This window comes from Streptosporangium sp. NPDC002607 (genome assembly GCF_053592655.1).
Map to the genome: position 1 here is coordinate 14,117 of NZ_JBSFWD010000026.1, position 115,343 is coordinate 129,459.

Below are 115,343 nucleotides of genomic sequence, written 5' to 3' on the forward strand. Positions count from 1 at the left end.
AGGCCGGTGAGTATGGCGATCGCGGGTTCGGGCGGCCGGGGGAGCTGGGGTCCGGGCGGTATGAGGACCGGGGGTTCGGGCGGCGGGGTCCGGAGGCCGGTGAGTATGGCGATCGCGGGTTCGGGCGGCCGGGGGAGCTGGGGTCCGGGCGGTATGAGGACCGGGGGTTCGGGCGGCGGGGTCCGGAGACCCGGGGGTATGGCGACCGCGGGTTCGGGCGGCGGGGTTTCGAGGCGGGACGGTACGGCGACCGCGGGTTCGGGCGGCGCGGTTCGGATGCGCGGCGACACAGGGATCGCTGGTACGGACGGCATGGGCGGGCGAGGCACGGCGGGCACCACCGGCACGGGCACCACCGGCACGGGCAGCGGCCGGGCCGGGCGGGTTGGTAGCGGCCTGGCCTGCAGTTTGAAACCGGGGCGGCAACGGTCTGTGGTGCGCGGCCGGTGCGACGCCGGTCCGCCGCCTGGGATCGGCGAGGGGACCGGAGGCCGGCGAGGGGCCTGAGGCCGGTATGGGGTCCGGGGCCGACGCGGTGGGCGGTCGCGCGCTGAATCGACAGGCCGGCGGTGACGTCCCAGGAGACGTCGAGACGCGAACCGGGCAGTCAGTCACTTCTTCTTTCCCCGTCGGACAACAGACCTGCGGGGTCACGTCACAGCGGGCACCGCACTCGCGCACGTCCTATGGAGGCCGTCGTCAGCCCGGTCGTGGCGATGATGTCGGCTGCTCCGAGGGAACGCGATGTCGGCGTGGCCGCCGGGGGACATTTCAGATTATTTCCGGAGACAGTCGCGCAACGTGCTCCCGAGGGGATCGCTTCTGATCGTTAATCACCTGTCCGGTCCGGGTATAGGCGTTTATGCGAATGTGTCCCCCCTCTGACCCAGAGTGAGGGGTGTACGCAGGTGAGCAAGGCGCGGGCCGGTCTGCTGGCCGTATTCATAGGAATGGCCGCGATCGGCGCCCTCCATCACGGGGGTTCGACGGGTGCGCGATCCGCGAGCCCCGCGGCCGGGCAGTCCGGCGACTCGGTGTCCAAAGGGCTCACGGGTTCCACCGCCGAACGGTCCGTGCACTCCACGGCCGAGCGTCAGGTGAGTCCGGCGGCCAAGCGGCTCGGACGCCGCGGGGCCGAGCCGATCATCATCGCGCACCGCGGGGCCAGCGCCTTCCGGCCCGAACACACGCTGCTCGCCTACACGGTCGCCATCTCGATGGGCGCCGACTACATCGAGCCCGATCTCGTCTCGACCAAGGACCACGTGCTGGTCGCCCGGCACGAGAACGAGCTCTCGGCGACCACCGACGTCGCGAGGCATCCGGAGTTCGCCGACCGCAGGACCTCCAAGACCATAAACGGCATCCGGCACACGGGCTGGTTCACCGAGGACTTCACCCTCGCGGAGCTGCGCACCCTCCGTGCCAGGGAACGCTTCCCCACGCAGCGTCGAGGCAACACCGCCTACGACGGGATGGAGAGAATCCCGACGCTCGACGAGATAGTCCAGCTCGCGCAGAAGCACGGCGTGGGCGTCTACGCCGAGACCAAGTTCCCCACCTATTTCGCCTCGATCGGGTTGCCGCTGGAGGAACCGCTGCTGGAGACCTTCCGGAAGTACGGCTGGGACGACGAGCGGGACCCGGTCTTCATCCAGTCCTTCGAGACCGGGAACCTCAAACGGTTGCATCCCCTCACCCGGCTCCGGCTCATCCAGTTCATCGGAGCGAACGGCGCCCCGTACGACCATGTGCGGGCCGGCGATCCGGCTACCTACGACGACATGGTCACCCCGGAGGGCCTGCGGGAGATCGCCGGGTACGCCGACGGCATCGGCGTGGTCACGAAGCGGATCGGCCCCCGTGATCCCGGCGGTTTCGAGAGCAGGCCGGTGTCACCCGCCGCGCTCGTCAGGAACGCCCAGCGAGAAGGGCTCCTGGTACACGCCACGACGGTTCGCAAACTCGCCGTGCGGCTCCGGGCGGACCTCAGGGGCGACAGCTCGGGCGGGCGCGCCAACGAGGAGGTGCGGAAGTGGCTGAGGCGTCTGTACCGGCTCAACCTGGACGGGGTGATCGCCGATGACCCCGGCATGGCGCGCGACGTACGGGACCGGCTCCAGGCCGAGGGCTGACCGTGTCCGCCGGCGCCGCGTCGGCCGCGGCCGAGGGGCACGTCACTCCGTCTCGGCCCTGGCCGGATAGCGCAGGATCCGGTCGTCGCCCTCGCGCACCTCACCGCGCCCGTCGGTGTTGGACGTGGTCAGCCAGAGCGCCCCGTCCGGTGCCACGGCGACCGTGCGCAGGCGGCCGTACCGGCCGACCAGTTCGGCCCGGGGTTCGCCGGTTTTCCCGTCGCGCAGGGGCACCGTCCACAACCGCTCCCCGCGTAGCGCCGCCACATACAGCGTGTTCCCGGCGATGGCGGCACCGGAGGGGGAGGCCTCACTCGTGGGCCACGTCACCAGCGGGTTGGTGAACTTACCGCCGCGCGTGTCGCCCTTGCCCTCCACCTCCGGCCAGCCGTAGTTGTGGCCGGGCTCGATCAGGTTGACCTCGTCCAGCGCGTTCTGCCCGAACTCGGTGGCGAAAAGGCGTCCCCGCTCGTCCCAGGCCAGCCCCTGGACGTTGCGATGGCCGAGGCTGTAGACCGGCGAGCCCGGCGTCGGGTTGCCGGGGGCGGGCCTGCCCTCCGGTGTCAGCCGGAGGATCTTCCCGTTCGGCAGGCGCGGATCCTGCGACGACTCCCGCTGCCCCGCGTCTCCGGTGCCGGCGTACAGCATGCCGTCCGGTCCGAACGCGATGCGGCCGCCGTTGTGGAAGGAGGCCTTGGCGATGCCGTCGAACAGCACCTCGGGTGTGGCGTCGCCAAGGCGGAAGCGCACGATCCGGTTGTCGGATTCGGCGGTGAGGTAGGCGTACACGTAACGGTCCCTGGCATAGCCGGGTGACACGGCCAGCCCGAGCAGGCCGCCCTCGCCGCTCGCGACCACGCCGGGCACCCGGTAGACCTCGCGTGGCCGCCCGCCGCGCCCCGGGACCTGGAGCACCCGGCCGCTGTCGCGCTCGGAGACGAGCGCGTCGCCATCAGGCAGGAACGCCAGCCCCCAGGGCACCTCGATGTCGCGGGCCATCTCCTTTCCCGCCTGGAGGTCCGGCACCCCGTCCGGCACCCTGCTCGGAGCCGGGCTGGAAGTCCCGCTCTCCCCGGGAGTGCCGCTCGCGCTCCCCGAGGTCGCCGGCGCCGCATTCGGGGGAGCCACCCCCTCGGCGGCCGGGTCGCCGGCGCAGGCGGCCAGCGTCGCCACCAGCATCGCCACCAGGCCGGCGGTCGGCACGATCCGGCTCGCGGTCTTCCTCATGGTCACCCCTTCTGCGGCCGAGCGCGCCGGCGACGGGCAGTCCTGGGCCGGTCAGTCCCGGCCTACTCGACCACTCTGCCCCATGCTCACGGTAGATCCCGCCCGACCGCACCTGTCGCGGCGATCTCCCCGAGATCGGCGGGGAAGGTCCCGTCAGCCGGTGTGCATGGCGGCCCGCAACCGATCGAGGGTGATCGGCAGGTCGCGCTGCCGGGAGCCGGTCGCGTGGAAGACGGCATTGGCGATCGCGGCGGCGGTGCCGACGATCCCCACCTCGCCGATGCCCTTGACACCGACGGGGTTGAGCTCGTCGTCGTGCTCGTCGATCCAGTGGGCCTCGATCCCGCGGACGTCGGCGTTCGACGCGATGTGGTAAGTGGCCAGGTCGTGGTTGGTGAAGTCACCGAAGCGGGGGTCCATCTGCAGGGCCTCGTGCAGGGCCATGGAGATCCCCATCGTCATACCGCCGAGGAACTGCGAGCGCGCCGTCCTGACGTTGACGATCCGGCCGGCCGCGAAGACCCCGAGCAGCCGCTCGATACGGACCTGCCCGCTGTCGACGTCGACCCTGACCTCGGCGAACTGCGCTCCGAACGAGTGGCGGGAGAACCGCCCCTGGGCGGCGAGGTCCTCGGTGGTGTCCGCCCGCGCCTGCAGCCCTTCGGCGGGGACCACCCCGGACCGCTCGTCGAGCTCCCTGACCAGGGTCCGGCACACCTTGCTCACCGCCCAGCTCCACGAGGCGGTGCCCATGGACCCGCCGGCGAACGGCGCGGGTCCGAAGACGCTGCGGCCCACCAGCATGGTGATCCGGTCCATCGGCACGCCGAGCTCGTCGGCCGCCACCTGGGCCAGCGCGGTGCGAGCCCCGGTACCGATGTCGGCCGCGGCGATCTCGACCACGAACCTGCCCGTGGGCTCGGCGCGGGCGGTCGCGGTGGACGCCATGGTGAAAACCGGGTAGGTCGAGGACGCGACGCCGGTGCCGACGAGCCACCGGCCCTGTCTGCGGACGCCCGGCGCCGGGTCGCGTCCGGCCCAGCCGAAGCGCGCCGCCCCCTCCCGCAGGCAGGCGATCAGGTTGCGGCTGCTGAACGGGAGGCCCGATTCGGGGTCCAGCGCGGGCTCGTTGACGATTCGCAGCTCGACGGGATCCATCCCAAGGGCGTACGCCAGCTCGTCCATCGCCGATTCGAGGGCGAACATCCCCGGAGCCTCGCCGGGCGCGCGCATCCACGATGGGGTCGGCACGTCCAGCTGTAGCAACCGGTGGGTGGTGTGGCTGTTGGGCGTCGCGTACATCATGCGGCTGGCCGCGACCGTCGGCTCGGTGTATTCGACGCGCTTCGAACTCTGCTGGAGCGCGTCGTGCCACACCGCGGTCAGCCGGCCGTCCAGCTCGGCCCCCAGACGCACGCGTTGCACGGTGGGCGTCCGGTAGCTGACGAGCGGGAACATCTGCTGCCTGGTCATCGCCACCTTGACCGGCCGCCCGACGGCGCGGGCGGCCAGCGCCGCCAGCACGGTCGGCGGGCGCGGTAGCGCCTTCGACCCGAAACCGCCGCCGATGTGGTCGGCGACGATGCTCACCGCGCCGTCGGCGAGGCCGAACAGCGCGGCGATCGCGGTCGCCGACATCCAGGGCGCCTGGTCGGCGTTGTAGAGGGTCAGGGTCTCGCCCTCCCAGAACGCGATCGTGGCGTGCGGTTCTATCGGGCTGGCATGCTCGGCCGGGGTCGTGTAGGTGGCGTCGATGCCGGCCGGTGCCGCGGCCAGGGCGCTCTCGGCGTCGCCCCAGTGGACGGTCCCGGGGAAACCCGCGTTGGCCTTCCGGGGCGAGAAGATCCGCGGGTTGCCCGGGCTCAGCACGACGTCGTGTTCCTGCTCGTCGTAGTCCACTCGCACCGCCGACGCCGCCTCGCGGGCGCCTTCCAGGGTGCTCGCGACCACGGCCGCGACGATCTGCCCGCGGTAGGCGACGTCGGCCGACTGCAGGACGGCCAGCTCGGCGTCGTCGGCGGGGTGCAGCCGGGAGACGTTGCCGCTGTCCAGTACGGCGATCACCCCCGGCAGGGCCAGTGCGGCGCCGCCGTGGACGGCGCGCACCCGGCCGCGGGCGATGGTGGCCTGTACGGGCCAGACATAGACGGCGTTCGGCACCGGGTACTCGTAGGCGTAGCGGGCCGCGCCGGTGACCTTCTCGCGTCCGTCGATCCTGGCCGGTGCCCCGCCCACCACCTTGTCGAGCGTGGTCATCGCCGTTCCCCTCCCACGGGATTCCCCGTGAGATCGCGTACGCTCGCCGCGATCAGGTCGGCGGCGAGCCCGATCTTGAACTCGTTTCCCGGCAGGGGGCGCGCCGACGCGAACTCCGCCTCCGCCGCCGCCAGCAGCAGTTCCCTGTTCGGCCGGTGACCGGCCAGCATCCGCTCGGCCTGGTGCGCCCGCCACGGCCGCGGGGCCACCCCGCCCAGCGCCAGCCGGATCTCCCGCAGCGACCCGCCGCCCTCCGTCGTGACCAGGGCCGCGACCGAGACCACCGCGAACGCGTAGGACCAGCGGTCGCGGACCTTGCGGTATCGCATGGCCGCGCCGTCCGGGGGCGGCGGCAGCTCGACACCGGTGATCAGGTCGCCGGGCTCCAGGACCGTCTCGCGATCGGGGGTGTCGCCGGGCAGCAGATAGAGGTCGTGGAGCGGCACCGCCCGCTCCTTTCCGCCCGCGAGCCTGATGTGCACCACGGCGTCGAGAGCGGCCATCGCCACCGCCATGTCGGACGGGTGGGTGGCCACGCAGCTGTCGGAGGTGCCGATCACACCCAGGTCGCGGTGACTGCCGCCGATCGCGGAACAGCCCGTACCCGGGTCGCGCTTGTTGCACGGCTTGGTGACGTCCTGGAAGTACGGGCAGCGCGTGCGCTGCAGCAGGTTGCCGCCGGTGGTGGCCATCGACCTGAGCTGTCCGGAGGCTCCGGACAGCACGGCCCTGGCGAGCATCGGGAAGCGCTCCCTGATGCCCCGGTCGCCGGCCAGGTCGCTGTTGCGCACCGTCGCGCCGATGAGCACGCTTCCGTCGGCCCGGTGCTCGATCCGGTCGTACGGCAGCCGGGTGACGTCCACCAGCGTCGCCGGCCGGGCCACGCCGAGTTTCATCAGGTCCACCAGATTGGTTCCGCCGGCCAGGAACATCGCGTCGGTGCCGTCCACGACGGCGGTGGCGGCGGCGCCGGGGTCGGTGGCGCGCTCGTAGGCGAAGGGTCTCATCGGTTGCCTCCGGGACTCGACCCGGCGACGTCGAGGACCGCCTCGACAACCCCGGCGTACGCCCCGCAGCGGCAGAGGTTGCCGCTCATCCGTTCGCGGACCTCTTCGGCGTCCAGGGCGGCGCAGGATGCGACACCGGCCGCGACGTCCTCGGTGACATGACTGGGCCAGCCCGCATCCGCCTCGGCGAGCGCGCCGATCGCCGAGCAGATCTGGCCCGGCGTGCAGTAGCCGCACTGGAAGCCCTCGTGGTCGAGGAACGCCCGCTGAACGGGGTGCAGGTCGTTCGCGTGAGCCAGGCCGGCGACCCCCTCGATGGTGACGATCTCCTGTCCGGTGGCGGTGACCGCGAGCGTCAGGCAGCTGTTCACCCGCCGGCCGTCCAGCAGGACCGTGCACGTCCCGCACTGCCCGTGGTCACACCCTTTCTTCGCCCCGGTCAGGCCGAGATGCTCGCGCAGCGCGTCCAGCAGGGTCACCCGGTTGTCCAGGGAGACGGAGTGGTCGGCACCGTTGATGCGCAGCGTGATATCGCTGCTGAACGCTTCGACTGCCATGCCGTTTATCCTGCCAATTACCCAATGAGAGTTGGATCACCTATTGATCTGAAAATCCAAAAGAAGCAGCAACCGTACTGCCGTGAAAATCACCGGCGGCTCGGGGAGATACCGGGATCGGCAGCTGTGCCGCGGACGGGTGTCAAGAGGCGGCCGCCGGAGCCCGTCAGTCCGGTCGCCCGTCGGTGACCAGCGCAGAGACGGAGGCTCGGTGCCGCCGGAGCCGCTGCTGCCCCTGGTCCAGCATCACCACGAAGATGATCAAGGATCCCTTGATGAGGATCTGCCAGAACAGCGACACGTCCAGGATCATCAGGCCGTTGACGAGGAGACCGATGACGACGGCTCCGACGAGGGTGCCCCGTACGGTGCCGCGTCCTCCGTTCAGCGTGGCGCCGCCGAGGACGACCGCGGCGATCGCGTTGAGCTCGAACGTCTCACCGACCTGAGGTGCCGCCACGGTCAGCTCCGAGGCGATGAGGAGACCCGCGAGCGCGGCGCAGCCGCCGGAGATCACGTAGACGACCGTCTTGACGCGGTTGATCGGGACCCCCGAGAGCTCCGCGGCCCGCTCGTTGCCGCCCGCGGCGTACAACCATCGGCCGAACGGTGTCCTGGTGAGCACCAGCATGACGGCGACGGACAGGACGATCATGATCCAGATCGGGGCCGGGATGCCGAGCGGGCGTGCGTTGCCGAGGAGGCCGAAGCCGGTGTTGCCGAGTTGGGGGCTGCCGTCCAGGTTGGTGTAGGTCAAGCCGCCGGAGATCAGCAGTGCGAGTCCCCGCGCCACGTACAGCATGCCGAGTGTCGCGATGAACGGCGCCACCTCGAACCGGGTGATGAGGACACCGTTCACCAGGCCGACGAGCATGCCGACCGCGACGCAGAGCACGATCACGCCCCACACGGGCGGGAAGGCGATCACGTCGACGAACCTGAGATCGAGACCTTCGAGCAACTCGCCGGCGACGACCCCGGAGAGCCCGATGACCGAGCCGACGGACAGGTCGATGCCGCCCTTGAGGATGACCAGCAGCATGCCGAGCGCGACCACCCCGTTGACCGCGATCTGCTCGGCCATCGTGATGAGGTTCGGCACGGTGAGGAACGAATCCGTCAGCATGCCGAAGAGCACGATCAGGGCCGCCAGCGCGATGAGCGCCCGGAACTCGGACAGGCTGTTCAGCAGGGACAGGCGGCGCGCCCGGGTCGCGATCCGCTCCGGCGGGGGGCGGCCCGGAGGCGCCGGTGCGGAGGGTGTTCCCTGAGGTGTCAATTCGCACCGCCCTCGGCCCTGTCGACGGTGACGCCGTCCAGCGCGCTCATCAGCTCCTCCCGGGTTATCGCGCCACGCCGGAAGTCGCCGGTGACGACCCCGCGGGCGAGCACCAGCAGCCGGTCGGGGATGTGCAGGGCCTCCTCGGCGTCGGACGTGGTGAAGAGGACGGCCAGGCCGTGTCGTGCTCGTGCCGCCAGAAGCTCGAAGATGTCGGCTTTGGCGCCGACGTCGACGCCGCGCGAGGGCTCGTCCAGCAGCAGTACCAGGGGATCGGTCAGCAGCGCCCTGCCGATGACCACCTTCTGCTGGTCGCCGCCGCTCAACGATTCGACGGGCGCTCCGGCGTCGTCCGTCCTGAGGGTGACGTCGGAGATCATCCGATCGACGGCGTCCAGTTCGCGCTCCCGGGAGACGAACAGCCGTCGGACGAACCTGTCCAGTCCGGCCAGGGAGAGGTTCTCCCCGACCGACATCGTCTGGATGAGGCCGTCGCGCCGCCGGTCCCGAGGGACAAGGACCAGGCCCCGGTCGATGCGGTCGCGGATGCTCGCGCTCTCCAACGGGACGCCCGAGAGCAGGACGTCACCCGACTGCGAGGGGATCCGGCCGGCGAGCGCCTCCAGCAGTTCGGTCAGGCCCGAGTCCACCAGGCCGTAGATCCCCACGATCTCGCCCTCCCCGACGGTCAGGGAGAGGTCGTCGATCACGAGATGACCGGGATTGGCCGGAGCGGCCACCGAGAGCCCGCGCAGGGTCAGCAGTTCCTCCTCTCGTGACTCCGCTCGTGACGGCGGTGGCTCCGCCTCGATGACCTGGGTGAGGCGTGCGAACAGGGCCTCCCGGTCGGGGCCGACCATCTGCTCCACGACCCACCGGATATCGACGGTCTTGGCGTTCGCGGTGGCGGCCAGCCGCCCGTCGCGCAGTATGACGACGTCATCGGCGATCTTCAGCACCCGGTCCGGTTGATGGGAGACGTAGACGACCGCGCCTCCGCTCGCGGTCAGCTCCCCGATGGCCCGGAACAGCGCCTCGACCTCCGGAGGAGTGAGCGCCGAGGTGGGCTCGTCCATGATCAGCACCCGGGCCTCCTGGAGGAGCGCCCGCGCGATCTCGATGATCTGCTGCCGGGCCGGGCTCAGGTCACCGACCAGCCGATCGGGATCCAGGTCCTCTCCCAGACTGTGCAGGATCGCCGCGCTGGTGGCCCGCTGGGAGGAGCGGTCGATCACCCAGGGGCCCCCGCAGATCTCGCGGGCCAGGAACAGATTGTCCTGGATGCTCAGATTGGGGAAGAGATTGAGTTCCTGAGGGATGATCGAGATGCCCCGGTAGGCGGCGTCGCGGGGAGACCGGAGCCTGACGGGCTCCCCGTCGAGTTCGACGTGGCCGGTGGTGGGCTGCTCGATCCCGGAGAGGATCTTCAGCAGGGTCGACGTGCCGGCTCCGTTCTTGCCGAACAGCGCGGTCACCCGACCGGCGGCGATGTCGAAGTCGACACCCCTGAGCACGTGTGTGTTCCCGTACACCTTGGTGACGTCGCGGGCGCTCAGGATTTTGGTCGCCGCGGTCTTCACGGCATCTCCTTGATCGAGACCGGGGTGATGGTCACGACGGAGGGGGTGAGGAAGTTGAAGGCACCGACGAAGGAGATCTCCTTGCCGTTCAGGTGCTCCGGGTCCAGGTTCTTGAGCAGATTCCTCCACAACTGGTTGTTCAGCGCGGTGGCGGCGGCGGCGTACTCCGCCTGGTTGCGGAACCGCCTGAATCCGATGCCGGCCGCGTCCCGCAGCGCCGTGCCGTTGACGGCAGGACCCACCTGCAACGAGACCCGGGTGCCGGGTGGCAGGCCCGGCACGGTCACGGGCATCAGCCCGGACTCCGCCACTCCGGCTCTGCCGGTGCCCTTGACCGCGAAGTTGTAGGGGCCGTTGCCCTGCCGGACGCCGTAGCGCCTGTCGGCCGCTCTCTTGTCGGTGGTCACGGCCTTCACCAGCACGGGCAGCTCGACCGCCCTCCTCCTGATCGCGGGCACGACCTCGCTCTCGTACGTCCGCGCTCCGAAGGCGGCCGGGTCGAACCGGGCGCCCGACGCCGCGACCGACTCCGCGGAGCGGTAATGGGTGCTGAGCCCGATGGCGGCCAAGAGGGCCGCCGTCAGGGCGGCGGCCACCCATCTCGCCGGGATCCGCCGGCGGGGCACCTGCCCGCCGCGCGCGTGTGCCGCAACCGGGGTGCTCATCACAAACCTCCAGCTCGGGAGGATGTCAAGACCCGTATACCCGTTCGCGCGGCTTCCACTGAATCCTCCCTGAACGGGAGCCGATCGAGCCGCCGGAAACCCTCACGTGTTCTGTCCTGCGGCGGCCACGACACCGTGCGGATCCCGGCAGCGGTCGGCTACTCACCGTGACTCCCATGCGCCATACCCTGTCTGTTGTTTGAAACTTCACCGATGTACGGTGTCGTTTGCTGTGGGATAGATGGGAATTTGTGTCCGTTTTGCCGACTCGCTCGCGCACCATGGTCTCTGTTCGTAGGATCTATGCCGAACCTTGACCAAAGCGTGTAAGCCTTAAGGGCCGGTGCGAGCCGGTCGATGGATCTGGAATGGGGAGAGACTGTGCTGAAGTCCAAGACGCGGCGGCGCGTCGCGGTCAAGACAGCCGCGATCGCCGCGGCGGGCGCGGGCGTTCTTTTCGGCGCGGTCCCTGCGGTCGCCTCCATGTACGCCGACCCCAACCCGGTCAGCTACGCCTGCACGCTCGGCGGCGTGTCGTCACCGTCGGCGACGTACACCTTCCAGATGGACCTCAGTGGCCCGACGGCGGCGGCGACCAACTCGCCCCTGGTGGCGACTTGGAAGATCGCTCAGCCCGCCACGGGGCTCACCGTCACCCCGACCGCGCCGGCCCCGGCGGGCGCGCGTGTCGTCATCGACGCGGAGGTGCAGATCGACGCCTCTCCCTCGCCGGTCCTGGCGCTTCCCTCCGAACTTCGCTCGCTCGCGGCCACCGCCGCTCCCCCGGCCGCCGGGCAGCCGATCACCGCACCTCCCCTGCTCGTCACGGTGACCCCCAGCGCGACCGGCGTGGTGGCCTTCCAGCCGGGTCCGTTCACCCTGTACCTGGACCCCGGTACGGGGACCAACGAGGCCGAGCTGCTCGACTGCGGTGTTCCGCTCAACTCGGCCGAGGCCAGCGCCGCCGCGCTGCGGGTGACCGTGGTAACGGGTTCCCCGAGTACGAGTACGAGCCCGAGCCCGAGTGCGAGTACGACTCCCAGCCCGAGTACGACCGCGAGTCCGAGCGCCACTCCCAAGCCGACGGTCACCGTCACCCAGACCAAGACCTCCGAGCCGGAAAAGCCCTCCTCCGATGGGCAGATCGACGAGACCCCCAACGGAGGGGCTGCTACGGGCGGTGGCGGGGACGCCGGCCCCGACGCCCGAATGATCATGCTCAGCGGTGTGCTGATGGTGGCGTTCGCCGGGATCGGCGGCATGGTGCTGCGGCGTCGCACCGCGGGCCGAGGCTGATCGGGGTGGCCGGATGAGCACCCCCCCGCCGGGCGGTCAACACCCCGGGCACGTGCCCCACTACCGGCCGGTCCCGGTCCAGCCGCAGTACCCGCACCCGTTCCAGCAGCAGCACGGCCCGCCCTACGGGGAGCCGTACGAGGAGTGGCCGCGAGGGGGACACCCCGACGGGCATCTCGACGGTGGGCGGGTGATGCGGTCGGTGCTCATCCTGGCCGGGATCGCCGGGGTGATCACGGTGCTGGTGGGCATGCTCTACGTGCTGGCCGCGCCGGAGGAGTACGGCATGGGCGAGCGCACCACGCTGCCCCCCAGAAATCAGGCCGCGGCGGCGCCGGTGAACCCGTACTTCCAGGCGCCCCCGACCGCGCCGCCGCCCCAGCCGAGCCTGCCGGCGGCCCCGGCCATGCAGCCCTCCAGCCCGGTCCGCCTGGTCATCCCGCGGCTCGGCGTCAACGCGCCGGTCAGATCCGTCGGACTCGACGGCAAGGGTGCGATCGAGGTGCCGCCGGTCAGCAACCCGAACCTGGTCGGCTGGTACCGCTCGGGACCCACGCCCGGCGAGGCCGGTCCCGCGATCATGCTCGGGCACAAGGACACGCGCATGGGAAGCGCGGTCTTCAGCCGCCTCGACGAGATCCGCAACGGCGACGTCATCGAGGTGCACAGAAAGGACGGCGTCATCGCCGTCTACACCGTCGGCGGGCTGGAGCAGGCGGACAAGTCGGTGTTCCCGACACAGCGGGTGTACGGCGAGTCGCCGAACCCGCAGCTGCACCTGATCACCTGTGGCGGCACCTATGACCGCACGACCGGTCATTACACGGACAACGTCATCGCCTACGCGACCATGACGAGCACCAGGATGGCCTGAGCGATACCGCCCAGGTCAGCGCAGAGCTCCTGATATTTCGCAAAAGGGTGGGGGTGTCCTCTCGGTGGAGAGGACACCCCCGGGTAGGGCGTGGATAAAAGTTCTGTTGTAACCTCCTACTGACCGAATGATGCTCGGTTTCGCAGGCAGCTCGGTTCACACGCAGGAGGCACTGTGGCAGAGGCGTACATCGTCGGGGCGGTCCGCACCCCGGTCGGCAAGAAGAAGGGCGGTCTGTCCACCGTCCACCCCACCGATCTGGCCGCGCACACCCTCGGAGCGCTCATCGAGCGTACGGGTGTCGACCCGTCGGCGGTCGAAGACGTGATCATGGGCTGTGTCATGCAGTTCGGCCCGCAGAGCATGGACATCGCGCGCAACGCGTGGCTGTCCGCAGGTCTCCCGGAGAGCGTCGCCGGTGTGACCATCGACCGCCAGTGCGGCTCCTCCCAGCAGTCGATCCACTTCGCGGCCCAGGGCGTGCTCTCCGGCACCCAGGACCTCGTCGTGGCCGCCGGGGTGGAGTCCATGAGCATCGTGCCCATGGGGTCGAGCATCAGCGCGGCGCTGGAGAAGGGCATGCCCTTCCCCTTCGGCGAAAAATGGGTCGAGCGGTACGGCAAGCAGGAGATCTCCCAGTTCCGCGGCGCGGAGCTGATGTGCGAGAAGTGGAACCTCAAGCGCGAGCAGCTGGAGCAGTTCGCGTACGAGAGCCACCAGCGGGCGGCCAAGGCCGTCGCGAACGGCTACTTCAAGGACCAGATCGCCCCGCTCAACGGTGTCGAGGACGACGAGGGCCCGCGCCCGGACACCACGCTGGAGAAGATGGCGTCGCTGAAGACGCTGCGGGACGGCGGGCAGATCACGGCCGCCACCTCCTCGCAGATCTCCGACGGCTCCGGAGCGATCCTGATCGCCTCCGAGCAGGCGGTCCGCGACCACAACCTGACCCCCAGGGCGCGCGTCGTCACCCTGGCGCTCACCGGCGACGACCCGGTCTACATGCTGACCGCGCCGATCCCGGCGACGCAGAAGGCGCTGAAGAAGGCGGGCCTGTCCATCGAGGACATCGACGTCACCGAGATCAACGAGGCGTTCGCCCCGGTCCCGCTGGCCTGGATCAACGACCTCGGCGCCGACCCGGCCAAGGTCAACCCGAACGGCGGCGCGATCGCCCTGGGCCACCCGCTGGGCGGCACCGGCGCGATCCTGATGACCAAGCTCCTGCACGAGCTTGAGCGGACCGGTGGCCGGTACGGGCTGCAGACGATGTGCGAGGGCGGTGGCCAGGCCAACGTCACGATCATCGAGCGTCTGTGACGCCGGTGCCCGCGGCCTCGAACCGCGAGGCACCGTGCGAGACGGGAAAGCCCCGGTCGGTGGACCGGGGCTTTTCGGTAGGTCAGCGACCACCCTTGCCGGGGATCCGGCGCGGCTGCCGGGTGGGCCTCATCGGCATGGGCGGCATCGGCATCCGCTGGGGCGCCGCGGGCACGACGTGCTCGGGCAGCGGGGTGTGGGTCTTGGTGGTCTTGGCGGACTTGGACTTGCCACTGCGCTTGCGGGCGGCATGAATTCGCATATGGACTCCTTGAGGAAAGTGACGACGCGGCGAGATCCCGGGTCGGACAACTCAGCTGCCGCGTCAGACGAACGGGGCTGAAACGCTGAGTGCGGGCGGATCAGCGAAGGCTGATCGACGCCGGCTCTTAGGAGTTGATCCACATGTGAATGACCTTACGGCGCCCCTGCCGAGGCGTGCAACCGATTTGTTTGCGCCCCCGGCCGCCCCCGGCCGCCCCCGGCCGTCACGCCGGGCACCGCGATGGCCGCGGGGGAGGGGACGGCGCGGGCGGAGATCACTTCGGCACGCGGGCGACGCAGAAGACGGTCTGCCCGAACGGCGGGCGGACGAAGCGCTCGATGAGGCGGGTGAGGGGTACCACGGTGCGGTCGTAGATCTTGACCAGGCGGGGGTCGGGGTAGCCGACACCGCCGCGGCGGACCGCGGCCCACCAGGCGATGCCGCCCAGGAAGTTGATCGGCTTGAGCACGTCGATGTCCAGGCCCGCACGAGAGACCGTGCTGCGCAGGGTGGCCGGGGTGTAGCGGGTGACGTGGCCGACCTTGCGGTCGAAGTCCCCATAAAGCTGCATGTAGCCCGGAACCCAGATGATGATCCGGCCGCCGGGGAGGGTGACCTTGGCGAGCGACCGCAGGGCCTCGACGTCCTCCTCGATGTGCTCCAGGACGTTCATCATCACGACGGTGTCGACCTTCTCGCCGATGGGGATCTCGGTCGGCAGGCCGAACTGGAGCACGTCGATGTCGTCGCGGCCCTCGAAGCGCTTCTGGAGCTGCTCCACGCAGTAGGGGTCGAAGTCGCTGACCACCAGCCGGTCGAGGCGGGGCAGGAACTGCTCGGCGAAGTGGCCAAGCCCGGAACCGATCTCCAGCATGGACCGGCCCACGTGTGGGGCGACCATGTCGAGCTCGTACTGCCGGTAATTCCTGGCCTCGTCCCCACCAAGGTGGTTCTCCAGGGCCTCGTCACCGGCCGCGGGTTGCACTACGCGGTCATACCCAGACATGCGGTTCCGTCCAGCTCGGTTAAGGAAAGGCCGCGGCGACAGGCCGCGGCCAGGGACAGCCAGAGTCTAATGGCGCTTCCCTCAAGGCGGCCCCTCAAACGATCCACAGGCAGTGCCGCCGGGAGCCGCGCCCGGGGGATCGGCCTCCGGGTGGGCTCGCCCCCCGATTACCGGCTCCGCCGAATCAGTTATAAAGCACCTGCATTTCCGCGTTTCACGCCGTACGGGGGAAGTTCGACCTCGATACGGCGGTGAGATTTGCACCGGGGGACAAGGAAATCCCCCTGGGGAATCACCGGCCGACCGGTCCGTGATTTGGGAGGAGTGCTATTCCCGGTAAGTGGAGAAGGAGCGCGAACCGATGGAACAGGTCCAATGGTGGCGGGGGAACCTGCCCGCGGAGACGGATGGCTTCATCGGCCGGGAAGGCGAGGTGCGGCGGCTGCTGAAGCTGCTGGCCGACACACCGCTGACCACGGTCACCGGTGTCGGCGGCATCGGCAAGTCACGGATCGCGATCAGGGCCGCACGCCGGTGGCACGAACACCACCCGGACGGCACGTGGCTGGTGGAACTGTCCGGCGAGCGCGACGGTGACCTGCTCGCCCACACGGTCGCGGCGGTCCTCGGCATCCCCGAGCGGTCCGCGCGGACGCAGGACGAGACGATCGTCGAGTTTCTCGCGGGCAGGAGGCTCCTGCTGCTCCTCGACAACTGCGAGCACCTTCTGCCCGCCTGCCGCGACCTCGTCGCCCAGATCCTGGCGGCGGCGCCGGGGGTGCGGATCATCGCGACCTCCCGCCGGCCGCTCGGACTGCCGCAGGAGGCGCTGCTGCCCGTCGGACCCTTCGACGCGCCGTGGCCGCAGGAGGAGGGGATGGCGGGGAACGACGCGCTCCGCCTCCTTCTCGACCGGGCCGCCGCCGCGGCGCCCGGCCTGGAGACGACCGAGACCGGCCTGGCGGCCGCGGCCAGGATCTGCCGGCGGCTGGACGGTGTCCCGCTCGCCGTCGAGCTGGCCGCCGGATGGCTGGGGGACATGCCGGTGGAGCGGCTCGCCGACCACCTGGAGAGCCGGTTCGAGACCCCGCCCGACAGCCGGGCGCCGGTGCCCCGCCACCAGACCGTACGCGCCGCGATCAGGTGGAGCCACGAGCTCTGCGGCCCCGGGGAACGCCTGCTCTGGGCCAGGCTCTCGGTCTTCGCGGGAAACTTCGGCACGGCCGACGCCGAGTGGGTGTGCGGCGACGAGCGCCTGAGGGACGTACCGGACCTGCTGGAAAGCCTGGTGCGGAGGTTCCTCCTGGTCCGGGTTCCCGGCGGCTACCGTCAGCCGGTCACGGTCAGGGAGTACGGCAGGGAGCGGCTCGCCCTGCTCGGGGACGAGGCCAGGCTGGCGCGGCGGCACCGCCACCACTACCTCGACCTGGCGCGCAGGGCCGAGACCGGCTGGTACGGCCCCGGACAGGAGGAGTGGGCCGCCCGCCTCGCCTTCGCCATGACCGACCTGCGCCTCGCCCTCGACCCCGCCTCCCCGGTGTCCGTCGAGCTCGCCGGCACGCTCTGGATCCTCTGGTTCTGCCTGGGCCGGTTGAACGAGGGCCGCCACCACATGGCACGCGCGCTCGAATCGGCTTCCGTCACCGACCCCCACCTGCCCAGACTCCTGTGGGCCGACGGCTGCGTGGCCATCGCCAGGGGTGAGCTGGAGCGGGGTCGCCGCCGGGCAGAGGCGGCGTTGTCCGCGGCCCTCGACTGGGGCGACTACGCGGCGGCCGGGCACGCCCAGCTCCGGCTGGCCAGCCGTGCCCTGTGCGCCGGCGCCCTCGACGAGGTCGAGCCGTGCGTCGAGCGCGTGCGCGAGTACTTCCGCAGGGCGGAGGCCGACACGGTCGGCGACCCCCTCGCCCTGGTGACCATGGCCATGGCGGTCACCTGGCGCGGCGAGTTCGACAGGGCCGTCTCGGTGCTCAAGGAGGTGCAGCGGCTCTGCGACGCGCACGGCGAGCGCTGGGCCCGCGCCTGCGGCGACTACGTCCTGTCCATCGCCCAGCTGGGGCTCGGCAGGGTGAGCGAGGCGGCGGAGGCCGCCCGGCAGTCGCTCGACGTCAAGTGGCGCCTGCGCGACGCGGCCGGCGTGGCGCTGGCCGTCGACCAGCTCGCGGTGATCGCCGCGGTCGAGGGCGACGGCCGCCGCACGGCCAGGCTCCAGGGGGCGGTGGTACGGCTGCGGGCCACCTTCGGGCTGCGGGGCCTCGGCTCGGCGGGCATGTCCGAGCCGAGAACCGTCGCCGAGCGGACGGCCAGGCAACTGCTCGGCGACGAGACCTACGACGCGATCTTCGCCGAGGGCTACGAGACCGACCCGGACGCGGCGGTCGCCTACGCCCTCCACTGAGCGCACTCGCCCGAGGGCTTTCGCGGGAGGGCCCGCATGCGGTGAAATCTCTCAGACATCCGCAAAGGAGCCCCCCGACGGACGACGACGAGGCGATCGCCCGATCGCTGGCAGGTGACCTGGACGCCTACGAGGTCCTGGTCGCCCGCTACAGCGTGCTCGCGCACCGCACCGCGGCCATGCTCGGAGCCGCCGACGAGGCCGAGGACGTGGTCCAGGAGGCGTTCGTCAAGGCGTACCGCAACCTGACGTCCTTCCGCCGCGGCGCGCCGTTCCGGCCCTGGTTGCTGCGGATCGTGGCGAACGAGACGCACAACCTGACCCGCTCCCGAGGTCGCAGGGACAAGCTGGCCGCGCGGCTCACCGAGGCCGTTCCGCCGGTGGGTGAGGGCCCCGAGGAGGCGGCCGTCACCACCGACCGGCGGGCGCGGCTCCTCGACGCGGTGCGTACGCTGCCCGAGCGGGAACGCGAGACCGTCGTCTGTCGGTATCTCCTTCAGCTGTCGGAGGCCGAGACCGCCCAGGTGCTCGATCTTCCCGTCGGCACCGTCAAGTCGCGGACCTCCCGTGGCCTGGCCCGTCTGCGCGAGGAGGTGGCACGTGACCTCATCTGACGACCTCGAAGCCAGGCTCCTCGACCTCGGCGAGTCCCTCGACGTCCCCTCCCCGCACCCCGCCGAGGTCGCGCGGGCCGTACGGGCCCGCCTGGAAGTGCCCGCCCCCGAGGCACCCGCGGTCACGGGTGGCCGGGGAGTGCTCCGGCGGGGGTGGGGGGCGCTGCGGGCCGGCGGGCGGGCGCGGAGGCGGGCGGCGGTCGCCGCCGTCGCGATCCTCGTCGCGCTGCTGCTGGGGGCGACGCCCGCGGGAAGGGCGGCGGTCGCGGAGATCCTGCGCTTCGCGGGCGTCGAGCTCAGGATCGGCGACCCCGGGCCCCTGCCCTCCTGGGCGCCCCAGCCACTGCCGGGCGAGCGGCGGGTCACCCTGGAGCAGGCCAGGGAGCAGGTGGCGTTCCCGATCGCCGTCCCCGCCGCGCTCGGCGAGCCCGCCGAGGTCAGGGTGGGCGACGGCGGCCGGGTGGTCTCGCTGCTCTGGCCCGGCCTCAGGCTGGACGAGTACGACGGTAGCCTCCTGCTCGTCTTCCGCAAGGAGCTGGGACCCCCCTGGCCGCTGGAGACCCGGGTGGGCGACGCGGAGGCGCAGTGGATCCCGGCCCCACACGGCCTGACCTACCTGCCCCGGCGCGGCGGCGAGGCCGAGGCCCGCCCCCGCGCGGCCGGGCCCACCCTCATCTGGCAGCGCGGGCAGGTCGGCCTGCGCCTGGAGGGGGCCGGGGACATCGGCCGCGCCGAGGAGATCGCCCGCTCAGTCCGCTGAGGCCAGCCAGTCGTCGACCCCCTGGAGGAGCTTCTTGCGCACCGCCTCCGGTGCCGCCGACGCCCGTATCGACTGGCGGGCCAGCTCGGCCAGCTCCGGGTCGGAGAAGCCGTACACCTGCCTGGCGAGCTCGTACTGGGGCAGCAGTCTGGCGCCGAACAGCAGCGGGTCGTCGGCGCCCAGTGCGATCGGCACCCCCGCCTCGAACAGGCGCCGCAGCGGCACGTCCTCGGCCCGCTCGGCCACCCCGAGACCGACGTTGGAGGTCGGGCAGACCTCGCACGTGATCCCCCGGGCGGCGAGGCGCTCCATGAGCTGTGGCGACTCGGCCGCCCGCACCCCGTGCCCGACCCGGTCGGCGTCCAGCACGTCGACGCACTCGGCCACGCTGGCGGCGCCCAGCAGCTCCCCGCCGTGCGGCACGGCCAGCAGCCCCGCCCGCTTGGCCAGCCGGAAGGCCCCGTCGAAGTCACGGGCCCGGCCGCGCCGCTCGTCGTTGGAGAGCCCGAACCCGATCACGCCCTGGTCCATGTAGTGCGTGGCGAGGCGGGCGAGGGTCTTGGCGTCGAGGGGGTGGCGGGTGCGGTTGGCGGCCACCACGACCGCGATCCCTATTCCCGCGTGGTCGGCGGCCCTGCGCGTCGCGTCGAGCATCAGCTCCATGGCCGAGGTGAGCCCGCCGAACCTCGACGCGTACCCGGACGGGTCGATCTGGATCTCCAGCCAGGCCGACCCCTCGGCCGCCTCGTCCTCGGCCGCCTCGCGCAGCAGCCGGTAGACGTCGCTCTCCCGCTGCAGGACGGAGCGCGCGATGTCGTACAGCCGCTGGAAACGGAACCAGCCCCGCTCGTCGGTGGCGCGCAGCCGAGGCGGCCAGTCCTCCTCAAGCGCGTCGGGAAGGTGTAAGCCGTGTTCGCGGGCCAGCTCGACGAGGGTCGAGTGCCGCATGGAGCCGGTGAAGTGCAGGTGCAGGTGTGCCTTGGGCAGTTCGCTGAGGGGACGTGGCATTTCAATAGAGTGCCGTACCTTCGGTGACCCCCGGTGTTCTTTGGTCCCGGCCTGACGGTCCGCTCGCGCGCCGCGGAGGGCGAAAGGGGACCTGTATGGCGGAAGGCGACGAGGAGGTTATTTCGGGGCGTGTGTGGCCGCCTTCCTGAAGTGCCCGCCCTTGTCGCATCCCCCGCTATATCGAGGAAATCTAGGAAACGGGCTTTCAGTGGACCATGTCTCCGTGCGACGGTAGATGCACACGTTGTCAGGACGCTGGGGCTGCCATGAAAGCGGACGTCTTCGTCGGCAGGGAGACCGAACTCGCCGACGTCTCCGCACTGCTCGAAAGGGTGCGGCACGTCACGCTGACCGGTCCGGCCGGATCCGGGAAGACCTGCGTCGCCCTGCGGCTGGCCCGCACCCTCGAACCCCGGTTCCCGGACGGCGTCCACATCGTGGAGCTGTCGGAGGCACCCGGCGACCTCGACTCCCTGGCCGAGGCGTTCGCCGACGCGATCGGCGTCCGCCGCAGGCCGGGCGTTCCCGCGCTGCGGGCGCTGGTCGACGAGCTCGTCACGCGCCGGACCCTGCTCGTCCTCGACACCTGCGACCGCGTCGTCGGCGTCACGGGCATCCTGGTCGGCCTGCTGTTGCGCTCAGTCGAGGGACTACGTGTCCTGGCCACCAGCAGGCAGCGGCTGGGCCTGCCCGGCGAGCACCTCTACCCGGTCGGCGGTCTGCCCGACGCCGACGCCGTCAGCCTGATCGACACCCTCACCGCCGGTCTGATCGGCGGCCCCGACGCGGCCGAGCTCTGCGGGCGCCTCGACAACCTGCCGCTGGCGATCAGGCTCGCCGTGGCCGGAGGCGGCCCCGGGATCCTCGACGGGCTGGTCACCCTCGACGGCCGCCCGCTCTCCACGGCCGGGCTCGCCGCCTTCGACGGCCGCATGGCCTCACCCGACGAACTCGCCGCGGCCTTCGAGAGCCGTACGGCCCCCTCAGCCGGTCGCGGGACCCACGGCGAAGGGCACGACGCGGAACCGCACCGGCTCCCCTCAGCTCCCCGGCGGCACAGCTCCATGCGCGTCGCCCTCGGCTGGAGCCACGAACTCTGCACCCCGCCGGAACGCCTGCTGTGGGCACGGGCCTCGGTCTTCGCCGGCACCTTCGACATCGAGGCCGCCGAGGAGGTCTGCGCCGGCGGCGTCCTCGCCGCCAAGGACATCCTGGACGGCCTGCTGGGTCTGCTCGACAAGTCCGTCCTGGTCCGCGAGGAGGGCGAGAACGGGGTCCGCTACCGCCTGCTCAACACGGTCCGCGAGTTCGGCCTGGTCTGGCTCGACCGGCTCGGCGAGACCGAGGAGATCCAGCGCCGCCACCGTGACCACTTCCTCGCCCTGTCCGCCCGCGCCGAGATGAGCTGGCAGGGCCGCCAGCTCGAGTGGTACCGCAGGCTGGTCCTCGAATGCGGCAACATGCGCGGTGCCATCGAATACTGCTACTCCCGGCCGCAGGAGTACCGCCGCGGTCTCGACCTGGTCGGCAACCTGTGGTTCCTGTGGGCGTGCTGCGGCATGCAGGCACCCGGCGACGACCTCCTCCAGCGCGGCCTCGACCTCGACCGCACGGCCAGCCCCGAGCGGGTCAAGGCGCTCTGGGTGCACGCCTGGGTCTCGATCCAGCGCGGCGACCTCGAACGCGCCGAGCGCATCCTCACCGAGTGCGCGGCCGAGGACGCCAACGGCTACGCCACGGCCTACGTCAGCCAGTTCCAGGCCCACCTGGCCGTCGTCAGGGGCGACGTGGGCGAGGCCCTGCGGCTCATCAAGCACGCCCGGGTGCGCCACCGCTCCACCGGCAACGTCTTCCCCGGCTTCCTGCCCACCTACACGGTGGTCGCCACCGCCATGATGCTCGCCGGCCACCACGAACAGGCCGTGTCCATCCTGCGGGAGGGACGTGAGCTCTGCGAGTCCTGCGGCGACTACTGGACCCTCATCCGCCTCGACCTCCTCCTGGGCCAGGCCGAGCACCTCCTCGGCAACCCCGCGTCCGCCGCGGAGTCCGCCCGCGGCTCCCTGCGCGGAGGCCGCCTGTTCGGCGACACCATCTCGCTGATGGAGGCGCTGGAGGTGTTCGTCGTGATCGCCGAGTCATCCGCCGACGACACCTTCGCCGCCATCATGTTCGGGGCCTCCCGCGCCGCCTGGAAGAACGCCGGGGTCCCGCCCAGCCGCTCACCCATGATCGCGAGCCTGATCCGTACGTCCGAGCTGAGGCTGCGCGGGCGCCTGGGCCGGGCGGAGTTCGACCGGCTGGAGGAACAGGGAGGTTCGATCAGCCTGCGCGACGCGGTGGAACACGCGATCCAGGGGAATCTTTCTTGACGCCGCGCGGCAACCTGCCGGTCGCGATGAACAGTTTCTTCGGACGCGCCGCCGAGCTTGACGAGATCACGAAACTCCTCACCGGAACGCGCCTGCTCACCCTGCACGGCGCCGGGGGCGTCGGCAAGACGCGCCTCGCCCTCCAGGCGGCGCGGAGCGTCCGCGACGACTACCCCGACGGCGTCTGGGTGGCCGAACTCTCCTCGGAGACGGACGGCGACCTGCTCGCCGGCAGCGTCGCCGGGATGTTCGGCCTGCGCGCGAGGGCCGGACGCCCGGCCCTCGCGTCCCTCGTCGAGTTCCTCGCCGACCGGCGGCTCCTGCTCGTCCTGGACACCTGCGAGCACCTCGTCGGTCCCTGTGCCGCCATGGTCACGGCCATCCTGACCGGCGCGCCCGACGTCCAGATCATCGTGACCAGCCGCCAGGAGCTCTGCCTGCCGTACGAGGTCGTCATGGGCGTCGATCCCTTTCCCGTCCCTCCGCCCGAGGCCGCCGACCTCGCGGGGTACGACGTGATGAGCCTCTTTCTGGACCGCGCGACGGCCGTCGCCCCCGGGCTGCGCACGGACGAGCGGGCCATGATGGCCGTCGCCAGGCTCTGCCGGAGGCTCGACGGCGTCCCGCTCGCCATCGAGCTGGCGGCCGGCCACGCGCGTGGCCTGTCGGCGATCCAGCTCGCCGACCAGCCCGAAGACCGCTTCAAGCTGCCGGCCGACGGCGAGGGAGTCCTCGTACGCCACCACACGCTGCGCACCGCGGCCGGCTGGAGTCACGAGCTCTGCACGCCCGCGGAACGCCTGCTCTGGGCCCGCCTGTCGGTCTTCGCGGGCACCTTCGACGAGGAGTCGGCACGCGGCGTCTGCGCGGACGAGTGCCTGCCCGACGTGGCCGGCGTGCTCGCCGTACTCGTGACCAAGTCCGTCGTCACCCGCGTGGGTGATCGCTACCGCCTGCTCGACACCATCAGGGACTACGGGCGCGACTGGCTCGACGAGCTGGGCGAGGGCGCCCTGATGCGCCGCCGCCACCGTGATCACTACCTGGCCGCCGCCCACCGCATGGACGCCCAGTGGTGCGGCCCCCGCCAGCTCGAATGGGCACGCTGGGCGCGCGGGGAACTGTCCAACATCCGCGCGGCACTCGACCGCTGCCTCGCGGGCGGCGACCACCGCACCGCCCTGGAACTGGCCGGAGCCCTGTGGGTTCTCTGGTGTCACCTGGGCCTCGTCCGGGAGGGCCGCCACTACCTCGACCGCGCACTGGCCGCCGTCCCGGCCCCGGACCGAGCCAGGTCAAGACCACTCTGGGTCGCCGCCCACCTCGCGCTCCTCGCGGGCGACATACCCCTGGCGCGCAGGCGGGCCAGGGAGAGCGCCGAGAGCGCCCGGCGCCACGGCGACGGCGAGACCGAGGCCCACGCCCACCTCCGCCTCGCCGGAGCCTGCCTGCTCACCGGCGACCTGGAGGGCGCGCGGGGGTACGCGCTGCGCGGAGCCGCCGGGTTACGGCAGGCCGAGCCCGGCTCGTCAGGCCTGTTCTCCGTTCCCCTCCTCCTGGCCATGGCCGCCACGTTCGGTGGCGACTTCGACAGGGCGGTGGAGATCCTGCGCGAGACGCGCCGGCACTGCGAGGCGCGTGGAGAGCTCTCCCAGCGAGCCCTGAGCGACTACATCCGCTCTCTGGCCCTTCTGGGCCGGGGGGAGGTCGCCGAGGCCTCAGCCGCGGCCAGGGCGGCGCTGGAGGTCAACTGGCGGCTGCGAGACGTGGTCGGCGGCGTGCTCGCCATCGACCAGCTCGCCCGGATCGCCGTGGCCGCGGGTGACGGCTCCCGCGCCGCCTGGCTCCTCGGCGCCGCGCAGCGCATCTGGATCACCTTCGGGCTGCCCGGCCTGGGGGCCGACACCATGACCGGGCTCCGCGAGGCCGCCGCGGCCCGCGCCGAGGGGCTGATCGGAGAGACCGCCTACGCGCTGGCCTTCGCCGAGGGGGCGGCCTCCCACTTCGAGTCCGCGGTGACCTACGCCCTGCGCGCCTGAGCCGGACTCATCCGGCGGGCACGGAGGCCGTCCGCTCGCCACCCCGCCGGCCGGAGCCCGACCCGGCGGGGGTGCGGCGGCCACTCGTCTCCCGCCGCGGGAGGCGTTCAGCGGGCCTGGCTGAGGAACTTGACGATGCGGCCCACGCCCTCGACCAGGTCGTCGTCGCCGAGTGCGTAGGACAGGCGGAAGTAGCCCGGGGTGCCGAACGCCTCCCCGGGGACGACCGCCACCTCGGCCTCCTCCAGGATGAGCTCGGCCAGCTCGGCGGAGGTCGCCGGACGGCGGCCGTCGAAGTCCTTGCCCAGCAGTTCCTTGACCGAGGGGTAGGCGTAGAAGGCGCCCTTCGGCTCGGGGCAGAACACGCCCGGGATCTCGTTGAGCATCCGGACCATGGTCTGGCGGCGGCGGTCGAAGGCCTCGCGCATCTGGGCCACGGCCGACAGGTCGCCGCCGACGGCGGCCAGCGCGGCGATCTGGGCGACGTTGGAGACGTTGGAGGTGGCGTGCGACTGCAGGTTGGTCGCGGCCTTGACGACGTCCTTGGGGCCGATCAGCCAGCCCACCCGCCAGCCGGTCATCGCGTAGGTCTTGGCGACGCCGTTGAGGATCACCACCTTGTCGCCCAGCTCGGGGGCCACCGTGGCGATGCTCGCGAACGTCGCGTCGCCGTAGGTCAGGTGCTCGTAGATCTCGTCCGTGACGACCCACAGGTCGTGCTCGGCGGCCCAGCGGCCGATCTGGGCGACCTGCTCGGGGGAGTACACCGCGCCGGTCGGGTTGGACGGGGAGACGAACAGCAGGACCTTGGTCCGGTCGGTGCGCGCCGCCTCCAGCTGCTCCACGCTCGCCAGGTAGCCGGTGGTCTCGTCGGTCACCACGTCGACCTGGACGCCGCCGGCCAGCTTGATCGCCTCGGGGTAGGTGGTCCAGTAGGGGGCGACGACCAGCACCTCGTCGCCCGGGTCGAGCAGCGTGGCGAACGCCTCGTAGACGGCCTGCTTGCCACCGTTGGTGACCAGGACCTGGGCCGCGTCGACCTGGTAGCCGGAGTCGCGGAGCGTCTTGTCGGCGATGGCCTGCTTCAGCTCGGGAAGGCCGCCGGCCGGCGTGTACTTGTGGAACCTGGGGTTACGGCACGCCTCGACGGCCGCCTCGACGATGTAGCCGGGAGTGGCGAAGTCCGGCTCGCCGGCGCCGAAGCCGATGACCGGGCGGCCTGCCGCCTTCATCGCCTTGGCCTTGGCGTCCACGGCCAGCGTGGCGGACTCTGAGATCGCGGAGATGCGTGTTGAGATGCGGGGACGGGTCATACCTCCATGGTTACAGAACTGTGCCGCTGTTCCCGCCGGGTATCCACTATCCGGACGGCTCGCTCCGGCAGGCCCGAGCCCCGGGGGGAGATTCGCTGAGCTGGGTGATCGCCCTCCGGTTCGACGAAGTGAGCAATCACACGTAGACTCCGGCATGTTCTTTCCGCCGCATGCGTGAACCGGCGGTCAAGACCGTGAGCCGCGGACAAACTTCGGTCCAACCGATGTATGGTGGTTCATGTCTTAGGGCACTAGCGCAATTGGTAGCGCACCGGTCTCCAAAACCGGCGGTTGGGGGTTCGAGTCCCTCGTGCCCTGCGAGGAGCGGTCCGCGCATCTGGCGTCTAGCGCGCCGCTGATATGCGTTGGACTCGATGGATTCAGGTGAGGACTGTGGCGATCGACACGCGCGGCGAAACCGCAGACAAGCCGAGCGGTGAGAAGAAGGCGAAGCGCACTTCTCCCGCCCTTTTCTATCGGCAGGTTGTCGCCGAGCTGCGTAAGGTCATCTGGCCCACGCGCAAAGACCTCATTTCGTACACCATCATCGTCCTGGTCTTCGTTCTGATCATGGTCGGGATCGTGTCGGCTTTGGATGCGCTGTTCACCGAGGGCGTGCTGAGAATCTTCGGCGGAGCCTGAGCCGCGGTCTCCGGCGGGCGGGCCGCCCTGCGGACGAGTCCATCAGCCATCGACGAAAAGAGAAAGAGCACCGTGTCCGAGTCTGCACAGTCGGCCGGCGAGCCCCGCGAAGAGCGCGAGGATGAGCTGGAGAAGGCCGTAGACGTCACCGAGGAGTCGCTTGGCGAGTCCGACGGGCAGGATGTCGACGCCGAAACCGACGCCGACGCCGAAAACGAGGCCGAGCAGGCCCCGGCCGGCGCCGTCGACGAAGACGGTGACGTCCTTCCCGACGTCGACCCGGTCGAGGAGTTCAAGCGGCACCTGCGGGGTCTGTTCGGCGAGTGGTACGTCATCCACTCCTACGCCGGCTACGAGAACCGCGTGAAGTCCAACATCGAGACCCGCACGCAGTCCCTCAACATGGAGGACTACATCTTCCAGGTCGAGGTGCCCACCCACCACGTGACCGAGATCAAGAGCGGCAAGCGCCAGCTGGTCAAGGAGCGGGTGCTGCCCGGCTACGTGCTGGTCCGGATGGAGCTCACCGACGAGTCCTGGTCCGCGGTGCGTAACACGCCCGGCGTGACCGGCTTTGTCGGTCTGTCCAACAAGCCGAGCCCGCTGAGCCTCGAAGAGGTCGCCAAGCTGCTCGCGCCCGAGCCGTCGGAAGAGGTCAAGAAGTCGACCGCGAAGGCCTCCGCCGCGACCGTCGACTTCGAGATCGGTGAGTCCGTCACCGTCATGGACGGCCCGTTCGCCACGCTGCCCGCCACGGTCAGCGAGATCAGCGCCGAGTCGCAGAAGCTCAAGGTGCTCGTGTCGATCTTCGGTCGCGAGACCCCGGTCGAGCTCTCGTTCAACCAGGTCTCGAAGATCTAGGCCGGTCGCGTAGACTTCGTCAGTCTGCCCCGCGGTCGCGGGGATGTTCCGTCCACCGCGCCGGTCAAGCTGCGGTTGCCGTGGTGGGCCCCGCGGTGGTGGTCCCCGCGGTCGCGGGGACTCAGGAACACCGTTCAGAGAAGAAGGACCCGGAGAGAAGCATGCCTCCTAAGAAGAAGCTCGCCGCGCTGGTCAAGGTCCAGCTCCCCGCTGGCCAGGCCACGCCCGCGCCGCCGGTCGGTACCGCCCTCGGTCCGCACGGCGTCAACATCATGGACTTCGTGAAGCAGTACAACGCTGCCACCGAGGCCCAGCGCGGCAACATCATCCCCGTTGAGATCACCATCTACGAGGACCGCACCTTCACCTTCGTCACGAAGACGCCTCCGGCGCCTGAGCTGATCAAGAAGGCCGCCGGTGTCGCGAAGGGTTCGGCCGTCCCGCAGAAGGACAAGGTCGGCAAGCTCACCAAGGAGCAGCTGCGCCAGATCGCCGAGACCAAGATGCAGGACCTCAACGCCAACGACATCGAGGCGGCCGAGAAGATCATCGCCGGCACCGCCCGGTCGATGGGCATCACGATCGCCGACTAGCAACACCCGCCGTACGGACCCGGCGGCGACCTCGCGGCGATGAACCTCGTCCGCGAGATCGAACAGGGATCCAAGTAGGCGGATTAGAGCGACATCCGCCAATTTCGGAGTAAGTGGAGGGGCCGGCGCTGGCCCGTACCACGGACACTCGGATCAAAGGAGTGAGCAAGTGAAGCGCAGCAAGGGATTCCGCGCCGCAGCGGCGCAGGTCGACCGCGACACCCTGTACAGCCCGGCCCAGGCGGCCAAGCTGGCCAAGGAGACCAACGTCGCCAAGTTCGACGCCACCGTCGAGGTGGCCCTGCGGCTGGGTGTCGACCCCCGCAAGGCCGACCAGATGGTCCGCGGCACCGTCAACCTCCCGCACGGCACCGGCAAGACCGCCCGGGTCCTGGTCTTCGCGACCGGTGACCGTGCCGAGGAGGCTCGCGCCGCGGGTGCCGACATCGTCGGTGCCGACGAGCTGATCGACGAGGTCGCCAAGGGCCGCCTCGACTTCGACGCCGTCGTCGCCACCCCGGACCTCATGGGCAAGGTCGGCCGCCTGGGCCGCGTGCTCGGCCCCCGTGGCCTGATGCCGAACCCCAAGACCGGCACCGTGACCCCGGCCGTCGGCAAGGCCGTCACCGACATCAAGGGCGGCAAGATCGAGTTCCGTGTCGACCGGCACGCGAACCTGCACTTCATCATCGGCAAGGTGTCCTTCGGCGAGCGTCAGCTCATCGAGAACTACGCCGCCGCCCTCGAAGAGGTGATCCGTCTCAAGCCGTCCGCGGCCAAGGGACGCTACGTCAAGAAGGTCGTCTTCTCCACGTCCATGGGCCCCGGCATCCAGGTCGACCCCAACCAGACGCGGGCGCTGACCGCCGAGCTCGACGCCTGATACCAGACGTCTTTCGCAGCGGGCCTCAACCGAATGGCCATTCGGTTGAGGCCCTTCTTCGTTCTTCCGAAGGACGCGCCCGGCTTTCCCGGCGCGTACTGTCGTAGTCAGGATCATCGGGGGAACGAAAGGGTGAAGACGAAATGCGCCGATTGGCTCCGGCAGTGGCACTGGGAGCGGCCGCGCTCGTCGCGGTCGCGGGATGCGGTGCGCAGGGCACCGGCTCCCTCGGAAACGTCAAACTGGCCGCGGCCGACGCGGTGCAGCAGAGCGCACAGAAGGCCGAGGAGGTCACCTCCTACTCCGCGGACCTGGTTCTCGACGCGAGCGGCGGCGAGAAGGGTGCGAGCAAGATCCAGGGCAGCATGCTCTACCAGAGCAAGCCCCAGCTGGCGACGGACATCAAGCTCGACACGGTCACCTTCGGTGGCCAGAACGTGCCCGGCGGGGCGCGGGCCATCCTGTCGGGTGAGACGGTCTACGTGAAGTCCGAGCTCCTCAACAGGTTCGCCGGCACCACCAAGCCGTGGGTCAAGGTGTCGCTCAGCGAGCTCGACGCCAAGGGTCAGGCCGGGGTCAGGCAGTTCATGGACCAGGCCCAGCAGTTCGACCTGGCCGGCACCGTCAAGCTGCTGACCGCCTCGAAGGACGTCAAGGCGGTCGGCACCGAAACGGTCGGCGGGGTCGACACCACCCACTACAGCGGTACCTTCCCGGTGGCCGAGGCCGCACAGCTGCTCGACCCGGCCAAGCGCGAGAAGCTCCAGGAGGAGTTCTCACAGGTCAAGAACGTGAAGTTCGACCTCTGGGCCGATGCGCAGAGCCTGCCCCGCAAGGTCACGCTCGGTGGCTCCGAGCGGGGTGTGACGTTCGGCCTGACGGCGTTCTTCAAGGGCTTCAACGAGCCCGTCGAGATCACCGCGCCGCCCGCCGACCAGGTGGGCGACCTGCCCGAGCACCGCGGCGGAAACTGAGGTTCTCCCGAGATTCGCGCCCCCCGCCCGCACGGGCGGGGGGCGCGAGCCTTTTCCCGTCGACGGGGACGGGACCGGTTTCCAGGACTGATTTGGCATTCGTGGACGGCAGGGCGTACGCTGTCAACGCCGAAGACCGCCGGTCGTCGTCGGGCCGCATGGCCTGATGACCTAAGGAGCCACGTCAGTGGACGGCCCGCGTAGGTGTGATGTGAGTTTTCATCTGGATTAATCTCCTTATGTGAGCCCCGTGCGCCTGCGCCGGGGCTTGTCTGTTTTTCATGGGCCCTTACCCCGGCGGCACATCTGGAAGGAGGCCCATGGCGAAGGCAGAAAAGGCAACGGCTGTCGCTGAGCTGAAGAGCAGCTTCGACGGCTCCAATGCTGCCGTTCTGACCGAATACCGCGGTCTCACCGTCGCCCAGCTCAAGCAGCTGCGCGTTTCTCTCGGTGAGAATGCGAAGTTCGCCGTGGTGAAGAACACGCTGACCAAGATCGCGGCCACTGAGGCCGGGTTCAACCAGCTCAACGACCTGCTCGCGGGTCCGTCGGCGATCGCGTTCGTCAACGGCGACGTGGTCGAGGCTGCCAAGAGTCTGCGTGACTTCGCCAAGGCCAATCCCCTCCTGGTCATCAAGGGCGGTGTCGTCGACGGCAGGTCGATGACGCCGGACGAGATCACCAAGCTTGCCGACCTCGAGTCGCGTGAGGTTCTCCTCGCGAAGCTGGCCGGTGCGATGAAGGCGAAGCAGGGCCACGCGGCCGCCGTCTTCAACGCGCTGCCCACCAACATGGCTCAGCTGGCCGAGGCACTGCGCGCCAAGCGCGAAGGCGCCGGCGAGTAGGTCCGCGCAGGCGGTCACAGGGGATTAACGCAACCGCGGTCCCAACTTTCCTTAATTGTCAGATCCGTATGGAGGAACCATCATGGCGAAGCTCAGCACCGACGAGCTGCTCGACGCTTTCAAGGAGATGACTCTCCTTGAGCTGTCCGACTTCGTGAAGCTCTTCGAGGAGACCTTCGACGTCAAGGCCGCCGCTCCGGTCGCCGTCGCCGCCGCTGCCGCCCCCGGTGCGGCCGCTGCCGAAGAGGTCGAGGAGCAGGACGAGTTCGACGTCGTCCTCGAGGCCGCCGGCGACAAGAAGATCCAGGTCATCAAGGAGATCCGCGCCCTGACGAGCCTGGGCCTCAAGGAGGCCAAGGACCTCGTTGACGGCGCTCCCAAGTCCGTCTTCGACGGCAAGGTCAACAAGGAGCAGGCCGAGAAGGCCAAGGCCGCCCTTGAGGGTGCCGGCGCGACGGTCACCGTCAAGTAGTTCGTCTTACCGGAAAGAGCGGGTCCACCTGGTGCCGGTGGCCCGCTCTTTTTGTGTTCGCTCTGTTGGACACGATGTCTTATAACCACGGCATAACGATCGACGGAAGCTATTGGACCCTCTTCCAATTCGGGCGATCGCGGCTACGGTTGATGCAGTCGCAGGTTCTGCCGGCGGAGTCTCCGGCACGCCGCGGGACGGGCACGTCCCGCGGGCTCCTGAAAGGCGGCACGTGGGCGTCGAAGTCGTGGTAGAGGGTCTGACCAAGTCGTTTGGGAAGCAGGTCATCTGGGAGGACGTCACGCTGACGCTTCCCGCCGGTGAGATCTCCGTGCTGCTCGGTCCGTCCGGCACGGGCAAATCCGTTTTCCTGAAGACCCTGGTGGGCCTGCTGAGGCCCGAACGCGGCCACATCTGGATCGACGGGCACGACCTCGCCAACTGCAGTGAGAACAAGCTCTACGAGCTCAGGCGGCTGTTCGGCGTGCTGTTCCAGGACGGGGCGCTGTTCGGCTCGCTCAACCTCTACGACAACGTCGCCTTCCCGCTGCGCGAGCACACCAGGAAGAGCGAGACCGAGATCCGCCGCATCGTGATGGAGAAGATGGAGCTCGTCGGGCTGGCCGGCGCCGAAGGCAAGCTTCCCGGCGAGATCTCCGGCGGCATGCGCAAGCGTGCGGGCCTGGCCAGGGCGCTGGTCCTCGACCCCGAGATCATCCTGTTCGACGAGCCCGATTCGGGCCTCGACCCGGTTCGCACGACCTATCTCAACCAGCTGATCGTCGATCTCAACGCGGAGATCGAGGCCACCTTCCTCATCGTCACCCACGACATCAACACCGCCCGTACGGTGCCCGACAGCATCGGCCTGCTGTTCCGGCGTGAGCTGATCATGTTCGGGCCGAGGGAGATGCTGCTCTCCAGCGACGAGCCGGTGGTCAGGCAGTTCCTCAACGCCCGCAGGCACGGCCCGATCGGCATGTCCGAGGAGAAGGACGTCTCCGAGTTGGAGGCCGAGGCCCAGATGGGGCACGACCCCGGCGGGCTGCCGCCGATCCCGCCGCAACTGATGCCGAGCGAGAGCCGGATCCGCCGCACGCAGCGCCCGCCGGGTTCGTGGCTGGCCGCCAACGGGGTCATCCCGCCGCCCAACTCGTTCGTGGACGAGAGAGGCCGGAACTGGCTGGAGGAGTATCCCCGGCTGGTCACGGCGCACGTCCACGGCGCACGTTGACCGCGGGCGGGTAGCGGGCGTCCCGCCGTTCACCGCACGAAGCGAAACGCTGGGCGAAACGGCCCGAAGCAGGTGAGCAAAGGCTGGTATGCGGATCTGTGCGGCGGGTTATGATCCGGCGATCGGGGAGCATGCCGTCCCGGTGGCGGGAAAGCCGCGCTCACCGGCTCGCGTTCCACGGACCGTGCGATGGGAGAGAACGCATGGCAGTGCACGCCGCTCGCCTCCGCCGCCCCCGTCGCACGCTCAGGATCGCAGCACCGGTGCTCGGAGTGCTGATCGCGATGCTGCTCGTCGCCGCGCTCTGGATCGGCTCCGACCTGCGCGACGCCCAGGCGGCGGCGGACGACAGACAGGCGGCGACACGGGCGGCGGGAGCGCACGCGGTGCATCTGCTCTCCGTCGGATACCGGAGCGTCGACGCCGACATCCAGCGAATCCTCGACGGCTCCACGGGTGAGGCCAGGGCCGAGTACGTCAGAACCGCCGCGGAGCGCAGGGAGGGCACGATCAAGGACAAGATCCTCCGTGCGGGCGCGCTACGCGCCCTGGGGCTGGTCTCGTTGACAGGGGACACGGCCCAGGTGATGGTGGTGGGCGATGAGGTGATCCGGTGGGACGGGAGTAAGAACGCTCCACGGGAGCAGTTCCACCGGTGGAACATGGAAGTGACCAAGGTCGGGGGAGCCTGGCTCGTGTCCAAGGCGGAGCTGGTGCCGTGACGCGCGCCTCCCGGTTGGCGGTCGGACTCATGGTCGTCGTGGCGCTCGCGCTCGCGGCGGTGGTCTGGATCATGTTCACAGATCTCAGCAGGCTGCGCGCGGACGAGAGGGCCGGACAGGAGGCGCTCGCCACGGCCCGGTCGGTCGCCTCCGACATGCTGTCCTACGACTATCGTACGATCGAACAGGATTTCGCAAGGGCGGGCGGTTACACGACCGGGGCGCTCAGCCTGCACTACCGGCAGCTGACCAGGGGCATGGCCGCGCAGGCCAGGGAGCAGAGAGCCGTGCAACAGGCGACGGTGATCGGGGCGGGCGTGGAGTCGGTGGAGTCCGGCGACTCCGGTCGGGTCCAGGTGCTGCTGTTCATGAACATGAGCACCGTGAAGACCCCTCAGGGGGGAAAGGAACCGCGCCGGCAGGTCAGCCAGAACCGGGCCAGGTTCATCATGGTCAAGAAGGACTCTCGCTGGTTCGTCGCCGAGCTCTCCACACTGCTCGGAGATCCTCCGTCACCATGATCGGCGCGTCGCTTCATTCAATTGTTAGTAAAACCTTGGTTTGGGATGGGTCCGCGGTTGGGTACACCTGCCACGGCAGCGTCGATCGTCAGTCGAACCATCGGCTGGCGTTCGAACCGCCGGGTGACTCAGCGTCAGCCACACCAGGTCGGAGATCGTGTTGGATCCTGTGGTGTGCGCAGGTCACCCGGTGGGAAAACTCCCAGGGTCTCGGCTATTTCCCGGCCGAAATGTCAGCTCCCGGGCTTGACGTTTCGGCTCTGACGGGCGATGCTGCGACCAACGTGGAGCTTGCAGTGAGACTGAGGTGGACAGGTGTGTGCCGTTCGGCTACACTGCCCCTTTGCGCTGCCCTTTGACGACCCGCTTCTTTTGGTGCTCTGATGCATGGTCGTCTGGCGTGCGTGTAGTCAGTCCGCCGCGAGCCCTCGGAAGGACATCTGTTGGCAGCCTCGCGCAACGCCTTCGCCGTACCCGCCGGTCCCCGTCGTGTGTCTTTCGCACGAATTCAGGAGCCGCTCGAAGTTCCTGATCTTCTCGCTCTTCAGACCGAGTCCTTCGACTGGTTGCTCGGCAACGAGAAGTGGAAGGGGCGGGTCGAGGCGGCTCGCCAGGCCGGGCGCAAGGACGTTCCGGCCCAGTCGGGCCTCGAAGAGATCTTTGAGGAGATCAGTCCCATCGAGGACTTCTCCGGGACCATGTCCCTGTCGTTCCGGGACCACCGGTTCGAGCCGCCCAAGTACTCAGTCGATGAGTGCAAAGACAAGGACATGACCTACTCCGCCCCGATGTTCGTCACGGCGGAGTTCATCAATAACACCACTGGTGAGATCAAGAGCCAGACCGTGTTCATGGGCGACTTCCCGCTCATGACCGGCAAGGGCACATTCATCATCAACGGCACCGAGCGTGTCGTCGTCTCCCAGCTGGTCCGGTCCCCGGGTGTCTACTTCGACCGCAGCGTCGACAAGACCTCGGACAAGGACCTCTACGGATGCAAGGTGATTCCCTCCCGGGGCGCCTGGCTAGAGTTCGAGATCGACAAGCGGGACAGCGTCGGTGTCCGCATCGACCGCAAGCGCAAGCAGGCCGTCACCGTCCTGCTCAAGGCGCTCGGCTGGACCAGCGAGCAGATCCTTGAGCGTTTCGGGCAGTACGAGTCCATGCGGGCGACCCTGGAGAAGGACCACACGGCCGGCCAGGACGACGCTCTGCTCGACATCTACCGCAAGCTGCGCCCGGGCGAGCCGCCGACCAAGGAGTCGGCGCAGACGCTGCTGGAGAACCTGTACTTCAACTCCAAGCGCTACGACCTCGCCAAGGTCGGCCGTTACAAGATCAACAAGAAGCTCGGGGTCGACAGCGAGATCACCCAGGGCACGCTCACCGAGGACGACATCGTCGCCACCATCGAGTACATCGTCCGGCTGCACGCCGGCGAGGTGTCGATGCCCGGCGCCAACGGTGAGATCGTCGTCGAGACCGACGACATCGACCACTTCGGCAACCGCCGGCTCCGTACGGTGGGCGAGCTCATCCAGAACCAGGTCCGCCTGGGGCTGGCCCGCATGGAGCGCGTCGTCCGCGAGCGGATGACGACCCAGGACGTCGAGGCGATCACGCCGCAGACCCTGATCAACATCCGCCCGGTCGTGGCGTCGATCAAGGAGTTCTTCGGCACCTCCCAGCTGTCGCAGTTCATGGACCAGACCAACCCCCTCGCCGGCCTGACGCACAAGCGTCGTCTGTCCGCGCTGGGCCCCGGTGGTCTCTCCCGTGAGCGGGCCGGCTTCGAGGTCCGGGACGTTCACCCCTCGCACTACGGCCGGATGTGCCCGATCGAGACGCCGGAAGGACCGAACATCGGTCTGATCGGCTCGCTGGCCTCCTTCGGCCGGGTCAACTCCTTCGGCTTCGTCGAGACCCCGTACCGCAAGGTCGTCGAAGGCCGGGTCACCGACCAGGTCGAGTACCTGACCGCGGACGAGGAGGACCGGCACGTCATCGCCCAGGCGAACACGCCGATCGGCCCCGACGGAACGTTCCTCGAGTCGCGGGTGCTCGTCCGCAGGAAGGGCGGGGAGTTCGAGTCCCTGCGCGCCAACGAGGTCGACTACATGGACGTCTCGGCACGCCAGATGGTGTCCGTGGCGACCGCGATGATCCCGTTCCTGGAGCACGACGACGCCAACCGCGCGCTCATGGGCTCCAACATGCAGCGCCAGTCGGTGCCGCTGCTCAAGAGCGAGGCGCCGCTGGTCGGCACCGGCATGGAGTACCGTGCCGCGACCGACGCCGGCGACGTCATCACCGCCGAGAAGGCGGGCGTGGTCGAGGAGGTCTCCGCCGACTACGTCACGGTGATGAACGACGACGGCACCCGCACGACCTACCGCGTCGCCAAGTTCAAGCGCTCCAACCAGGGCACCTGCTTCAACCAGAAGCCGATCGTCGCGGAAGGCGACCGGATCGAGGTGAACCAGGTCGTCGCGGACGGTCCCTGCACCGACAACGGCGAGATGGCCCTGGGCAAGAACCTCCTGGTGGCGTTCATGCCGTGGGAGGGTCACAACTACGAGGACGCGATCATCCTCTCCCAGCGCCTGGTGCAGGACGACGTCCTGTCCTCGATCCACATCGAGGAGCACGAGGTCGACGCCCGCGACACCAAGCTGGGCCCCGAGGAGATCACCCGGGACATCCCGAACGTCTCCGAGGAGGTCCTGGCCGACCTCGACGAGCGCGGCATTATCCGCATCGGCGCCGAGGTCGTCCCCGGCGACATCCTTGTCGGCAAGGTCACACCCAAGGGTGAGACCGAGCTGACCCCCGAGGAGCGCCTGCTCCGCGCGATCTTCGGTGAGAAGGCCCGCGAGGTCCGTGACACCTCCCTGAAGGTGCCGCACGGCGAGCAGGGCAAGGTCATCGGCGTTCGCGTGTTCAGCCGCGAGGAGGGCGACGAGCTCCCCCCCGGCGTCAACGAGCTGGTCCGCGTCTACGTGGCCCAGAAGCGTAAGATCACCGACGGTGACAAGCTGGCCGGTCGTCATGGCAACAAGGGTGTCATCTCCAAGATCCTTCCGGTCGAGGACATGCCGTTCCTTGAGGACGGCACGGCGGTCGACATCATCCTCAACCCGCTGGGCGTGCCCGGCCGAATGAACGTCGGCCAGGTCCTGGAGACCCACCTGGGATGGATCGCGGCCAGAGGCTGGGACATCTCGGGCATCGAGGAGGCATGGGCCGAGCGGCTGCGTGACAAGGGCTTCGCAGAGGTCGACCCGCGCACCAACATGGCCACGCCGGTGTTCGACGGTGCCAACGAGGAAGAGATCATCGGCCTGCTCGACAACACCCTGGTCAACAGGGACGGCGGGCGCATGGTCGGCGCGAACGGAAAGGCCCAGCTGTTCGACGGCCGTTCCGGCGAGCCGTTCCCGCACCCGATCTCCGTCGGCTACATCTACATCCTGAAGCTGCTCCACCTGGTCGACGACAAGATCCACGCTCGTTCGACCGGCCCGTACTCCATGATCACCCAGCAGCCGCTCGGTGGTAAGGCCCAGTTCGGTGGCCAGCGCTTCGGTGAGATGGAGGTCTGGGCTCTGGAGGCGTACGGCGCCGCCTACGCGCTCCAGGAACTGCTCACCATCAAGTCCGACGACGTCCTCGGCCGGGTGAAGGTCTACGAGGCGATCGTCAAGGGCGAGAACATCCCCGAGCCGGGCATCCCGGAGTCGTTCAAGGTCCTCATCAAGGAAATGCAGTCGCTGTGCCTGAACGTCGAGGTGCTCTCCAGCGACGGCATGTCCATCGAGATGCGCGACACCGACGAAGACGTCTTCCGCGCCGCGGAAGAACTCGGCATCGACCTGTCCCGGCGTGAGCCGAGCAGCGTCGAAGAGGTCTGATCTAGAAGCTGAGGAGGGGATTACAAGTGCTCGACGTCAACTTCTTCGACGAGCTTCGGATCGGCCTCGCGACCGCCGACGACATCCGCCAGTGGTCGCACGGCGAGGTGAAGAAGCCCGAAACCATCAACTACCGGACGCTCAAGCCCGAGAAGGACGGACTCTTCTGCGAGAAGATCTTCGGTCCGACCCGCGACTGGGAGTGCTACTGCGGTAAGTACAAGCGCGTCCGCTTCAAGGGCATCATCTGTGAGCGCTGTGGCGTCGAGGTGACCCGCGCCAAGGTGCGTCGTGAGCGGATGGGCCACATCGAGCTGGCCGCGCCCGTCACGCACATCTGGTACTTCAAGGGTGTCCCGTCCCGTCTGGGATACCTGCTCGACCTGGCCCCGAAGGACCTCGAGAAGGTCATCTACTTCGCGGCCTACATGATCACGCACGTCGACAAGGAAATGCGCGAGCGTGACCTGCCGTCGCTGGAGGCGAAGATCTCCGTCGAGCGGCAGCACGTCGAGCAGCGCCGTGACGCCGACATCGAGGCTCGCCAGCGCAAGCTGGAGACCGACCTGGCCGAGCTTGAGGCCGCCGGCGCCAAGGGCGACCAGCGCCGCAAGGTGCGTGAGGGCGCCGAGCGTGAGATGCGGCAGCTGCGTGACCGGGCCCAGCGCGAGCTGGACCGGCTGGACGAGGTCTGGAGCCGCTTCAAGAACCTCAAGGTCCAGGACCTTGAGGGCGACGAGCTGCTCTACCGCGAGATGCGCGACCGCTTCGGCCGTTACTTCCGCGGTGGCATGGGCGCCCAGGCCATCCAGGAGCGTCTGACCAACTTCGACCTCGCCCTTGAGGCCGAGAACCTGCGCGAGACGATCCGCAGCGGCAAGGGCCAGAAGAAGGCCCGCGCGCTCAAGCGTCTCAAGGTCGTGTCGGCGTTCCTGAACACCCGCAACTCGCCCAACGGGATGGTTCTCGACTGCATCCCGGTCATCCCGCCGGACCTGCGCCCCATGGTGCAGCTCGACGGTGGCCGGTTCGCCACCTCGGACCTGAACGACCTGTACCGCCGTGTGATCAACCGGAACAACCGCCTCAAGCGGCTTCTCGACCTCGGTGCCCCCGAGATCATCGTGAACAACGAGAAGCGGATGCTCCAGGAGGCCGTCGACGCGCTGTTCGACAACGGCCGCCGCGGCCGCCCGGTCACCGGTCCGGGCAACCGCCCCCTGAAGTCCCTCAGCGACATGCTGAAAGGCAAGCAGGGCCGGTTCCGCCAGAACCTGCTGGGCAAGCGAGTCGACTACTCCGGCCGTTCGGTCATCGTCGTCGGCCCGCAGCTGAAGCTGCACCAGTGCGGTCTGCCCAAGCAGATGGCGCTGGAGCTCTTCAAGCCGTTCGTGATGAAGCGCCTGGTCGACCTGAACCACGCGCAGAACATCAAGTCGGCCAAGCGGATGGTCGAGCGTGCTCGCCCGGTCGTGTGGGACGTCCTCGAAGAGGTCATCACCGAGCACCCCGTGCTGCTCAACCGCGCGCCGACCCTGCACCGCCTGGGCATCCAGGCCTTCGAGCCGCAGCTGGTCGAGGGCAAGGCCATCCAGATCCACCCGCTCGTCTGCACCGCGTTCAACGCGGACTTCGACGGCGACCAGATGGCCGTGCACCTGCCGCTGTCCGCCGAGGCGCAGGCCGAGGCCCGCATCCTGATGCTGTCGACGAACAACATCCTGAAGCCGGCCGACGGCAAGCCCGTGACCATGCCCACCCAGGACATGATCATCGGTCTCTACTCGTTGACCACGATCAAGGACGAGGACGAGAACGGCGTCGGCCAGGGACGGGTCTTCGGCTCGGTGTCGGAGGCGCTGATGGCCTTCGACCGCCGGGAGCTCGACATCCAGTCGCAGATCCAGATCCGGATGCGGGGAGACGTCCCGCCGCCCCGCGGCTGGGCGGGCCCCGAGGGCTGGGAGGCCGGTGACAGCTACCGCCTGGAGACCACTCTGGGCCGCTGCCTGTTCAACCAGACCCTGCCGGCGAACTACCCGTACGTGAACTCGCAGGTCGGCAAGAAGCAGCTGTCGGTCATCGTCAACGAGCTCGCCGAGAAGTACCCCAAGGTCGAGGTCGCGGCCGCGCTCGACGCCCTCAAGGACGCCGGCTTCTACTGGGCGACCAGGGCCGGTGTGACGATCTCCATCGAGGACGTCATCGCGCCGCCGAACAAGTCCGAGATCATGGAGACGTACGAGCGCCGGGCCGACAAGGTCCAGCGCGAGTACGAGCGTGGTCTGATCACGGACGAGGAGCGTCGTCAGGAGCTCATCGAGATCTGGACGCACGCGACCAGCGACGTGACCGACGACATGCAGAAGGCGTTCCCGAAGACCAACCCGGTCTGGATGATGGTCCAGTCGGGCGCCCGAGGAAACCTGATGCAGGTCCGGCAGATCTCCGGCATCCGTGGTCTGGTGTCCAACACCAAGGGTGAGACGATCCCGCGCCCGATCAAGGCCTCGTTCCGCGAGGGTCTGTCGGTGCTGGAGTACTTCATCTCCACCCACGGCCAGCGGAAGGGTCTGGCGGACACCGCGCTGCGGACCGCCGACTCGGGGTACCTGACCCGTCGTCTGGTGGACGTCGCACAGGACGTCATCGTCCGCGAGATCGACTGCGGCACCGACCGCGCCGTCCCGCTGCACGTCGCCGACCGCGACGCTCAGGGCAACCTGGTCAAGGCGGAGAACGCCGAGAGCAACGTGCACGGCCGCATCCTCGCCGAGGACGTGGAGGTGGACGGCAAGATCATCGCGCCGGTGGGCGTCGACATCAACGACATCCACGTCACCGCCCTGGTCGAGGCCGGAGTGGAGACCGTCAGGACCCGCAGCGCCCTCGTCTGCGAGGCCAAGATCGGTGTCTGCGCCACCTGCTACGGCCGCTCGCTCGCGACCGGCAAGCTCGTGGACGTCGGCGAGGCGGTCGGCATCATCGCCGCCCAGTCGATCGGTGAGCCCGGCACCCAGCTGACGATGCGGACCTTCCACACCGGTGGTGTGGCGGGCGCCGACATCACCCACGGTCTGCCCCGTGTCCAGGAGCTTTTCGAGGCGCGCGTCCCCAAGGGCGTCGCCCCGATCAGCGAGGCCGAGGGCCGGGTCCGCGTCGACGAGACCGACAAGACCCGGAAGATCGTGATCGTCCCGGACGACGGTTCCGAGGAGGTCGCCTACCCGGTGTCGATGCGGTCGCGCATGCTGGTCTCCGACGGGCAGCGGGTCAAGGTCGGCCAGCAGCTGATCGCCGGTGCCGTCAACCCCAACGAGGTGCTGCGCATCCTCGGCCCCCGGGCCGTGCAGCTGCACCTTGTGGCGGAGGTCCAGCAGGTCTACCGCTCGCAGGGTGTGTCGATCCACGACAAGCACATCGAGATCATCGTGCGGCAGATGCTCAAGCGCGTGAACGTGCTGGAGTCCGGCGACGCCGACATGCTGCCCGGTGAGCTCGTCGAGCGGCCGCGCTTCGAGCGGATCAACCGCGAGTGCGTGGCGGAGGGCGGCACGCCGGCCTCCGGGCGTCCGGTGCTGATGGGTATCACCAAGGCCTCGCTCGCCACCGAGTCCTGGCTGTCCGCGGCGTCCTTCCAGGAGACGACCCGAGTGCTCACCGACGCGGCGATCCACGCCAAGTCGGACTCGCTGCTCGGCCTCAAGGAGAACGTCATCATCGGAAAGCTCATCCCGGCCGGTACCGGCATGCCGCAGTACCGCAACATCCGGGTCGAGCCCACCGAGGAGGCCAAGGCCGCGATGTACACGGTCGGCGGCTACGACGGCTCCGCGGCGGACTACACCTTCGGTTCGGGCTCCGGTGAGGCCGTGCCGCTGGAGGAGTACGACTTCGGTCAGTACAACCGCTAAGTGATCGCAGGCGGCGCCCGGTCCCCGGCAGGGGGCCGGGCGCCGCTGCCTTTCCACCGTGTTCACGTCCGTGACGGGTGGGTGTGGCCCTTTCTTGACCGGAATGTTGCGGCGAAAGCCGTACGTTAATGGGGAGAACGGCCGGAGAAGTGCTCTGCGACGGGTAAACTCGACGTGGACCCAGAAGCGGTCGGTCGGTAACCGGTCGTGGGAGTCATGACACGAATGCGGGCGCCCACAGCGGCGCCCTGCGGGTGCGGCCGTTTTGACGTGTTGCGCTGGGCTGGGTAGTCTTGCCCTTCGTGCCCATGTCTTCATGGGCCCTCATGCGTGTGCGTCGACAGGTTCCCGGTGGGGAGTCGGCAGGGGCGCCGCATGGCCTCCTCCACCGGACCGGCCTTGACCGGGTTGTGGCGTGACAAGTGCGCGACACGCCCGACCGCGTGGGTCGGAGGGGATGAAAGAACCGCAGGTCATGACACCGGCAGTACCTGCAAAATGCACGACATTCGATTAACCGGCTAGCACGAACGGAGACGCGGTGCCCACGATTCAGCAGCTGGTCCGCAAGGGCCGCCAGGACAAGGTCACCAAGACCAAGACCCCGGCGCTCAAGGCCAGCCCTCAGCGACGCGGCACCTGCATGCGCGTTTACACCACGACCCCCAAGAAGCCGAACTCCGCGCTCCGCAAGGTCGCGCGTGTCCGGCTCACCAACGGTATCGAGGTCACGGCCTACATCCCCGGTGTCGGTCACAACCTTCAGGAGCACTCCATCGTGCTCGTCCGCGGTGGTCGTGTGAAGGACCTGCCGGGTGTTCGCTACAAGATCATCCGTGGTTCGCTCGACACCCAGGGTGTCCGTAACCGCAAGCAGGCCCGTAGCCGTTACGGCGCGAAGAAGGAGAAGTAAGAATGCCTCGCAAGGGTTCTCCTGGCCGTCGTCAGCTCATGGCTGACCCGGTTCACAACTCGCCCCTGGTCACCGCGCTTATCAACAAGGTGCTCCTGGACGGCAAGCGGTCCATCGCTCAGTCCATCGTGTACGGCGCCCTCGAAGGAGCCAAGGAGAAGACCGGCAACGACCCGGTCGTCACCCTGAAGCGCGCGCTGGACAACGTCAAGCCCACCCTTGAGGTCCGCAGCCGCCGTGTCGGTGGCGCGACCTACCAGGTCCCGGTCGAGGTGCGCGCCGCGCGCAGCACCACCCTGGCCCTGCGCTGGCTGGTGCAGTACTCCCGGGCCCGCCGCGAGAAGACCATGACCGAGCGCCTCATGAACGAACTGCTCGATGCCAGCAACGGCCTCGGCGCAAGCGTCAAGAAGCGTGAGGACACCCACAAGATGGCCGAGTCCAACAAGGCCTTCGCCCACTACCGCTGGTAACAGCGGCTTCGACGAGACGACGAGGACGCGAGAGAAGTGGCCACCACGACCGCTCTTGACCTGGCCAAGGTCCGCAACATCGGGATCATGGCTCACATCGACGCGGGCAAGACCACGACGACTGAGCGCATCCTGTTCTACACCGGTATCAACTACAAGATCGGTGAGGTCCACGAGGGCGCAGCCACGATGGACTGGATGGAGCAGGAGCAGGAGCGTGGTATCACCATCACCTCCGCTGCTACGACCTGCGAGTGGCTCGGCCACACGATCAACATCATCGACACGCCGGGTCACGTGGACTTCACGATCGAGGTGGAGCGCTCGCTCCGCGTCCTCGACGGTGCCGTCGCCGTGTTCGACGGCGTTGCAGGCGTCGAGCCCCAGTCCGAAACGGTGTGGCGTCAGGCCGACCGTTACGAAGTTCCCAGGATCTGCTTCGTCAACAAGCTGGACCGGGTCGGCGCGGAGTTCCACCGCTGCGTCGACATGATGATCAGCCGCCTGAACGCGACTCCCGCGGTTCTCCAGCTTCCCTGGGGCGTCGAGGCCGACTTCAAGGGCGTCATCGACCTGGTCAAGATGAAGGGTCTGCTCTGGAGCGCCGAGGCGGCCAAGGGCGAGATGTACGAGACCGTCGACATCCCGGCCGAGCACGCCGAGGCCGCTCGCGAGTGGCGTGACAAGCTGGTCGAGACGGTCGCCGAGAACGACGACGAGCTGATGGAGCTCTTCCTGGAGGGCGTCGAGCCCACCGAGGAGCAGCTGGTCGCGGCCATCCGCCGCGCGACGCTGAGCAGCGCCATCAACCCGGTCCTGACCGGCACCGCGTTCAAGAACAAGGGCATTCAGCCCCTGCTCGACGCGATCGTCGCCTACCTTCCCGCTCCGACCGACATCCCGGCCTTCAAGGGCCACGCGGTCGGCAAGGAAGACGAGGTCATCGAGCGCCACGCGGATGTGAACGAGCCGTTCTCCGCGCTGGCATTCAAGATCATGAGCGACCAGCACCTGGGCCGTCTCACCTACATCCGCATCTACTCGGGCACGCTCGAGACCGGCACCGCCGTGGTCAACTCGGTGAAGGGCCGTAAGGAGCGGATCGGCAAGATCTACCAGATGCACGCCAACAAGCGCGAGGAGCGCCCGTCGGCCGTCGCCGGTCAGATCGTCGCCGTCATGGGCCTGAAGGACACCACCACCGGTGACACCCTGGCCGACCCGGCTCACCCCGTGGTCCTGGAGTCGATGAACTTCCCGGCGCCGGTCATCAGCGTCGCCATCGAGCCCAAGACCAAGGGCGACCAGGAGAAGCTGGGCACCGCGATCCAGCGTCTGGCCGAGGAGGACCCGTCCTTCCAGGTCCGTCGTGACGACGAGACCGGGCAGACGGTCATCTGGGGTATGGGCGAGCTCCACCTGGAGATCCTCGTCGACCGGATGCGCCGCGAGTTCAAGGTCGAGGCCAACATCGGCCGGCCTCAGGTGGCCTACCGGGAGACCATCCGCCGCAAGGTGGAGAAGGTCGACTACGTCCACAAGAAGCAGACCGGTGGTTCCGGCCAGTTCGCCAAGGTCATCATTGACATTGAGCCGCTGGGCGAGGGCAACGACGGTTACGAGTTCGCGAACAAGGTCTCCGGTGGCCGCATCCCGAGGGAGTACATCCCCTCGGTCGACGCGGGCGCCCAGGAGGCGGCCGAGTTCGGTGTTCTCGCCGGCTACCCCATGGTCGGGGTCAAGGTCACCCTGCAGGACGGTGCCTACCACGAGGTGGACTCGTCTGAAATGGCCTTCAAGATCGCCGGCTCGATGGCCTTCAAGGAGGCCGCGCGCAAGGCGGACGCCGTAATCCTGGAGCCGATGATGGCCGTCGAGGTCACCACGCCCGAGGACTACATGGGTGACGTCATCGGTGACCTCAACGGTCGCCGCGGGCAGATCCAGGCGATGGACGAGCGCTCCGGCGCCCGGATCGTCAAGGCGCTCGTGCCGCTCTCTGAGATGTTCGGCTACGTGGGAGACCTTCGTAGCAAGACGCAGGGACGCGCGAGCTACAGCATGCAGTTCGACTCCTACGCGGAAGTGCCCGCGCACATCGCCAAGGAGATCGTCGCGAAGGTGCGGGGCGAGTAAGTCCAGCATCCAATCCGGTACGGGAGGCGAGCCTCCCCCCGCTTCCTAGCAGGGGTGGGGAAAATCGCCTCCCGGCGCCGAAGGGTGCGGGGCGAGAACATTCTCGTCGGCCGGTTCCGAGAGGGATCGGCCTCCCCGAACCCGAATATGAAGACGCAAGTCACGTCAGAATCTCTAAGGAGAGAGCAGTGGCCAAGGCCAAGTTCGAGCGGACCAAGCCGCACGTAAACATCGGCACCATTGGGCACATCGACCACGGCAAGACCACTCTGACCGCGGCGATCACCAAGGTGCTCCACGAGCGTTTCCCGAACCTCAACGAGGCGACCCCGTTCGACAAGATCGACAAGGCGCCCGAGGAGAAGGCTCGTGGTATCACGATCTCCATCGCGCACGTCGAGTACCAGACCGAGAAGCGCCACTACGCCCACGTGGACTGCCCCGGTCACGCGGACTACGTGAAGAACATGATCACCGGTGCGGCTCAGATGGACGGTGCGATCCTCGTGGTCGCCGCCACCGACGGTCCGATGCCGCAGACGAAGGAGCACGTCCTCCTGGCCCGCCAGGTCGGCGTTCCCTACATCGTCGTGGCCCTCAACAAGTCCGACATGGTGGACGACGAGGAGATCCTGGAGCTCGTCGAGCTCGAGGTCCGTGAGCTTCTCTCGGCCCAGGAGTTCCCCGGCGACGACCTGCCGGTCGTCCGCGTCTCGGCGCTGAAGGCGCTTGAGGGCGACGCCAAGTGGGGTGACTCGATCATCGAGCTCATGACCGCGGTGGACGAGAACGTCCCCGAGCCGGTCCGTGAGACCGACAAGCCGTTCCTGATGCCGGTCGAGGACGTCTTCTCGATCACCGGTCGCGGCACGGTCGTCACCGGCCGTATCGAGCGTGGCATCGTCAAGGTCAGCGAGACCGTCGACATCATCGGCATCAAGGAGACCAAGACCACCACCACGGTCACCGGTGTCGAGATGTTCCGCAAGCTCCTCGACGAGGGCCAGGCGGGTGACAACGTCGGTCTGCTCCTGCGCGGCATCAAGCGCGAGGACGTCGAGCGCGGCCAGTGCATCATCAAGCCGGGCACGACCACCCCGCACACCGAGTTCGAGGCCCAGGTCTACATCCTGAGCAAGGACGAGGGCGGCCGCCACACGCCGTTCTTCAACAACTACCGCCCGCAGTTCTACTTCCGTACGACTGACGTGACCGGTGTGGTGAACCTCCCCGAGGGCACCGAGATGGTCATGCCGGGCGACAACACCGAGATGAACGTCGCGCTCATCCAGCCCATCGCGATGGAGGACGGTCTCAAGTTCGCCATCCGTGAGGGTGGCCGCACCGTCGGTGCGGGTCGAGTGACCAAGATCATCAAGTAGTACGATCGCGGAGTGGCGGTCGGCCCTCAACGCAGGGTCGGCCGCTTCCCCACGAGGGGCCCGCGCCGCAGGGCGCGAACCCTGGCAGGGACCCCACGAACCGTGATCTCGCAGTTGGTTCGGCCGAACGATGACCGAAGTAACTGCCAGATCACGGAAGAAAGCGCGGACTCACAGCGTCTGCTACGTGGGGCGTGTGCGGAGAACGTCGCCCCAGGGCGAAGTGGGCTCCGCACAACGTGGAGGGGACGTCCGAGACGGACCCGGCCATGACACAGCGGCAACAGGCCGCACGTAACTTTTTCAGACGACAGTGAAGGACACCGAGGCCATTATGGCGGGACAGAAGATCCGCATTCGGCTCAAGGCCTATGACCACGAGGTCATCGACGTCTCGGCCAAGAAGATCGTCGAGACGGTGACAAGGACTGGCGCCAAGGTCGCGGGCCCGGTGCCGCTGCCGACCGAGAAGAACGTGTACTGCGTCATCCGCTCGCCGCACAAGTACAAGGACAGTCGCGAGCACTTTGAGATGCGCACGCACAAGCGGCTGATTGACATCATCGACCCGACGCCGAAGACGGTCGACTCGCTCATGCGACTCGACCTTCCCGCCGGCGTTGACATCTCGATCAAGCTCTGAGGGAACGCACTGACATGGCTAAGCAGATCAAGGGCGTCCTGGGCAAGAAGCTCGGCATGACCCAGGTCTTCGACGCGGACAACCGGATGGTCCCGGTGACCGTCGTCGAGGCTGGTCCGTGCGTCGTGACCCGCGTCCGCACCGCTGAGAAGGACGGCTACACCGCCGTTCAGCTGGGCTTCGGGCAGGTCGACCCGCGGAAGGTCAACAAGCCGCTCGGCGACTACCTGCGCAAGCACGACATCACCCCGCGCCGTTACTTCGCGGAGATCCGCACTGACGACGTGAGCGAGTACACCCTGGGCCAGGAGCTCTCGGCCGACACCTTCGAGGCCGGCCAGTACGTCGACGTGACGGGCAAGAGCAAGGGCAAGGGTTACGCGGGTGTCATGAAGCGGCACGGCTTCAAGGGCCTGGGCGCCTCGCACGGTACGCAGCGCAAGCACCGCTCGCCGGGTTCCATCGGTGGCTGCGCCACCCCGGGCCGCGTCTTCAAGGGCGTGCGCATGGCCGGCCGGATGGGCAACGCCCGCACGACCATCCAGAGCCTCAAGGTCCACGCCGTGGACGCCGAGAAGGGCCTCATCCTGATCAAGGGTGCGATCCCCGGCGCCAACGGCAGCCTGGTTCTGGTCCGCACCGCTGCCAAGAAGGGGGCTGCCAAGTGAGCACCATTGACGTCCTCGACGCGAGCGGCGACAAGGCCGGGACCGTCGATCTGCCGGAGGACATCTTCGGCACCAAGGTCAACATCCCGCTGATCCACCAGGTCGTCGTGGCCCAGCTCGCCGCTCGCCGGCAGGGCACCCACAAGGCCAAGACCCGCGGTGAGGTCAGTGGCGGCGGCAAGAAGCCGTACCGCCAGAAGGGTACGGGCCGCGCCCGCCAGGGTTCGACCCGCGCTCCGCAGTTCACCGGCGGCGGCACCGTCCACGGTCCGGTTCCGCGGGACTACTCGCAGAAGACTCCCAAGAAGATGAAGGCCGCCGCCCTGCGCGGGGCCCTGTCCGACAGGGCGACCGGGGGCCGCGTTCACGTGGTCAGCGGTCTGGTCGCGGGGGAGACCCCGAAGACCAAGGCGGCTCTCGAGTCGCTTCGCAAGATCACCGAGGCGCGTAGCGTCCTGGTCGTCGTCGACGAGGGTGACGAGCTCAGCTGGCTGAGCCTGCGCAACGCTCCCGAGGTCCACCTGCTGGACGCCGGGCAGCTCAACACCTACGACGTGCTCTGCCACGACGACGTCGTTTTCACTCAGGCGGCGTACGACCAGGTCGTCGCGCGTCTGAGCAAGAGCGGGAAGGAAGACGCCTGATGGAGAAGATCGCCGACCCGCGCGACATCATCATCAAGCCGGTTGTCTCCGAGAAGAGCTACGGCCTGATCGACGAGCACAACAAGTACACGTTCCTGGTGCGGAAGACGGCCAACAAGACGCAGGTCAAGATCGCTGTTGAGAAGATCTTCGGCGTCAAGGTGGCCAGCGTCAACACCATCAACCGCCAGGGCAAGCGTAAGCGGACCAGATTCGGCTACGGCCAGCGTCCGGCTACCAAGCGAGCGATCGTCAGCCTGGTCGAAGGCGACCGGATTGACATCTTCGGCCAGATCGGCTGACGCGCTCGCTCAGTAAGTACAGGGAGAAAGCCCCTCACCACCAGGTGAGGGGCGTTCGACCGGATTAACCGACGAAGGATGAACGAAAAAGATGGGCATCCGTAAACTCAAGCCGACGACCCCGGGTCGCCGCGGCGCCAGCGTCTCGGACTTTGCCGAGATCACGCGCAGCACGCCCGAGAAGTCGCTGCTTGCACCCCTGCACAGCAAGGGTGGCCGTAACGTCCACGGCCGTGTCACCACCCGTCACCAGGGCGGTGGCCACAAGCGCGCCTACCGGATCATCGATTTCCGGCGTCACGACAAGGACGGGATCCCGGCCAAGGTCGCTCACATCGAGTACGACCCGAACCGCACCTCCCGTATCGCGCTGCTGCACTACGCCGACGGGGAGAAGCGCTACATCCTCTGCCCGACCGGCCTCAAGCAGGGCGACAAGATCGAGAACGGCCCCACGGCCGACATCAAGCCGGGCAACTGCCTCCCGCTGCGCAACATCCCGACCGGTACCTTCATCCACGCGGTGGAGCTCCGTCCGGGCGGTGGCGCCAAGCTGGGCCGGTCCGCCGGCGCGCAGATTCAGCTCCTCGCCAAGGAGGGCCAGTACGCCACGCTGCGTATGCCCTCCGGTGAGATGCGCCAGGTCGACGTTCGCTGCCGGGCCTCCATCGGCCAGGTCGGCAACGCCGAGCAGGCGAACATCAACTGGGGTAAGGCCGGACGTATGCGGTGGAAGGGCAAGCGCCCCACCGTCCGCGGCGTCGCGATGAACCCGGTCGACCACCCGCACGGTGGTGGTGAGGGTAAGACCTCCGGCGGTCGTCACCCTGTCAACCCCAAGGGCAAGCCCGAGGGTCGTACTCGTGCGGCGAACAAGGCCAGCGACCGGCTGATCATCCGCCGTCGTACCAAGCGGAAGAAGCGGTAGGAGCAGCCAAAATGCCACGTAGCCTCAAGAAGGGTCCCTTCGTGGACGACCACCTTCAGAAGAAGGTGGATGCCCAGAACGAGAAGGGCACCAAGAACGTCATCAAGACGTGGTCGCGGCGCTCCATGATCGTGCCCGACATGCTCGGCCACACGATCGCCGTTCACGACGGCCGCAAGCACGTCCCGGTGTTCGTCACCGAGTCGATGATCGGCCACAAGCTGGGTGAGTTCGCGCCGACGCGGACCTTCCGCAGCCATGTCAAGGAAGACCGCCGCAGCCGGCGATAAGCGCCTCAGGAAGAGGACGTCGAGCCGGGAACGATCGGAAGCGATCGTCACAGAGTGAGACGGACTCGACCAAAACGAAGGGTAAGAGGAGTAAGCGATGGAAGCCAGGGCTCAGGCGCGGTTCGCGCGCCACACGCCCATGAAGGCCCGCCGTGTGGTGGACCTCATTCGCGGGCTGCCCGCTTCGGAGGCGCAGGCCGTGCTGCAGTTCGCTCCCCAGTCGGCGAGCGAGACCGTGTACAAGGTGCTGTCGAGCGCCATTGCCAACGCGGAGCACAACTTCAAGCTCGACCGTGACACGCTCTTCGTGAGCCGTGCCTGGGTCGACGAGGGCCCGACGCTGAAGCGGTTTCGTCCCCGTGCTCAGGGTCGTGCCTATCGGATCAACAAGCGGACCAGCCACATCACCGTGATCGTGGAGTCCCGCGAGCCGAAGGGGAGGACCCGCTAGTGGGTCAGAAGGTTAACCCGCACGGGTTCCGCCTCGGCATCACGACCGACTTCAAGAGCCGGTGGTATGCCGACAAGCTCTACAAGTCGTACGTTGCCGAGGATGTGGCGATCCGCCGCATGCTCAAGAAGGGCATGGAGCGGGCCGGCATCTCCAAGGTGGAGATCGAGCGGACCACCGACCGGGTTCAGGTCGACATTCACACCGCCCGTCCGGGCATCGTCATCGGCCGCCGCGGCGCCGAGGCGGACCGGATTCGCGGTGACCTCGAGAAGCTGACCAAGAAGCAGGTCCAGCTGAACATCCTTGAGGTCAAGAACCCTGAGATCGACGCTCAGCTCGTCGCCCAGGGTGTGGCCGAGCAGCTGTCCAGCCGTGTCTCGTTCCGCCGTGCCATGCGCAAGGCGATGCAGTCGGCGATGAAGAGCGGCGCCAAGGGCATCCGGGTGCAGTGCTCCGGTCGTCTCGGCGGCGCTGAGATGTCCCGTTCGGAGTTCTACCGCGAGGGCCGCGTGCCCCTGCACACCCTCCGCGCGGACATCGACTACGGCCTGTACGAGGCCCGTACCACCTTCGGCCGTATCGGCGTGAAGGTGTGGATCTACAAGGGTGAGGCTCCGACCAGCCGCGCCGAGCGCGAGGCGGCTGCCGCCGGTGCTCGTGCGGGCCAGCGTCGTGACCGCGACGACCGTCGTGGCCCCGGTGCCGGTGGCGGCGACCGTCCCCGTCGTGGTGCCGGTGGCGCCCGTCGTGGTGCCGGTGCCGGCCGTGGCGACCGCGCCCCCAGGAACGAGGCGGCCTCCCAGGCTGCCCCCGAGACCGGCCCGGCTGCGCAGCCGGGTGCTGAAGGGAGCTGACCATGCTGATCCCGCGCAGGGTCAAGCACCGTAAGCAGCACCGGCCCGACCGTCACGGCGCTGCCAAGGGCGGCACCAGGGTCGTGTTCGGCGAGTTCGGCATTCAGGCGATTGAGCACTCCTACGTGACCAACCGCCAGATCGAGTCGGCTCGTATCGCGATGACCCGTCACATCAAGCGTGGTGGAAAGGTCTGGATCAACATCTATCCGGACCGTCCGCTCACCAAGAAGCCCGCCGAGACCCGCATGGGTTCCGGTAAGGGTTCGCCGGAGTGGTGGATCGCCAACGTCAAGCCCGGTCGCATCATGTTCGAGCTGTCGGGTGTCGCCGAGCCGGTGGCTCGCGAAGCCCTGCGTCGTGCGATGCACAAGCTGCCGATGAAGTGCCGGTTCGTCAAGCGTGAAGTGGGTGAGGCGTGATGGCTAAGGGCCTGACCGCCGGTGAGCTGCGGGTGGAAGACCAGGACACTCTGGTCACGAAGCTGAAGGAAGCCAAGGAGGAGCTGTTCAACCTCCGCTTCCAGGCTGCGACCGGCCAGTTGGAGAGCCACGGGCGGCTGCGTGCCGTTCGCCGCGAGATCGCCCGTATCTACACGGTGATGCGCGAGCGGGAGCTCGGAATCGTCACGGTAGAGAAGGAGTCGATTGATGGCTGAGGCCACGGAAACCACGACCGAGACGCGGAACTACCGCAAGACCCGTGAGGGTCTGGTCGTCAGCGACAAGATGGACAAGACTGTCGTGGTCGCTGTCGAGGACCGCGTCAAGCACCCCCTGTACGGCAAGGTCATCCGCAGGACGACCAAGTACAAGGCGCACGACGAGGCCAACAGCTGTGGTGTCGGCGACCGAGTCCTCCTGATGGAGACCCGGCCGCTCTCCGCCAGCAAGCGTTGGCGGGTCATCGAGATCCTCGAGAAGGCCAAGTAAGTCAACGCGCCTCGTGGGGGGTGACACCGTCACCCCCCATGACGGCGTCCAAGGGGGCGAAGCGATCTTCGCCCCGCCTGCGTCGGCGGTCCGCCAGGGACTGTCGCCGGGGGAAAAAGACCCAGCAGGTTCCGCAAGGCTCACCCACGGGTGAGAACCAGCGAGACAAACAGGAGTACAAGTGATCCAGCAGGAGTCGCGGCTCAAGGTCGCCGACAACACCGGTGCGAAGGAAGTCCTTTGCATCCGTGTGCTCGGTGGCTCGGGCCGGCGCTACGCGGGAATCGGCGACATCATCGTCGCCACTGTCAAGGACGCCATTCCCGGCGGCACCGTGAAGAAGGGCGATGTGGTCAAGGCCGTCATCGTCCGCACTGTCAAGGAGCGCCGCCGGCCCGACGGCTCCTACATCCGCTTCGACGAGAACGCCGCCGTCATCATCAAGGACAGCGGTGACCCCCGGGGCACCCGCATCTTCGGTCCCGTTGGACGTGAGCTGCGTGACAAGAAGTTCATGCGGATCATCTCGCTCGCGCCGGAGGTGTTGTAATGCCGAAGCTGCATGTGAAGAAGGGTGACCTCGTACTGGTCATCGCCGGCAAGGACAAGGGTGCCAAGGGCCGCGTGATCGCCGCCCACCCGCGCGACGAGCGCGTGGTGGTCGAGGGCGTCAACATGGTCAAGAAGCACTCCAAGGAGACCAACCAGGGTCCGCGTGGCGCCAAGACCGGCGGCGTGCAGACCATGGAGGCTCCCATCCACGTGAGCAACGTCAAGAAGCTCAAGGATGACGACAAGCCCGCCAAGAAGGAGTCGGCCAAGGCTGCTTCCGAGGAGACGGGTGAGGACAACTGATGACCGCGAACACTGAAGAGCGGACCCTCCCGCGCCTCAAGCAGCGCTACCGCGAAGAGATCATCGCGAAGCTGAACGAGCAGTTCGGGTTCGAGAACATCATGCTGGTGCCCACCATCACCAAGATCAAGGTGAACATGGGCGTCGGCGAGGCCGCGCGTGACTCGAAGCTCATCGAAGGCGCCGTCCGCGACCTCACCGTGATCACCGGCCAGAAGCCGGCGGTCGTCCGCGCCCGCAAGTCCATCGCCCAGTTCAAGCTGCGCGAGGGCATGCCGATCGGCGCGCACGTCACGCTCCGCGGCGACCGCATGTGGGAGTTCCTCGACCGGCTGCTCTCGCTGGCGCTGCCCCGCATCCGTGACTTCCGCGGCCTGTCGCCCAAGCAGTTCGACGGCAACGGGAACTACACCTTCGGTCTCACCGAGCAGGTCATGTTCCACGAGATCGACCAGGACAAGGTCGACCGCCAGCGTGGTATGGACATCACGGTCGTGACCACCGCTAAGACCGACGACCAGGGCCGGGCGCTGCTGAAGCACCTCGGCTTCCCCTTCAAGGAGGCCTGATCATGGCGAAGACGTCGCTCAAGGTCAAGGCTGCTCGCAAGGCCAAGTTCGAGGTCCGGGCGTACACTCGGTGCTCGCGCTGTGGTCGTCCCCGCGCCGTCTACCGGAAGTTCGGCCTGTGCCGCATCTGCTTCCGTGAGATGGCGCACCGGGGCGAGCTGCCCGGCATCACCAAGTCGAGCTGGTAGCCGTCCGCGCGGTCCCATGACCATCACGGGCCCGCGCGGGGCACCGGCCACACATAGAAGTTCGTATTCACCGGGCGCTGACTACAAGCGCCCATGACCGCACCGAAGGTCCCCTGTGGAAACCGCGGTGAGGAAGGCCACCGGCCATGACGATGACCGACCCGATCGCAGACATGCTGACGCGTCTGCGAAACGCGAACTCGGCGTACCACGACAGCGTGGCGATGCCGTACTCGAAGATCAAGGCGCACATCGCCGAGATCCTCCAGCAGGAGGGTTACATCCAGTCCTGGAGCGTCGAAGACGCCAAGGTCGGAAAGAACCTCGTGGTGGAGCTGAAGTTCGGGCCGAGCCGTGAGCGGTCGCTCGCGGGCCTGCGACGGGTTTCCAAGCCCGGCCTGCGGGTTTATGCAAAGAAGGACAACCTGCCCCGAGTCCTGGGCGGACTGGGCGTCGCGATCATCTCGACGTCCGGCGGTCTCATGACGGACAAGCAGGCCGGCAAGCGTGGAGTGGGCGGGGAAGTCCTCGCCTTCGTTTGGTAGAGGGGAGAACGAACAGCATGTCAAGAATCGGACGGCTGCCCATCCCCGTACCGAACGGAGTGGACGTCGCCATCGACGGCCGGGACGTCACGGTCAAGGGCCCCAAGGGCACGCTTTCGCTTACGGTCGCGGAACCCATCGCGATCGCCAAGGGTGAGGACGGAAATCTCTCCGTCACCCGCCCCAACGACGAGAACAAGGTCCGTGCGCTGCACGGCCTGTCCCGCACCCTGGTCGCCAACATGGTGACCGGTGTGACCCAGGGGTACTCGAAGTCCCTGGAGATCGTGGGCGTCGGTTACCGCGTGCAGGCCAAGAGCCCGACTCAGCTTGAGTTCGCTCTCGGCTTCAGCCACCCGGTGATCGTCAACGCTCCCGAGGGTGTCACCTTCCGCGTCGAGAAGCCGACGCTGTTCCACGTGGACGGCATCGACAAGCAGAAGGTCGGCGAGATCGCCGCGAACATCCGCAAGCTGCGCAAGCCCGACCCGTACAAGGGCAAGGGCGTGCGCTACCAGGGTGAAGTTATCCGCCGCAAGGTCGGAAAGGCTGGTAAGTAGGCATGGCTGGCAAGACTGCGTTCGGCAAGCACACGGCCGCCCGCGCCGTCTCGCGGGCCCGCCGCCACGGCCGAGTCCGCAAGAAGGTTGTCGGTACGGCCACGCGTCCGCGTCTGGTCGTCAACCGCTCCACGAGGCACCTCTTCGTGCAGATCGTCGACGACGCCCAGGGCCACACGCTGGTGAGCGCCTCCACCATGGACGCCTCCCTGCGCTCGGCCGAGGGCGCCAAGACCGACAAGGCCAAGCAGGTCGGCGAGCTTCTCGCTCAGCGGGCCAAGGCAGCCGGGATCACCGCGGTCGTGTTCGACCGGGGTGGCAACCGCTACGCGGGCCGCATCGCGGCTCTCGCGGACAGCGCCCGCGAAGGTGGACTGGAGTTCTGATGACTCCTTTCACCAGTGCGCAACCGATGGCCCGTCTTACGAATGAGAAGAGGAACCACTAATGGCTGGAGCTCCGCGTCGCGGTGGCGCCGCCGGTGGCGAGCGGCGTGACGGTCGTCGTGACGACCGCCGCGGTGGCAACGCTGACAAGGGCGTCTCGTACATCGAGCGCGTTGTGAAGATCAACCGAGTGGCCAAGGTCGTGAAGGGTGGTCGTCGCTTCAGCTTCACCGCCCTCGTCATCGTCGGTGACGGCAACGGCATGGTCGGTGTCGGCTACGGCAAGGCCAAGGAAGTGCCCGCGGCGATCGCCAAGGGTGTCGAAGAGGCCAAGAAGCACTTCTTCAAGGTGCCCCGTATCCAGGGCACCATCCCGCACATCGTGCAGGGCGAAGAGGCCGCCGGCGTCGTCTTCCTGCGTCCGGCGTCGCCCGGTACCGGTGTCATCGCCGGTGGCCCGGTGCGCGCCGTGCTGGAGTGCGCGGGCATCCACGACGTGCTGTCCAAGTCGCTCGGCTCGGACAACCCGATCAACATCGTGCACGCCACCGTGGCCGCTCTGAAGGGCCTCAGCCGCCCCGAGGAGATCGCGGCCCGCCGTGGCCTGCCGATCGAGGACGTCGCCCCCAAGGCGATGCTCAAGGCTCGCGCCGAGGGTCTCGCGGAGGCCGCGGCGGCGAAGGCGGTGAGCTAGCCCATGGCACGCCTGAAGATTACCCAGGTCCGCTCGAAGATCGGTGGCAAGCAGAAGCAGCGTGACTCGCTGCGCTCGCTCGGTCTTAAGCGAATCGGCGACGTCGTCGTCAAGGAGGACCGCCCGGAGATCCGCGGCATGGTCTCCGTGGTGACGCACCTCGTCACCGTGGAAGAGGTCGACTAGACATGGCAGAGAACACTCCGCTCCGCATCCACCACCTGCGTCCGGCCCCCGGCGCCAACAAGTCGAAGGTCCGCAAGGGCCGCGGCGAGGCGTCCAAGGGCAAGACCGCGGGTCGCGGAACCAAGGGCACGAGGGCCAGGAACACTGTCCCGCTCGGCTTCGAGGGTGGTCAGGTTCCGCTGCAGCGGCGCCTGCCCAAGTTCAAGGGCTTCTCCAACGCCCTGTTCAAGACGACCTACCAGGTCGTCAACCTTGACAGGCTCGGCGAGCTGTTCCCCGACGGTGGCGACGTCACCGTGGAGGCGCTGGTCGCCAAGGGCGCGGTTCGCAAGAACCAGCTCGTCAAGGTTCTGGGAACCGGTGACATCTCCGTGGCGTTGAACGTGGAGGCGCACGCCTTCTCCGCCAGTGCCAAGGAGAAGATCGCTGCCGCCGGAGGCTCCGTCTCCGAGCTGTAGGTGTCATCATCACGCGGCGCGGGGGCTCGTAATGGGCTCCCGCGCCCGTAGTGCGTTAGAGTTCGCTGGACAGTGGGCCTCGACTCATTTCCTTGGGCTCATTGACTGGATATGGCAAAGATGGAACACCCCCGCACCATCGCTGACCGACCTCGCCTTTCAGGCGCGCAGGAGGGACCGTGCTGACCGCATTTACCCGAGCGTTCCGTACGCCGGACCTGCGTAAGAAGCTGCTCTTCACTTTGGGCATCATTGCGCTGTTCCGACTTGGGTCGGTCCTGCCGACTCCGGGTGTGCATACCGAGAACATCAGCCGTTGTCTCACCCAGGCGCAGGCGGGGGACGCGGGCAACATCTACGGAATGGTGCAGCTGTTCAGCGGCGGCGCCCTCCTGAAACTTTCAGTGTTCGCCCTCGGCATCATGCCGTACATCACCGCGAGCATCATTCTTCAGCTGCTCGTCGTGGTCATTCCGCGCCTGGAGGCCCTCAAGAAGGAGGGGCAGGCCGGACAGACCAAGATCACGCAGTACACGCGTTACCTGACGGTCGGGCTTGCCATCCTGCAGTCGACCGCCTTCGTGGCCCTGGCCCGCGGCGGCCAGCTGTTCCCGCAGTGCCGCGAAGAGATCCTCCTCGACAAGGACAACGTCTTCGCCATCGTCACGATGGTGCTGACCATGACCGCCGGCACCGCCGTCGTCATGTGGCTGGGCGAGCTCGTCACCGACCGCGGCATCGGCAACGGCATGTCCATCCTGATCTTCACTCAGGTCATCGCCGTCTTCCCGTCCGAGCTGCTGAACATCGCCAGGCAGAAGGGCGGCTTCGTCTTCGCCGTGGTCATCGTCGTCGGTATCGCGATGATCGCCCTGGTCGTGATGGTCGAGCAGGCCCAGCGCCGGATCCCGGTGCAGTACGCCAAGCGCATGGTCGGCCGCCGGATGTACGGCGGGACGTCGACCTACATCCCGCTGAAGGTCAACCAGGCCGGCATCATCCCGGTCATCTTCGCCTCCTCGCTGCTCTACCTTCCGCAGCTGATCACGACGCTCTTCACGAACAGCCAGGAAGAGCCGAACAAGATCATCCAGTGGATCTCGCAGGAGTTCGGCGGCGGAGGGACCACCCCGACGTACATGATCACTTTCTTCCTGCTTATCGTGTTCTTCACGTACTTCTACGTGTCGATTACCTTCAACCCCGTTGAAGTCGCCGACAACATGAAGAAGTACGGTGGTTTCATCCCGGGCATCCGCCCGGGGCGCCCGACGGCTGAGTACTTGAACTATGTGCTCACGCGACTCACCGCTCCTGGCGCGCTGTATCTGGGCCTGATCTCCATGGTGCCGATCGTCGCGCTGGCGCTCGTCGGTGCGAGTCAGAACTTCCCGTTCGGAGGGACGAGCATTCTGATCATGGTTGGTGTCGGCCTTGACACCGTGAAGCAGATCGAAAGCCAGCTGCAGCAGCGCAACTATGAAGGCTTCCTGAAATAGTGCGCCTCGTCCTGGTCGGGCCCCCCGGAGCGGGTAAGGGGACACAGGCCCAGTTCATTGCGTCGAACCTGTCGATCCCGAAGATTTCGACAGGTGACATCTTCCGTGCCAACGTCTCGGGTGGTACGGAGCTCGGCAAGCTTGCCAAGGAATACATGGACCGCGGTGACCTCGTGCCTGACGAGGTCACCATCGCGATGGTCCGTGACCGCCTCGCTGAGAAAGACGCGCAGGACGGTTTCCTGCTCGACGGCTTCCCCAGGAACGTGCCCCAGGCCGAGATCCTGAAGAAGATCCTCGCCGAGTTCGGATCCGGTCTGGACATCGTTCTGGAGCTCGTGGTCGACGACGAGGAGGTCGTCCGCAGGCTCGCCGGGCGCCGCACCTGTAGCCAGTGCGGTCGTATCTGGCACGTCGACTTCGACGACAAGAAGGACGACATCTGCGACGCCTGTGACGGTCGGCTGTACCAGCGCGACGACGACAAGGAGGAGACCGTCAGGCACCGCCTGGAGGTCTATCAGGAGCAGACCGCCCCCTTGGTCTCCTTCTACGCGGACGAGGGCATCCTTGTCGGAGTCGACGCCACCGGTCCGGTGGAAGAGATCACTCAGCGCGCTATGGAGGCCCTGAGCCCCTTCGTCGGCTAGCGAAGCGATATCTACCTTGCACGCCACCCATGGCTTCTCATGGGTGGCGTGCTGCCATTTAGGGCAGAATCTGGGGAATTGGGCTCCCGGACCGCCCGTTGAACCACCCCAGGGGGTGCGCACGTGTTCAAGAAGAACAAGCACGGGATTCAGCTGAAGACGCCCGAACAACTGGAGAAGATGCGGGCGGCGGGCCTGGTGGTCGGTCGTACCCTGCAGTTGCTGCGGGAGAGCGTCCAGCCGGGCATGACGCCCCTGGACCTCGACGCGATCGCGGAGAAGGCCATCAGAGGCGAGGGGGCGATCCCCTCCTTCAAGGGTTACCAGGGCTTCCCGGCGACCATCTGCGCGTCGGTCAACCACGAGGTGGTCCACGGCATCCCGAGCGACCGCAGGGCGCTGCGGGAGGGCGACGTCATTTCGATCGACTGCGGTGCCATCCTGGACGGCTGGCACGGCGACTCGGCCATCACGGTCGGCATCGGTGAGGTGGACCCCAAGCTGACCGAGCTGATGCGGGTCACCGAGGAGGCCATGTGGCGGGGCATCGCCGCGCTCACGGTGGGTCGCCACCTGTCCGATATCGGTCACGAGGTGGAGAAGTACGTCCGCTCCCAGGGGCGCTACGGCATCCCGCAGGAGTACGGCGGGCACGGCATCGGCACCGAGATGCATATGGACCCGTGGGTGGCCAACCACGGCAAACCGGGCCGTGGCCCGCGTTTCGAACCGGGTATGTGCTTCGCCGTCGAGCCCATGGTCAACCTGGGGACGGACCGGACCAAGGTGCTGGCCGACGACTGGACCGTGGTCACGATCGACGGTAAGGCCTCGGCACACTTCGAACACAGCGTCGCCGTGACACATAATGGACCTTGGGTACTGACCGCCCTTGACGGGGGTAAAGAGCGGCTTGTCGACTTGTTGGGAGACGCGGGCTAGATCAGGCTCGCCGGTGAGCGGATGTGGTTGATATGGCGGCTGGTCCAGGTATGCGAGCTTCCGATGGGGACCGCGACAAGGTCGCCTCGGTCCTGCGGGAGCACTACGCGCAGGGCCGCCTGACCACCGAGGAGTTCGACGAGCGCCTCGAACAGCTCTACAGCAGCAAGACGTACGGCGAGCTCGCCGTCCTCACCTCCGACCTTCCCGACGTCGACCTGCGCCGGCTTCCAGAGACCCCCTCCCGCGCCCCTGAGCGCACCAAGGGGGGCAAGCAGGACAAGGCGCAGAACAAGGGTCTGGCGGCCGCCTGGGCCGCCTGGGCGACGGCCAGCGGCGTCAACTGGATGATCTGGCTCATCGTCGGAGTGACCAGCGGCCTCGACTTCCCCTACCCGTGGCCGCTCTGGGTCATGGGCCCGTGGGGTGTGGTGTTGCTGGTGACGACCGTCCTCACCGGGCTGGGCGGGGACAAGAAGTCCACCTGAGTGGTGGGGAGGGTGCGGATTCCAGTGCCGGGTCATCGGGGCCTGCCCATGGCGCGAGCCGCCGCGGGACGTCGGGCGGATCCCCTCGGACGGCCTCGATAGGGGCGGTCGTCCGAGGGGATCCGGTCTGACCGGGCCGTAGGAGTGCTGGCCTGACCAGGCTGGACATGCCACAATGAGGCCACGAGCATTCGCGCGTCGAACCGTGCCGTCCATCCCTGAAGGGATCTGCGGTATCCTTTGTAGCGGTTGTGTCAAGGTGCCGGCCGTGTGTTTCGCATTTCCTCGCCCGGTGCCGTACACTCCTTCTTCGGTTCACTATGACCATTGCGCGTCGGCGGTGTCGCAACCGCCGCTCTCATCGAAGCGCTGGGTCGCGGCTGCTTAGTGTTCCGAAGCCTCAGACGACCGATCAGTGAAACGCGAGGGACATGGCCAAGAAAGACGGCGCCATCGAGATCGAGGGCACTGTGGTTGAGTCGCTCCCGAACGCGATGTTCAGGGTGCAACTCGATAACGGCCATAAGGTCCTGGCCCACATCAGCGGGCGGATGCGGATGCACTACATCCGGATCCTTCCTGACGACAGGGTTGTCGTCGAACTGAGCCCCTACGACCTCAGTCGTGGGCGGATCGTCTACCGATACAAGTAAGCGTCTGAGGGACGAATAGGACTATGAAGGTCAAGCCGAGCGTCAAGAAGATCTGTGACAAGTGCAAGGTGATTCGCCGGCACGGTCGCGTCATGGTGATCTGCGACAACCTGCGCCACAAGCAGCGCCAGGGCTAGTCGTTCCAACAGGCCCCACGAGAGTCCGTTCCCAAGAGGCGGGCTCGACCCATGTGGGGCTTCCAAGGTAATCGCGTTTCACACCTGCGCAGGCGGCTCGCGCCGTACCCCGCAGGAGACCCCCGGTCGGAGGCCGGGGCCCTCACCCCGGGCATGGGGAGGGGAAGTGAGGCGTAGGACCTCCGCCACAACGAAGGAGAATGCCCGACCATGGCTCGCCTGGTTGGCGTCGACCTCCCCCGCGACAAGCGGCTGGAGATCGCTCTCACCTACATTTTCGGGATCGGCCGCACGCGCGCGCTCGAGACCCTCAAGGCCACCGGTGTGAACGGCGACCTCCGCGTTCACCAGCTCACGGACGAGGAACTCGTCCCGCTGCGCGACTACATCGAGGCGAACTACAAGATCGAGGGTGACCTCCGTCGCGAAGTTCAGGCCGACATCCGTCGCAAGATCGAGATTCAGTGCTACCAGGGCATCCGGCACCGCCGTGGCCTTCCTGTGCACGGTCAGCGCACGCAGACCAACGCACGCACCCGTAAGGGCAAGAAGAAGACCGTGGCCGGTAAGAAGAAGCCCGGTAAGAAGTAGTCCGCGTAGCCGCAGGACCGAAGACCTCAGGAGTGAAGGCAAAGAATGCCTCCTAAGAGCCGCCAGGGTGCACCGAAGAAGGTGCGCCGCAAGGAAAAGAAGAACGTCGCTCACGGGCACGCCCACATCAAGAGCACGTTCAACAACACGATCGTTTCGATCACCGACCCGAGTGGGAACGTGATCTCCTGGGCCAGCGCCGGCCACGTCGGGTTCAAGGGCTCTCGCAAGTCCACCCCGTTCGCCGCGCAGATGGCCGCGGAGAACGCCGCCCGCCGCGCCATGGAGCACGGCATGCGCAAGGTCGACGTCTTCGTCAAGGGCCCCGGCTCCGGTCGTGAGACCGCGATCCGCTCGCTGCAGGCGACGGGTCTTGAGGTCGGGTCCATCCAGGACGTCACCCCCGTGCCGCACAACGGCTGCCGTCCGCCCAAGCGCCGTCGCGTCTGAGCCCAGGAGAAGATAGAAAATGGCTCGTTACACGGGTGCGGACTGCAAGCTCTGCCGCAGGGAGAAGACCAAGCTCTTCCTCAAGGGCAAGAAGTGCGAGTCCGCGAAGTGCCCCATCGAGATCCGTCCTTACCCGCCGGGTGAGCACGGCCGCGGCCGTCCCAAGGAGTCTGAGTACCAGCTCCAGCTCCGCGAGAAGCAGAAGACCCGCCGCATCTACGGCGTCCTCGAGAAGCAGTTCCACAACTACTACGAGGAAGCCAACCGCAAGACCGGCAAGACCGGCGAGAACCTCCTCCAGATCCTGGAGAGCCGTCTCGACAACGTGGTCTACCGCGCCGGTTTCGCCGAGTCGCGCGACGCCGCCCGCCAGCAGGTCCGTCACGGCCACATCCTGGTGAACGGCAAGAAGGTCGACATCCCGTCGTACCGGGTGCGCGAGCACGACATCGTCGAGGTCCGCGAGAAGTCGCGCAACCTCCTGCCCTACGAGGTGGCCCGCGCCACCGCCGGTGACAAGACGTACCCGGCGTGGCTCGGCGTCGTCCCGGACGCGCTGCGCGTCCTGGTCCACCAGCTCCCGGTCCGTCAGCAGATTGACACCCAGGTCCAGGAGCAGCTGATCGTCGAGCTCTACTCCAAGTAGCGGCTCCTCAGGTGCCGTGTGGCGATTCGCCGCACGGCACCTATGCTGTTGTTCGAGCGGCGTCAAATAGCGGGCGCCGCCATGCAAGGGAGATTCAACATGCTGATCGCTCAGCGTCCCTCCCTCCTCGAGGAGTCAATCGAGGAGACCCGGTCCAAGTTCATCATCGAGCCGCTGGAGCCGGGCTTCGGCTACACCATCGGCAACTCGCTGCGGCGCACGCTGCTGTCGTCCATCCCGGGCGCGGCGGTGACCAGCATCCGCATCGAGGGCGTGCTGCACGAGTTCACCACCGTGCCGGGTGTGAAGGAGGATGTCACCGACATCATCCTGAACCTCAAGGACCTGGTCGTCTCCTCCGAGCACGACGAGCCGGTGGTGATGTACCTGCGCAAGCAGGGCCCCGGTGACGTCACCGCCGCCGACATCGCGCCCCCGGCCGGTGTCGAGGTGCACAACCCCGAGCTGCGCATCGCCACCCTGAACGGCAAGGCGAAGCTGGAGATGGAGCTGACCGTCGAGCGCGGTCGCGGTTACGTCTCCGCCGCGCAGAACAAGCAGCCGGGCCAGGAGATCGGTCGCATCCCGATCGACTCCATCTACTCCCCGGTGCTCAAGGTCACCTACAAGGTCGAGGCGACCCGTGTCGAGCAGCGCACCGACTTCGACCGTCTGATCCTGGACGTCGAGACCAAGCCGTGCATGAAGCCCCGCGACGCGGTGGCCTCCGCGGGCAAGACCCTCGTCGAGCTGTTCGGCCTCGCCCGCGAGCTGAACGTCGAGGCCGAGGGCATCGACATCGGCCCGTCGCCGACGGACGCGGCCCTGGCCGCCGACCTGGCGCTGCCGATCGAGGAGCTGAACCTCACGGTCCGCTCCTACAACTGCCTCAAGCGCGAGGGCATCCACACCGTGGGTGAGCTCGTGGCGCGCAGCGAGCAGGACCTCCTCGACATAAGGAATTTCGGTGCGAAGTCCATCGAAGAGGTCAAGCAGAAGCTGCACGAGATGACGCTCGCGCTCAAGGACTCCCCGCCCGGGTTCGACCCGAGCGCGGTGGCCGGTGGCGGCTACGACGACGACGACAGCGCCTACGTCGAGACCGAGCAGTACTGATTTTTCTGTAACGGGGATCGTGAGCGACTCCCCGGCCCGACCCCGGTACCTCGTACGGCCGGGGCGGGTTTACTCCCAAGGAGAACGTTATGCCTAGGCCCACCAAGGGTGCCCGTCTCGGCGGCAGCCCGGCCCACGAGCGGCTGATCCTGGCGAACCTCGCCACCCAGCTGTTCCAGCACGGCCGGATCAAGACCACCGAGGCCAAGGCGAAGCGTCTGCGCCCGCTGGCGGAGAAGCTGATCACCAAGGCGAAGAAGGGCGACATGCACAACCGTCGCCAGGTGCTGACGGTCGTCAGGGACAAGGGTGTCGTCCACCACCTCTTCACCGAGATCGCCTCGACCTTCGCCGAGCGTCCCGGTGGCTACACCCGGATCACCAAGGTCGGCCTCCGTAAGGGTGACGCCGCCCCCATGGCCGTGATCGAGCTGGTGTCCGAGCCGCTGAACACGGTCCGCGTCGGCCAGACCCAGGCCAAGGCCGCCCCGGCCGCCAAGGTCGAGGAGACCAAGGCGGAGGAGGCCAAGGTCGAGGAGGCCAAGGCCGAGAGCGCCGAGGAGACCGCCGAGGCGACCGAGGCTCCCGCCGAGGAGACCGAGGCCAAGAAGGACAACGCCTGATCTTTCAGGCCCAGTGAACGGGCCCGGCACTCCCTCCACCGGGATGCCGGGCCCTTTCCGTTCTCCGAGAGTCTTTCGAGAGGAACATCGTGGTGCGGCTGAGGCTGGATCTCGCCTATGACGGGACCGATTTCTCCGGCTGGGCCAAGCAGCCGGGACGGCGTACGGTCCAGGGGGAGATCGAGGAGGCGCTCGGCAGGATCCTTCGGCTTCCCGAGCCTCCGGCGCTGACCGTGGCGGGGCGGACCGACGCGGGCGTGCACGCCCGCGGCCAGGTGGCCCATGTCGACCTGGACGCCGGCGCGCTCGGCGCGCTGGACAGCCGCAACCGCCGCGGGGTGCCCGCCTGGGAGCCCGGATCGGTGGAGGAGCTCGACGAGAGGCTTTCTGCCACGCGCAGGAGGCTCGCCGGAGTCCTCCCCCCAGATGTACGTGTGCATCGCGTCACGGTGGCTCCTGAAGGCTTTGACGCGAGATTCTCGGCACTGTCAAGGCGGTACGCCTACCGGATCTCCGACGCCCCCGGCGGGGTCGACCCGCTCCGCCGCCGCGAGATCGTCTGGTACAACCGGCCCCTGGACGTGGACAGGCTCAACGCGGCCGCCGCCGGTCTCCTCGGTGAGCACGACTTCGCCGCGTTCTGCAAGAGGCGTGAGGGTGCGACCACGATCCGCGAGCTGCAGCGGCTCGACTGGGTCCGCGAGGACGGGCTCATCGTGGCGACGGTCGTGGCCGACGCCTTCTGCCACTCCATGGTCCGGGCGCTCGTCGGGTCGCTGCTGCCCGTCGGTGAGGGCAGGCTCACGGTCGAGTGGCCGCAAGGGGTGCTGTCGCGGGCCGTACGGGACTCGGGGGTGCACGTCGCGCCCGCGCACGGGCTCTGCCTTGAGGAGGTGCGCTACCCCGGCGCCGAGGAGCTCGCCAGGCGGGCCGCGGAGACTCGCCGGGTACGGACGCTCAGTTCGTGACGCGGCGTTCCACGACCTTCGCGGTCTGGTCGCGGAAGGCACCGCTGATCTTGCCCAGGGCCTTCTCCTTGGCCGTCGGTGTGTGGCCGTCACTGTAGGTGGCGTAGCTGAACACGATGTAGCGGCCCCACACCATCCCGGCCGCGTAGCCGCCCGCGATGTGCACCCGCTCACCGCCCGTGCCGGCGGCCGAGGGCAGGCCGCGGAACCAGAGGTTGCGCTCCAGGTCCTTGGCCCGGTCGGCGGCGACCGCGGACTCGCGGGTGGGAAGCACGGCGATCCCGGTGGTCACGGCGTACCTGCGCTTGCTGTCCACGTACGTGGCCCGCAGCACCCGGCGGCATTCCTGGCTGCGCAGGGTGCCGGCGAACCTGCCGGTCGCGGCCTTCTGGCACTGCTCGGTGAGGTTGGTCTTGACCCGGGTGAACGTCGTCCCCGCCACGGACACCTTCTTGACGAAGGCGTCGGCCACGGTCATCTTGCCCGGGTCGGTCTTCTCGGAGTTGAGCATCGTGGTGTTGATCGGCTCGGGCTCACTGGTGATGTCCAGTTTGTCGGTGGGGTCGATCTTTCCCGGACCGAGGATCGGATCCGCCGCGTTCGCCGCCTGCTTGGCGTTGAACGACTGGTAGGCGAAGAAGGCCCCGACGCCGATGCCGACCACCACGACCGCGACCACGGCCGCGAGCAGCGTCGTGCCGGCCTTGCCGCGGGTAGGCGGTGGGGGAGTGGGTGGCGGCTCGGGGGTGAACGCGGAGAGCGGGGTGAACGGCCCGCGCGTCGCCGCCGGGTCGCTCGGGGGTGCCGGCGGCCCGCTCGCGGATGAGGACGTCACCGGCGGGGGAGGGAAGGCGGGGAGCGGGAACGGCGAGGCGACCGCCGGGACGCCGCTGGGCGGGGTCACCTGCTCCGCAGGGGTGAAGAGCGGTGCGGGCGGGCCGGAGGCGGCCGGAGGTGTCCGGACGGGAGCGGTCTGCTCGGTGGCCGGCAGGGACGCCTGCGAGATCGGCTCCGGCTCGGTCGCCACGGGTTGCGCGACGGGTGCGGACACGGGGGGCCGAGCCGCCGGCACGGATCGGTCACTGTCTTGACGGATGTCTTGGCGGATGTCCTGGGAGTCGTCCTGGGGACCGGCGAGGGAGGGGGCGGGAGCCTGGGGTGGCGGGTCCTGGTGGGTGAGGGGGGCCTGCCTGGGTGAGGCGGCGTGGCCGCCGGCCGTCTTCTCGCCCCCGCCACGCTCCTCCTGGAAGACCGCGTCCGGCGGCCAGACGGCGACGTCGCCGGGTTCTCCCGGGCGGGCGACGGTCTCCTCCTGGTCTGTCCACACCGGCTCGCCGGTCGCGGCGGGCCAGGGAGCCTGCTGCCCGGACGAGGGCCAGACCTGCATGCCCGCGGCGGCGGCGGTGAAGGCCGGAGGCGGCTGCCAGGGCGGCGCTCCCGGCACGATGGGCGCGGTGGACAGCGGCGGGCCGTCCTCCGGCTGGGCGTACCAGTCGTAGGGAGCCCCGTCGTCGCCGGGGACCGTCCAGGGCTGGGCCGCGCCCGGATCCGTCTCCGGCCACGCGGAAGGACCGCCGGGCTGCTCATCACCTGCGAGATCGGTCCGCGGCACGTGGGGCGAGGGCTGGCCGAAACTCGGCGGCGGCGTCGCCGGTGTCGCCGAACCCTCGGCTTCATGTCGGTGCTCGGACCCGGATTCCTGGCCACGCATACGCGGCAGCCTAGCGACAGCTGGAGATCGTCATGCGGGTATGGCTGTATCGTCTGCCGGATTCATGCCTGAAAGCGACAGTATGGTCCCGTGCTCAGGGTCGCTTGCCGGTCAACGAACGCGATTCCAGCGCGGGGGTGACGGTCGCGTCCGCCGCTCCGAAGGCCGCCTGGTTCAGTTGCTTGACCTCGTTCTTCTTCGGCAGGTGCCCGTCTTTGTACTGGAACCAGACCATTACCACGTAGTGCCCATGGCGCCACTCGCCAACGAAAGCCTCGCCGGTTCCGAGAAGTTTGGTGACCTTATCCTTACCTGGAAGCGGTTTGATGTACTCTTCCCGCTCCTTGCCCGAACTGGCCGAGACGACCTTGGTCGCCCCCGCTGACGTCTTGAGGTTGGCGACTCCCACGGTTCCGATGATCTTCCCCGAGGCGTCGCGGAAGCTGGCGCGCAGGAGCTGGGTGCACTTGGCGGCGGTGAGGGCCTTCTTCAGCTTGTCCCCCACCACGGCCTCGCCGCACTTCCGGTCCGTCCTGCGTGTGGTCATCAGGTAGTTCTGCTTGCCGATCCGTACCTTCCGGTGTTTGAACACCTCGTTCAGGGTGAGGGCGTACGGGTCGGTGGCGCGGGAGGAGGCGAGGCCGAACTTGCCGTTCGCGATGTTGGCGGGCGGCACGAGGGGGGCCTGGGCCGAGGGGGTCGCCGCCCCGGGCACCGGGGCGGGGTCGGAGTTGGCCAACACGGCCAGGCCGACGCCTCCGGCGATCAGTGCGGCGAGCGCGCCGAGCGCGATGAAGATCGGGCGGCGCGAGCGGGGGCCCTCGTCGTACGGGCTCCACATCTCCTGCCGTGGTCGCTCCTGCGGCGGGGGAGGCTGGACAGGCGGCGTTTGCGGGGGCTCGGGGGCACGGTTGTGCGGCGAGGCGTCGAACCAGTGCTGGCCCTGTGCGGGCGGCGACGCGTCAGGCCGGTTGTAAGGCTGGCGGCGCGGCGGCTCCACGGGAAAACCCATGCGCCGAGCGTAGCCCGGGATCAGGGCCGGTTGGCTCAGGAGTATCCGAAGTCCTGGGTCCACCACGGCCCGTCGGGCCCCTGGACGGCTCCGACGCCGGTGGCGGTGAGCTCGCAGTTGAGGATGTTGCGCCGGTGGCCGCTGGTCTCCATCCAGTTCCGCACCGCCTCGTCGGGAGAGGTGTAGCCGCGCCCGATGTTCTCCGCGCCGCCGTCACGGTAGCCGGTGGCGTCCATCCGCTCCCAGGGCGACGTGCCGTCGGGAGAGGTGTGGGAGAGGCTGCCGGCGGACGCCATCCCGGCCGAGTGCCTCCTGGCGGACAAGATCAGCCTCCGGTCGATGCGGAGCGGCCCGCACCCGGCCCGCCTGCGCTCGAGGTTGACGAGCCTGACGACCTCGCGCTCCATCGCGCCGAGGGCGGGGGTGGTGGCGTCGTCGTCACCGTTGCCGTTGAGCAGGTAGCGAGAGGGGCCGTCGTCGCCGGATCCGCCGAGCTTCGTGTCGGCGTCGTGGGTGGGGCGCGGGCGCCGGTCTGCCGGGACGGTCGGGAGGGCGGAGGGGCGGGCGACCCGGGCGAGCGGAGCCCGCTCCACCTGCCCGGCCAGGGCACCGTTGCTGGGCGTGGGTCTGGTCGACCCGGGGTTGTTCAGATAGATCTGGTCGGCGGCCTCCTCGTCGCGGCTGCCCCGGCCGATGATGAAGCCGACCAGCAGAACCGTCATCAGGCACACGAACACCCCCATACGACGCAGGCGCGCTCGCTGGGTATGCCCGGGGTGAGGAAGCTGCCACATACCGCTATCAAAGATAGAGATGTTTGCGGTGAGGAAAAAGAGAATGATGAGAACGTGTTGGAACCGTCACGGATCCACGTTCCTCGCCGGGCTCCGGTGGTGGGATTCCCGGGAACCGCGGTCTCATGGCTGGTCGCCCGCCCGTGTGTGGCGGTTCCCGGGCACTGCCGGGTCCCGGGTAGAATGCCAGGGGCACCGCCGGAGAGTCATGTCTTTTTGACTCGTGCTCATCCGCGCCGGTACTCTGCTAGTTCGTTGTGTGCGAATTGGTCTCCTCTGCAGACCGATACGCGGCGCGTCCGGCGTCATCTCCTCTGTTCTGGAGACGGAAGGTCCGGGCTGTCGTGTGCCCGCACCTACCGACCCATGTTGCTGTCATCTCCGACAGCGCCGAAGACGCGACCAAAGAAGGCATACGACCGTGCGCACGTACACACCCAAGCCTGCCGAAGTCGAGCGTCAGTGGCACATCATCGACGCCACCGACATCGTGCTTGGCCGGCTGGCCAGCCACGTCGCGATCCTGCTTCGCGGTAAGCACAAGCCGACCTTCGCCAACCACGTCGACACCGGTGACTTCGTCATCATCATCAACGCCGACAAGATCGCGCTGACCGGCAACAAGCTTGAGCAGAAGAAGGCTTACCGCCACTCGGGCTACCCGGGCGGTCTGCGTTCCATGACCTATGGCGAGCTCATGGACAAGCGTCCTGACCGCGCCGTCGAGAAGGCCGTGAAGGGCATGCTGCCCAAGAACGCTCTCGGCCGGAAGATGATCAAGAAGCTCAAGGTCTACTCCGGTTCCGAGCACCCGCACCAGGCGCAGCAGCCGGTGCCCTTCGAGCTCACCCAGATCGCCCAGTAGTCGCTAGCTGCTTGTCGCCAGCAGCGTTGGCCGACGGCCGACGCCGAGTAGGAAAGTTAGAGGAGAACCGTGGCTGAGCCCACCGGTGTCGAGACGCCCATCGAGGGCGATCAGGAAGCGTACTCCGCGGAGGAGTTCCCCTCCGAGTACACCTCCGAGTCCACTGTCAGCGGCGACGTCGCCGTCCGCAAGCCCATCACCACCGGCAACTCGTACGGCACTGGGCGCCGCAAGGAGTCCGTCGCCCGCGTGCGCATCGTGCCGGGCACCGGCAAGTGGACGATCAACGGTCGTACGCTTGAGAACTATTTCCCGAACAAGGTTCACCAGCAGATCGTCAACGAGCCCTTCGTGGTTCTTGGCGCCGAGGACCAGTTCGACGTCATCGCCCGCATCAACGGTGGTGGCGTCACCGGCCAGGCCGGTGCCCTGCGCATGGGTCTCTCCCGCGCGCTGACCGCCCTGGACGTCGAGGTCAACCGCCCGCCGCTGAAGAAGGCAGGCTTCCTGACCCGTGACGCCCGCGCCACCGAGCGCAAGAAGTACGGTCTCAAGAAGGCCCGTAAGGCTCCGCAGTACAGCAAGCGTTAAGTTGGGGCGCCTTTTCGGCACCGACGGGGTACGTGGGGTCGCGGGACGCGACCTCACGGCCGAGCTCGCCATGGACCTGTCCGTGGCCGCGGCTCATGTCCTCGGCGATGCCGGGGCGTTCAGCGCCAGCGTCGGGCGGCGAGGCCGCCCCGTCGCCGTCGTGGGCCGGGACCCCCGGGCTTCAGGAGAATTCCTGGAGGCCGCGGTGGTCGCCGGCCTTGCGTCGTCTGGCGTGGACGTTCTCCGGCTCGGCGTGCTGCCCACCCCGGCGGTCGCTTACCTGACCACGGCTCTCAGAGCCGACATGGGCGTGATGATCTCCGCCTCCCACAACCCCGCCCCGGACAACGGGATCAAGTTCCTCGCCCGCGGCGGCTACAAGCTGCCGGACGCGGTGGAGCACGAGATCGAGCAGCGGGTCGGCGAGAAGTGGGAGCGCCCTGTCGGTGCCTCGGTCGGCCGCGTGCGCGAGGCGTACGGCGAGGCCGACCGTTACGTGTCCCACGTGCTGTCCACGGTGGACTGCCGCCTCGACGGCCTCAACGTGGTCCTCGACTGCGCCCACGGCGCCGCCCACATGGTGGCTCCCGAGGCGCTGCTGCGGGCCGGGGCCACGGTGGAGACGATCGGGGCGCGCCCCGACGGCCTCAACATCAACGCCGGGGTCGGCTCCACCCACCTGGACAAGCTCCAGCAGATCGTCGTCTCCCGCAACGCCGATGTCGGCATCGCCTACGACGGCGACGCGGACCGCTGCCTGGCCGTCTCGCACACCGGCGAGGTCGTCGACGGCGACCAGATCATGGCGGTGCTGGCCATGGCCATGCACGCCGAGGGGAGGCTGGTCGGCGACACCGTGGTGGCCACGGTCATGTCCAACCTGGGTTTCAAGCTCGCGCTCAAGAGCGCGGGGATCGACGTGGTGGAGACCGCCGTGGGCGACCGCTACGTCCTGGAGGCCATGAGGGCGGGCGGCTACAACCTGGGCGGCGAGCAGTCCGGCCACGTCCTCATGCTCGACCACGCCACCACCGGGGACGGCCTGCTGACCTCGCTGCACCTGCTGGCGGTCGTGGCGCGGGCGAAGAAGTCGCTGGCGGAGCTGGCCTCGGTGATGACCCGCCTGCCGCAGGTCCTGGTCAACGTCAAGGACGTCGACCGGGCCAAGGCCTCGGCTCCGGAGCTGGAGGCCGCGGTCGCCGCCGCCGAGTCGGAGCTGGGGGAGACCGGCCGGGTGCTGATCCGGCCGAGCGGCACCGAGCCGATGATCCGCGTCATGGTCGAGGCCGCCTCGGCGGAGCAGGCCGAGCAACTGGCCGGTCGGCTGGCCGAGGTCGTCCGTACGGCCTGCGTCTGAGGGGCCGGTGACCGTCCGGGAGCGACCGCTCTCGGCAGGAATATCGAAAGCACGGCCCGCACTCCGGTGCGGGCCGTGCTTTTTGTCATTCTCTGACTGTCTCGTCAAGTAATGCATGGTTCTGCCCGTCGCCACGCCGGACTTCCCGCTGATTGACACTCTCGGTAGTCGATCAGACACTTTCAGTGGTTGCGGCGAGATTTCCGCCCGGAAACACCACTCATCGAGCCGGTGGCCTGGGCCTGGCCGCCGCACTTCGTGCTGCTCGCGCAGCGCCCGTACGGCGGCAGGCCGCCGGTATCACGACCGACCGGAGGGTGGCGTGCCGCTGTTCACCATTGCCCGGGCCGCCGGCCCGCTGTCGCGGCCCGAGCGGGGGCTCGCCAGGTTTCTCACCCTGGCCCTGTTCGGCACGTCCGTGGTACTGACCCCGGTGACGGCCGCGTCGGCGGCCGGCACCGTCGTGTTCAACCAGCCCTTCCACAACAACACGGCCAACGGCACCGGTGCCGTGGTGCTGCCCTCGCTGCCGAGTGGTTCGTCCGGGTCGAACTACGCCTGCCTGACCGCCTCCGGCAACACCGGCACCGGCGTCCTGCAGAGCTGCAGCGGGAACACGGACAGTCAGGGCTCGGGCAAGCTGCGCCTGACGAACGCGACGACGAGCAAGGAGGGCGGCCTCTTCGGCGCGGTCAGCGTGCCCGCCTCGCAGGGGCTCGACGTGACGTTCAACACCTACCAGTACGGCGGGACCGGGGCCGACGGCATCGCCTTCGTGCTGGCGGCGGTCGATCCGGCGAACCCGAAGTCGCCGGCCAACATCGGTCAGTCAGGCGGCGCCCTCGGTTACTCCGGGACCAGCTCCGTGGTCGGCATGGCGTACGGGTATCTCGGTATCGGTCTCGACGTGTACGGAAACTTCAGCAGCAGCACCTACCAGGGAAGCGGCTGCACGAACCTGTCGGGCACGGGTGTCCGGGTACCCGGCCAGGTCGTCATCCGCGGGCCGGGCAACGGCACCGTCGGATACTGCGCGCTCAACACCACGGCCGCCTCGACGAGCGCCACCCCGCTGGCGCTGCGGGCGACCAGCCGTACCGCCGTTCCTGTTCAGATCGGTATCAACCCCACCGCGGTGTCGCTGACCACCGCCGCCGGACTGGTGGTCCCGCCCGGCAGTTACGTGGTGGTGGTCACCCTGGTGGGCGGTACGAACAAGACCCTGACCGGTAGCCTTCCGACGGTTCCCACCGGCCTGTACCCGGCGAGCTGGCTGAACGCCAACGGGACTCCCCGGCAACTGGCCTTCGGCTGGGTGGCCTCCACCGGAAGCGTGACCGACTTTCACGAGGTCGACGCGGCCACGGTGACCACGACCAGCTCGGTCCCCCAGCTGACCGTCGCACAGACCGGTTACAGCGCCACGACGCCGGCGCCCGGCGCCCCCGTGACCTACAGCGTCGTCTCCGGCGTCGGCACGGACAGCATCGCGGAGTCCTCGCCGATCTCGGTGACCCAGACCATGCCGGCCGGGGTGGTGCCCACCGGCGCCTACGGAACGGGATGGGTCTGCGCGGCGCCGGTCGGGCAGTCCGTCACGTGCACCAACAGCAACGTCCCGTTCGCGGCCGGAGTGACGTTACCGCCGATCACGATGACGGGCGTCGTCACCGGGACCAGTGTCACCCAGACCCTGATCCAGACCGCGACCGTGGTCACCTCCTCGTCGATCGACGCCAACCCCGCCTACTCGACGACGACGACCCAGGGAACGCTGCCGTCGGCGCCCAGCGGCATCAGCCTGAGTTCGACGACGGGGTCGATCTCCGGTGGCTCCTCGAACATCGTGAGCGGGACGAACATCTCCAACGCGACGGCCATCATGATCGGTACCGCCGCCGAGCAGGCGGCCGGCACCGCCGTCGTCCTGCTGCCCTGCGCCTCGGGGGCCACCACCGGGTGTTTCACCGCCAATGCCAACGGCACGTTGACCATTCCCGCCATGCCGGCCCGAGCCGCCAGCGCGTCGGTGTCGGTCACCGTGGTCACCCTGGGACTCGCCGCGTCCGCCACCTACATCTACGCCGCCTCCCCGGCCGCGCCCGCCGCCCCCGCCGCCACGGCGGGGGTGAGCAGCGCCACGGTGACCTGGACGGCGCCGAACAACAACGGCAGCGCCATCACCGGTTACCTGGTGACCCCGTACAAGAATGGGGTGGCCCAGACCCCGGTGGCCTATGACGCCTCGGCCACCACCCGGACGCTGAGCGGGCTGACCACCGGTGTGCCGTACACCTTCACGGTGACCGCCACGAACGCCTTCGGCACCGGGTCGGCCAGTCCGGTGTCCAACGCGGTCACCCCGTACGCCGTTCCCGGTAAGCCGACCATCGCCTCGGCCACCGCCGGAACCTCCTCGGCGAACCTCACCTGGACGGCACCGGCGACCAACGGCAGCGACATCACCGGCTACATCGTCACGCCCTACATCGGTGGCGTCGCGCAGTCGCCCCAGACGTTCAACAGCAATGCGACCACCCAGGTCGTCACCGGTCTGACACCGGGGACCTCGTACCGGTTCACCGTAGCCGCCGTGAACGCGGCGGGCTCCGGCGCGCCATCCGACCTGTCGGCCACCGTCGTCCCCAACGCCGCGCCCGCCTTCACCTTCGCCGCGCCACCGGCCGGTGAGGTGAACGTCGCCTACAGCGTGCCGCTGACGGTCACCGGTGGTACGACCCCGTACGTGTGGTCGGTCAGCGCGGGCAGCCTGCCGCCGGGCCTGACCCTGAACGCCTCCACCGGAGTGCTGTCCGGCACCCCCACTCTGAGAGGTAGCTACTCCTTCACCGCTCAGGTGACGGACGCCAGCAACGTGACCGCCACCCGGGCGGTCACCCTGGTCATCGCGGCGGCACCCGTTCTGACGTTCCCGGCGCCGCCCAACGGCGAGGTGAGCATCCCCTACAGCATCCCGCTGACCGTCACCGGGGGCACCGCGCCGTACGTCTGGTCGATCACGGCGGGCAGCCTGCCGCCGGGGCTGACCCTGAACGCCTCCACCGGAGTGCTGTCGGGCACCCCGACGGCCGGAGGCTCCTTCTCCTTCTCCGTCAAGGTGCTCGACGCCCTGAACCAGAGCGACACCAGGACGGTGAGCCTGACGATCGCGGCGCTGCCGGCGTTCACCTTCAACGCGCCACCGGCAGGGCAGGTCGGAGTCTCCTACAGCGTCCCGCTGACCGTCACCGGGGGCACCGCGCCGTACGTCTGGTCGATCACGGCGGGCAGCCTGCCGCCGGGGCTGACCCTGAACGCCTCCACCGGCGTGCTGTCGGGCACCCCGACCACGACGGGCAGCTACCCCGTCACCTTCCGGGTGGTCGACGCCGCCGGCCTGGCCGCCACCCAGTCCGCGACCCTGGTCATGGTGGCCGGACCTCTGGTCATGGTCAAGACGGCCGGCGCCTCCTCGGTGGTACCTGGTGACACGCTCACCTACACGATCACCGTGAACAACACCGGGTCGAGTGCCTTCAACGGGGCGACACTGACCGATCCGCTGGCGGATGTCCTCGACGACGCGACCTACAACGGTGACGCGTCCGCGAACATCGGCTCGGTCTCGGTGACCGGTCAGACCCTGAACTGGGCCGGAAACGTGCCGGCCGGCGGGGTCGCCACCATCACCTACTCGGTCACGGTGAGCAGCCCAGGCGCCGGTAACAAGGTGCTGGCCAACGCGGTGACCTCGTCGACCGTCGGCAGCACCTGCCCGAGTGGCGGCAGCGACTCCCGATGCTCCGCCACCGTCACCGTGTCCGGCCTGTCCATCGCCAAGGTCGCCAGCGTCGCGACGACGACTCCCGGAGGGACGATCGGCTACACCGTCACGGTGACGAACAACGGGCAGACCCCGTACACCGGCGCGACGTTCGCCGACTCGATGGCCGGCCTGCTCGACGACGCCGTCTACAACGCCGACGCGACCGCCTCCAGCGGCAGCGTGTCGTACACCGGCCCCAACCTGACCTGGACCGGCAACCTCGCTCCCGGCGCGAGCGCGAACATCACCTACTCGGCCACGGTGCGAAACCCCGACGGCGGGGATCGGACCGTATCCAACACGATCACCTCCGGCACCCCCGGCAGCACCTGCCCGGCCGGCAACCGCGCCGCGTCGTGCACCGCCACCGTCACGGTCCTGGTTCCGGGTCTCACGATCAGCAGCAGCGCGGACGTGGCCACGGCCACGCCGGGCTCGGTCGTGAACTACACGTTGACGGCTGCCAACACCGGGCAGACCCCGTACGCCGGGACGAGTTTCACCGCCTCGCTGGCGGGCGTGCTGGACGACGCGACGGTCAACGGCAGCCTCTCCGCGACGTCGGGCACCGTCGTCAACAACCTGAACGGCACCTTCACCTGGACGGGTGACCTGGCCATCGGCGCGAGCGTCACCATCACCGGCTCGGTCACCGTGAACAATCCCGACACCGGAGACAGGGTCCTCCGGACCGCCGTCACCTCGGCCGCACCGGGCAACAACTGCCCGGTGGGCAACCAGGCACCCGGGTGCTTCAGCACCGTCACGGTCCTGATCCCCGGCCTGACGATCGCCAAGTCGGTCGGCACGTTGACCACGACCCCCGGTTCGGTCGTGAACTACACGGTGCTGGTCACCAACTCGGGGCAGACCGCTTACACCGGTGCGACGTTCGCCGACGCGCTGGGCGGGGTGCTGGACGACGCGACCTACAACGCGGACGCCGCCGCGACCAGCGGCTCGGTCGGCTTCGCGAGCTCCACGCTGACCTGGACCGGCAACCTCGCGGTCGGGGCGAGCGCCACGATCACCTACTCGGTCACCGTCAACAACCCCGACAACGGGAACAGGACGCTGACCGACACCCTCACCTCGGCCACCGCCGGCAGCAACTGCCCCGCGGGCAGCGGCGATGCCCGGTGCGCCAGCAGCGTGACGGTCCTCGTCCCGCAGTTGACGATCAACGCCGGGGCGGACGCGGCCACGACGACCCCGGGGGGCGTCGTGAATTACACCACCACGCTGGCCAACACCGGGCAGACCCCGTACACGGGCATCAGCGCCGTAATCGATGTCTCGGCCACGCTCGACGACGCGACCTACAACGGCGACCTCACGGCCAGTTCGGGCAGTGTCAGCGTGTCCCCGAACGGTTCGATCACCTGGGGCGGGGACATCGCGGTCGGCGCGAGCGCCACGATCACCTACTCGGTCACCGTGAACAACCCCGACACCGGCGACAAGGTCCTGAGAAGCGCCGTCACGTCCACCGCTCCCGGCAGCGGCTGCCCGGTCATCGGTGCGACGGCGCCCGGCTGCTTCACCCTGGTCACCGTCCTGGTCCCGGCGTTGACGATCACGAACACCGCCGACACCCAGACGACCACGCCGGGTGGCACGGTCACCTATACGACGACGGTGACCAACACCGGGCAGACCCCCTACAGCGGCGCCCAGGTCACCAATCAGCTGGCCCAGGTGTTCAACGACGCCGACTACAACGGCGACGCGACCGCGACGACCGGCACCGTCGCCTTCGCCGGGTCCAACCTGACCTGGACCGGTGACCTGGCGATCGGGGCGAGCGCGACCGTCACCTACTCGGTCACCGTGCGAAACCCCGACCGCGGGGACAAGGTGATGACCAACACCGCGGTGTCGTCCGCCCCGGGCAGTACCTGCCCGGCGGGGAGCACCGGCACGGGGTGCGTCTCGGTGGTGACAGTCCTGGTGCCGAGGCTGACCATCGCGGTGAGCTCGGACACCAGCACGACGACGCCCGGGGCCACCGTCCACTACACGGTCACCGTCACCAACTCCGGGCAGACCCCGTACACCGGGGCCGCCGTCACCGACCTGCTGACCGGGGTGCTGGACGACGCGACCTACAACGCGGACGCCGGGGCCACGACGGGTACGGTCACCCTCGCCGGGTCCAACCTGGGCTGGACCGGTAACCTGGCGGTCGGCGCGAGTGCCACGATCACCTACTCGGTCACCGTCAACAATCCCGACACCGGAGACGCGCTGCTCTCCAGCACCGCCGTCTCGTCCACCACGGGGAGCAACTGCCCGGCAGGGGGCACCGATTCGCGCTGCACCGTCGTGGTGGCGGTGGCGCGGCTGGTCATCTCGCAGAGTTACGTCGGGAGCAGTGCCACACCGGGGTCGACGATCCGGCTCAACGCCACGTTCAGCAACACCGGGAAGGTGCCCTATACGGGGATCAGCATTTCCAGTCCGACCGCCGGTACCGTCGACGACGCCGTCCCCAACGGGGACCAGACCGCGAGTTCGGGGACGCTGGTCCTCGGCGCCACGGCCATCACCTGGACCGGCAACATTCCCGTCGGGGGCACCGTCACGGTCACCGGCACCCTGACCGTGAAGAATCCCCCCACCGGGGACAAGATCGTCACTGGCACCCTGGTCTCGGCCGCTCCCGGTAACAACTGCCCGGCCGGCGGCTCCGACCCCCGCTGCACGGCCCTGCTCAATGTCGTCGTCCCGGGCCTGACGATCGCCAACATCGCCGACACCCCCGTCACGGTCCAGGGTGGCACCGTCAACTACACGGTCACCGTCACCAACTCCGGGCAGACGCCGTACACCGGTGCGACGTTCACCGAGTCGCTGGCGGGTGTGCTGGACGACGCGGTCTACAACGGCGACGTGTCGGCGACGAGCGGCACCGTCTCCTACGCCGCCCCCAACCTGACCTGGACCGGCGATCTGGCGGTCGGGGCGAGCGCGACGATCACCTACTCGGTCACCGTACGAAACCCCGACCCCGGCGACAGGAACCTGACCGGCACGATCTCCTCGCCCACCATCGGCGGCAACTGCGCTCCGGCGAGTGGCAACGCGCAGTGCACCAGCACTGTGATCGTGCTCATCCCCGCGCTGACCATCACCCAGACCGACGTTCCCACCACGGCGGTGCCGGGGAGCACGATCACCTACACGATCATCGTCACCAACACCGGGCAGCTTTCCTACACGGGGGCGACGTTCACCGAGTCGCTGGCGGGTGTGCTGGACGACGCGGTCTACAACGGCGGCGCGACGGCGACGACCGGCAGCATGTCCTACACCAGCCCCAACCTGACCTGGACCGGAAACCTCGTGCCCGGCGCGAGCGCGACGATCACCTACACGGTCACCGTCGACAACCCGGTGACCGGTGACGCGAACCTGGTGAGCGCGATCACCTCCACCACTTCCGGCAACAACTGCCCGTCCGGTGGGACCGACCCCCGCTGCGGCACCAGTGTCCCGGTCACCGGGCTCACCACGCTGACCTTCGACAAGGCCGCGAGCACCCCCTCGGCCGGGCAGGGCGAGACGGTCACCTACACCGTCACGATCAGCAACAGCGGGCTGACGCCCTACGTCGGCGCGACGTTCACCGATGATCTGACCGACGTCCTGGACGACAGCACCTACAACAACGACGCCGTGGCGGGCACGGGCACCGTCGGCTACACCGCACCCAACCTGACCTGGACCGGAACCGTCCCCGCCGAAGGGACGACCACGGTCGTCTACTCGGTGACGGTGAACACCTCGCCCGACGGGAACCTCGTCAACACCCTGGTCTCGACCTCACCGGACGGCAACTGCGCCGCGGCGAGCACCGATCCGCGCTGCACGGCCACGGTGACCGTGGCCAAGCTGACCATCGTGACCACGTCCAACGCGGCGACCTACCTGCCGGGCGAGGTGGTGCACTACACGTCGGTGATGACCAACGCCGGACAGACGCCGTACCACGGGATCAGCGTGCTGTTCAACGGGATCGAGGGCGTCGACGACAGCGTCTCCAACGGGGACCAGAGCGCCACCTCCGGATCGCTGTCACTGGGCCTCGACGGGCTGACCTGGACCGGGAACATTCCGGTGGGCGGTAGTGTCACGCTGACCGGCAGCCTCACGGTGAACAACCCCGACACCGGCGACAAGCTGATCACCCTCACCTCGGTCTCCGCGGCACAGGGCAGCAGCTGTCCCGTGACGACCGCTCCCGGCTGCACCACCTCGGTCACCGTGCTGACCCCCGGTCTGACGATCACCAAGGTCGCGGACCGGAGCGTGGTGGTCCCCGGCGGCCCGGTGGCCTACACGCTCACGATCGCCAACAGCGGGAACAGCGCGTACACCGGCGCCGTCGTCACCGACTCGCTGACCGGGGTGCTGGACGCGGCGACGTACAACGGCGACGCGGTGGCGACGACCGGAACGGTCGGCCTCGCGGACGAGGTCCTGACCTGGACCGGTGACCTGGCGGTCGGCGCGACCGCGACCGTCACCTACTCCGTCACCTCGATCAGCCCCCCCACCGGTGACAAGCTTCTGAGCAACGGCGTCGCCTCCACCGAGATGGGCAGCACCTGCCCGCCCGGCAGCGGGAGTTCGGCCTGCCGTTCGGGGATCGTCGTTCTCACGCCACTCCTGACGATCGTGAAGACGCCCGGCGTCACGTCGACCACACCCGGGGGGACGGTCGGCTACACGGTCACCGCCACCAACACCGGACAGGTCCCCTTCGCCGCGGCGACGTTCACCGACGTGCTGGCCGGGGTGCTGGACGACGCCGTCTACAACGGCGACGCGAGCGCCACGCGCGGCACCGTCACCTTCGCCGGCTCCAATCTGACCTGGACCGGAGCTCTCAACCCCGGACAGGGGGTCACCCTCACCTACAGCGTCACGACGAACACCCCCGGTGCCGGTGACCAGAAGCTGACCAACACTGTCACCTCGGCCACCGCGGGCAGTACCTGCCCGACCGGAAGCACGGACGCCCGCTGCTTCGACGAGGTCCTGATCTCCAGAATCAAGATCACTATGGTGGCGGACGTCGTCACCGCCGTCCCGACCGGGGTCGTCACCTACACGGTCACGATCGCCAACACCGGGCAGACGCCGTACACCAGCCGCACCACCGTGAACGGCCTGCTCGCCGGGGTCCTCGACGACGCGGTCTACAACGGTGACGGAACGACCTCGTCGGGCAACCTCGCCTTCACCTCCGCGACCAGCCAGATGGTGTGGACCGGTCTTCTCCCGATCGGCACGAATGTCACCATCACCTTCTCGGTAAGGGTGCAGAACCCCGATCCGGGCGACAAGGTGCTCAACGCCGTCATGACCTCCGACGCGCTGGGCAACAACTGCCCGGTGGGGAGCACCGACCCGCTCTGTGCCTCGACGGTCACCGTGCTGACCCCCGTCCTGGCCCTCTCCACGAGCGCGGACCGGACGACGGTCACTCCCGGCGGGACCATCACCTACACGACCACGGTCGCCAACACCGGCCAGACCCCGTACACCGGGGCGACGGCGACCGACGATCTCTCGCAGGTGCTCACCGACGCCGTCTACAACGGCGACGCGAGCGCTACCAACGGCACCGTCACCTTCACCGGTCCCGGCCTGACCTGGACCGGTGATCTGGCGGTCGGCGCGACCGCGACGATCACCTACTCGGTCACCGTGAACAACCCCGACCTGGGTGACAAGCTGATCGAAAACGATGTCTCCTCCGACACGCCGGGCAGCACCTGCCCGTCCACCGGCTCCGTCCCGGCGTGCACGACACTCGTCACCGTGCTCGTCCCGGCGCTGACCATCGTCAAGACCGCCGACACGGTGACCACGACCCCCGGCGGCACGGTCGGCTACACGATCACGGCCACCAACACCGGGCAGACAGACTACACCGGCGTGACCGTCACCGATCCGCTGGCGGCGGTGCTGGACGACGCCGACTACAACGGGGACGCGACCGCCACGGTCGGCACGGTCGCCGTTGTCGGGCAGACCCTGACCTGGAGCGGTGATCTGGCGGTCGGGGTGACGGTGACCATCGGCTACTCGGTCACCGTCAACAATCCGGACACCGGCAACCTGCTGCTCACCGACACCGTCGTCTCCGGCGCGCCGGGCAGCACCTGCCCGGTGGGGGGCGGCGCCCCGGCCTGTACCTCGACGGTGACCGTGCTCATCCCCGGACTGGCCGTCTCCATCGCCGCCGGCCGGCCGACCACGACCCCCGGCGGCGTCACCCGTTTCACGATCACGATCGCCAACACCGGCCAGACCCCGTACGAAGGCGTGAGCGTCGCGAACGCTCTCGCCGACGTGCTGGACGAGGCCGTCTACGACAATGACGCGATCGCCACGGCCGGCACGGTCGCCGTTGCCGGGCAGACCCTGACCTGGACCGGCGATATGGCGGTCGGGGCGACCGTGACCGTCACGTACACGGTGAAGGCCGGCGACCCCAACACCGGAGACACGAGCATGACCAGCGTCGTCTCCTCGTCCGCACCGGGCAGCACCTGCCCGGTGGACTCCACCGCCCCGGCCTGCACCGCGACCGTGACCATCCTGATCCCCGCACTGAGCATCGCCATGACCGCCGACACGGCGACCACGACCCCCGGGAGCACGGTCGGCTACACGATCACGGTCACCAACACCGGGCAGACGGACTACGCCGCGGCCTCCGTCGTCGCCGCGCTCGACGGGGTGCTCCCCGACGCCGTCTACAACGGCGACGCGAGTGCCTCCACCGGCGTCTTCGACTACACCGCGCCGAAACTGACCTGGACCGGCGGCCTCGCGATGGGCGCGAGCACCGCGATCACCTACTCCGTCACGGTGCAGGATCCCGACCCCGGGGACAAGGTCCTGACCAGCGGCGTGAGCTCCACCACGCCGGGCAGCACCTGTCCGGTGGGCAGCACCGACCCGGCGTGCGCGACACTCGTGCGCGTCCTGGTGCCGCGGCTCACGATCACGCAGACCGCCGACACCGGCACCGTCGTCGCCGGGGGCGCCGTCCACTACACGGTGACCCTGGTCAACACCGGTGAGACCGCCTACGCCGGTGCCGCGTTCACCGAGTCGCTGGCCGGGGTGCTCGACGACGCCACCTACGGCAACGACGCGACCGCCTCCGTCGGCACCGTCACCTTCGCCGGCGGCGTCCTCGGCTGGAGTGGCGATCTCGCCATCGGCGCCACCGCCACGGTCACCTACTCGATCACCGGCATCTATCCTCCTTCGGGCGACAGGATCATGACCACCACCGTCGTCTCCGCCACCGCCGGATCGACCTGCCCCGAAGGGGGAGACGATCCGGGCTGCACCACGACCGTCACCGTCCTGACTCCCGGTCTCACCATCACCAAGACCGCGAACAACAGCGGTGCCGTGGTGGCGGAGGCCACCGTCCAGTACACGATCACGGTCACGAACACCGGTGAGACCCCGTACGCCGCTGCCGCGGTCACCGACTCGCTGGCCGGGGTGCTCGACGACGCCGTCTACAACAACGACGCGAGCGCCTCCACCGGCACCGTCACCTATGCCGACGGCATCCTCGGCTGGACCGGAACGCTGCCGATGGAGGCGAGCGCGGTCATCACCTTCACCGTCGTCACCGATGAGGAGGTCACGGGTGAGGAGGTCACGGGTGACGGAACTCTCGACAATCGGGTCACCTCGGCGACGACGGGTAGCAACTGTCCGGTCGGGGGCACCGACCCGCGGTGCTCGGTCGTGATCACCTTGACCCCCACCAGTATCACCCTCACCGACCTGACCAGCAGCTTCGTCTTGGCAGGCACTCCGGATTCGACGGCCAGGAGCAACGGAGCCGTGACCATGACCGTCATCACGAACAGCGTCGACGGCTACAGCGTCACCGTGCAGGCGGATTCGGCCGAGCTCACCTCGGACCAGCCCGGCAACGACGTCACCATCCCGATCGGGAACCTGCGCGTGCGCGAGAGCGGCACGTCGGCCTTCCAGGCCGTCTCGGCCGGCACCCCGGTACTCGTCCACCAGCAGGACAGTCCGTCCGCTCCCGACGGGGACGCCATCGGCAATGACTTCGAGGGTTACATCCCCTTTGTCCCGGTCGGCAGCTATTCGGCGACGCTCACCTACGTCGCGACGGCCAGTTGACGCGCAGACGCCCCCGCCGGGAACCCGGTGGGGTCTACCAAGCACCTCTCACTCGAACCCGAACAACGTGAAGGAGCAAGTCATGGCAGTGATCACGCGGCGTGCCGCCGCTCTCTGCGGACTCGGCGCGGTCCTGGTCGTCGCCCTTGCCACACCCTCGGCGGCGTTCGCGCTCAAACCGCACCCCGACGACAAGGAGGTGAAGGCGGCCATCGTGGCCGCCCCCAGGCTGAGCATCAGCATCGACAACGGCCAGACCACCGCCGAGGCGGGGGACCGGTTCACCTACACCGTCACCGTCAACAACGTCGGCACGGACAAGGCGCGTGAGCTCAGGATCACTCAGAGCCTGCCGACCGGCCTGCACTTCGTCTCGGCCGACGGCCAGGGCAGGGCGGAGGAGGGCCAGGTCCGCTGGACCGCCGATGTGCCGGCGGGCAAGAAGGCCGTCTTCCACACCACCGCCGAGGTGCGAGACACCCCGGAGGACCTGCTCCGCCTGGCCACCGTCGCCTGTGCGAGCGTCAAGACGGACGACAAGCCCCTGGTCTGCGCCACCCACTCCGACCAGCTGCCGGCCGGCGCGGCCGCCGAGGCGGCCGCCCACGAGGCGGCCAACCCCGTGGCCGGCCGCCTGTGGTACGCGGGTGCGGGCGCCGGTCTGCTGGCCCTGGCCCTGACCGTGCTCCTGGTCCTCCGCCGCACCGGACTCCGCCGTCACCTGGGGCGGTCGCCCTCGTAACGATCCGCGCCCAGCCTCATGACACGGGCGAGAAGAACCCGTATGTGGGCACCCCCGGCCGTGGGGGTGCCCACGGCCTACTCGTCGCCGGTGAGGGAGAAGCCGCGGAGGCGCTGGCCCGACCAGACCACCGCGCCGACGGTGATGATCAGCAGGGCCGGTACGGCGAAGCCGAGGGTGATCTCGGTGGAGAAGAACGGTGAGGAGGACACCTGGTCGGCGATCGACTGGGCCCACTGCTGGATGGAGAACCTCCGGGCACCGGGGACGAAGTTGCCCACCACGCCCTCCCAGACGAGTGCGTAGACGATGCCGATGGTGACCGCGTGCCGGGTCAGCACACCCAGCAGCATGAACACCGCCGCGTACGCGATCCCGCCGACCAGGGCACCGAGGGCGAAGCCGTAGGCGATCCCGGATTCGAGGTTGACCAGCAGGTAGGCCGCGACGAAGGTCGGTACGGCGGCGAACAGCGCGAGCATCGAGGCGGCGACCACGAACTTGGTCTGCGCGATCACCGGGCGGGAGATCGGCTTGGCCAGCAGATGGATGATCGTGCCGTCGTCGATCTCGGGGGCGATCACCCCGGTCCCGGCGATCAGGCCGAGCAGCGGCAGCATGGTGCCGATGGCGAAGGTCCGCATGAGCGTGACCGCGGTCCGCTCGTCGGCGGCGCCGATGAGGTTCAGCAGGGCCGCCATGACGACCAGCACCAGGGGCAGCATGATCAGCAGCCAGATCCGGCGGCGGCCGAGGAGGGCCCGGTAGGAGATTCCGGCGATGACACCGTTCATGATCAGCTGCTCCTGTTGATCAGGTAGGAGAAGACGCTCTCCAGGTCCTCGTCGGCGGGGGAGACCTGCCAGACGCGTACGTCCGCGTCCCTGGCGACCCTGGGCAGCAGGCGGGTGAAGCGCCGGAAGTCGACCGCCTGCACCTCCAGGCCCGCCTCGGTCAGCGAGACCGCGCCCGAGGAGGCGTCGGCGATCAGCGCGGACGCCAGGCGGCGGTCGTCGCTGGAGCGGACCCGGAACAGGTGCGGGCGGTCGGTCATCCGGCGGCGGATCTCACGGAAGTCCCCGGAGGCGGCGTGCCGGCCCGCGACCAGCACCTCGATGTGCTGGGCGACGCGTTCCACCTCCTCCAGGATGTGCGAGCTGAACAGGATGGTCTTGCCCGCCGCGCCCATGGCGCTGACCAGGTCCATCAGGTGCAGGCGCTGGCGGGGGTCCATGCCGTTGAACGGCTCGTCGAGCAGCAGGACCTGGGGGTCGTGCACCAGGGCGGCGGCCACCTTGACGCGCTGGCGCATGCCCTTGGAGTACGTCTCGATCCTGCGGTCCTTGGCGCTCTCCATCTCCACCAGGGCGAGCGCCTTGCGGGCGGCGTCCTCGGGGTCGGGCAGGCGGTGCAGCTTCGCGCTGGACAGCACGAACTGCCAGCCGGTGAGGAAGCCGTAGACGGCCTCGCGCTCGGGGACCAGGCCGATGGAGCGGTAGATCTGGTGGTTGCGCCAGATCTGGTCGCCGTCCAGGGTGACGGTGCCGCCCGAGGGCGCCAGGAACCCGGCCATCATGTGCAGCAGCGTGGACTTGCCCGCGCCGTTCGGGCCGAGCAGCCCGGTGACACCGGGGCCGACGGTCATGGTGATGTCGTTGACGGCGACCACGTTGCCGTACCAGCGGGAGACCTGGGCCAGTTCGATCCTCATCGGGAGGCCGCCTTCCGGTAGCGCGCGATCAGGGCCGTCACGGACAGGCCGATCAGCGCGATCATGATCACTCCGGCGACCAGGCTGCCCGCGCCCGAGGGGTAGATGACGTTCGAGGCGGGGGTCGCCCCGAAGATTCCGACGTGCACGGCGGCGTCCACCAGGAAGAACGGGTTGATCAGCCAGGCCCACGCGGCGGTGGCGTCGTCGCCCATCGACTCCAGCACCCCGTACAGCACCGTGGAGACGGCGGAGGTGAGCAGGTAGAGGGCGATGACCGAGGCCACGCCCAGACCGCGTCTGGGGGTGAACGAGGCGATGGCGATGCCGAGACAGGCCAGCAGCAGCGCGTAGCCGGCCGCGCCGGCCATGCTGGTGAGGTATTCGACGGTGTGCGTGTCGCCGGGCAGGTCGATGACCACCTCACCGATGAACAGCACGGTGAGCGGCACCGCCAGCAGCAGGAACATCGCCGCGGTCATCGCCGCCAGCTTCGCCCCGACGTAGTCCCAGAGCGTCACCGGGCGCGACAGGTAGAGCGGCAGCACCCGGAAGCGCAGGTCGGGGGCGACGGCGTACGGCGACTGGGAGGCCAGGAAGATCGCGAGCACGACCTGCATGAAGACCGCGTAATCGGTGTAGCGAAGGCCCTCCTGCTTGATCAGCGCCATCGCCGCGATGGAGACGACGGCGGGCAGGAACATGATGCCCACCAGCATGAAAGGAATGATCTTGGAGCGGGCGGTGCGGCCGAGCCCGAAGATCCCGCGCAGGCTGTGCACGGTCAGCGCGGCGGTGGCGTGGCCCCGGCCGAGCCGCACCCCGTCGTAGTGGCGGTATCCGATGTCGTGGATGACACCCGTGGGTTCAGACATTGGCCGGCTCCCTGAAGACGTCCTCGATGCGCTGGCGCCCCTGTTCCAGGCGGACGAGGCAGAGGTCGAGCTCGCAGACGGCGTCGCGGAGGACATCAAAGGTCTCCGGCGCGCGGACGTGGACGAGCAGCATCCTGCCGTGCGGGGTGACGGTCTCGCCCAGCTCGGTCAGCCGGGCCACGAGCGCGTCCTGGCCCTCCTCCACCTCGACGGTCACGGTCTGGGTCTGCTGGGTGAACTCCCCGATGGCCGAGGAGCGCAGCAGCTTGCCGCCGTCGATCACGATGACGTGGTCGCAGACCCGCTCAAGCTCGCCCAGCAGGTGGGAGGTGACCAGCACGCTGATGCCGAACTCCGAGCCGATCCTGCGGATCAGCGCGAGCATCTCGTCACGGCCCTGCGGGTCGAGGCCGTTGGTGGGCTCGTCCAGCAGGACCAGGCGCGGGTCGTGCACCAGGGCCTGGGCCAGCTTGACCCGCTGCTTCATGCCGGTGGAGTAGCCGCCCATCGCGCGGTAGCGCTCCTCGTAGAGCCCGACGTGGCGCAGCACGTCGGCGGCGCGTTCGCGGGCCGCGGTGCGCGGCAGGCCGGACATCTGGGCCATGTGCACGGTGAACTCGGTGGCGGACAGATCGGGCGGCAGGCAGTCGTGCTCGGGCATGTAGCCCACGATCCGGCGGATCTCCGCGCCCCTGGTCGCGGTGTCCATGCCCAGCACCTGGGCGCGGCCGGCGCTGGGTTCGAGCAGGCCGAGCAGGATCTTGATCAGCGTGGACTTGCCCGCGCCGTTGGCGCCGACCAGACCGGTCACGCCGGGGCCGACGGTGACGGTGAGCTGGTCGAGCGCCGTCACCCGGGGGAAACGTCTGGTCAGTCCCTCGGTGGCGAGGATAGTCATACCGGGACACTATCCGCCGTCGCGGACGGACACCTCAGTCGTACGAAGGAGTTCCCCTCGTCCAAAAGGGCGGTTCACCGCCTGCCGGGGGGTACCGGAAGGCGCATGCCGAACCGGGACCAGTAGGCCCTCTGCGCGAGGAGCGTCAGCACCCCGGAGATGATCATTCCTGCGATGTTCACCCCGAGCTGGACGGCCGACGCGCCCATGTCGCCCCAGCGCGACAGCGCGGCGGCGACCGCGAAGTAGCCCGCGGCCGGGACCGTGGTGACCGAGATGAAGACGCCGACCAGCGCCGAGGACTTGCCGGCGGTCACCGAGAGCACCCCGGCGGCCCCGGCGAGCAGCGCCACGATGAACGACCACCTGTCGGGCTTGACGATGAACTCGATCTCCTCGTGCCCGGTCCGCAACGAGTCGCTGTCGATCCAGCCCAGCCACCGCCAGGCCAGCGCGCAGGCGAAGGTGACCGCGAGGGCGACGGCGAAGCCCACGGCCAGGGTACGGAGCGCGCGGCCGATCAGCTGTCGGTCGGCACGGATCAGGCCGAAGCAGATGGCCGCGATCGCACCGAACTCCGGCCCCAGCACCATCGCGCCGACGATGAGGATCGGCGAGTTGACGATCACACCGATCGCCGCGATCTGTGTGGCGATCACCAGGAACGCGAGGAAGGCCCAGGTGAGCCGGGAGTCGTCGCCGACCCGCTGGGCGAACTCCGCCCAGACCACCGCGTCGTCCCCGTCGCCGGGCGCCTCCTCCTGGGCGCGCTCGGACACCTCCGAGATCGACAGGTCGACCTCCTCGGCCGCGATCGACCCCTCGGTGTGCAGGCCGAGCCGCTGCAGGTGCTCGATCACCTCGTTGGCGGCCTCGCGGGCGACATCGAACTGGACGAGGTCCCCGGCGGGGGAGCGCGCGGCACCGGGAAGCACGACGATGTTGACCACGCCGACGCAGGTTTCGAGCACCTCCAGCACACCGTCCGACAATTCCGGCGGACTGATCACGCGCAGATGCAGCACGGGCCAACCTTAGGACCTGTGGGCGGCTTACTGAAGCCCGGAGAATCTCCGGCCTCTCATCCGGCGGACGCGGCGCGGAGCAGGCGGAGCTGGCCGATCTCGGCGATGTTCTTCATCAGTTCGGAGTTGACCCAGGCGATCATGTGGGCGACGGTCAGTTCGGGGCTGTCCGGCCAGGGGAAGGGGGCGGTGGCGTCCAGGTCGGCGTCGGTGAGCCGGTCCAGCACCGCCAGCCACTCCACGCGAAGGCCGCGTAGCCAGTCGACGGTGGCCTGCCCGTCGCCCGGCCACCCGATCTCCTCCCGGTCACGTGGTGTCCGCCCCCGCGCGTGGTCGATGGTCACCGTCCACCACCAGCCGATGTGCCAGGTGACCCAGCCGAGGGTGGGGACCGGAATGGGATCGGGTTCGGCATCGTCCCAGTCCGGCACCCACATCCCGTCGACGCCCGGGCGCACCGTCCAGTAGTGGGGCGCGGGCTCCCAGAGAAAGTCCTCCGGCCGCAACCGCTCCAGATGGAGTTCGAACAGCGACCAGGTCAGCTCGAACTGCCAGCGGAGCAGTTCACCACGGGAAACAGTCACCGGCCGACCCTGCCACAGCGCCGGTCCGTTCAGAAAGCCGTTTTCCGGCGGCCGGGACCCTCCCCAGCCGGCGTTGTGGGATGTCACGCCGGAGTACGGCGGTGTCGGTGGCGCCGTACCAGGGCGGGCAGCCAGGGTGCGGTGCCGGCCAGGACCAGGAGCGAGAGCAGCGGTATCCGCCGCCACCACGAGATGCTCGCCGGTGGCGGGGGCGGTGTGGGCGTCACCCACGGCCGTGCGGTCTTCGACCAGGCCAGGAACGCGTCGCCGATCGGGAGCAGGCCGAAGGCGTACCGCTTGGTCCACGGGGTGTCGAGCGGCAGGCCGGCCAGCGCCTCGGTGAGCGGCGCGTCGCCGTGGACCTGGGCGGCGCCGAGGGTGACCGCGGTCGCCGCTGATCCTAGGGGGCGAAAGGGGCGGAAAGTCAGATGCGGCGGAGGCGGACGCGGCTGACCGAGTGGTCGGCGCTCTTGTGCAGGACCAGGTCGGCGCGGCCCCTGGTGGGGGCGATGTTCTCCAGGAGGTTGCGCTCGTTGATGTCGCGCCAGATGTCCTTGGCGAACTCGGTCGCCTGCTCCTCGGACAGCTCGGCGAGGTGCCTGAAGTAGGACTTCGGGTCCTCGAAGGCGGTCTGCCGCAGCTTGTGGAAGCGGTCCACGTACCAGTCGCGGATGTGCTCGACCTTGGCGTCCACGTAGATGGAGAAGTCGAAGTAGTCGTTGATCGCGAGCGCGGTGGGCGGGGCGGGCTGCAGCACGTTGAGGCCCTCGACGATGAGGATGTCGGGCCGGCGGATGGTCTGGGTCGCACCGGGCACGATGTCGTACTCCAGATGGCTGTAGACCGGGGCCGTCACCTCGGGCAGGCCCGCCTTGACGTCGGCGACGAACCTGACCAGGGCCCGCCGGTCGTAGCTCTCCGGGAAGCCCTTCCGGTGCATGATGTTCCTGGCGGTGAGGACCTCGTTCGGGAACAGGAAGCTGTCCGTGGTGATCAGGTCCACCCGGGGGTGCTCCGGCCAGCGGGCCAGCAGGGTGTGCAGCAGCCTGGCGGTGGTCGACTTGCCGACCGCGACGCTGCCGGCGATGCCCAGGACGTACGGGGCCGTCCGCCGCTCGCCGCCGAGGAAGGTGTTGAGTGCCGCGCTGCGCTGCCTGACTCCGGTGAAGTGCAGGTTGAGCAGCCGGGTGAGCGGCAGGTAGATATCGGTGACCTCGGTCAGGTCGATCGGGTCGTCGACGCCGCGCAGTTCCTCCAGTTCGCTCTCGGTGAGCGTCAGGGGGGTGTTCTTCCGCAGGTCGCTCCACTGAGCCCGGCTCAGCTGCACGTACGGTGTCGCGGTGTCCAAACCGTTGGCCATGTTCAGCAAGCCTACTGATCGCCTCTGCGTACGATCCTGCCGGGTGCCAGGCGGGATTCTTGGGGTGTCTGGGGGGTTCTCCATAGACAAGGTGGCCGATCTCTCAGGGAAGGGGGTAGGTCATGTGCGGCATAGTGGGATATACGGGACAGCGGCAGGCGATCGAGGTCGCCGTCGAGGGACTGGGCCGGCTGGAGTACCGGGGGTACGACTCGGCGGGAATCGCACTGGTCGGATCCGGCGGCCTGGTCGTGGAGAAACGGGCGGGGAAGCTGGCCAACCTGCGCTCGGCACTGGTCTCGCGGCCCGCGCCGCCGTCGACGGTCGGGATCGGGCACACCAGATGGGCCACCCACGGGGCGCCCACCGACCGCAACGCCCACCCGCACACCGACTGTCACGGGCGGATCGCGGTCATCCACAACGGGATCATCGAGAACTTCGCCGCGCTCAGGAGTGAGCTGGAGGACAAGGGCCACCGGATCGTCTCCGAGACCGACACGGAGGTGGTGGCGCATCTGCTGGAGGAGTTCGCCGCCGGTGGCCTGGCGGAGGCGATGCGCCGGGTCTGCCTGCGGCTGGAGGGGGCGTTCACGCTGCTCGCGGTCTCGGTGGACGAGCCCGAGGTGGTGGTGGGGGCGCGGCGTAACTCGCCGCTGGTGGTCGGCAGAGGGGACGGGGAGAACTTCCTCGGCTCGGACGTGGCGGCCTTCATCGCCTACACACGCGAGGCGGTGGAGCTGGGGCAGGACCAGGTGGTCGAGCTGCGTCCCTCGAAGATCACGGTCTTCGACTTCCAGGGGGCTCCGGCCGAGACGCGTGACTATCACATCGGCTGGGACGCCTCGGCCGCCGAGAAGGACGGCTACGACCACTTCATGCTCAAGGAGATCGCCGAGCAGCCCAGGGCCGTCGCCGACACGCTGCTCGGCAGGGTCGGCCAGGACGGCCTGCTGGTGCTGGACGAGATGCGCCTGTCCGACCAGGAGCTACGCGACATCAACAAGATCATCCTGGTGGCCTGCGGGACCTCGTACCACGCCGGGCTCATCGCGAAGTACGCCATCGAGCACTGGGCTCAGCTGCCCTGCGAGGTCGAGGTGGCCAGCGAGTTCCGCTACCGCGACCCGATCCTCACCCGGGACACACTGGTCGTCGTGATCAGCCAGTCGGGCGAGACGATGGACACGCTCATGGCGGTACGGCACGCGCGCGGGCAGCGCTCCCGGGTGCTGGCGGTGTGCAACGTGAACGGCTCCACGATCTCCCGCGAGTCCGACGCCGTCCTCTACACGCACGCGGGCCCGGAGGTCGCGGTGGCCTCCACCAAGGCCTTCCTCACCCAGCTGGTGGCCTGCTACCTGGTGGCGCTCTACCTCGCGCAGGTCCGGGGCACCAAGTTCGGCGACGAGATCACCCAGATCGTCGACCGGCTGGCGGAGATGCCGTCGAAGGTGAGCGAGGTCCTCTCGACGGTCGAACCGGTCCGCGCGCTGGCCAGATCGCTGGCCGCTGAGCGGTGCGTGCTCTTCCTCGGGCGGCACGTGGGCTTCCCCGTCGCGCTGGAGGGAGCGCTGAAGCTCAAGGAACTGGCGTACATGCACGCCGAGGGCTTCGCCGCGGGGGAGCTCAAGCACGGCCCGATCGCGCTGATCGACAAGGGGCTCCCGGTCGTGGTGGTCGTCCCCTCGCTGTCCGGCCAGCGGGTGATCCACGACAAGATCGTGTCCAACATCCAGGAGATCAGGGCCAGGGGCGCCAGGACCCTCGTCATCGCCGAGGAGGGCGACGACGTGGTCGAGCGGTACGCCGACACGCTGATCCGCATCCCGGCCGTGCCGACCCTGCTCCAGCCGCTGGTCGCCACGGTGCCGCTCCAGGTCTTCGCCTGTGAGCTGGCCACCGCCAAGGGGCACGACGTCGACCAGCCCCGCAATCTCGCCAAGTCGGTCACGGTGGAGTAAGCCCCGGACGGGGGTTGTCCACAGCTTGTGGACAACCCCTATGGATTACCAGGGGGCAGAAGTGGGAACAGGAGCTGCCCGCTTTCTTGCACGGTTAATTGTCGATATATGCCATATAGCGGACTGCTGACGGCGGATTAACGTGACGTGAATCCACCTGACCTCAGGGAGTCGCAAGATGGATCGTCGTCGTTTCCTTGCCGGTAGTGGTGCGCTGGCCACGGTAGGGGTGGCCGGGCCGTTCGCCGGCGTCGCGCGGGCGGGGCTGAACGGGGAGACCCGCCCCGGAGGCGGGTACGGGCCGCTGAGGCCGGTCGCCGACGAGCGGGACGGCGCGGTCCGGCTTCATCTGCCCGACGGCTTCCGCTACGCCTCCTTCAGCGTCGCCGGGGACAGGTTCGGCGACGGGTCCGCCGTCCCCTCCAGGCACGACGGCATGGCCGCGTTCCGCGGGCCCGCGAACACCGCGATCCTCGTCCGCAACCACGAGGTCAACGGCCCGGTCGGTGCGTTCGGCGACCCGGCCAGGGCCTACGACCCGGCGGCGGGCGGCGGCACCTCCACGCTCAGGGTCACCCGTTACGGCAAGGTGATCTCCGCAGCCCCCAGCCTGACCGGCACCCAGATGAACTGCTCGGGCGGCCCGATGCCCTGGGGTGCCTGGGTGACCTGCGAGGAGACGGTCAACGGGCCGGACGTGGGCAACGACTTCACCGGCCAGGACAACGGCAAGCTCACCCAGAGGCACGGCTACATCTTCGAGGTCCCGATCGACGGCAGGGCCTCAGGACCGATCAGGAGCGCCGGGCGGTTCGCCCACGAGTCGGCCGCGTTCGACTCGTTCACCGGCGCCGTCTACCTCACCGAGGACAATTTCGCGTTCGCCTCCGGGTTCTACCGCTACCTGCCGCCGAAGAACCCGCTCCGGGCCGGTCGCATCCTCGACGGCGGCAGGCTGCAGATGCTGGCCGTGCGGGGCGCGCCGGGCAAGGACCTCTCAGTCGGCCAGTCCAGGGGGGCCACCTACACGACCACCTGGGTGGACATCGACGACCCCGACCCCACCTTCATCGGCACCCCCGCCAACGACCTCGCGGTCCAGGCGGTCGGCAACCAGGGCAGGGCCAAGGGGGCGGCGCTCTTCTCCCGGCTGGAGGGGGCGATCAACCATCACGGCACGATCTACTTCACCTCCACGCAGGGCGGCGCGACCGCGTCCGGCGACACCCCGCCCAGCGGCTTCGGCAAGGGGCGCGGCCAGGTGTGGGCGTACGAGACGTGGAGCGGGAGGCTCAGGCTCGTCTACGAGTCGCCGGGCTCGGTCACCCTCGACCTGCCGGACAACGTCACCGCCAGCCCCCGGGGCACGCTGGTCCTGTGCGAGGACGGCTCGGGCGACAACTACCTGCGCGGCCTCACCAGCCGTGGCGAGATCTTCGACTTCTCCCGGCTGGCCCCCGTCGCCGGGGACTCGGGCGCCGAGTTCGCCGGGTCGACCTTCGGTCCCGGCGGGCACACCCTCTACGTCAACGTCCAGTCGTCGGCGGGGATGAGCTTCGCCATCTGGGGACCCTGGCAGCGCGGCGGCTTCTGACCTCCCCGCCGACCCCCGCGACCCGCTCCGGGGCCGGTCGTACGACGTCCGTGCCGGCGGGCGGCCGGGGCGGGCGGCCGGTGAAGATCATCGGTAACCTGGGGAAATGATCGTTGGGATCGGCGTCGACGTCGTGGACGTGGCCAGGTTCGAGGCGACCCTGGTGCGGACGCCCGCGCTGCGGGGGCGCCTGTTCACCGCCGCCGAGAGCGTGCTGGCGACGGAGTCGCTGGCTGCCAGGTTCGCGGCCAAGGAGGCCGTCGCCAAGGCGCTGGGCGCGCCCCCCGGGCTGCGGCACCTGGACGCCGAGGTGCTCACCGGCGAGCACGGGCGGCCCGAGCTGCGGGTGACCGGCAAGGCGGCGGACGTCGCCCTGGCCCTGGGCGTGGTCAGATGGCACGTCTCCCTGACGCACGACGGGGGTGTCGCCATCGCCTATGTGATCGCCGAGGGATAAATTCGGTGGAATGCGGACCGCGTACACATCCGACCAGATCAGGGCGGCCGAGGCGGCGCTGATGGCGACCCTGCCCGAGGGCACCCTGATGGAGAGGGCGGCCACCGGGCTCGCGGTGGTCTGCGCCAGGATGCTCGGCGGCGTGTACGGTTCCCGCGTCGTGCTGCTCGTCGGCGGCGGTGACAACGGCGGCGACACCCTCTACGCCGGGGCACGCCTGGCGGCCAGGGGGGCCGGGGTTGACGCGATCATCGCCGGGAAGCGCGTCCACGAGGCGGGACTGGAGGCCCTGCGCCGCGCGGGCGGCCGGGTGACCGACCTGCCCGGCGGCGAAGCCGCTACCCCCGCGACCACCCTGGCCGGCCGGCCGGTCGCCTCGGAGGGGCCGGCGGCGGGAAACCTCGCGGGAGCGTCCGGGGACGGTGTGACGGGTGGTGACGCGGTGGTGGGCGGGGCGGTCCGCGACCTGATCGGCGCGGCGGACCTGATCGTGGACGGGATGCTCGGGATCGGTGGGACCGGGGCGCTCAGGGAGCCGTACGCGACCCTGGCCCGGCTCGCGGGTGACGCGCCCGGCGAGGTCGTCGCGGTGGATCTGCCGAGCGGGGTGGACGCGAGCAGCGGCCAGGTGGAGGGCGCGGCGGTCCGCGCGGACGCCACGGTCACGTTCGGAGCGTGGAAGACCGGGCTGCTGGTGGATCCCGGCGCCGGGCACGCGGGCCGGACGGAACTCGTCGACATCGGTCTCGGCCCCCATCTGCCGGAACCCGACGCGGTCGCGCTGACGGACGTCGACGTGGCCGCCCTGCTGCCCAGGCCCGGTGCCTCCTCCGACAAGTACCGCCGGGGCGTCGTCGGGATCGCGGCGGGCAGCGAGCGCTACACCGGTGCGGCGGTGCTGGCGGTGGGCGGGGCCCTGCGGGCCGGGGTGGGCATGGTCCGCTACGCGGGGGTCGCCGAGCCGGTGGCCCAGGTGCGGGCCCGCTGGCCCGAGGCGGTGATCACCACGCTCGCCCCCGGCGAGGGCGTCGAGGAGGTGGGCCGGGTGCAGGCGTGGGTGCTCGGTCCCGGGCTCGGCACCGGCGACGAGGCGCGCGCCATCGCCCGCTCGGTGCTGGCCGACGACGTCCCCGTGCTCGTCGACGCCGACGCGCTGACCCTGGTGGCCCAGGAGCGGTCACTGCTCCGCCGCGACGCGCCCGTCCTGATCACCCCGCACGCCGGCGAGCTCTCCCGCCTGACGGAGGTGCCGAGGGAGCTGATCGAGGCACGGAGCCTGGAGAACGTACGGCGGGCGGCGGCCGAGCTGGACGTGACCGTACTGCTCAAGGGCTCGACCACGCTGGTCGCGCAGGAAGGGCGGCCGGTCAGGATCAACCCCACCGGAAGTCCCTGGCTCGCGACCGGCGGCACCGGCGACGTGCTGGCCGGCCTGGCGGGCGCGCTGCTGGCCGCGGGACTGAGCGGTTACGACGCGGCCTCCTGCGCCGCCTACCTGCACGGAATCGCCGGTCGGCGCGGCCCTCTCGCCGCCTCCGACGTCGCCGAGGCCCTGCCGGAGACGGTGCGGTCATTGGCCAACGGGCTCAGGCAGAGCCGCTCACCTGCCAAACTGGAGCGATGAGCTTCCCGATGACGCCCGCCGAGGCACGGGTGGACCTCTCGGCGATCCGCGAGAATCTGGCGCTGCTCGGGAGCCACGCCCCCGGCGCCGAGATGATGGCGGTGGTCAAGGCCGACGCCTACGGGCACGGGCTGGTCCCCGCCGCGCGAGGTTGCCTGGAGGGCGGTGCCGGGCGGCTGGGCACCGCCTACGTCCGCGAGGCCCTCCAGCTGCGGGCCGCCGGGATCACCGCGCCGATCCTGGCGTGGATCCTCCCGCCGGGCGAGCCTCTGGCGCAGGCGGTCGAGCACGACATCGAGCTGTCGGCGGGCTCGGTCGCGGTGGTCGACGCGATCGCCGACGCCGCGGCCCTGACCGGCCGGACGGCCAGGGTGCATCTGAAGGCCGACACCGGCATGTCACGTGGTGGTGCGACGCCGCGTGAGTGGCCCGACCTGCTCGACCGGGCGCTGCGGCGGCAGGCCGAGGGGACCGTCGAGGTCGCCGGGCTCTGGTCCCACTTCGCCTGCGCGGACATTCCGGGAGATCCATCCATCGTGGCCCAGCTGACGGCGTTCGACGAGGCGCTGGCCGTCGCGGAGAAGGCGGGCGCCGGAGGCTCCCACGTCATCAGGCACATCGCCAACTCGGCGGCCACCCTGACGCTGCCACAGGCGCGCTACGACATGGTCCGTCCCGGGATCGCGACCTTCGGGCTGAGCCCCGTGCCCGAGCTCGGCGACTTCGGGCTGCGCCCGGTGATGACGCTCGTGGCGCGGGTCGCGCTGGTCAAGCGGGTGCCCGCCGGATCGGGTGTGTCGTACGGCCACCTGTATGTCACGGATCGGGAGACCACGCTTGGTCTCGTCCCGCTCGGGTACGCGGACGGGATCTCGCGGCGCGCCACCAACCTGGCGGAGATGCTGGCGGGCGGCCGCAGGCGGCGGATCGCCGGTCGGGTCTGCATGGACCAGTTCATGATCGACGTAGGGGACGACCCACTGGCGGAGGGCGACGAGGTGATCCTGTTCGGTGACGGATCGCGGGGCGAGCCGACCGCCCAGGAATGGGCGGATTCCCTCGGCACGATCACGCATGAGATCGTGACCGGGATCGGTTCGCGGGTCCCACGCGTTTACCGGTAAAAGGGAGCTCAGGGGGTCGCATGAGTACTACCACACGGCGCAAGGTCGGTATCGCGAGCGCGATCGTCGGTGTCGCGTCCGCGGGAGTGGCCGCCGGGGCCCTCGCCAAGCGGTACGCCGTTGGCCGCATCAGACTCCGCCCCGACCTGGAGGCGAGCGAGCCGCTTGGAGAGCTCCGGGGCCGTCCCACCACGGTCACCACCTCCGACGGCGTTTCGCTGTACGCCGAGGTGGACGGCCGGGAAGACGCTCCGCTGACCGTGGTGTTCTGCCACGGCTACACGCTCAACCTCGACTCCTGGCACTACCAGCGGCGCGATCTGGGTGACGCCTACCGCCTGGTCCTGTGGGATCAGCGCTCCCACGGGCGATCGCCGCGCATCCCGACGGAGGACTGCTCGATCGACCGGCTCGGCGACGACCTGGCCGAGATCGTCGAGGCGCTGGTGCCGGGCCCGTGCGTGCTCGTCGGCCACTCCATGGGCGGTATGACGATCATGGCGCTCGCCGACCGGCACCCCGAGCTGTTCGGCGACAAGATCAAGGGCGTCGCGCTGATCTCCACCTCCCCCGGCAAGCTCGGCGAGATCTCCCTCGGCCTGCCCGCGCTGCTGTCGAAGGCGGTGCACAAGGTCACACCGGGCACGGTGTCGATCCTGAGGCGCGGTGGCGCGCTGGTCGACAAGAGCCGCCAGGTCGGCAATGACGTGGCCTTCCTGGCCCTGCGCCACCTGGGGTTCGGCGATTCCAAGAACGTCAGTCCCACGGTCGTCGACTTCGTCGAGTCGATGATCCGTTCCACCCCTTTCGAGGTGATCGCCGAGTTCTACCCGGCGCTGATGTCGCACGACAAGCTGAGCGCGCTGGGTGTGCTGGACGAGGTGCCCACCTCCATCATGGTCGGTGACAAGGACTGGCTCACCCCCGTCGAGCACAGCAAGGCGATGGCGGCGGCGCTGCCGAGCGCCCGGTTCACCGAGATCCCGGAGAGCTCGCACCTGGTCCACCTGGAGCGGCCGGCGCTCGTCAACAACGCGCTGCACGACCTGCTCAAGCGGGCGATCGCCGACACCGACGCGGGCGACGAGAACCGATGAGCCCGGACACGGGTGGGAGTGGTGACAGGAGTGACGCACCGGTGATAGTCGTGGCGACCGCCGAGGAGATGCGGGAGCTGGGCCAGAGGCTGGCCGAGCTGTTGCGGCCGGGAGACCTGGCCGTGCTGTCGGGCCCGCTCGGCGCGGGCAAGACGACCCTGGTGCAGGGCATCGCAGAAGGGCTCAAGGTACGCGGACCGATCACTTCGCCGACCTTCGTCATCGCCCGGGTGCACCCCTCGCTCTCCGGCGGTCCGGCACTGGTCCACGTCGACGCCTACCGCCTCGGCGGGGACCTGGAGGTCGACGACCTGGACCTGGACGCCTCGCTGGAGGAGTCGGTGACCGTCGTGGAGTGGGGCGAGGGCCTGGTGGAGGGGCTCGCCGACGACCGGCTGGAGATCCTCATCGGCAGGGGCGCGTCCGGCGAGCCGGGTGAGGAACGGACCGTGACCCTCCGCGGGGTCGGACCGCGCTGGGAAGGTGTCATCTGATTTGCCCACGGGGGCTGGGAAATCCTGACAGGCTGGTACCCCGCCCCATTGGTCTAGATCGTCGGGCGCGTTGATCGACTCTGGCGGGTTTGCCCATGTTTAATGGGGAACAGGTGGGACATCGTGCCGGGCGAGGGTCGTCGGCCGGAGGGCGAAGTGGAGTTCGACGGTGCCAAGCGTCAAGCGTGTCGCGGTTGCGGGAGCCATCGTTCTTTTCGGGATGGTCGGGCTGGTCGGGTGTTCGGCGGAGGCCAACTCAGGCAGCCCGACGGCCACCCCCACCCCCACCCCGCCTGATTCCGGCATCAGCCGGCAGGACATCGAGGTCCAGCTCCAGCCGGCCCGCGCCAAGGCCGGGCAGAAGGTGTGGGTCCTGGCGAACTGCCCGATCCCGCAGGGGGGTCCCGAGCACCGCGGCACCGCGTCATCCCGGATCTTCCGCACCCCGGTGACCCTCGACCCGATCCTCGCGACGCCCACGCCGGCCCCCGCGAACACCGCCAGCCCGACGCCGCGTCCGTGGGTCCGCGGCCAGGCCACCGTCGCCGACAGCGTGGCCGCCGGTGTCTACGAGGTCAACGCCAGGTGCGAGGGGACCAACGACACGGGCAAGACCAACCTCAGGATCGTGGCCGACACCGAGCCGAGCTCCAGCCCGACGTCCAAGCCCACTTCCAAGCCGACCAGAACGATCATCAGCACCGAGGCGCCGGGCACGGGCGGCGGCGGCACCGCGGCGGGAGGCCCCGCCGACTCGGGCGGGCCGATCGGCACGACGGGCGTCCTGCTCGCCCTCGCCCTGGCCGGTGGCATCGGCATCGTGGTCGTGCGTCGCCGCCGCTCGTAGTCCCCGATGGCCGATTCCACCCGCTGGTCCAGGATCATCCTGGCCGGAGTCGTCACCGGTGCCGTCATGGTCGCGCTCAACAGCAGGGACGGCGGTGAGGAGAAGCCGCCGGTCCGGGCCTCGATCGTGCCCAGCCGCATCGACATCCCGTCCCTGGGTATCAAGGCGCCCCTGATGAAGCTCGGCGTGAAGGACGGCCGGATCGAACTGCCGCCGTACGAGAAGCCGAACACCGCGGGCTGGGTCAAGGACAGCGCGGTCCCCGGGGACGAGGGTTCCGCGGTGATCCTCGGGCACGTGGACACCAAGACCGCGCCCGCCGTCTTCTACAAGCTCAAGGAGATGCGGGAGGGACAGGTCATCAAGGTGGTGCGCAGCGACGGCAAGGTCGCCCAGTACCGGGTGGACACGATCGAGCAGATCAGCAAGAGCCGGTTCCCCGCCGACAAGGTCTACCTTGAGGACGGCCTGCGGCTCATCACCTGCGGCGGGACCTTCGACTGGGACAACCACGAATATCGCGACAACCTCATCGTCTACGCCACCCTGGTCAAGACCTGAGCCCAGCTGCCCGGGGCCCGCGCGGGCCCCGTACAGGGCTCGGACGGGGGCGCGGCGGGCCGCCCCACCAGGGCGGCGCTCCTGAGCCCTCCCCGGAAGGACTAGGCTAACTGTTCGTGCTGGTCCTGGCCTTTGACACCGCAACCCCCGCCGTCACAGCAGCGCTGCACGACGGTGCGAGGGTCCTCGCCGAGTCGACGACGGTCGACGCGCGCCGTCACGGCGAGCTGCTCGTACCCACGATCGAGACGGTCCTGAGTGAGGCCGGAGCCTCGCTCCGCGACGTCACGGCGGTCGTCGCGGGCTCCGGCCCCGGCCCCTACACCGGGCTCCGGGTCGGCCTGGTGACCGCCCAGGCCCTCGCGACGTCACTGGGCGTCCCGGCGTACGGCGTGTGCACGCTCGACGCGCTCGCCTACGGCAGCGGGCTGACCGAGCCCTTCCTGGTGGCCACCGACGCCCGGCGCAAGGAGGTGTTCTGGGGGCACTACCAGGAGATGCGCACCCGGCTGTCCGGCCCCGCGGTGGACCGGCCCCAGGACCTGCCGGGGGAGCTCCCGCTGGTCGGCGCGGGCGCGCGGATGTACGCCGAGGTCGTCGGGGCCTCCCGGCTGCTGGACGCGCCGGAGTATCCCCACGCGGGCGCGCTGGCGGCGCTGGCCGCCGAGCAACTCGGCGAGCCGGGCGTCCACACGGTCGTCGAGAGCGGCACCCACCCAGTGCTCGGCCTGCCCCACCCGATCTATCTGCGCCGTCCCGACGCCCGGGTGCCCTCGGCGCCCAAGAAGGTCTCCGCATGACGACGGTGCTCCGTCAGATGACCTTCGACGACCTGCCCGCGGTCATGGAGATCGAGCGCAGGACCTTTCCCGCCGACGCCTGGAGCGAGGGCATGCTCCGCGGCGAACTCGACGACCAGCCGAGGACCAGGCACTACGTGGTGGCCCTGGCCGAGGACGCGATCGTCGGCTACGCGGGCCTCGCCGCGGCGGGGGACCAGGCCGACGTGCAGACCATCGCGGTCCTGGCCGAGTGGCGCCGGAACGGCATCGGCGGCGCCCTGCTGACCGAGCTGCTGACCGAGGCCGAGCGCAGGGGCGCGGTCTCGGTCTTCCTTGAGGTGCGCGCCGACAACCCGGGCGCGCAGGCGGTCTATGACAGGTTCGGGTTCGAGCGGATCGGCATGCGCCTCCGCTACTACGATGACGGCACCGACGCGATCATGATGAGAAAGGATCTCCATGCGTGACGAACCGGTGGTCCTGGGCATCGAGACCTCCTGTGACGAGACGGGAGTGGGAATCGTCCGGGGGCACACCATGCTGGCCAACGCCATCGCCTCCAGCGTCGAGCAGCACGCCCGTTTCGGCGGGGTGGTGCCCGAGGTCGCCTCCAGGGCGCACCTGGAGGCGATGACCCCGACCGTCGAGCGGGCACTGGAACGGGCGGGCCTGCGCCTCGCGGACATCGACGCGATCGCGGTCACCGCCGGGCCGGGTCTGTCCGGCGCGCTGCTCGTCGGCGTCGCCGCCGCCAAGGCGTACTCGCTGGGTCTGGGCGTGCCGCTGTACGGCGTCAACCACCTGGCGGCCCACGTCGCGGTGGACCAGCTGGAGCACGGAGCCCTGCCCAAGCCGTGTATCGCCATGCTGGTCTCCGGCGGGCACTCGTCCCTGCTGCTGGTGCCCGATGTCGCGAGGGACGTCATCTCGCTGGGGTCCACCGTGGACGACGCCGCGGGCGAGGCGTTCGACAAGGTGGCCAGGGTGCTCGGCCTGCCCTTCCCCGGCGGGCCGCACATCGACAGGGTGGCCCGCGACGGCTCCGGCGCGGCCATCGCGTTCCCGCGCGGCAAGTACGACGACGGGACGCTCGACTTCTCCTTCTCCGGCCTGAAGACCGCCGTGGCCCGGTGGGTGGAGGCCAGGGAGAAGACGGGTGAGTCGATCCACGTGCCCGACGTGGCGGCGTCCTTCCAGGAGGCCGTCGTCGACGTGCTGACCCGCAAGGCCCTGCGTGCGTGTGCCAAGTACGACGTCGGTGACCTGCTGATCGGCGGCGGGGTGGCGGCCAACTCCCGGCTGAGGGCGATGGCGCAGGAGCGCTGCGAGGCGGCCGGGGTCCGGCTCCGGGTGCCCAGTCCCGGGCTGTGCACGGACAACGGTGCCATGGTGGCGGCGCTGGGCTCCGATCTGGTGGCGGCAGGTGTCGAGCCGTCGCCGCTGGACATTCCCGCCGACTCCTCGCTGCCCGTCACCACGGTCCACGTGTAGCGGGCTCACGGCCGTCGCGGGGCTCCGCCCCGGGCCGCCGCGCCCCCGTGGGCGGCGGCTCTCCGGGCTCTTCGAGGCGCTGTGGTGCCGCTCCTACGCGGAGTGCAGGGCCAGCACCGGGTAGTCGGTGTAGCCGCGGTGGTCGCCGCCGAAGGCCGAGCTGAAGTCGGCCTGGTTGAGCTCGGCGCCGAGGCGGAGGCGGACCGGCAGGTCGGGATTGGCCAGGAACGACGCGCCCAGCGAGACCAGGTCGGCGCCGCGCTCCAGCGAGTGCGAGACCCTGGCGGCCGGGTCGCCTATCGACGCGTCGTTGACGATGAGGGTGTTCGGCCAGGACTTGCGGATCTCCAGGCTGAGGTCGTCCGAACCGTTCACCCCCAGGTGCAGGTAGGCCAGGTCGAGCCCGGCGAGCTCGGAGACCAGCGCCGGGTAGACCTCCTGCCGGTCCTCCTCGACCAGGTCCCCGGCGCCGTTGCCGGGTGAGATCCGAATGCCGACCTTGGACGAGCCGATCCGGTCGGCGACCGCCCGCGCGGTCTCCACGCCGAAGCGGATCCTGTTGCCCACCGAGCCGCCGAAGCGGTCCTCGCGCAGGTTGGCGTTCTGCGACAGGAACTGGTGGATGAGATAGCCGTTGGCGCCGTGCAGCTCGACCCCGTCGAAGCCCGCGTCCACGGCGCGGGCGGCGGCGTCCGCGAAGTCCTGGATGGTGGTCTCCGCCTCGGCGGTCGTCAGCTCCCGGGGCGCGGGGTAGTCCTGCAGGCCGTTGGGTGTGAAGATCTGACCCGCCGGTCGTACGACGGACGGCCCGATGGGCAGCGCGCCGGTGTTGTCGGGGTGGCCGATCCGGCCGGAGTGCATGATCTGGGCGAAGATCCTGCCGCCCGCCGCGTGGACGGCGTCGGTGACCTCCCGCCATCCCGCCACCTGCTCGTCGGTGTGCAGGCCCGGGGTGTTCATGTACCCCTTTCCGGCCTGGCTGGGTTGCACCCCCTCGGTGATGATCAGGCCCGCGGAGGCGCGCTGGGCGTAGTAGAGGGCGGTCAGCGACGAGGGGATCCCGTCGACGTAGGACCGCGAGCGGGTCATGGGTGCCATGACCAGGCGGTTGGGCAGCTGGAGGCCGGCCAGCGTGAACGGTGAGAACGGCATGACGATTCCCTTCTTGGCTGGCCAACTTGGCTAGCCAATAAGCAGTTCTACAACTTGGTCGGCCAACATGCAAGCGGTAGTCTCGGAGGGGACGGAAGGACCTGAACATGGCGGAGCCGCTGTTCGACGAGGGATGCGAAGCGACCAAGGGGTGCGGCGAGTACGACGCCGACCTCAACTGCCTGATGGCCTACGCCGCCCGAGGCCACCGGGTCCTGCTCGCCAGCCTTCTCGGGGAGATCGACCTCTACCCGGGCCAGGAGCGCGTGCTGGGCGCCCTGTGGGACAACGGCCCCCAGTCGCAGAACGCGCTGGCGAGGATCGTCGGCATCGACGTGTCCACCATGACCAAGACCCTGCAACGCCTGGAGCGCAGCGGCTTCGTCAGCCGCAGGCCCGACCTGGCCAATCGGCGGATCAGCATCGTCGAGATCACGCCCAGGGGGCACGCGCTCCGCCCCGAGGTGGACCGGGTCCTCACCGAGATGCACCGCCGGATGACCCGGGGGCTGACGGAGGAGCAGACGGAGGAGCTGACGTCCCTGCTCGGCGTGGTCAGGGGCAACCTGTGCCGCGAGGCGGGTGCGCGGGACCCGGCCGGGGACCAGGCCCTCGACGCCGCTCGGACCGGCTGACGGCACCGGTACGGGATCGGCAAGGAGCGGACCCGGACCGGTCAGGGCGTGTGGGAGTCCCGCGCACGGGCCCCTGCCTGGGAGGGCTCCGGTCAGTCCCTGGTGGGGCGGAGCAGTGCCTCGGCCAGGGCCAGCATGGTCTCCTCCAGGGCGCCCAGCCGGCGGGTGAGGTCCGCGTGCGCGGGCTCCACGGTCTCGCTCAGGGCGTCGGAGAGCTGGTCGCGGTCGGGCTGGGCGCGGAGCATCTCGGTCAGCGGTGCCAGCGCGGCCTCGGCCCGGATGACGCGCTCGTCCAGGGAGTCGAAGCGCTCGCGCTGCTCGTCGGTCTGGGCGCCGATGAGCGCGCTGACGCCGATACCGACGCCGAGGACGGAGGGCAGCGCCTCAAGGCGCTCGTCCAGGCTCTCCAGGCGCTCACCGGACTTCTCCGCCCGGCCGTCCAGGGTGGACAGGCGGGAGTCGATGACGTCCATCCGGCCGGTGAGGCGGCCCTCGATGTCGTCGAGGCGCTCGTCGAGGGTGTCGAAACGGCCACCCGCCGCCATGCGATGGCCGTTCAGCCGGTCGACGCGGCTCTCCACGGCGGCGGCGCGCTCGTCGATCCTGGGCACCACCAGATCGACCCCGGCCCCCACCCGCTCGACCCTGCCGTTGACCTGCTCGACGGCGGAGAGCACCCGGTCGGCGGCCGTGCCGACCGCCTGCTGGACGCTCGCGGACAGGCCGAGCATCCCCGCCTCGATGCGCCCGGCGCGCTGGGAGAGGTCGGCCAGCGCCCTGTCCAGGCGGCCGAACCGGTGCGCCGCGATGCCCATGTCGGCCTGGAGCCGGCCGAGGTGCTCGGCCAGCTGCCGCACCTGCTCGTCGATGCCCTGGGTGCCGTCGGAGATCGCCCGGAGGCGGGTGAGCGCCTCGTCCACGCTCTCGCCCACGGTGCCGAGATCGGTCCACAGGCTCGGCAGCTCGCCGAGGGGGGTGACCCGGTCGCGGACGGCGTCGACCCGCCTGCCGAAGGACTCGACCCGCTCGCCGACGGCGTCGACGTGGTCGCGGACCGCCTCGACGTGCTGGGCCAGGCCCTCGGCCCAGGAGGGCGGGCGGGCGGCGATGTCGTCCAGGCGCCCGTTGACGGACTCGAGCGTGCCGTTCAGCCCGCCGATCTCGCGCTCCCTGACCTCGCGCAGCAGCCACTCCATGCCCTCCAGGCGCTGCCGGATCTCGTCGAGCACGGCACCCTGGGTCCGCTGCTCGTAGACGTGGTCCTGGGCCGCCCGGGCGAGGAGCTCGCGCATCCGGTCGGAGATGGCGGTCTGGCTGCCCGCCTGGAGCAGGGCGTGGTCAGAGTGATCCACCGAGAGCTCCTTCGCTCGCCGACGCTCAGCCGCGCGGTTGGATTGGGTCGGTTCTGCCGATGAACGGGATGAAATCGGAGGCGAGAGAGAACTCCCGCCCGGCAACCTTAGCCTCTGGATCAAGGTTTTCCAGGGGCGAGGTTAAAAGACAGGAATTGTCGGCTTGCTGGAATAATCGACCATTTTGGCTGGTCAGCTGGGGCTGCATATGAAAGCAAATGGCCTGTCACCTATTCGGGTGAGAATGACCGTCGCGGATTCACCTCCGGGCAGCCGGAGGTCTTTCCTGAGACGGTCGACATCCACCGCGGAGCCACGTTTCTTGATCGTCACATTGCCGGCCCCGCGCTCGCGGAGCGCCGCCCGCAGCCGCTTGAGCGAGAACGGCAGCGTCTCGTGGACCTCGTACCGCGACGCCCACGGCGTCGGCGCCGCGACGTCGCCGGTGATGTAGGCGATCTGCGGGTCGAGCAGGCGCCCGCCGACCGACGCGGCGATCTCGGCGACCAGGTGGGCGCGGATCGCCGCGCCGTCAGGCTCGTAGATGTAGCGGCCCGCCGGGCCGGTGCCGGGATCGCCGAGGGTGGGGTCGGGCGTCATCGTGACGCCCGACGGCAGGATCGTGGCCCTGCGTGCCGTCTCGCCCGCCAGCGTGCCGCACCAGATCACGGCCTCCTTGACGTCGCCCCGGTAGGAGACCCATTCGGCCTCCGCCCCGGCGGGGACGAACTCGTACGGGATCCCGGGGGCGACCTTCAGACAGGCGGCCCCGGCCCTGGCCACCATCTCCAGTACGGCGGGCCAGGCGGGCGAGTAGGCCATCGGGTCGAAGGTCCTGCCCCGCGCGGTACGGCGCGCGGGGTCGGCGAACAGGACGTCGAAGGCGGCCGGGTCCAGGGTGGAGGCGTCGGCGGCGCGGACCGAGACCCGGTCGCCGAAGCCCAGGGCGGCGGCGTTGGCCGCCGCGATCGCGGCGGTGAGCGGATCGGCGTCGACCGCCTCGACGACGCATCCGGCCCTGGCCAGGGCGAGGAGGTCTCCGCCGATACCGCAGCAGACGTCGGCGACCCGGGAACCCGCGGGGACGCGTCGCGCCCGGTGGTCGGCCACCTCGCGGCGGGTGGCCTGCTCCAGGCCGGGCCGGGTGAAGTACATGAGATCGGCGTCGGCGCCGAACTTCTCCCTCGCGCGCAGCCTGAGTTCGGCCTGGGTGAGCGCCGCCGAGGTCAGGTCCGCATCGTAGATCTTTCTTAACCTTGTCACCGCCGCCACCGGGTCGTCGCCGATGGCCTCGGCCGCCGCGCCCAGCGCCTCCTGGCCGCGCGGGGTCAGGAGTTCGCGGAATGCGTCGAGATTCACACCACCCGACGCTACCGCCTTCACCGTGGGGCTTCGCGAGGGGCTTCCACCTGGTTTGACGTTCGCCCGAAGCGCAGACGGGCGCTCCGTGTTGACTGTCAAGCCCTCCTTGCATACTGTTCCGTATTGGCACTCTCCCGGTGAGAGTGCCAAATACATGCGACGAGGCAGGTCTGACACCCGCGACGGCAGACCGCTGGTCGCCTCTTCTAGATCATTCAAATCTGAAGGGGAGGTCCGACGTGACGACCGCCACCAAGGTTCCCGTTAAGCCGCTTGGCGACCGCATTGTGGTCCAGCCGCTTGAGGCCGAGCAGACCACCGCTTCCGGTCTGGTCATCCCGGACACCGCCAAGGAGAAGCCGCAGGAGGGCAAGGTCCTCGCGGTGGGTCCGGGCAACTGGGACGACGAGGGCGAGAAGCGGATTCCGCTCGACGTCAAGGAGGGCGACGTGGTCCTCTACAGCAAGTACGGCGGCACCGAGGTGAAGTACAACGGCGAGGAGTACCTCGTGCTCTCCGCCCGTGACGTGCTCGCCATCATCGAGAAGTAGTTCTCGCTTCACAAAGATGACGTATCGAGCCCCGGGTCGCGAGAGCGCCCGGGGCTTTGATGCGCCGACGTACTTATAGAGAGGACTGTCATGCCGAAGATCCTGTCGTTCGAGGAGGACGCGCGCCGAGCTCTCGAGCGCGGCGTGAACGCTCTCGCGGACGCGGTCAAGGTGACGCTGGGCCCGCGTGGCCGCAATGTCGTCATCGACAAGAAGTTCGGTGCGCCGACCATCACCAACGACGGTGTCACCATCGCCCGCGAGGTCGAGCTTGAGGCGCCGTACGAGAACCTTGGCGCGCAGCTGGCCAAGGAAGTGGCGACCAAGACCAACGACGTCGCCGGTGACGGCACCACCACCGCGACCGTCCTGGCCCAGGCCATGGTCCGCGAAGGCCTGCGCAACGTGGCCGCCGGTGCCCAGCCGCTCTCCCTCAAGCGCGGCATCGACATCGCGGCCAAGACCGTCAGCGACAGGCTGATCGAGTCGGCCCGCCCGGTCGAGGACAAGAAGGAGATCGCGAATGTGGCGACGATCTCCGCGCAGGACGCCAAGATCGGCGAGCTGATCGCCGAGGCGTTCGACAAGGTGGGCAAGGACGGTGTCATCACCGTCGAAGAGTCCAACAGCATGGGCCTGGAGCTCGAGTTCACCGAGGGTCTCCAGTTCGACAAGGGCTACCTGTCGCCCTACATGGTGACCGACCAGGAGCGCATGGAGGCGGTCCTGGAGGACCCCTACATCCTGATCACCCAGAACAAGATCTCCTCTGTCGCCGACTTCCTGCCGCTGCTCGAGAAGATCGCGCAGACGAAGAAGGCCCTGCTGGTCATCGCCGAGGACGTCGAGGGCGAGGCCCTCGCGGTTCTCGTCACGAACAAGATCCGTGGCACCTTCACCTCCGTCGCCGTCAAGGCGCCGGGCTTCGGTGACCGCCGCAAGGCCATGCTGCAGGACATCGCCATCCTCACCGGTGGCCAGGTGGTCAGCGAGGAGATCGGCCTCAAGCTGGAGCACGTCGGCCTGGAGGTGCTGGGCACCGCCCGGCGCGTCGTCATCACCAAGGACTCCACCACCGTCGTCGACGGTGCCGGCGAGGCCTCGGCGATCGCCGACCGGGTCAAGGAGATCAAGCTCGCCATCGAGCAGTCCGACTCCGACTGGGACCGTGAGAAGCTCCAGGAGCGTCTCGCCAAGCTCTCCGGCGGCGTCTGCGTGCTGAAGGTCGGCGCGGCCACCGAGGTGGAGCTGAAGGAGAAGAAGCACCGCCTGGAGGACGCCATCTCGGCGACCCGCGCGGCGATCGAGGAGGGCATCGTCTCCGGCGGTGGCTCCGCGCTCGTGCACGTCTCCAAGGTCCTCGACGACCTGGGCCTGACCGGCGACGAGGCGACCGGTGTCGCCATCGTCCGCAAGGCGCTCGTCGAGCCGGCCCGCTGGATCGCGGAGAACGCCGGCCTCGAAGGCTACGTGGTGACCTTCAAGGTCGCCGACCTGCCCGTCGGCCACGGCCTCAACGCCGCCACCGGCGAGTACGGCGACCTGATCGCCCAGGGTGTCATCGACCCGGTCAAGGTCACCCGCTCGGCCGTCCAGAACGCGGCCTCCATCGCCGGCATGCTGCTGACGACCGAGGCGCTCGTGGTGGACAAGCCCGAGGAGGAGGCTCCGGCCGCCGCCGGTCAGGGCCACGGCCACGGCCACGGTCACTGATCTCACCGGTTCCGAACGGCTCGCGTCTCCCCGGAGGCGCGAGCCGTTCGCGTTTTGCGGTAAACCAAATGTGCCCGCACCGCGTCATGGCGCGTCACTCGTAAGGGCAAACGCGGTTCCTCCGAATAGTCGATGTATTTGGCAATCGAATGAAATATTTGCACATAGCGTAGTCGTCGTGGTCACTGTGTGATTACGCACCGTTATCGCCGCCTCAATGTGACCAATCCGTAGCCGTTTGCCATGACGACAGGCACTATCAGGGCGGGCATCATGCCTAACGTGACCGAGGGATGCGTCGCCGACGCCAAAAATGGGGTGAGGCTTGCGACGAGGTCCGAAGGGGGCGTCCATAGGGACGATCTCAAGGATCTGACGAGCCTCGCCGTTCAGGGGGATCGCACCGCGATCGAATCTCTGATCGCGCAACTGCGGCCGATGGTCGTCCGTTATTGCCGTGGTCGTCTGGGCCGGGTTTCCGGTCAGTATCACATCGCGGACGACGTGGCCCAGGAAGTATGTATCGCGGTGCTGTCCGCGCTGCCCCGTTACCGTGACATGGGGCGCCCGTTCGCGTCCTTCGTCTTCGGCATCGCGTCGCACAAGGTGGCCGACGCGCTGCGCAGCTCCGTACGGTCCGCCGTGCCCACCCAGGACCTTCCTGACGGGCCCGACGAGGGGCCGGGGCCCGAGGAGACCGTGGTGCGCTACATCGAGGCCGAACACGCACGACGGCTGCTGTCGAGGCTGCCGGACAACCAGCGCGAGCTTCTCATGCTCCGAGTGGTGTCGGGCCTTTCCGCCGAGGAGACCGGTAATGTACTCGGCATGTCACCAGGTGCGGTCCGGGTCGCCCAGCACAGGGCGCTGGCCCGGCTACGAGCGATGGCGGAGCTGGAGTCGATAGCTTGACCGCCGAGCTGTCGAGCAGGGGCCGCGAGCGAAAGCCCGAACCGCGGGACGGGGCTCGCGACGACCCGGAGCGAGAACGATCATGACAACGGTTCACCCGCGACGTCCGGCTCGAAGATACGGGCCGGACGAGGATCCGGCCGTGACCGAGACCGACGCCCTGGTGGAGGCGCTCTCGCGCAGGACGCCCGTCTCCACGTCGGACGCCGCGGTCGCCCTGCTGGCCGCCTTGATCGACGACGTGGATCAGCGGTGTTCCCCGGCGTCGATCACGCAGTCCGGCTGATCCCGGGCGTGTTCACGGCTCACGGTGGGCGGACCGGGGTAACCGGCGACGTGGATCAGTGGTGTTCCTCGGTGTCGATCACACCGTCCACGTAGCCTCGGGCGTACTCCCAGCTCACATAGTCGGTGGGGTTGGGCTGGTAGGCGGGCTCGTGCACCTGGGGCTGGCCGTTTTCGATCATCTGGCGCAGGTTGCCGCGCAGCAACTCCCAGTCGAAGTAGTGCTGCTCCCCGCATTCGGGACAGTCGAGCACCAGACCGAGCACGCCCTGGGGCTCCAGCAGTGAGCGGAAAACCTCCACGTCGGCGAGGTCGGTCATGGCCTCGTCGCGCTCGTCCGTGGTCAACGGCTCGGGATCGTCGGGATCGCCCAGCGCCGCCGCCGGGTCGTCGGGGTCATCCGCGAACGGGTCGCGAGGGACATCGTCGAGCACGATCCCACCTTATGGCCTGGATGTGATAAACAGACCCCGAACCGGCACGAGTATGACGGTCCGGGGCGGTACCGGCAGGCGACCGCGGTGGCCGGGAGGTCCTGGAAGCGGGAACCTGAAGATCTCCGGCCCGTACCGGAAACCCGGCTGCTTACCAGTATGCGACTCCGGTGGGAGATCCGGGCCTCCGGCTTTTCCCCCGGGTCCACCAGGTTTGGCGCCAGACTCTAAACTGTGACCCGGGGGTCGGCGCCTTTCCCCTTCATGAGAGCGCCGTGGCAGGAGGGTTGCAGATGGCCAAGTTCACCGATCGGGGGCTCACGTTCGACGACGTGCTGCTGGTGCCCGCGTATTCGGACCTGCAACCCGGGGAGGCCGAGACCACCACGCGGCTGTCGCGGGGCATCACCCTGCGGATCCCGCTGATCTCCGCGGCGATGGACACGGTGACCGAGGCCCGCATGGCGGTGGCGATGGCGCGCCAGGGCGGCATCGGCGTCCTGCACCGCAACCTGTCGATCGAGGACCAGGCCCAGCAGGCCGACCTCGTCAAGCGCTCCGAGGCCGGGATGGTCACCAACCCGGTCACCTGCTCTCCCGACGAGACGCTCGCCGACGTCGAGCGACTCTGCGCCACCTACCGGATCTCCGGCGTGCCGGTGACCGACGCGAGCGGCGTGCTCGTCGGCATCGTCACCAACCGTGACATGCGCTTCGAGAGCGACCACAGCCGTCCGGTGCGCGAGGTCATGACCCCGATGCCGCTGGTCACCGCGCCGGTCGGGGTCTCCACCGACGACGCGTTCGACCTGCTCAGGAAGAACAAGATCGAGAAGCTCCCGCTGGTCGACGCCGGGGGGCGGCTGCGCGGGCTCATCACCGTCAAGGACTTCACCAAGAGCGAGAAGTACCCGCTCTCGACCAAGGACGCCAACGGCCGGCTCGTCGTGGGGGCGGCCGTCGGCGTCGGCGGTGACGCGGAGAAGCGGGCGAGCGCGCTGATCGAGGCCGGGGTCGACGTGATCGTGGTGGACGTCGCGCACGGCCACTCCAAGGGCCTCGCCGACATGATCGCCAAGATCAAGGCCAACAGCAGGGTCGACGTGATCGGCGGCAACATCGCCACCCGCGCGGGCGCCCAGATGCTGGTCGACGCGGGGGTCGACGCGGTCAAGGTCGGTGTCGGGCCCGGCTCCATCTGCACCACCCGGGTGGTCGCCGGCGTCGGTGCCCCGCAGGTGACGGCCATCCACGAGGCGTCCCTCGCCGCGGGCCCGGCCGGGGTTCCGGTGATCGGCGACGGCGGCCTGCAGTATTCGGGTGACATCGTCAAGGCCATCGCGGCCGGGGCCGACTCGGTCATGCTCGGATCGCTCCTGGCGGGCTGCGAGGAGTCTCCGGGCGAATTGATCTTCATCAACGGCAAGCAGTTCAAGTCGTACCGGGGGATGGGCTCGCTCGGCGCGGTCCGCAACCGTGAGCGCGGCGGCGCCTCGTTCAGCAAGGACCGCTACGCCCAGGCCGATGTCGGCACCGAGGACAAGTTCATCCCCGAGGGCATCGAGGGGCAGGTCCCCTATCGCGGCCCGGTCGCCGCGGTGGCCCACCAGCTCGTCGGCGGCCTGCGCCAGGGCATGTGGTACTCCGGATGCCGCACGATCCCCGAGATGCACGTACGGTGCGAGCTGATGCCGATCACGTCGGCGGGCCTCAAGGAGAGCCACCCGCACGACATCCAGATGACGGTCGAGGCCCCCAACTACCACGGTCGCTAGAGCGGCGCGTACCGCGCACGCGTGAAAACGTGGCGTGCGCCATGCACGCCACGGAACGGAAAAGACAGACATATGACTCAGGTGGAGATCGGCCGCGGCAAGAACGGCCGTCGTGCCTACGCGCTCGACGATATCGGCATCGTTCCGTCCCGTCGTACCCGCGACCCGGAGGAGGTCTCGATCGCCTGGCAGATCGACGCCTACCGCTTCGAGCTGCCCGTCGTGGTGAGCCCGATGGACAGCGTGGTCTCGCCGAAGACCGCCATCGAGGTCGGCAGGCTCGGCGGTCTCGCCGTGCTCGACCTCGAAGGGCTGTGGACCCGGTACGAGGACCCGATGCCGCTGCTGCAGGAGGTGGCCGAGCTCAAGGGAGAGCCCGCCACCAGGCGGCTGCAGGAGATCTACAACGCGCCGATCAAGGAAGAGCTGATCGGCCGCCGCATCGAGGAGATCCGCGCGGCCGGGGTGGCCACGGCGGTCCGGCTCTCCCCGCAGCGCACGGTCCAGTACCACAAGGCGGTCATCGACGCGGGCGTGGACATCTTCGTGATCCGCGGCACCACGGTCTCCGCCGAGCACGTCTCCGGCAGGGCCGAGCCGCTCAACCTCAAGCAGTTCATCTACGAGCTCGACGTCCCCGTGGTCGTCGGGGGGTGCGCCACCTACACCGCGGCGCTGCACCTGATGCGGACCGGCGCGGCCGGGGTGCTCGTCGGCTTCGGCGGCGGCGCCTCGCACACCACCCGCACGGTGCTGGGCGTGGCGGTGCCGATGGCCACCGCGATCTCCGACGTGGCCGCCGCCCGCCGCGACTACATGGACGAGTCCGGCGGCCGTTACGTCCACGTCATCGCCGACGGCGGCATGGGCACCTCCGGCGACATCGCCAAGGCGATCGCGGTGGGCGCGGACGCGGTCATGGTCGGCTCGCCGCTGGCGAGGGCCGTCGAGGCCCCCGGCCAGGGCTTCCACTGGGGGTCGGAGGCGCAGCACCCCGAGCTGCCCAGGGGCAAGCGGGTCGAGTTCGGCACGATCGGCACGCTGGAGCAGATCCTGCACGGCCCCTCCTCGGTGGCCGACGGTTCGATGAACCTGATGGGCGCGCTCAGGCGCACGATGGCCACCGCCGGATACTCCGACCTCAAGGAGTTCCAGCGGGTCGAGGTGGTCGTCGCCCCGCAGGCCGGCTGAGATCTCGCGCGAACGCCCGGCCCGGTGGCCGGGCGTTCGCCGTTTCTCAGGTGTCACCGGTCGCCGAGACGATCTCCTTCCCGCGGCCGAAGCCGGGGGACCGCACCCGGCCTGCCGGGCAGATCCGGCCCACGCGGCGGGTCCGGCCCGCCGGCCGGATGGACCCGGGCGGTGGGGGATTCAGCGGGGCTCGACGATCCAGGTGCCCCTGCGCATCACGCCGGAGACCTCCAGCTCCTCGGTGAGCACCACCAGGTCGGCCTGCTTGCCGACCGAGACGGACCCCAGGCGGTCGGCGAGGCCGAGCACCCTGGCGGGGGTCAGGGAGGCGATCTCGGACGCCTCGGCCAGCGACAGGCCCACCTCGCGCACGGCCCGCCGGAACGCGACGTCCATGGTCAGGGTGCTGCCGGCGATGGCGCCGCCCTCGGCCAGCCGGGCCACCCCGTCCACCACGTCCACCTTCATCGGGCCGAGCCCGTAGACGCCGTCGCCCATCCCGGCCGCCGCCATCGCGTCGGTGATCAGCGCGGTCCTGCCGGGACCGGCGACCTCGAAGGCCAGGCGGGTCATGGCCGGGTGCAGGTGCACGCCGTCGTTGATCAGCTCGACCGTGACGCGCTCGTCCTGGAGCAGTGCGGCGATCGGCCCCGGGTCGCGGTGGTGCAGCGGCGGCATCGCGTTGTAGAGATGGGTCGCGACGCTGCCGCCCGCCGCTATCCCGGCGATCGTCTGGGTGTAGGTGGCGTCGCTGTGGCCGAGGGCGGCGATCACGCCGCTCGCCGTCGCCTCCCGTACGGTGTCCAGCGCGCCGGGCAGTTCGGCGGCGATGGTGACCATCCGCACGTGGCCGCGCCCGGCCTTGATCAGTCCGGCGAGCTCCTGGGGCGAGGGGTCGCGGAGCAGCGCCGGGTTGTGCGCGCCGCACCGGGCCGTGGAGATGTAGGGGCCCTCAAGGTGGATCCCGGCCAGCAGGCCGTCCTCGCACAGGTCGGCGAGGGCGGCGGCGGCCCTGGCCAGGTCGTCAAGGGAG

General features: G+C 69.0%; 108 protein-coding genes and 1 tRNA gene (1 of these 109 cut by a window edge). 83 read left to right on the forward strand and 26 right to left on the reverse strand.

Annotation, left to right across the window (positions count from 1 at the left end; translation table 11 throughout):
• Positions 1-908: 908 nt before the first annotated feature.
• A complete protein-coding gene (locus tag ACWD3H_RS26890) occupies positions 909-2,135 on the forward strand; it encodes a glycerophosphodiester phosphodiesterase family protein (protein WP_355558476.1) in 1,227 nt (408 codons plus the stop codon).
• Between the two features lie 42 nt (positions 2,136-2,177).
• Here ACWD3H_RS26890 and ACWD3H_RS26895 read toward each other — a convergent pair whose 3' ends face one another.
• The 7 genes from ACWD3H_RS26895 to ACWD3H_RS26925 form a co-directional block, all read right to left on the reverse strand.
• Complete coding sequence (locus tag ACWD3H_RS26895) at positions 2,178-3,362, reverse strand: PQQ-dependent sugar dehydrogenase (protein WP_451956970.1); 1,185 nt, start codon at positions 3,360-3,362, stop codon at positions 2,178-2,180.
• A gap of 153 nt (positions 3,363-3,515) precedes the next feature.
• The gene (locus tag ACWD3H_RS26900) at positions 3,516-5,618 is read right to left on the reverse strand and encodes a xanthine dehydrogenase family protein molybdopterin-binding subunit (protein ID WP_451956971.1); all 2,103 of its coding nucleotides are present in this window, start codon (positions 5,616-5,618) and stop codon (positions 3,516-3,518) included.
• The gene (locus ACWD3H_RS26905; protein WP_451956972.1) at positions 5,615-6,625 is read right to left on the reverse strand and encodes an FAD binding domain-containing protein; all 1,011 of its coding nucleotides are present in this window, start codon (positions 6,623-6,625) and stop codon (positions 5,615-5,617) included. Before ACWD3H_RS26905 ends, ACWD3H_RS26900 begins: the two co-directional genes overlap by 4 nt.
• The gene (locus tag ACWD3H_RS26910) at positions 6,622-7,182 is read right to left on the reverse strand and encodes a 2Fe-2S iron-sulfur cluster-binding protein (protein ID WP_355558487.1); all 561 of its coding nucleotides are present in this window, start codon (positions 7,180-7,182) and stop codon (positions 6,622-6,624) included. Before ACWD3H_RS26910 ends, ACWD3H_RS26905 begins: the two co-directional genes overlap by 4 nt.
• Positions 7,183-7,348: 166 nt before the next feature.
• A complete protein-coding gene (locus ACWD3H_RS26915) occupies positions 7,349-8,461 on the reverse strand; it encodes an ABC transporter permease (RefSeq protein WP_451956973.1) in 1,113 nt (370 codons plus the stop codon).
• Positions 8,458-10,041, reverse strand: coding sequence for a sugar ABC transporter ATP-binding protein (locus tag ACWD3H_RS26920; RefSeq protein WP_451956974.1), 1,584 nt, complete (start codon positions 10,039-10,041; stop codon positions 8,458-8,460). The genes ACWD3H_RS26915 and ACWD3H_RS26920 overlap by 4 nt, the downstream gene beginning before the upstream one ends.
• Positions 10,038-10,706, reverse strand: coding sequence for a DUF2291 family protein (locus ACWD3H_RS26925; RefSeq protein ID WP_451956975.1), 669 nt, complete (start codon positions 10,704-10,706; stop codon positions 10,038-10,040). Before ACWD3H_RS26925 ends, ACWD3H_RS26920 begins: the two co-directional genes overlap by 4 nt.
• Before the next feature lie 381 nt (positions 10,707-11,087).
• Here ACWD3H_RS26925 and ACWD3H_RS26930 point away from each other — a divergent pair, with 381 nt between their 5' ends.
• The 3 genes from ACWD3H_RS26930 to ACWD3H_RS26940 all read left to right on the forward strand — a co-directional run bounded on the left by ACWD3H_RS26930 (position 11,088) and on the right by ACWD3H_RS26940 (position 14,196).
• Positions 11,088-12,002 carry a hypothetical protein gene (locus tag ACWD3H_RS26930; RefSeq protein WP_451956976.1) on the forward strand — a complete coding sequence of 305 codons (915 nt, stop codon included), beginning with the start codon at positions 11,088-11,090 and terminating at the stop codon, positions 12,000-12,002.
• A gap of 13 nt (positions 12,003-12,015) precedes the next feature.
• A complete protein-coding gene (locus tag ACWD3H_RS26935; protein ID WP_451956977.1) occupies positions 12,016-12,876 on the forward strand; it encodes a class F sortase in 861 nt (286 codons plus the stop codon).
• Between the two features lie 174 nt (positions 12,877-13,050).
• Positions 13,051-14,196, forward strand: coding sequence for an acetyl-CoA C-acetyltransferase (locus ACWD3H_RS26940; RefSeq protein ID WP_355558504.1), 1,146 nt, complete (start codon positions 13,051-13,053; stop codon positions 14,194-14,196).
• Between the two features lie 82 nt (positions 14,197-14,278).
• Here ACWD3H_RS26940 and ACWD3H_RS26945 read toward each other — a convergent pair whose 3' ends face one another.
• Both ACWD3H_RS26945 and ACWD3H_RS26950 read right to left on the reverse strand, forming a co-directional pair.
• Positions 14,279-14,458 carry a hypothetical protein gene (locus tag ACWD3H_RS26945; RefSeq protein ID WP_451956978.1) on the reverse strand — a complete coding sequence of 60 codons (180 nt, stop codon included), beginning with the start codon at positions 14,456-14,458 and terminating at the stop codon, positions 14,279-14,281.
• Positions 14,459-14,735: 277 nt separating this feature from the next.
• Positions 14,736-15,446, reverse strand: a complete 711-nt coding sequence (locus tag ACWD3H_RS26950; RefSeq protein WP_350911335.1) for a class I SAM-dependent methyltransferase — start codon at positions 15,444-15,446, stop codon at positions 14,736-14,738.
• A 382-nt stretch (positions 15,447-15,828) separates the two neighbouring features.
• Here ACWD3H_RS26950 and ACWD3H_RS26955 point away from each other — a divergent pair, with 382 nt between their 5' ends.
• From ACWD3H_RS26955 to ACWD3H_RS26965, 3 genes are read left to right on the forward strand one after another with little or no spacing between them, the layout of a single operon-like run.
• Entirely contained in the window at positions 15,829-17,865 is a 2,037-nt protein-coding gene (locus ACWD3H_RS26955; RefSeq protein WP_451956979.1) for an ATP-binding protein, read from the forward strand.
• Between the two features lie 41 nt (positions 17,866-17,906).
• A complete protein-coding gene (locus ACWD3H_RS26960; RefSeq protein WP_451956980.1) occupies positions 17,907-18,479 on the forward strand; it encodes an RNA polymerase sigma factor in 573 nt (190 codons plus the stop codon).
• Positions 18,466-19,239: a hypothetical protein gene (locus tag ACWD3H_RS26965; protein WP_451956981.1), complete on the forward strand. Its 774-nt coding sequence runs from the start codon at positions 18,466-18,468 to the stop codon at positions 19,237-19,239. The genes ACWD3H_RS26960 and ACWD3H_RS26965 overlap by 14 nt, the downstream gene beginning before the upstream one ends.
• Here ACWD3H_RS26965 and ACWD3H_RS26970 read toward each other — a convergent pair.
• Positions 19,228-20,247 carry an adenosine deaminase gene (locus ACWD3H_RS26970; protein WP_451956982.1) on the reverse strand — a complete coding sequence of 340 codons (1,020 nt, stop codon included), beginning with the start codon at positions 20,245-20,247 and terminating at the stop codon, positions 19,228-19,230. The genes ACWD3H_RS26965 and ACWD3H_RS26970 overlap by 12 nt on opposite strands.
• A 266-nt stretch (positions 20,248-20,513) precedes the next feature.
• Here ACWD3H_RS26970 and ACWD3H_RS26975 point away from each other — a divergent pair, with 266 nt between their 5' ends.
• Both ACWD3H_RS26975 and ACWD3H_RS26980 read left to right on the forward strand, forming a co-directional pair.
• On the forward strand, positions 20,514-22,619 hold the full coding sequence (locus ACWD3H_RS26975; RefSeq protein ID WP_451956983.1) for an ATP-binding protein: 2,106 nt from the start codon (positions 20,514-20,516) through the stop codon (positions 22,617-22,619).
• The gene (locus tag ACWD3H_RS26980; RefSeq protein WP_451956984.1) at positions 22,616-24,658 is read left to right on the forward strand and encodes an ATP-binding protein; all 2,043 of its coding nucleotides are present in this window, start codon (positions 22,616-22,618) and stop codon (positions 24,656-24,658) included. Before ACWD3H_RS26975 ends, ACWD3H_RS26980 begins: the two co-directional genes overlap by 4 nt.
• Before the next feature lie 107 nt (positions 24,659-24,765).
• On the opposite strand, the gene ACWD3H_RS26985 is transcribed toward ACWD3H_RS26980, so the two are convergent.
• The gene (locus tag ACWD3H_RS26985; RefSeq protein ID WP_451956985.1) at positions 24,766-25,971 is read right to left on the reverse strand and encodes a pyridoxal phosphate-dependent aminotransferase; all 1,206 of its coding nucleotides are present in this window, start codon (positions 25,969-25,971) and stop codon (positions 24,766-24,768) included.
• A gap of 245 nt (positions 25,972-26,216) precedes the next feature.
• Here ACWD3H_RS26985 and ACWD3H_RS26990 point away from each other — a divergent pair.
• The 50 genes from ACWD3H_RS26990 (at position 26,217) to truA (ending at position 65,366) form a co-directional block, all read left to right on the forward strand.
• Positions 26,217-26,289 (forward strand) — tRNA-Trp (locus ACWD3H_RS26990).
• Between the two features lie 75 nt (positions 26,290-26,364).
• Positions 26,365-26,613 (forward strand): preprotein translocase subunit SecE, encoded by a 249-nt coding sequence (gene secE / locus ACWD3H_RS26995; RefSeq protein ID WP_037972396.1) that lies wholly within the window; start codon positions 26,365-26,367, stop codon positions 26,611-26,613.
• A gap of 72 nt (positions 26,614-26,685) precedes the next feature.
• Complete coding sequence (gene nusG, locus ACWD3H_RS27000; RefSeq protein ID WP_350911351.1) at positions 26,686-27,474, forward strand: transcription termination/antitermination protein NusG; 789 nt, start codon at positions 26,686-26,688, stop codon at positions 27,472-27,474.
• A 161-nt stretch (positions 27,475-27,635) separates the two neighbouring features.
• Positions 27,636-28,067 (forward strand): 50S ribosomal protein L11, encoded by a 432-nt coding sequence (rplK, locus tag ACWD3H_RS27005; RefSeq protein WP_343968369.1) that lies wholly within the window; start codon positions 27,636-27,638, stop codon positions 28,065-28,067.
• Positions 28,068-28,236: 169 nt separating this feature from the next.
• Positions 28,237-28,950, forward strand: a complete 714-nt coding sequence (gene rplA / locus ACWD3H_RS27010) for a 50S ribosomal protein L1 (protein ID WP_030923988.1) — start codon at positions 28,237-28,239, stop codon at positions 28,948-28,950.
• A gap of 143 nt (positions 28,951-29,093) precedes the next feature.
• Entirely contained in the window at positions 29,094-29,924 is an 831-nt protein-coding gene (locus ACWD3H_RS27015) for an LppX_LprAFG lipoprotein (RefSeq protein WP_451956986.1), read from the forward strand.
• Positions 29,925-30,244: 320 nt separating this feature from the next.
• Positions 30,245-30,769, forward strand: coding sequence for a 50S ribosomal protein L10 (rplJ, locus tag ACWD3H_RS27020; RefSeq protein WP_030923995.1), 525 nt, complete (start codon positions 30,245-30,247; stop codon positions 30,767-30,769).
• A gap of 82 nt (positions 30,770-30,851) precedes the next feature.
• Positions 30,852-31,241, forward strand: a complete 390-nt coding sequence (gene rplL, locus ACWD3H_RS27025; protein ID WP_030923997.1) for a 50S ribosomal protein L7/L12 — start codon at positions 30,852-30,854, stop codon at positions 31,239-31,241.
• 232 nt (positions 31,242-31,473) lie between these two features.
• A complete protein-coding gene (locus ACWD3H_RS27030; protein WP_350953879.1) occupies positions 31,474-32,475 on the forward strand; it encodes an ABC transporter ATP-binding protein in 1,002 nt (333 codons plus the stop codon).
• 203 nt (positions 32,476-32,678) lie between these two features.
• On the forward strand, positions 32,679-33,197 hold the full coding sequence (locus ACWD3H_RS27035; RefSeq protein ID WP_355567493.1) for a hypothetical protein: 519 nt from the start codon (positions 32,679-32,681) through the stop codon (positions 33,195-33,197).
• Positions 33,194-33,718 (forward strand): hypothetical protein, encoded by a 525-nt coding sequence (locus ACWD3H_RS27040; RefSeq protein ID WP_451956987.1) that lies wholly within the window; start codon positions 33,194-33,196, stop codon positions 33,716-33,718. The genes ACWD3H_RS27035 and ACWD3H_RS27040 overlap by 4 nt, the downstream gene beginning before the upstream one ends.
• 443 nt (positions 33,719-34,161) lie before the next feature.
• A complete protein-coding gene (gene rpoB / locus ACWD3H_RS27045) occupies positions 34,162-37,629 on the forward strand; it encodes a DNA-directed RNA polymerase subunit beta (protein ID WP_355567499.1) in 3,468 nt (1,155 codons plus the stop codon).
• 26 nt (positions 37,630-37,655) lie between these two features.
• Positions 37,656-41,543: a DNA-directed RNA polymerase subunit beta' gene (locus ACWD3H_RS27050; protein ID WP_451956988.1), complete on the forward strand. Its 3,888-nt coding sequence runs from the start codon at positions 37,656-37,658 to the stop codon at positions 41,541-41,543.
• 541 nt (positions 41,544-42,084) lie between these two features.
• Complete coding sequence (gene rpsL, locus ACWD3H_RS27055; protein ID WP_012887826.1) at positions 42,085-42,456, forward strand: 30S ribosomal protein S12; 372 nt, start codon at positions 42,085-42,087, stop codon at positions 42,454-42,456.
• 2 nt (positions 42,457-42,458) lie between these two features.
• Positions 42,459-42,929, forward strand: coding sequence for a 30S ribosomal protein S7 (rpsG, locus tag ACWD3H_RS27060; protein ID WP_012887827.1), 471 nt, complete (start codon positions 42,459-42,461; stop codon positions 42,927-42,929).
• An 87-nt stretch (positions 42,930-43,016) separates the two neighbouring features.
• Positions 43,017-45,065: an elongation factor G gene (fusA, locus tag ACWD3H_RS27065; RefSeq protein ID WP_451957028.1), complete on the forward strand. Its 2,049-nt coding sequence runs from the start codon at positions 43,017-43,019 to the stop codon at positions 45,063-45,065.
• Positions 45,066-45,253: 188 nt separating this feature from the next.
• The gene (tuf, locus tag ACWD3H_RS27070) at positions 45,254-46,447 is read left to right on the forward strand and encodes an elongation factor Tu (RefSeq protein ID WP_355551469.1); all 1,194 of its coding nucleotides are present in this window, start codon (positions 45,254-45,256) and stop codon (positions 46,445-46,447) included.
• Between the two features lie 334 nt (positions 46,448-46,781).
• Positions 46,782-47,090, forward strand: a complete 309-nt coding sequence (gene rpsJ, locus ACWD3H_RS27075) for a 30S ribosomal protein S10 (RefSeq protein WP_030912931.1) — start codon at positions 46,782-46,784, stop codon at positions 47,088-47,090.
• A gap of 14 nt (positions 47,091-47,104) precedes the next feature.
• Positions 47,105-47,758: a 50S ribosomal protein L3 gene (gene rplC / locus ACWD3H_RS27080; RefSeq protein WP_030912930.1), complete on the forward strand. Its 654-nt coding sequence runs from the start codon at positions 47,105-47,107 to the stop codon at positions 47,756-47,758.
• On the forward strand, positions 47,755-48,402 hold the full coding sequence (gene rplD, locus ACWD3H_RS27085; protein ID WP_350911368.1) for a 50S ribosomal protein L4: 648 nt from the start codon (positions 47,755-47,757) through the stop codon (positions 48,400-48,402). The genes rplC and rplD overlap by 4 nt, the downstream gene beginning before the upstream one ends.
• On the forward strand, positions 48,402-48,704 hold the full coding sequence (gene rplW, locus ACWD3H_RS27090; RefSeq protein WP_030912923.1) for a 50S ribosomal protein L23: 303 nt from the start codon (positions 48,402-48,404) through the stop codon (positions 48,702-48,704). Before rplD ends, rplW begins: the two co-directional genes overlap by 1 nt.
• Before the next feature lie 91 nt (positions 48,705-48,795).
• Positions 48,796-49,632, forward strand: coding sequence for a 50S ribosomal protein L2 (rplB, locus tag ACWD3H_RS27095; protein WP_271220144.1), 837 nt, complete (start codon positions 48,796-48,798; stop codon positions 49,630-49,632).
• An 11-nt stretch (positions 49,633-49,643) separates the two neighbouring features.
• Positions 49,644-49,922 carry a 30S ribosomal protein S19 gene (gene rpsS, locus ACWD3H_RS27100; protein WP_030451498.1) on the forward strand — a complete coding sequence of 93 codons (279 nt, stop codon included), beginning with the start codon at positions 49,644-49,646 and terminating at the stop codon, positions 49,920-49,922.
• 97 nt (positions 49,923-50,019) lie between these two features.
• Positions 50,020-50,373, forward strand: coding sequence for a 50S ribosomal protein L22 (gene rplV, locus ACWD3H_RS27105; RefSeq protein ID WP_030912916.1), 354 nt, complete (start codon positions 50,020-50,022; stop codon positions 50,371-50,373).
• Positions 50,373-51,230: a 30S ribosomal protein S3 gene (gene rpsC / locus ACWD3H_RS27110; RefSeq protein ID WP_030912914.1), complete on the forward strand. Its 858-nt coding sequence runs from the start codon at positions 50,373-50,375 to the stop codon at positions 51,228-51,230. Before rplV ends, rpsC begins: the two co-directional genes overlap by 1 nt.
• 2 nt (positions 51,231-51,232) lie before the next feature.
• Positions 51,233-51,652 carry a 50S ribosomal protein L16 gene (gene rplP / locus ACWD3H_RS27115; protein WP_030912912.1) on the forward strand — a complete coding sequence of 140 codons (420 nt, stop codon included), beginning with the start codon at positions 51,233-51,235 and terminating at the stop codon, positions 51,650-51,652.
• Entirely contained in the window at positions 51,652-51,888 is a 237-nt protein-coding gene (gene rpmC, locus ACWD3H_RS27120) for a 50S ribosomal protein L29 (protein WP_030912909.1), read from the forward strand. Before rplP ends, rpmC begins: the two co-directional genes overlap by 1 nt.
• Positions 51,881-52,162, forward strand: coding sequence for a 30S ribosomal protein S17 (gene rpsQ / locus ACWD3H_RS27125; protein ID WP_030912907.1), 282 nt, complete (start codon positions 51,881-51,883; stop codon positions 52,160-52,162). Before rpmC ends, rpsQ begins: the two co-directional genes overlap by 8 nt.
• A 181-nt stretch (positions 52,163-52,343) precedes the next feature.
• Positions 52,344-52,712 (forward strand): 50S ribosomal protein L14, encoded by a 369-nt coding sequence (rplN, locus tag ACWD3H_RS27130; protein ID WP_012887841.1) that lies wholly within the window; start codon positions 52,344-52,346, stop codon positions 52,710-52,712.
• Between the two features lie 8 nt (positions 52,713-52,720).
• Complete coding sequence (rplX, locus tag ACWD3H_RS27135) at positions 52,721-53,017, forward strand: 50S ribosomal protein L24 (protein ID WP_063766231.1); 297 nt, start codon at positions 52,721-52,723, stop codon at positions 53,015-53,017.
• Complete coding sequence (gene rplE, locus ACWD3H_RS27140; RefSeq protein ID WP_030912902.1) at positions 53,017-53,586, forward strand: 50S ribosomal protein L5; 570 nt, start codon at positions 53,017-53,019, stop codon at positions 53,584-53,586. Before rplX ends, rplE begins: the two co-directional genes overlap by 1 nt.
• Positions 53,587-53,588: 2 nt before the next feature.
• Positions 53,589-53,774, forward strand: coding sequence for a type Z 30S ribosomal protein S14 (locus tag ACWD3H_RS27145; RefSeq protein ID WP_012887844.1), 186 nt, complete (start codon positions 53,589-53,591; stop codon positions 53,772-53,774).
• Positions 53,775-53,920: 146 nt separating this feature from the next.
• The gene (rpsH, locus tag ACWD3H_RS27150) at positions 53,921-54,319 is read left to right on the forward strand and encodes a 30S ribosomal protein S8 (protein ID WP_343968325.1); all 399 of its coding nucleotides are present in this window, start codon (positions 53,921-53,923) and stop codon (positions 54,317-54,319) included.
• A gap of 17 nt (positions 54,320-54,336) precedes the next feature.
• Positions 54,337-54,879 (forward strand): 50S ribosomal protein L6, encoded by a 543-nt coding sequence (rplF, locus tag ACWD3H_RS27155; RefSeq protein ID WP_343968323.1) that lies wholly within the window; start codon positions 54,337-54,339, stop codon positions 54,877-54,879.
• A 2-nt stretch (positions 54,880-54,881) separates the two neighbouring features.
• Positions 54,882-55,265, forward strand: coding sequence for a 50S ribosomal protein L18 (gene rplR, locus ACWD3H_RS27160; protein ID WP_030912897.1), 384 nt, complete (start codon positions 54,882-54,884; stop codon positions 55,263-55,265).
• Positions 55,266-55,326: 61 nt separating this feature from the next.
• On the forward strand, positions 55,327-55,959 hold the full coding sequence (gene rpsE / locus ACWD3H_RS27165; RefSeq protein WP_030912894.1) for a 30S ribosomal protein S5: 633 nt from the start codon (positions 55,327-55,329) through the stop codon (positions 55,957-55,959).
• Between the two features lie 3 nt (positions 55,960-55,962).
• Complete coding sequence (gene rpmD, locus ACWD3H_RS27170; protein WP_030912892.1) at positions 55,963-56,145, forward strand: 50S ribosomal protein L30; 183 nt, start codon at positions 55,963-55,965, stop codon at positions 56,143-56,145.
• A 2-nt stretch (positions 56,146-56,147) separates the two neighbouring features.
• Positions 56,148-56,603 carry a 50S ribosomal protein L15 gene (gene rplO / locus ACWD3H_RS27175; protein ID WP_350911377.1) on the forward strand — a complete coding sequence of 152 codons (456 nt, stop codon included), beginning with the start codon at positions 56,148-56,150 and terminating at the stop codon, positions 56,601-56,603.
• 179 nt (positions 56,604-56,782) lie between these two features.
• Positions 56,783-58,102: a preprotein translocase subunit SecY gene (secY, locus tag ACWD3H_RS27180; protein ID WP_030912888.1), complete on the forward strand. Its 1,320-nt coding sequence runs from the start codon at positions 56,783-56,785 to the stop codon at positions 58,100-58,102.
• Positions 58,102-58,752, forward strand: coding sequence for an adenylate kinase (locus ACWD3H_RS27185; protein ID WP_030912884.1), 651 nt, complete (start codon positions 58,102-58,104; stop codon positions 58,750-58,752). Before secY ends, ACWD3H_RS27185 begins: the two co-directional genes overlap by 1 nt.
• Positions 58,753-58,875: 123 nt before the next feature.
• On the forward strand, positions 58,876-59,694 hold the full coding sequence (gene map, locus ACWD3H_RS27190) for a type I methionyl aminopeptidase (RefSeq protein WP_350953868.1): 819 nt from the start codon (positions 58,876-58,878) through the stop codon (positions 59,692-59,694).
• 50 nt (positions 59,695-59,744) lie between these two features.
• The gene (locus ACWD3H_RS27195; RefSeq protein ID WP_451956989.1) at positions 59,745-60,182 is read left to right on the forward strand and encodes a DUF1707 SHOCT-like domain-containing protein; all 438 of its coding nucleotides are present in this window, start codon (positions 59,745-59,747) and stop codon (positions 60,180-60,182) included.
• 431 nt (positions 60,183-60,613) lie between these two features.
• A complete protein-coding gene (gene infA, locus ACWD3H_RS27200) occupies positions 60,614-60,835 on the forward strand; it encodes a translation initiation factor IF-1 (protein ID WP_012887858.1) in 222 nt (73 codons plus the stop codon).
• A 23-nt stretch (positions 60,836-60,858) separates the two neighbouring features.
• Positions 60,859-60,972, forward strand: coding sequence for a 50S ribosomal protein L36 (gene rpmJ / locus ACWD3H_RS27205; protein WP_003956441.1), 114 nt, complete (start codon positions 60,859-60,861; stop codon positions 60,970-60,972).
• A 210-nt stretch (positions 60,973-61,182) separates the two neighbouring features.
• On the forward strand, positions 61,183-61,563 hold the full coding sequence (gene rpsM / locus ACWD3H_RS27210; RefSeq protein ID WP_012887859.1) for a 30S ribosomal protein S13: 381 nt from the start codon (positions 61,183-61,185) through the stop codon (positions 61,561-61,563).
• Between the two features lie 45 nt (positions 61,564-61,608).
• The gene (rpsK, locus tag ACWD3H_RS27215; RefSeq protein WP_012887860.1) at positions 61,609-62,013 is read left to right on the forward strand and encodes a 30S ribosomal protein S11; all 405 of its coding nucleotides are present in this window, start codon (positions 61,609-61,611) and stop codon (positions 62,011-62,013) included.
• Positions 62,014-62,032: 19 nt separating this feature from the next.
• Positions 62,033-62,659: a 30S ribosomal protein S4 gene (gene rpsD, locus ACWD3H_RS27220; RefSeq protein ID WP_030912875.1), complete on the forward strand. Its 627-nt coding sequence runs from the start codon at positions 62,033-62,035 to the stop codon at positions 62,657-62,659.
• A gap of 99 nt (positions 62,660-62,758) precedes the next feature.
• Entirely contained in the window at positions 62,759-63,775 is a 1,017-nt protein-coding gene (locus tag ACWD3H_RS27225) for a DNA-directed RNA polymerase subunit alpha (RefSeq protein WP_030912872.1), read from the forward strand.
• A gap of 89 nt (positions 63,776-63,864) precedes the next feature.
• Positions 63,865-64,398 (forward strand): 50S ribosomal protein L17, encoded by a 534-nt coding sequence (gene rplQ, locus ACWD3H_RS27230; RefSeq protein ID WP_451956990.1) that lies wholly within the window; start codon positions 63,865-63,867, stop codon positions 64,396-64,398.
• Positions 64,399-64,487: 89 nt separating this feature from the next.
• Complete coding sequence (truA, locus tag ACWD3H_RS27235; protein ID WP_451956991.1) at positions 64,488-65,366, forward strand: tRNA pseudouridine(38-40) synthase TruA; 879 nt, start codon at positions 64,488-64,490, stop codon at positions 65,364-65,366.
• On the opposite strand, the gene ACWD3H_RS27240 is transcribed toward truA, so the two are convergent.
• The 3 genes from ACWD3H_RS27240 to ACWD3H_RS27250 all read right to left on the reverse strand — a co-directional run bounded on the left by ACWD3H_RS27240 (position 65,356) and on the right by ACWD3H_RS27250 (position 68,811).
• Entirely contained in the window at positions 65,356-67,077 is a 1,722-nt protein-coding gene (locus ACWD3H_RS27240) for a hypothetical protein (RefSeq protein WP_451956992.1), read from the reverse strand. The two genes, truA and ACWD3H_RS27240, sit on opposite strands and share 11 nt — an antisense overlap.
• Positions 67,078-67,171: 94 nt before the next feature.
• Entirely contained in the window at positions 67,172-68,089 is a 918-nt protein-coding gene (locus ACWD3H_RS27245) for a hypothetical protein (protein ID WP_451956993.1), read from the reverse strand.
• A gap of 35 nt (positions 68,090-68,124) precedes the next feature.
• The gene (locus ACWD3H_RS27250; RefSeq protein WP_451956994.1) at positions 68,125-68,811 is read right to left on the reverse strand and encodes a CAP domain-containing protein; all 687 of its coding nucleotides are present in this window, start codon (positions 68,809-68,811) and stop codon (positions 68,125-68,127) included.
• A 493-nt stretch (positions 68,812-69,304) separates the two neighbouring features.
• Between ACWD3H_RS27250 and rplM the strand changes: the two genes are divergently transcribed.
• From rplM to ACWD3H_RS27275, 5 genes are all read left to right on the forward strand, one after another.
• The gene (rplM, locus tag ACWD3H_RS27255; protein ID WP_326635561.1) at positions 69,305-69,748 is read left to right on the forward strand and encodes a 50S ribosomal protein L13; all 444 of its coding nucleotides are present in this window, start codon (positions 69,305-69,307) and stop codon (positions 69,746-69,748) included.
• A gap of 69 nt (positions 69,749-69,817) precedes the next feature.
• Complete coding sequence (rpsI, locus tag ACWD3H_RS27260) at positions 69,818-70,339, forward strand: 30S ribosomal protein S9 (protein ID WP_030912863.1); 522 nt, start codon at positions 69,818-69,820, stop codon at positions 70,337-70,339.
• Between the two features lies 1 nt (position 70,340).
• Positions 70,341-71,696, forward strand: a complete 1,356-nt coding sequence (gene glmM / locus ACWD3H_RS27265; protein WP_451956995.1) for a phosphoglucosamine mutase — start codon at positions 70,341-70,343, stop codon at positions 71,694-71,696.
• A gap of 322 nt (positions 71,697-72,018) precedes the next feature.
• The gene (locus ACWD3H_RS27270) at positions 72,019-83,718 is read left to right on the forward strand and encodes a DUF7927 domain-containing protein (protein ID WP_451956996.1); all 11,700 of its coding nucleotides are present in this window, start codon (positions 72,019-72,021) and stop codon (positions 83,716-83,718) included.
• An 82-nt stretch (positions 83,719-83,800) separates the two neighbouring features.
• On the forward strand, positions 83,801-84,460 hold the full coding sequence (locus ACWD3H_RS27275; RefSeq protein ID WP_451956997.1) for a hypothetical protein: 660 nt from the start codon (positions 83,801-83,803) through the stop codon (positions 84,458-84,460).
• A 77-nt stretch (positions 84,461-84,537) separates the two neighbouring features.
• Here the strand turns inward: ACWD3H_RS27275 and ACWD3H_RS27280 are convergent, their stop codons facing one another.
• From ACWD3H_RS27280 to coaA, 7 genes are all read right to left on the reverse strand, one after another.
• Positions 84,538-85,254 (reverse strand): ABC transporter permease, encoded by a 717-nt coding sequence (locus ACWD3H_RS27280; RefSeq protein ID WP_350911403.1) that lies wholly within the window; start codon positions 85,252-85,254, stop codon positions 84,538-84,540.
• Positions 85,255-85,256: 2 nt separating this feature from the next.
• Positions 85,257-86,171: an ABC transporter ATP-binding protein gene (locus ACWD3H_RS27285; RefSeq protein WP_355551535.1), complete on the reverse strand. Its 915-nt coding sequence runs from the start codon at positions 86,169-86,171 to the stop codon at positions 85,257-85,259.
• Positions 86,168-87,046 (reverse strand): ABC transporter permease, encoded by an 879-nt coding sequence (locus ACWD3H_RS27290; protein ID WP_355551538.1) that lies wholly within the window; start codon positions 87,044-87,046, stop codon positions 86,168-86,170. The genes ACWD3H_RS27285 and ACWD3H_RS27290 overlap by 4 nt, the downstream gene beginning before the upstream one ends.
• On the reverse strand, positions 87,039-87,944 hold the full coding sequence (locus tag ACWD3H_RS27295; RefSeq protein WP_350911409.1) for an ABC transporter ATP-binding protein: 906 nt from the start codon (positions 87,942-87,944) through the stop codon (positions 87,039-87,041). The genes ACWD3H_RS27290 and ACWD3H_RS27295 overlap by 8 nt, the downstream gene beginning before the upstream one ends.
• A 74-nt stretch (positions 87,945-88,018) precedes the next feature.
• Complete coding sequence (locus ACWD3H_RS27300; protein ID WP_451956998.1) at positions 88,019-88,969, reverse strand: DUF389 domain-containing protein; 951 nt, start codon at positions 88,967-88,969, stop codon at positions 88,019-88,021.
• Positions 88,970-89,025: 56 nt separating this feature from the next.
• Complete coding sequence (locus tag ACWD3H_RS27305) at positions 89,026-89,553, reverse strand: DinB family protein (RefSeq protein WP_451956999.1); 528 nt, start codon at positions 89,551-89,553, stop codon at positions 89,026-89,028.
• A 424-nt stretch (positions 89,554-89,977) separates the two neighbouring features.
• Positions 89,978-90,913: a type I pantothenate kinase gene (gene coaA / locus ACWD3H_RS27310; RefSeq protein WP_355551553.1), complete on the reverse strand. Its 936-nt coding sequence runs from the start codon at positions 90,911-90,913 to the stop codon at positions 89,978-89,980.
• 122 nt (positions 90,914-91,035) lie between these two features.
• Here coaA and glmS point away from each other — a divergent pair, with 122 nt between their 5' ends.
• The 12 genes from glmS to tsaD all read left to right on the forward strand — a co-directional run bounded on the left by glmS (position 91,036) and on the right by tsaD (position 102,948).
• On the forward strand, positions 91,036-92,877 hold the full coding sequence (glmS, locus tag ACWD3H_RS27315) for a glutamine--fructose-6-phosphate transaminase (isomerizing) (protein ID WP_451957000.1): 1,842 nt from the start codon (positions 91,036-91,038) through the stop codon (positions 92,875-92,877).
• A gap of 178 nt (positions 92,878-93,055) precedes the next feature.
• Complete coding sequence (locus ACWD3H_RS27320; protein WP_451957001.1) at positions 93,056-94,471, forward strand: PhoX family protein; 1,416 nt, start codon at positions 93,056-93,058, stop codon at positions 94,469-94,471.
• A gap of 106 nt (positions 94,472-94,577) precedes the next feature.
• Complete coding sequence (locus ACWD3H_RS27325) at positions 94,578-94,928, forward strand: holo-ACP synthase (RefSeq protein WP_451957002.1); 351 nt, start codon at positions 94,578-94,580, stop codon at positions 94,926-94,928.
• 10 nt (positions 94,929-94,938) lie between these two features.
• A complete protein-coding gene (locus ACWD3H_RS27330) occupies positions 94,939-96,552 on the forward strand; it encodes an NAD(P)H-hydrate dehydratase (RefSeq protein ID WP_451957003.1) in 1,614 nt (537 codons plus the stop codon).
• A complete protein-coding gene (alr, locus tag ACWD3H_RS27335; RefSeq protein WP_451957004.1) occupies positions 96,549-97,676 on the forward strand; it encodes an alanine racemase in 1,128 nt (375 codons plus the stop codon). The genes ACWD3H_RS27330 and alr overlap by 4 nt, the downstream gene beginning before the upstream one ends.
• Positions 97,677-97,696: 20 nt before the next feature.
• Complete coding sequence (locus ACWD3H_RS27340; protein WP_451957005.1) at positions 97,697-98,773, forward strand: alpha/beta fold hydrolase; 1,077 nt, start codon at positions 97,697-97,699, stop codon at positions 98,771-98,773.
• Positions 98,770-99,267 (forward strand): tRNA (adenosine(37)-N6)-threonylcarbamoyltransferase complex ATPase subunit type 1 TsaE, encoded by a 498-nt coding sequence (gene tsaE / locus ACWD3H_RS27345; protein ID WP_451934970.1) that lies wholly within the window; start codon positions 98,770-98,772, stop codon positions 99,265-99,267. The genes ACWD3H_RS27340 and tsaE overlap by 4 nt, the downstream gene beginning before the upstream one ends.
• Positions 99,268-99,436: 169 nt before the next feature.
• Positions 99,437-100,114, forward strand: coding sequence for a hypothetical protein (locus tag ACWD3H_RS27350; protein ID WP_451957006.1), 678 nt, complete (start codon positions 99,437-99,439; stop codon positions 100,112-100,114).
• Between the two features lie 6 nt (positions 100,115-100,120).
• The gene (locus ACWD3H_RS27355; RefSeq protein WP_355551575.1) at positions 100,121-100,675 is read left to right on the forward strand and encodes a class F sortase; all 555 of its coding nucleotides are present in this window, start codon (positions 100,121-100,123) and stop codon (positions 100,673-100,675) included.
• Between the two features lie 116 nt (positions 100,676-100,791).
• Entirely contained in the window at positions 100,792-101,475 is a 684-nt protein-coding gene (gene tsaB / locus ACWD3H_RS27360) for a tRNA (adenosine(37)-N6)-threonylcarbamoyltransferase complex dimerization subunit type 1 TsaB (RefSeq protein ID WP_451957007.1), read from the forward strand.
• On the forward strand, positions 101,472-101,924 hold the full coding sequence (rimI, locus tag ACWD3H_RS27365) for a ribosomal protein S18-alanine N-acetyltransferase (RefSeq protein WP_350911433.1): 453 nt from the start codon (positions 101,472-101,474) through the stop codon (positions 101,922-101,924). The genes tsaB and rimI overlap by 4 nt, the downstream gene beginning before the upstream one ends.
• Complete coding sequence (gene tsaD, locus ACWD3H_RS27370) at positions 101,917-102,948, forward strand: tRNA (adenosine(37)-N6)-threonylcarbamoyltransferase complex transferase subunit TsaD (protein ID WP_451957008.1); 1,032 nt, start codon at positions 101,917-101,919, stop codon at positions 102,946-102,948. Before rimI ends, tsaD begins: the two co-directional genes overlap by 8 nt.
• A gap of 93 nt (positions 102,949-103,041) precedes the next feature.
• On the opposite strand, the gene ACWD3H_RS27375 is transcribed toward tsaD, so the two are convergent.
• Positions 103,042-104,100 carry an alkene reductase gene (locus ACWD3H_RS27375; protein WP_451957009.1) on the reverse strand — a complete coding sequence of 353 codons (1,059 nt, stop codon included), beginning with the start codon at positions 104,098-104,100 and terminating at the stop codon, positions 103,042-103,044.
• A 107-nt stretch (positions 104,101-104,207) separates the two neighbouring features.
• Between ACWD3H_RS27375 and ACWD3H_RS27380 the strand changes: the two genes are divergently transcribed.
• Positions 104,208-104,735, forward strand: coding sequence for a MarR family winged helix-turn-helix transcriptional regulator (locus tag ACWD3H_RS27380; RefSeq protein ID WP_355551589.1), 528 nt, complete (start codon positions 104,208-104,210; stop codon positions 104,733-104,735).
• A gap of 92 nt (positions 104,736-104,827) precedes the next feature.
• Here ACWD3H_RS27380 and ACWD3H_RS27385 read toward each other — a convergent pair whose 3' ends face one another.
• A complete protein-coding gene (locus ACWD3H_RS27385) occupies positions 104,828-106,087 on the reverse strand; it encodes a hypothetical protein (protein WP_451957010.1) in 1,260 nt (419 codons plus the stop codon).
• 192 nt (positions 106,088-106,279) lie between these two features.
• Positions 106,280-107,446 carry a class I SAM-dependent methyltransferase gene (locus ACWD3H_RS27390; protein ID WP_350911443.1) on the reverse strand — a complete coding sequence of 389 codons (1,167 nt, stop codon included), beginning with the start codon at positions 107,444-107,446 and terminating at the stop codon, positions 106,280-106,282.
• A 242-nt stretch (positions 107,447-107,688) separates the two neighbouring features.
• Between ACWD3H_RS27390 and groES the strand changes: the two genes are divergently transcribed.
• From groES to ACWD3H_RS27410, 4 genes are all read left to right on the forward strand, one after another.
• Entirely contained in the window at positions 107,689-108,000 is a 312-nt protein-coding gene (gene groES / locus ACWD3H_RS27395; RefSeq protein ID WP_030912806.1) for a co-chaperone GroES, read from the forward strand.
• A gap of 90 nt (positions 108,001-108,090) precedes the next feature.
• Complete coding sequence (groL, locus tag ACWD3H_RS27400) at positions 108,091-109,713, forward strand: chaperonin GroEL (RefSeq protein WP_451957011.1); 1,623 nt, start codon at positions 108,091-108,093, stop codon at positions 109,711-109,713.
• A gap of 273 nt (positions 109,714-109,986) precedes the next feature.
• A complete protein-coding gene (locus ACWD3H_RS27405; protein ID WP_030912801.1) occupies positions 109,987-110,625 on the forward strand; it encodes a sigma-70 family RNA polymerase sigma factor in 639 nt (212 codons plus the stop codon).
• A gap of 142 nt (positions 110,626-110,767) precedes the next feature.
• Positions 110,768-110,911 (forward strand): hypothetical protein, encoded by a 144-nt coding sequence (locus ACWD3H_RS27410; RefSeq protein ID WP_451957012.1) that lies wholly within the window; start codon positions 110,768-110,770, stop codon positions 110,909-110,911.
• Between the two features lie 55 nt (positions 110,912-110,966).
• On the opposite strand, the gene ACWD3H_RS27415 is transcribed toward ACWD3H_RS27410, so the two are convergent.
• Positions 110,967-111,344, reverse strand: a complete 378-nt coding sequence (locus ACWD3H_RS27415) for a DUF5319 family protein (RefSeq protein WP_030912798.1) — start codon at positions 111,342-111,344, stop codon at positions 110,967-110,969.
• Between the two features lie 293 nt (positions 111,345-111,637).
• On the opposite strand from ACWD3H_RS27415, the gene guaB reads away from it, so the two are divergent.
• On the forward strand, positions 111,638-113,119 hold the full coding sequence (guaB, locus tag ACWD3H_RS27420; RefSeq protein ID WP_451957013.1) for an IMP dehydrogenase: 1,482 nt from the start codon (positions 111,638-111,640) through the stop codon (positions 113,117-113,119).
• 72 nt (positions 113,120-113,191) lie between these two features.
• Positions 113,192-114,310, forward strand: coding sequence for a GuaB3 family IMP dehydrogenase-related protein (locus ACWD3H_RS27425; RefSeq protein WP_355551611.1), 1,119 nt, complete (start codon positions 113,192-113,194; stop codon positions 114,308-114,310).
• A gap of 180 nt (positions 114,311-114,490) precedes the next feature.
• Here the strand turns inward: ACWD3H_RS27425 and nagA are convergent, their stop codons facing one another.
• On the reverse strand, positions 114,491-115,343 hold the 3' portion of the coding sequence (nagA, locus tag ACWD3H_RS27430) for an N-acetylglucosamine-6-phosphate deacetylase (protein WP_451957014.1). 284 nt of this gene lie beyond the right edge of the window; the window shows 853 of its 1,137 coding nt (coding positions 285-1,137); its start codon lies off the right edge, out of view — the gene reads right to left on this strand; its stop codon occupies positions 114,491-114,493.

Coding starts and splice junctions, on each gene's coding strand:
- ACWD3H_RS27240 (WP_451956992.1), bottom strand. CDS start 67,077: ATGCGTGGCCAGGAATCCGGGTCCGAGCACCGACATGAAGCCGAGGGT.
- guaB (WP_451957013.1), top strand. CDS start 111,638: ATGGCCAAGTTCACCGATCGGGGGCTCACGTTCGACGACGTGCTGCTG.
- rplR (WP_030912897.1), top strand. CDS start 54,882: ATGGCTGGCAAGACTGCGTTCGGCAAGCACACGGCCGCCCGCGCCGTC.
- rpsJ (WP_030912931.1), top strand. CDS start 46,782: ATGGCGGGACAGAAGATCCGCATTCGGCTCAAGGCCTATGACCACGAG.
- ACWD3H_RS27330 (WP_451957003.1), top strand. CDS start 94,939: ATGCGGACCGCGTACACATCCGACCAGATCAGGGCGGCCGAGGCGGCG.
- ACWD3H_RS27290 (WP_355551538.1), bottom strand. CDS start 87,046: ATGTCTGAACCCACGGGTGTCATCCACGACATCGGATACCGCCACTAC.
- ACWD3H_RS26925 (WP_451956975.1), bottom strand. CDS start 10,706: ATGAGCACCCCGGTTGCGGCACACGCGCGCGGCGGGCAGGTGCCCCGC.
- rpsH (WP_343968325.1), top strand. CDS start 53,921: ATGACGATGACCGACCCGATCGCAGACATGCTGACGCGTCTGCGAAAC.
- rplB (WP_271220144.1), top strand. CDS start 48,796: ATGGGCATCCGTAAACTCAAGCCGACGACCCCGGGTCGCCGCGGCGCC.
- rplK (WP_343968369.1), top strand. CDS start 27,636: ATGCCTCCTAAGAAGAAGCTCGCCGCGCTGGTCAAGGTCCAGCTCCCC.
- rimI (WP_350911433.1), top strand. CDS start 101,472: ATGACGACGGTGCTCCGTCAGATGACCTTCGACGACCTGCCCGCGGTC.
- ACWD3H_RS27285 (WP_355551535.1), bottom strand. CDS start 86,171: ATGAGGATCGAACTGGCCCAGGTCTCCCGCTGGTACGGCAACGTGGTC.
- ACWD3H_RS27280 (WP_350911403.1), bottom strand. CDS start 85,254: ATGAACGGTGTCATCGCCGGAATCTCCTACCGGGCCCTCCTCGGCCGC.
- glmS (WP_451957000.1), top strand. CDS start 91,036: ATGTGCGGCATAGTGGGATATACGGGACAGCGGCAGGCGATCGAGGTC.
- ACWD3H_RS27355 (WP_355551575.1), top strand. CDS start 100,121: ATGGCCGATTCCACCCGCTGGTCCAGGATCATCCTGGCCGGAGTCGTC.
- ACWD3H_RS27250 (WP_451956994.1), bottom strand. CDS start 68,811: ATGACGGTTCTGCTGGTCGGCTTCATCATCGGCCGGGGCAGCCGCGAC.
- ACWD3H_RS27340 (WP_451957005.1), top strand. CDS start 97,697: ATGAGTACTACCACACGGCGCAAGGTCGGTATCGCGAGCGCGATCGTC.
- ACWD3H_RS27275 (WP_451956997.1), top strand. CDS start 83,801: ATGGCAGTGATCACGCGGCGTGCCGCCGCTCTCTGCGGACTCGGCGCG.
- ACWD3H_RS26955 (WP_451956979.1), top strand. CDS start 15,829: ATGGAACAGGTCCAATGGTGGCGGGGGAACCTGCCCGCGGAGACGGAT.
- rplP (WP_030912912.1), top strand. CDS start 51,233: ATGCTGATCCCGCGCAGGGTCAAGCACCGTAAGCAGCACCGGCCCGAC.
- rplC (WP_030912930.1), top strand. CDS start 47,105: ATGGCTAAGCAGATCAAGGGCGTCCTGGGCAAGAAGCTCGGCATGACC.
- ACWD3H_RS27225 (WP_030912872.1), top strand. CDS start 62,759: ATGCTGATCGCTCAGCGTCCCTCCCTCCTCGAGGAGTCAATCGAGGAG.
- rplE (WP_030912902.1), top strand. CDS start 53,017: ATGACCGCGAACACTGAAGAGCGGACCCTCCCGCGCCTCAAGCAGCGC.
- rpsG (WP_012887827.1), top strand. CDS start 42,459: ATGCCTCGCAAGGGTTCTCCTGGCCGTCGTCAGCTCATGGCTGACCCG.
- ACWD3H_RS27405 (WP_030912801.1), top strand. CDS start 109,987: ATGCCTAACGTGACCGAGGGATGCGTCGCCGACGCCAAAAATGGGGTG.
- fusA (WP_451957028.1), top strand. CDS start 43,017: ATGGCTCACATCGACGCGGGCAAGACCACGACGACTGAGCGCATCCTG.
- rpmD (WP_030912892.1), top strand. CDS start 55,963: ATGGCACGCCTGAAGATTACCCAGGTCCGCTCGAAGATCGGTGGCAAG.
- ACWD3H_RS27015 (WP_451956986.1), top strand. CDS start 29,094: ATGCGCCGATTGGCTCCGGCAGTGGCACTGGGAGCGGCCGCGCTCGTC.
- rplV (WP_030912916.1), top strand. CDS start 50,020: ATGGAAGCCAGGGCTCAGGCGCGGTTCGCGCGCCACACGCCCATGAAG.
- rplF (WP_343968323.1), top strand. CDS start 54,337: ATGTCAAGAATCGGACGGCTGCCCATCCCCGTACCGAACGGAGTGGAC.
- rplO (WP_350911377.1), top strand. CDS start 56,148: ATGGCAGAGAACACTCCGCTCCGCATCCACCACCTGCGTCCGGCCCCC.
- ACWD3H_RS26945 (WP_451956978.1), bottom strand. CDS start 14,458: ATGCGAATTCATGCCGCCCGCAAGCGCAGTGGCAAGTCCAAGTCCGCC.
- rplQ (WP_451956990.1), top strand. CDS start 63,865: ATGCCTAGGCCCACCAAGGGTGCCCGTCTCGGCGGCAGCCCGGCCCAC.
- rpsM (WP_012887859.1), top strand. CDS start 61,183: ATGGCTCGCCTGGTTGGCGTCGACCTCCCCCGCGACAAGCGGCTGGAG.
- tsaD (WP_451957008.1), top strand. CDS start 101,917: ATGCGTGACGAACCGGTGGTCCTGGGCATCGAGACCTCCTGTGACGAG.
- rplL (WP_030923997.1), top strand. CDS start 30,852: ATGGCGAAGCTCAGCACCGACGAGCTGCTCGACGCTTTCAAGGAGATG.
- rpsE (WP_030912894.1), top strand. CDS start 55,327: ATGGCTGGAGCTCCGCGTCGCGGTGGCGCCGCCGGTGGCGAGCGGCGT.
- rpmJ (WP_003956441.1), top strand. CDS start 60,859: ATGAAGGTCAAGCCGAGCGTCAAGAAGATCTGTGACAAGTGCAAGGTG.
- rpmC (WP_030912909.1), top strand. CDS start 51,652: ATGGCTAAGGGCCTGACCGCCGGTGAGCTGCGGGTGGAAGACCAGGAC.
- ACWD3H_RS27245 (WP_451956993.1), bottom strand. CDS start 68,089: ATGGGTTTTCCCGTGGAGCCGCCGCGCCGCCAGCCTTACAACCGGCCT.
- ACWD3H_RS26905 (WP_451956972.1), bottom strand. CDS start 6,625: ATGAGACCCTTCGCCTACGAGCGCGCCACCGACCCCGGCGCCGCCGCC.
- rpsS (WP_030451498.1), top strand. CDS start 49,644: ATGCCACGTAGCCTCAAGAAGGGTCCCTTCGTGGACGACCACCTTCAG.
- groL (WP_451957011.1), top strand. CDS start 108,091: ATGCCGAAGATCCTGTCGTTCGAGGAGGACGCGCGCCGAGCTCTCGAG.
- rplJ (WP_030923995.1), top strand. CDS start 30,245: ATGGCGAAGGCAGAAAAGGCAACGGCTGTCGCTGAGCTGAAGAGCAGC.
- rpsK (WP_012887860.1), top strand. CDS start 61,609: ATGCCTCCTAAGAGCCGCCAGGGTGCACCGAAGAAGGTGCGCCGCAAG.
- ACWD3H_RS27295 (WP_350911409.1), bottom strand. CDS start 87,944: ATGACTATCCTCGCCACCGAGGGACTGACCAGACGTTTCCCCCGGGTG.
- alr (WP_451957004.1), top strand. CDS start 96,549: ATGAGCTTCCCGATGACGCCCGCCGAGGCACGGGTGGACCTCTCGGCG.
- ACWD3H_RS27195 (WP_451956989.1), top strand. CDS start 59,745: ATGCGAGCTTCCGATGGGGACCGCGACAAGGTCGCCTCGGTCCTGCGG.
- ACWD3H_RS27380 (WP_355551589.1), top strand. CDS start 104,208: ATGGCGGAGCCGCTGTTCGACGAGGGATGCGAAGCGACCAAGGGGTGC.
- ACWD3H_RS26935 (WP_451956977.1), top strand. CDS start 12,016: ATGAGCACCCCCCCGCCGGGCGGTCAACACCCCGGGCACGTGCCCCAC.
- ACWD3H_RS27425 (WP_355551611.1), top strand. CDS start 113,192: ATGACTCAGGTGGAGATCGGCCGCGGCAAGAACGGCCGTCGTGCCTAC.
- ACWD3H_RS26900 (WP_451956971.1), bottom strand. CDS start 5,618: ATGACCACGCTCGACAAGGTGGTGGGCGGGGCACCGGCCAGGATCGAC.
- rpsD (WP_030912875.1), top strand. CDS start 62,033: ATGGCTCGTTACACGGGTGCGGACTGCAAGCTCTGCCGCAGGGAGAAG.
- tsaE (WP_451934970.1), top strand. CDS start 98,770: ATGAGCCCGGACACGGGTGGGAGTGGTGACAGGAGTGACGCACCGGTG.
- ACWD3H_RS26910 (WP_355558487.1), bottom strand. CDS start 7,182: ATGGCAGTCGAAGCGTTCAGCAGCGATATCACGCTGCGCATCAACGGT.
- ACWD3H_RS27320 (WP_451957001.1), top strand. CDS start 93,056: ATGGATCGTCGTCGTTTCCTTGCCGGTAGTGGTGCGCTGGCCACGGTA.
- ACWD3H_RS27375 (WP_451957009.1), bottom strand. CDS start 104,100: ATGCCGTTCTCACCGTTCACGCTGGCCGGCCTCCAGCTGCCCAACCGC.
- coaA (WP_355551553.1), bottom strand. CDS start 90,913: ATGGCCAACGGTTTGGACACCGCGACACCGTACGTGCAGCTGAGCCGG.
- ACWD3H_RS26970 (WP_451956982.1), bottom strand. CDS start 20,247: ATGCCACGTCCCCTCAGCGAACTGCCCAAGGCACACCTGCACCTGCAC.
- ACWD3H_RS27035 (WP_355567493.1), top strand. CDS start 32,679: ATGGCAGTGCACGCCGCTCGCCTCCGCCGCCCCCGTCGCACGCTCAGG.
- ACWD3H_RS26895 (WP_451956970.1), bottom strand. CDS start 3,362: ATGAGGAAGACCGCGAGCCGGATCGTGCCGACCGCCGGCCTGGTGGCG.
- rpsQ (WP_030912907.1), top strand. CDS start 51,881: ATGGCTGAGGCCACGGAAACCACGACCGAGACGCGGAACTACCGCAAG.
- ACWD3H_RS26975 (WP_451956983.1), top strand. CDS start 20,514: ATGAAAGCGGACGTCTTCGTCGGCAGGGAGACCGAACTCGCCGACGTC.
- infA (WP_012887858.1), top strand. CDS start 60,614: ATGGCCAAGAAAGACGGCGCCATCGAGATCGAGGGCACTGTGGTTGAG.
- ACWD3H_RS27145 (WP_012887844.1), top strand. CDS start 53,589: ATGGCGAAGACGTCGCTCAAGGTCAAGGCTGCTCGCAAGGCCAAGTTC.
- ACWD3H_RS27325 (WP_451957002.1), top strand. CDS start 94,578: ATGATCGTTGGGATCGGCGTCGACGTCGTGGACGTGGCCAGGTTCGAG.
- ACWD3H_RS26985 (WP_451956985.1), bottom strand. CDS start 25,971: ATGACCCGTCCCCGCATCTCAACACGCATCTCCGCGATCTCAGAGTCC.
- rplW (WP_030912923.1), top strand. CDS start 48,402: ATGGAGAAGATCGCCGACCCGCGCGACATCATCATCAAGCCGGTTGTC.